Source organism: uncultured Roseobacter sp. (genome assembly GCF_947496515.1).
In the GTDB taxonomy this organism is placed as follows: domain Bacteria; phylum Pseudomonadota; class Alphaproteobacteria; order Rhodobacterales; family Rhodobacteraceae; genus Roseobacter.
In genome coordinates this window covers 170750-286092 of record NZ_CANMDB010000003.1, presented here as the reverse complement: position 1 = coordinate 286092, position 115343 = coordinate 170750, and the positions used below count along the sequence as shown (strand labels likewise).

General features: G+C 64.2%; 101 protein-coding genes, 1 pseudogene and 1 riboswitch (2 of these 103 running past the window's edge). Of the genes and pseudogenes, 47 read left to right on the top strand and 55 right to left on the bottom strand.

All coding sequences use genetic code 11. From position 1 onward, the window contains the following. The 14 genes from cobN to Q1A53_RS08375 form a co-directional block, all read right to left on the bottom strand. Positions 1-3085, bottom strand: partial view of a cobaltochelatase subunit CobN gene (gene cobN / locus Q1A53_RS08440; RefSeq protein WP_299965084.1) — the 5' portion only. It extends 203 nt beyond the left edge of the window; 3085 of the gene's 3288 nt are visible here — the first part of the coding sequence; the start codon lies at positions 3083-3085; the stop codon falls past the left edge of the window. 6 nt (positions 3086-3091) lie between these two features. After that, the gene (gene cobW / locus Q1A53_RS08435; protein ID WP_299965082.1) at positions 3092-4150 is read right to left on the bottom strand and encodes a cobalamin biosynthesis protein CobW; all 1059 of its coding nucleotides are present in this window, start codon (positions 4148-4150) and stop codon (positions 3092-3094) included. Then, positions 4143-4550 carry a DUF1636 domain-containing protein gene (locus Q1A53_RS08430; RefSeq protein WP_299965080.1) on the bottom strand — a complete coding sequence of 136 codons (408 nt, stop codon included), beginning with the start codon at positions 4548-4550 and terminating at the stop codon, positions 4143-4145. The genes cobW and Q1A53_RS08430 overlap by 8 nt, the downstream gene beginning before the upstream one ends. Positions 4551-4623: 73 nt before the next feature. Continuing rightward, a riboswitch (cobalamin riboswitch) is annotated at positions 4624-4833 on the bottom strand. Between the two features lie 43 nt (positions 4834-4876). After that, positions 4877-6352: an AMP-binding protein gene (locus tag Q1A53_RS08425; protein WP_299965077.1), complete on the bottom strand. Its 1476-nt coding sequence runs from the start codon at positions 6350-6352 to the stop codon at positions 4877-4879. Next, positions 6349-7353 (bottom strand): nitronate monooxygenase, encoded by a 1005-nt coding sequence (locus Q1A53_RS08420; protein ID WP_299965075.1) that lies wholly within the window; start codon positions 7351-7353, stop codon positions 6349-6351. The genes Q1A53_RS08425 and Q1A53_RS08420 overlap by 4 nt, the downstream gene beginning before the upstream one ends. After that, positions 7350-7769, bottom strand: coding sequence for a PaaI family thioesterase (locus Q1A53_RS08415; protein ID WP_299965073.1), 420 nt, complete (start codon positions 7767-7769; stop codon positions 7350-7352). The genes Q1A53_RS08420 and Q1A53_RS08415 overlap by 4 nt, the downstream gene beginning before the upstream one ends. Further along, complete coding sequence (locus tag Q1A53_RS08410) at positions 7753-8793, bottom strand: acyl-CoA dehydrogenase (RefSeq protein WP_299965071.1); 1041 nt, start codon at positions 8791-8793, stop codon at positions 7753-7755. Before Q1A53_RS08410 ends, Q1A53_RS08415 begins: the two co-directional genes overlap by 17 nt. Next, positions 8790-9989 carry an acyl-CoA dehydrogenase family protein gene (locus tag Q1A53_RS08405; protein ID WP_299965069.1) on the bottom strand — a complete coding sequence of 400 codons (1200 nt, stop codon included), beginning with the start codon at positions 9987-9989 and terminating at the stop codon, positions 8790-8792. The genes Q1A53_RS08410 and Q1A53_RS08405 overlap by 4 nt, the downstream gene beginning before the upstream one ends. Positions 9990-9991: 2 nt before the next feature. Continuing rightward, positions 9992-11173 (bottom strand): acetyl-CoA C-acyltransferase, encoded by a 1182-nt coding sequence (locus Q1A53_RS08400; RefSeq protein WP_299965067.1) that lies wholly within the window; start codon positions 11171-11173, stop codon positions 9992-9994. Next, complete coding sequence (locus tag Q1A53_RS08395) at positions 11170-13257, bottom strand: 3-hydroxyacyl-CoA dehydrogenase NAD-binding domain-containing protein (RefSeq protein WP_299965065.1); 2088 nt, start codon at positions 13255-13257, stop codon at positions 11170-11172. Before Q1A53_RS08395 ends, Q1A53_RS08400 begins: the two co-directional genes overlap by 4 nt. A gap of 9 nt (positions 13258-13266) precedes the next feature. After that, positions 13267-14025, bottom strand: coding sequence for a helix-turn-helix domain-containing protein (locus tag Q1A53_RS08390; protein WP_299965063.1), 759 nt, complete (start codon positions 14023-14025; stop codon positions 13267-13269). Continuing rightward, on the bottom strand, positions 14025-15362 hold the full coding sequence (locus Q1A53_RS08385) for a TRAP transporter large permease (RefSeq protein WP_299965061.1): 1338 nt from the start codon (positions 15360-15362) through the stop codon (positions 14025-14027). Before Q1A53_RS08385 ends, Q1A53_RS08390 begins: the two co-directional genes overlap by 1 nt. Before the next feature lie 2 nt (positions 15363-15364). Then, positions 15365-15844 carry a TRAP transporter small permease subunit gene (locus Q1A53_RS08380; RefSeq protein ID WP_299965059.1) on the bottom strand — a complete coding sequence of 160 codons (480 nt, stop codon included), beginning with the start codon at positions 15842-15844 and terminating at the stop codon, positions 15365-15367. 6 nt (positions 15845-15850) lie between these two features. Next, positions 15851-16897 carry a C4-dicarboxylate TRAP transporter substrate-binding protein gene (locus Q1A53_RS08375; protein ID WP_299965057.1) on the bottom strand — a complete coding sequence of 349 codons (1047 nt, stop codon included), beginning with the start codon at positions 16895-16897 and terminating at the stop codon, positions 15851-15853. A gap of 170 nt (positions 16898-17067) precedes the next feature. Between Q1A53_RS08375 and Q1A53_RS08370 the strand changes: the two genes are divergently transcribed. Next, positions 17068-18798 (top strand): sulfotransferase family 2 domain-containing protein, encoded by a 1731-nt coding sequence (locus tag Q1A53_RS08370; protein ID WP_299965054.1) that lies wholly within the window; start codon positions 17068-17070, stop codon positions 18796-18798. Further along, the gene (locus tag Q1A53_RS08365; RefSeq protein WP_299965052.1) at positions 18795-21047 is read left to right on the top strand and encodes a glycosyltransferase family 2 protein; all 2253 of its coding nucleotides are present in this window, start codon (positions 18795-18797) and stop codon (positions 21045-21047) included. Before Q1A53_RS08370 ends, Q1A53_RS08365 begins: the two co-directional genes overlap by 4 nt. A gap of 353 nt (positions 21048-21400) precedes the next feature. Here the strand turns inward: Q1A53_RS08365 and Q1A53_RS08360 are convergent, their stop codons facing one another. The 6 genes from Q1A53_RS08360 to cysQ form a co-directional block, all read right to left on the bottom strand. Next, positions 21401-23113, bottom strand: a complete 1713-nt coding sequence (locus Q1A53_RS08360) for a beta-1,6-N-acetylglucosaminyltransferase (RefSeq protein WP_299965050.1) — start codon at positions 23111-23113, stop codon at positions 21401-21403. After that, on the bottom strand, positions 23110-24096 hold the full coding sequence (locus Q1A53_RS08355) for a glycosyltransferase family 2 protein (RefSeq protein ID WP_299965047.1): 987 nt from the start codon (positions 24094-24096) through the stop codon (positions 23110-23112). Before Q1A53_RS08355 ends, Q1A53_RS08360 begins: the two co-directional genes overlap by 4 nt. A 192-nt stretch (positions 24097-24288) precedes the next feature. Next, entirely contained in the window at positions 24289-25305 is a 1017-nt protein-coding gene (locus tag Q1A53_RS08350; protein WP_299965045.1) for a glycosyltransferase family 2 protein, read from the bottom strand. 60 nt (positions 25306-25365) lie between these two features. Then, positions 25366-26262: a UTP--glucose-1-phosphate uridylyltransferase GalU gene (gene galU / locus Q1A53_RS08345; RefSeq protein WP_299965041.1), complete on the bottom strand. Its 897-nt coding sequence runs from the start codon at positions 26260-26262 to the stop codon at positions 25366-25368. 490 nt (positions 26263-26752) lie between these two features. Continuing rightward, complete coding sequence (locus Q1A53_RS08340) at positions 26753-27553, bottom strand: manno-octulosonate cytidylyltransferase (RefSeq protein WP_299965038.1); 801 nt, start codon at positions 27551-27553, stop codon at positions 26753-26755. Next, complete coding sequence (gene cysQ / locus Q1A53_RS08335; protein ID WP_299965037.1) at positions 27553-28350, bottom strand: 3'(2'),5'-bisphosphate nucleotidase CysQ; 798 nt, start codon at positions 28348-28350, stop codon at positions 27553-27555. The genes Q1A53_RS08340 and cysQ overlap by 1 nt, the downstream gene beginning before the upstream one ends. 120 nt (positions 28351-28470) lie before the next feature. On the opposite strand from cysQ, the gene Q1A53_RS08330 reads away from it, so the two are divergent. The 3 genes from Q1A53_RS08330 to Q1A53_RS08320 all read left to right on the top strand — a co-directional run bounded on the left by Q1A53_RS08330 (position 28471) and on the right by Q1A53_RS08320 (position 31513). Then, positions 28471-29295, top strand: a complete 825-nt coding sequence (locus Q1A53_RS08330; protein WP_299965035.1) for an ABC transporter permease — start codon at positions 28471-28473, stop codon at positions 29293-29295. Positions 29296-29420: 125 nt separating this feature from the next. Next, entirely contained in the window at positions 29421-31034 is a 1614-nt protein-coding gene (locus Q1A53_RS08325; RefSeq protein ID WP_299965033.1) for an EAL domain-containing protein, read from the top strand. A 281-nt stretch (positions 31035-31315) separates the two neighbouring features. Further along, positions 31316-31513: a hypothetical protein gene (locus Q1A53_RS08320; RefSeq protein WP_299965031.1), complete on the top strand. Its 198-nt coding sequence runs from the start codon at positions 31316-31318 to the stop codon at positions 31511-31513. 962 nt (positions 31514-32475) lie between these two features. Here Q1A53_RS08320 and Q1A53_RS08315 read toward each other — a convergent pair. Next, entirely contained in the window at positions 32476-33078 is a 603-nt protein-coding gene (locus Q1A53_RS08315) for an alpha-ketoglutarate-dependent dioxygenase AlkB (RefSeq protein WP_299965029.1), read from the bottom strand. A gap of 212 nt (positions 33079-33290) precedes the next feature. Here Q1A53_RS08315 and dnaK point away from each other — a divergent pair, with 212 nt between their 5' ends. Both dnaK and dnaJ read left to right on the top strand, forming a co-directional pair. Next, complete coding sequence (gene dnaK / locus Q1A53_RS08310; protein WP_299965027.1) at positions 33291-35204, top strand: molecular chaperone DnaK; 1914 nt, start codon at positions 33291-33293, stop codon at positions 35202-35204. Between the two features lie 76 nt (positions 35205-35280). Then, complete coding sequence (gene dnaJ, locus Q1A53_RS08305) at positions 35281-36429, top strand: molecular chaperone DnaJ (protein ID WP_299965025.1); 1149 nt, start codon at positions 35281-35283, stop codon at positions 36427-36429. Positions 36430-36514: 85 nt separating this feature from the next. Here the strand turns inward: dnaJ and Q1A53_RS08300 are convergent, their stop codons facing one another. After that, positions 36515-39643 (bottom strand): calcium-binding protein, encoded by a 3129-nt coding sequence (locus Q1A53_RS08300; RefSeq protein ID WP_299965023.1) that lies wholly within the window; start codon positions 39641-39643, stop codon positions 36515-36517. Positions 39644-40068: 425 nt separating this feature from the next. Between Q1A53_RS08300 and Q1A53_RS08295 the strand changes: the two genes are divergently transcribed. Beyond that, positions 40069-40671, top strand: coding sequence for an outer membrane lipoprotein carrier protein LolA (locus Q1A53_RS08295; protein ID WP_299965021.1), 603 nt, complete (start codon positions 40069-40071; stop codon positions 40669-40671). Positions 40672-40677: 6 nt separating this feature from the next. Here the strand turns inward: Q1A53_RS08295 and Q1A53_RS08290 are convergent, their stop codons facing one another. After that, positions 40678-41262 carry a lytic transglycosylase gene (locus Q1A53_RS08290; RefSeq protein ID WP_299965019.1) on the bottom strand — a complete coding sequence of 195 codons (585 nt, stop codon included), beginning with the start codon at positions 41260-41262 and terminating at the stop codon, positions 40678-40680. Between the two features lie 231 nt (positions 41263-41493). Between Q1A53_RS08290 and hspQ the strand changes: the two genes are divergently transcribed. Next, positions 41494-41820 carry a heat shock protein HspQ gene (gene hspQ, locus Q1A53_RS08285; protein ID WP_299965016.1) on the top strand — a complete coding sequence of 109 codons (327 nt, stop codon included), beginning with the start codon at positions 41494-41496 and terminating at the stop codon, positions 41818-41820. A 2-nt stretch (positions 41821-41822) separates the two neighbouring features. On the opposite strand, the gene Q1A53_RS08280 is transcribed toward hspQ, so the two are convergent. Beyond that, positions 41823-43397: a gamma-glutamyltransferase family protein gene (locus tag Q1A53_RS08280; protein WP_299965013.1), complete on the bottom strand. Its 1575-nt coding sequence runs from the start codon at positions 43395-43397 to the stop codon at positions 41823-41825. Between the two features lie 60 nt (positions 43398-43457). On the opposite strand from Q1A53_RS08280, the gene Q1A53_RS08275 reads away from it, so the two are divergent. After that, positions 43458-43580 (top strand): hypothetical protein, encoded by a 123-nt coding sequence (locus Q1A53_RS08275; protein ID WP_299965010.1) that lies wholly within the window; start codon positions 43458-43460, stop codon positions 43578-43580. A gap of 334 nt (positions 43581-43914) precedes the next feature. Here the strand turns inward: Q1A53_RS08275 and Q1A53_RS08270 are convergent, their stop codons facing one another. Then, positions 43915-44379, bottom strand: coding sequence for an ATP-binding protein (locus tag Q1A53_RS08270; RefSeq protein ID WP_299965007.1), 465 nt, complete (start codon positions 44377-44379; stop codon positions 43915-43917). 31 nt (positions 44380-44410) lie between these two features. Continuing rightward, the gene (locus Q1A53_RS08265; protein ID WP_299965004.1) at positions 44411-44749 is read right to left on the bottom strand and encodes an STAS domain-containing protein; all 339 of its coding nucleotides are present in this window, start codon (positions 44747-44749) and stop codon (positions 44411-44413) included. Between the two features lie 79 nt (positions 44750-44828). Between Q1A53_RS08265 and Q1A53_RS08260 the strand changes: the two genes are divergently transcribed. From Q1A53_RS08260 to Q1A53_RS08215, 10 genes are all read left to right on the top strand, one after another. Then, on the top strand, positions 44829-45986 hold the full coding sequence (locus tag Q1A53_RS08260) for an acetyl-CoA C-acyltransferase (RefSeq protein ID WP_299965001.1): 1158 nt from the start codon (positions 44829-44831) through the stop codon (positions 45984-45986). Positions 45987-45992: 6 nt separating this feature from the next. Beyond that, positions 45993-46448 (top strand): GAF domain-containing protein, encoded by a 456-nt coding sequence (locus Q1A53_RS08255; protein WP_299964998.1) that lies wholly within the window; start codon positions 45993-45995, stop codon positions 46446-46448. 260 nt (positions 46449-46708) lie between these two features. Continuing rightward, entirely contained in the window at positions 46709-47281 is a 573-nt protein-coding gene (locus Q1A53_RS08250) for an XRE family transcriptional regulator (RefSeq protein ID WP_299964996.1), read from the top strand. Further along, on the top strand, positions 47282-47902 hold the full coding sequence (locus Q1A53_RS08245; protein WP_299964993.1) for a LysE family transporter: 621 nt from the start codon (positions 47282-47284) through the stop codon (positions 47900-47902). It abuts the gene before it with no gap. Beyond that, positions 47902-48285, top strand: coding sequence for a GFA family protein (locus tag Q1A53_RS08240; protein ID WP_299964990.1), 384 nt, complete (start codon positions 47902-47904; stop codon positions 48283-48285). Before Q1A53_RS08245 ends, Q1A53_RS08240 begins: the two co-directional genes overlap by 1 nt. A 12-nt stretch (positions 48286-48297) precedes the next feature. Continuing rightward, positions 48298-50748, top strand: a complete 2451-nt coding sequence (locus Q1A53_RS08235; RefSeq protein WP_299964986.1) for an FAD-dependent oxidoreductase — start codon at positions 48298-48300, stop codon at positions 50746-50748. After that, positions 50745-51635, top strand: coding sequence for a homocysteine S-methyltransferase family protein (locus Q1A53_RS08230; RefSeq protein ID WP_299964983.1), 891 nt, complete (start codon positions 50745-50747; stop codon positions 51633-51635). Before Q1A53_RS08235 ends, Q1A53_RS08230 begins: the two co-directional genes overlap by 4 nt. A 123-nt stretch (positions 51636-51758) precedes the next feature. After that, positions 51759-54206: an FAD-dependent oxidoreductase gene (locus Q1A53_RS08225; RefSeq protein ID WP_299964980.1), complete on the top strand. Its 2448-nt coding sequence runs from the start codon at positions 51759-51761 to the stop codon at positions 54204-54206. 149 nt (positions 54207-54355) lie between these two features. Further along, positions 54356-55003 (top strand): pseudouridine synthase, encoded by a 648-nt coding sequence (locus Q1A53_RS08220; RefSeq protein ID WP_299964977.1) that lies wholly within the window; start codon positions 54356-54358, stop codon positions 55001-55003. A 136-nt stretch (positions 55004-55139) separates the two neighbouring features. Then, positions 55140-55727 (top strand): L,D-transpeptidase, encoded by a 588-nt coding sequence (locus Q1A53_RS08215; protein ID WP_299964974.1) that lies wholly within the window; start codon positions 55140-55142, stop codon positions 55725-55727. A 323-nt stretch (positions 55728-56050) separates the two neighbouring features. Here Q1A53_RS08215 and Q1A53_RS08210 read toward each other — a convergent pair whose 3' ends face one another. Next, the gene (locus tag Q1A53_RS08210) at positions 56051-57478 is read right to left on the bottom strand and encodes an aldehyde dehydrogenase family protein (protein WP_299964971.1); all 1428 of its coding nucleotides are present in this window, start codon (positions 57476-57478) and stop codon (positions 56051-56053) included. A gap of 134 nt (positions 57479-57612) precedes the next feature. Here Q1A53_RS08210 and Q1A53_RS08205 point away from each other — a divergent pair, with 134 nt between their 5' ends. Continuing rightward, positions 57613-58266 (top strand): peroxiredoxin, encoded by a 654-nt coding sequence (locus Q1A53_RS08205; RefSeq protein ID WP_299964968.1) that lies wholly within the window; start codon positions 57613-57615, stop codon positions 58264-58266. A gap of 59 nt (positions 58267-58325) precedes the next feature. Here Q1A53_RS08205 and Q1A53_RS08200 read toward each other — a convergent pair whose 3' ends face one another. The 12 genes from Q1A53_RS08200 to rbfA all read right to left on the bottom strand — a co-directional run bounded on the left by Q1A53_RS08200 (position 58326) and on the right by rbfA (position 68696). Next, complete coding sequence (locus Q1A53_RS08200; RefSeq protein ID WP_299964965.1) at positions 58326-59324, bottom strand: SGNH/GDSL hydrolase family protein; 999 nt, start codon at positions 59322-59324, stop codon at positions 58326-58328. Positions 59325-59393: 69 nt separating this feature from the next. Continuing rightward, positions 59394-60239, bottom strand: coding sequence for a lipopolysaccharide kinase InaA family protein (locus Q1A53_RS08195; RefSeq protein WP_299964962.1), 846 nt, complete (start codon positions 60237-60239; stop codon positions 59394-59396). A gap of 162 nt (positions 60240-60401) precedes the next feature. Further along, positions 60402-62537 (bottom strand): polyribonucleotide nucleotidyltransferase, encoded by a 2136-nt coding sequence (gene pnp, locus Q1A53_RS08190; RefSeq protein ID WP_299964960.1) that lies wholly within the window; start codon positions 62535-62537, stop codon positions 60402-60404. A gap of 172 nt (positions 62538-62709) precedes the next feature. Then, entirely contained in the window at positions 62710-63150 is a 441-nt protein-coding gene (locus tag Q1A53_RS08185; protein ID WP_299964957.1) for a potassium channel family protein, read from the bottom strand. Between the two features lie 243 nt (positions 63151-63393). Further along, positions 63394-63933 (bottom strand): hypothetical protein, encoded by a 540-nt coding sequence (locus Q1A53_RS08180; protein ID WP_299964955.1) that lies wholly within the window; start codon positions 63931-63933, stop codon positions 63394-63396. A gap of 113 nt (positions 63934-64046) precedes the next feature. Beyond that, on the bottom strand, positions 64047-64316 hold the full coding sequence (rpsO, locus tag Q1A53_RS08175; RefSeq protein WP_299964952.1) for a 30S ribosomal protein S15: 270 nt from the start codon (positions 64314-64316) through the stop codon (positions 64047-64049). A gap of 179 nt (positions 64317-64495) precedes the next feature. Beyond that, positions 64496-65020 (bottom strand): hypothetical protein, encoded by a 525-nt coding sequence (locus Q1A53_RS08170; RefSeq protein WP_299964949.1) that lies wholly within the window; start codon positions 65018-65020, stop codon positions 64496-64498. Positions 65021-65083: 63 nt separating this feature from the next. After that, complete coding sequence (locus Q1A53_RS08165) at positions 65084-65605, bottom strand: DUF1643 domain-containing protein (RefSeq protein WP_299965274.1); 522 nt, start codon at positions 65603-65605, stop codon at positions 65084-65086. A 139-nt stretch (positions 65606-65744) separates the two neighbouring features. Further along, entirely contained in the window at positions 65745-66233 is a 489-nt protein-coding gene (locus Q1A53_RS08160) for a hypothetical protein (RefSeq protein ID WP_299964947.1), read from the bottom strand. A gap of 313 nt (positions 66234-66546) precedes the next feature. Beyond that, positions 66547-67470 (bottom strand): tRNA pseudouridine(55) synthase TruB, encoded by a 924-nt coding sequence (gene truB / locus Q1A53_RS08155; RefSeq protein ID WP_299964944.1) that lies wholly within the window; start codon positions 67468-67470, stop codon positions 66547-66549. A gap of 66 nt (positions 67471-67536) precedes the next feature. Further along, positions 67537-68277: a phosphodiester glycosidase family protein gene (locus Q1A53_RS08150; protein ID WP_299964941.1), complete on the bottom strand. Its 741-nt coding sequence runs from the start codon at positions 68275-68277 to the stop codon at positions 67537-67539. Next, entirely contained in the window at positions 68274-68696 is a 423-nt protein-coding gene (gene rbfA / locus Q1A53_RS08145; protein WP_299964938.1) for a 30S ribosome-binding factor RbfA, read from the bottom strand. The genes Q1A53_RS08150 and rbfA overlap by 4 nt, the downstream gene beginning before the upstream one ends. A gap of 87 nt (positions 68697-68783) precedes the next feature. On the opposite strand from rbfA, the gene dapB reads away from it, so the two are divergent. Beyond that, complete coding sequence (gene dapB / locus Q1A53_RS08140; protein WP_299964935.1) at positions 68784-69602, top strand: 4-hydroxy-tetrahydrodipicolinate reductase; 819 nt, start codon at positions 68784-68786, stop codon at positions 69600-69602. An 89-nt stretch (positions 69603-69691) separates the two neighbouring features. Continuing rightward, a complete protein-coding gene (locus Q1A53_RS08135) occupies positions 69692-70048 on the top strand; it encodes a dihydrodipicolinate reductase (RefSeq protein ID WP_299964932.1) in 357 nt (118 codons plus the stop codon). Between the two features lie 76 nt (positions 70049-70124). Here the strand turns inward: Q1A53_RS08135 and Q1A53_RS08130 are convergent, their stop codons facing one another. Continuing rightward, positions 70125-70418, bottom strand: coding sequence for a DUF1674 domain-containing protein (locus Q1A53_RS08130; RefSeq protein WP_366872498.1), 294 nt, complete (start codon positions 70416-70418; stop codon positions 70125-70127). Positions 70419-70499: 81 nt separating this feature from the next. Between Q1A53_RS08130 and Q1A53_RS08125 the strand changes: the two genes are divergently transcribed. The 7 genes from Q1A53_RS08125 to Q1A53_RS08095 all read left to right on the top strand — a co-directional run bounded on the left by Q1A53_RS08125 (position 70500) and on the right by Q1A53_RS08095 (position 79026). Continuing rightward, positions 70500-71771 carry a transcription antitermination factor NusB gene (locus Q1A53_RS08125; protein WP_299964929.1) on the top strand — a complete coding sequence of 424 codons (1272 nt, stop codon included), beginning with the start codon at positions 70500-70502 and terminating at the stop codon, positions 71769-71771. A gap of 85 nt (positions 71772-71856) precedes the next feature. After that, positions 71857-73608: a heparinase II/III family protein gene (locus Q1A53_RS08120; protein ID WP_299964926.1), complete on the top strand. Its 1752-nt coding sequence runs from the start codon at positions 71857-71859 to the stop codon at positions 73606-73608. A gap of 13 nt (positions 73609-73621) precedes the next feature. Further along, positions 73622-75208, top strand: a complete 1587-nt coding sequence (gene purH, locus Q1A53_RS08115) for a bifunctional phosphoribosylaminoimidazolecarboxamide formyltransferase/IMP cyclohydrolase (protein ID WP_299964923.1) — start codon at positions 73622-73624, stop codon at positions 75206-75208. A 17-nt stretch (positions 75209-75225) separates the two neighbouring features. Then, a complete protein-coding gene (gene lspA / locus Q1A53_RS08110; RefSeq protein ID WP_299964920.1) occupies positions 75226-75711 on the top strand; it encodes a signal peptidase II in 486 nt (161 codons plus the stop codon). 51 nt (positions 75712-75762) lie between these two features. Beyond that, on the top strand, positions 75763-76260 hold the full coding sequence (locus Q1A53_RS08105; protein ID WP_299964917.1) for a DUF3035 domain-containing protein: 498 nt from the start codon (positions 75763-75765) through the stop codon (positions 76258-76260). Positions 76261-76375: 115 nt separating this feature from the next. Beyond that, complete coding sequence (locus Q1A53_RS08100; RefSeq protein ID WP_299964914.1) at positions 76376-77710, top strand: pitrilysin family protein; 1335 nt, start codon at positions 76376-76378, stop codon at positions 77708-77710. Continuing rightward, positions 77707-79026, top strand: a complete 1320-nt coding sequence (locus Q1A53_RS08095; RefSeq protein ID WP_299964911.1) for a pitrilysin family protein — start codon at positions 77707-77709, stop codon at positions 79024-79026. The genes Q1A53_RS08100 and Q1A53_RS08095 overlap by 4 nt, the downstream gene beginning before the upstream one ends. 203 nt (positions 79027-79229) lie before the next feature. Here the strand turns inward: Q1A53_RS08095 and Q1A53_RS08090 are convergent, their stop codons facing one another. The 3 genes from Q1A53_RS08090 to uraH form a co-directional block, all read right to left on the bottom strand. Further along, positions 79230-81572: an aldehyde dehydrogenase family protein gene (locus tag Q1A53_RS08090; RefSeq protein WP_299964908.1), complete on the bottom strand. Its 2343-nt coding sequence runs from the start codon at positions 81570-81572 to the stop codon at positions 79230-79232. Positions 81573-81611: 39 nt separating this feature from the next. Further along, positions 81612-82616 carry a deoxyribose-phosphate aldolase gene (deoC, locus tag Q1A53_RS08085; protein WP_299964905.1) on the bottom strand — a complete coding sequence of 335 codons (1005 nt, stop codon included), beginning with the start codon at positions 82614-82616 and terminating at the stop codon, positions 81612-81614. Between the two features lie 77 nt (positions 82617-82693). Beyond that, the gene (gene uraH, locus Q1A53_RS08080; RefSeq protein WP_299964904.1) at positions 82694-83053 is read right to left on the bottom strand and encodes a hydroxyisourate hydrolase; all 360 of its coding nucleotides are present in this window, start codon (positions 83051-83053) and stop codon (positions 82694-82696) included. Positions 83054-83160: 107 nt separating this feature from the next. Between uraH and puuE the strand changes: the two genes are divergently transcribed. The 9 genes from puuE to Q1A53_RS08035 all read left to right on the top strand — a co-directional run bounded on the left by puuE (position 83161) and on the right by Q1A53_RS08035 (position 94637). Next, positions 83161-84573 (top strand): allantoinase PuuE, encoded by a 1413-nt coding sequence (gene puuE, locus Q1A53_RS08075; protein ID WP_299964900.1) that lies wholly within the window; start codon positions 83161-83163, stop codon positions 84571-84573. Then, positions 84570-85379 carry a bifunctional allantoicase/(S)-ureidoglycine aminohydrolase gene (locus Q1A53_RS08070; protein ID WP_299964898.1) on the top strand — a complete coding sequence of 270 codons (810 nt, stop codon included), beginning with the start codon at positions 84570-84572 and terminating at the stop codon, positions 85377-85379. The genes puuE and Q1A53_RS08070 overlap by 4 nt, the downstream gene beginning before the upstream one ends. Then, positions 85376-85864, top strand: coding sequence for an ureidoglycolate lyase (locus tag Q1A53_RS08065; protein WP_299964893.1), 489 nt, complete (start codon positions 85376-85378; stop codon positions 85862-85864). Before Q1A53_RS08070 ends, Q1A53_RS08065 begins: the two co-directional genes overlap by 4 nt. Before the next feature lie 31 nt (positions 85865-85895). Continuing rightward, entirely contained in the window at positions 85896-87215 is a 1320-nt protein-coding gene (locus Q1A53_RS08060; protein ID WP_299964890.1) for a nucleobase:cation symporter-2 family protein, read from the top strand. 84 nt (positions 87216-87299) lie between these two features. Next, a complete protein-coding gene (locus tag Q1A53_RS08055; protein WP_299964887.1) occupies positions 87300-88520 on the top strand; it encodes a urate hydroxylase PuuD in 1221 nt (406 codons plus the stop codon). Positions 88521-88572: 52 nt separating this feature from the next. Next, complete coding sequence (mutL, locus tag Q1A53_RS08050; RefSeq protein ID WP_299964884.1) at positions 88573-90393, top strand: DNA mismatch repair endonuclease MutL; 1821 nt, start codon at positions 88573-88575, stop codon at positions 90391-90393. Continuing rightward, entirely contained in the window at positions 90390-91625 is a 1236-nt protein-coding gene (rmuC, locus tag Q1A53_RS08045; protein WP_299964881.1) for a DNA recombination protein RmuC, read from the top strand. Before mutL ends, rmuC begins: the two co-directional genes overlap by 4 nt. Before the next feature lie 442 nt (positions 91626-92067). Then, a complete protein-coding gene (gene uxaC, locus Q1A53_RS08040) occupies positions 92068-93429 on the top strand; it encodes a glucuronate isomerase (protein ID WP_299964878.1) in 1362 nt (453 codons plus the stop codon). After that, positions 93429-94637, top strand: coding sequence for a mannitol dehydrogenase family protein (locus Q1A53_RS08035; protein ID WP_299964875.1), 1209 nt, complete (start codon positions 93429-93431; stop codon positions 94635-94637). Before uxaC ends, Q1A53_RS08035 begins: the two co-directional genes overlap by 1 nt. Before the next feature lie 79 nt (positions 94638-94716). On the opposite strand, the gene Q1A53_RS08030 is transcribed toward Q1A53_RS08035, so the two are convergent. From Q1A53_RS08030 to Q1A53_RS07995, 8 genes are all read right to left on the bottom strand, one after another. Continuing rightward, entirely contained in the window at positions 94717-95577 is an 861-nt protein-coding gene (locus Q1A53_RS08030; protein WP_299964873.1) for a sugar kinase, read from the bottom strand. Then, the gene (locus tag Q1A53_RS08025; RefSeq protein ID WP_299964870.1) at positions 95577-96458 is read right to left on the bottom strand and encodes a DMT family transporter; all 882 of its coding nucleotides are present in this window, start codon (positions 96456-96458) and stop codon (positions 95577-95579) included. The genes Q1A53_RS08030 and Q1A53_RS08025 overlap by 1 nt, the downstream gene beginning before the upstream one ends. 1 nt (position 96459) lies before the next feature. Beyond that, positions 96460-97347, bottom strand: coding sequence for an NAD(P)-dependent oxidoreductase (locus Q1A53_RS08020; RefSeq protein WP_299964867.1), 888 nt, complete (start codon positions 97345-97347; stop codon positions 96460-96462). Beyond that, positions 97344-98363: a Gfo/Idh/MocA family oxidoreductase gene (locus tag Q1A53_RS08015; RefSeq protein WP_299964865.1), complete on the bottom strand. Its 1020-nt coding sequence runs from the start codon at positions 98361-98363 to the stop codon at positions 97344-97346. Before Q1A53_RS08015 ends, Q1A53_RS08020 begins: the two co-directional genes overlap by 4 nt. 33 nt (positions 98364-98396) lie before the next feature. Further along, positions 98397-99908 carry a UxaA family hydrolase gene (locus Q1A53_RS08010; RefSeq protein WP_299964863.1) on the bottom strand — a complete coding sequence of 504 codons (1512 nt, stop codon included), beginning with the start codon at positions 99906-99908 and terminating at the stop codon, positions 98397-98399. Positions 99909-99917: 9 nt separating this feature from the next. Then, entirely contained in the window at positions 99918-101543 is a 1626-nt protein-coding gene (locus Q1A53_RS08005) for a TRAP transporter large permease subunit (RefSeq protein WP_299964861.1), read from the bottom strand. Next, positions 101543-102448 carry a TRAP transporter small permease subunit gene (locus tag Q1A53_RS08000; protein WP_299964859.1) on the bottom strand — a complete coding sequence of 302 codons (906 nt, stop codon included), beginning with the start codon at positions 102446-102448 and terminating at the stop codon, positions 101543-101545. Before Q1A53_RS08000 ends, Q1A53_RS08005 begins: the two co-directional genes overlap by 1 nt. 97 nt (positions 102449-102545) lie before the next feature. Continuing rightward, entirely contained in the window at positions 102546-103568 is a 1023-nt protein-coding gene (locus Q1A53_RS07995; protein ID WP_299964857.1) for a TRAP transporter substrate-binding protein, read from the bottom strand. Positions 103569-103757: 189 nt separating this feature from the next. On the opposite strand from Q1A53_RS07995, the gene Q1A53_RS07990 reads away from it, so the two are divergent. Then, positions 103758-104447: a GntR family transcriptional regulator gene (locus tag Q1A53_RS07990; protein ID WP_299964855.1), complete on the top strand. Its 690-nt coding sequence runs from the start codon at positions 103758-103760 to the stop codon at positions 104445-104447. Here Q1A53_RS07990 and denD read toward each other — a convergent pair. Both denD and Q1A53_RS07980 read right to left on the bottom strand, forming a co-directional pair. After that, a complete protein-coding gene (gene denD / locus Q1A53_RS07985) occupies positions 104411-105394 on the bottom strand; it encodes a D-erythronate dehydrogenase (RefSeq protein ID WP_299964852.1) in 984 nt (327 codons plus the stop codon). The two genes, Q1A53_RS07990 and denD, sit on opposite strands and share 37 nt — an antisense overlap. Next, positions 105391-106281, bottom strand: a pseudogene (locus Q1A53_RS07980) (NAD(P)-dependent oxidoreductase); the annotation flags it as partial. The pseudogene Q1A53_RS07980 and the gene denD, both read right to left, overlap by 4 nt. A gap of 194 nt (positions 106282-106475) precedes the next feature. Between Q1A53_RS07980 and Q1A53_RS07975 the strand changes: the two are divergent. The 5 genes from Q1A53_RS07975 to Q1A53_RS07955 all read left to right on the top strand — a co-directional run bounded on the left by Q1A53_RS07975 (position 106476) and on the right by Q1A53_RS07955 (position 112054). After that, positions 106476-107237: an SDR family oxidoreductase gene (locus Q1A53_RS07975; protein ID WP_299964848.1), complete on the top strand. Its 762-nt coding sequence runs from the start codon at positions 106476-106478 to the stop codon at positions 107235-107237. 79 nt (positions 107238-107316) lie between these two features. Continuing rightward, a complete protein-coding gene (locus Q1A53_RS07970) occupies positions 107317-109107 on the top strand; it encodes an IlvD/Edd family dehydratase (RefSeq protein WP_299964846.1) in 1791 nt (596 codons plus the stop codon). A gap of 48 nt (positions 109108-109155) precedes the next feature. Continuing rightward, positions 109156-110004, top strand: coding sequence for a fumarylacetoacetate hydrolase family protein (locus tag Q1A53_RS07965; RefSeq protein ID WP_299964843.1), 849 nt, complete (start codon positions 109156-109158; stop codon positions 110002-110004). Next, a complete protein-coding gene (locus tag Q1A53_RS07960; protein ID WP_299964841.1) occupies positions 110005-110955 on the top strand; it encodes a 2-hydroxyacid dehydrogenase in 951 nt (316 codons plus the stop codon). A gap of 4 nt (positions 110956-110959) precedes the next feature. Beyond that, positions 110960-112054, top strand: a complete 1095-nt coding sequence (locus tag Q1A53_RS07955; protein ID WP_299964839.1) for a mandelate racemase/muconate lactonizing enzyme family protein — start codon at positions 110960-110962, stop codon at positions 112052-112054. A 201-nt stretch (positions 112055-112255) separates the two neighbouring features. On the opposite strand, the gene Q1A53_RS07950 is transcribed toward Q1A53_RS07955, so the two are convergent. Together Q1A53_RS07950 and Q1A53_RS07945 are read right to left on the bottom strand one after the other, a co-directional pair. Beyond that, a complete protein-coding gene (locus Q1A53_RS07950; RefSeq protein WP_299964837.1) occupies positions 112256-112909 on the bottom strand; it encodes a ChrR family anti-sigma-E factor in 654 nt (217 codons plus the stop codon). A 7-nt stretch (positions 112910-112916) separates the two neighbouring features. After that, entirely contained in the window at positions 112917-113441 is a 525-nt protein-coding gene (locus Q1A53_RS07945; RefSeq protein ID WP_299965271.1) for a sigma-70 family RNA polymerase sigma factor, read from the bottom strand. A gap of 258 nt (positions 113442-113699) precedes the next feature. Between Q1A53_RS07945 and Q1A53_RS07940 the strand changes: the two genes are divergently transcribed. Both Q1A53_RS07940 and Q1A53_RS07935 read left to right on the top strand, forming a co-directional pair. After that, positions 113700-115028, top strand: coding sequence for an FAD-dependent oxidoreductase (locus Q1A53_RS07940; RefSeq protein WP_299964834.1), 1329 nt, complete (start codon positions 113700-113702; stop codon positions 115026-115028). Continuing rightward, positions 115025-115343, top strand: the 5' portion of a protein-coding gene (locus Q1A53_RS07935) for a DUF1365 domain-containing protein (protein WP_299964832.1). 440 nt of this gene lie beyond the right edge of the window; the window shows 319 of its 759 coding nt (coding positions 1-319); the start codon lies at positions 115025-115027; its stop codon lies off the right edge, out of view. Before Q1A53_RS07940 ends, Q1A53_RS07935 begins: the two co-directional genes overlap by 4 nt.

Below are 115343 nucleotides of genomic sequence, written 5' to 3'. Positions count from 1 at the left end.
GCGCGAACGCCGCCATGTGATCGAGCGTGGCGGCAATCTCTGCCGCGCCCCGAAAGCCGTGCGCCTGCATGCCGGAGATCCACGCGGGATTGGCGGCGCGCGCCTGCACCACGCGGGCCACTTCTTCGGTCAAACCGCGGGCGCAGGGTCGGGAAGGGTCCGTATTATCAAGATGATAGAGCTTTGCCTGACCGCCAGCGACCGATTGAGCGGCGGCGAAACCGGCCTCATGCGCGGCGTAGTCAGCGGCCAGCAACAGGTCCGTTTCGGGCAGATCCTGCGCGTGGACAAAGCTGTCGGCGGCGGCCACGCGGGTGCGGAGCGCCTCTTCCTGCCGCTCGGCGCGGTCACCATCGAAGGTCCAGGCACTTGCGTTCAGCCAAGCCTCTCCGGCGGCGCGGCGACTCTCGGGCGTGTAGGTATCCGCCGTGTCTCCGAGGGCCAGACCGAAGCTGCCGGGTGCGGGGCCAAAGACCCGGTCGAGGCTGTGACACTCTGCATAAGGGTTCCAGTCGGGTGCTTCGTCCCGGGCCGCCAGCGCGCGAATGGCCTGACCGTAAAGCGCGGTAAGCTGCGGGAAGACATCGCGAAAAAGCCCGGAAATTCGCAAGGTTACGTCGATGCGCGGGCGGTCGAGTTCGGTGATGGGGAGCACCTCGATACCCGACACACGCTCCGACCCGGCATCCCAAAGAGGCCGGGTGCCAAGCAGATGGAGCGCCATGGCAAACTCCTCGCCAGCGGTGCGCATGGTGGCCGAGCCCCAGAGATCCACGATCAGCGCACGGGGCCAGTCACCCGCTTCCTGCAGGTGGCGCCGGACGAGTTCATCGGCGAGGCGAACGCCCTGGGCATGGGCCGCGCGCGTCGGCACCGAGCGGGGATCGGTGGTAAAAAGGTTCCGGCCCGTGGGCAGGACATCCGTGCGACCGCGGTAGGGCGAGCCGGAGGGACCCGCCTCGATCCGCCGACCGTCGAGCGCGTGAAGCAGGGACTTGCGCTCGGCACTGGCGGAGGCGTCAGCATCGAAAGCGCCCTGGGCGGGGGGTGTCCGGCCCCAGATATGCAGGCCCTCGCCGAACTGCATCTCCTTGATATCGCATACAAAACGGTCAATCCGGGTGATCGCTTCGGCGGGGCAACTGGCAACGTCCAGACCAAGGTCTGCTTCGACGCCGAGGGCTTGCGCCTCATCCCGGATGTCGTCTTGCAGCCGGTCGCGGCGGCGCGGGTCAAGGCCGTCGGCATTGGAGAACTCGTCCAGCAGCGCCTCGAGCCGCACCAGCCTGTCGGGTGTGCCGCTGGCGCGCAGGGGTGGGGGCACGTGGCCGAGGGTGACAGCGCCGATACGCCGCTTGGCCTGTGCCGCCTCACCGGGATCATTGACGATGAAAGGATAGATCACCGGCAGCGCTCCCGCCAGCACTTCGGGCCAGCAAGCCGCTGATAAGGCGACAGATTTACCCGGCAGCCATTCCAGCGTGCCATGAGCGCCGATGTGAACCAGCGCGTCCGCCTGCCGGTGCAGCCAGAGATAAAAGGCGACGTATCCGTGGCGCGGGGTACGGCTGAGATCATGGTAGTCGTCCACCCGCTGATCGGATCCGCCCCGCTCCGGCTGAAGCAGGATCATGACGTTGCCGGCCGCCTGAACGGGGAAGTGGAACGCGCCATCACGGACCATCGGATCCGCTTCGGGTGCGCCCCAGACCGCGCTCAGATCGTCGCGCAGCACGTCCGGCAGCGCAGCCAGGGCGGCCTCGTAATCGGCCAATTCCCAACGTCGGTATAACGTCGGTATTACGTCGGTATTACGTCGGTGCGGCGTCGGTACGTCGTAGCCTGCCTCCGCAAGATCGTGGAGGATCGCGCGGGCGGAGGCGGGCGCATCGAGACCCACCGCATGGCCCTTGTTCCAGTCCTTGCCGGGATAGGTGGAGAGCACCAGTGCCACGCGCCGCTCAGCCACCGGGGTCCGCGCCAGCCGCAGCCAGCCGTCGACCCGGTCTGCGATGGCCTCCACCCTGTCCGGCGCGGGCGCATGGGCGAAGCGGGCATATTCCAGATCGGGATCACGGACGCCCGGCTCCTTGAACGACGCAACGCCGCCCATGATGCGCCCGTCAACCTCCGGCAAGACCACGTGCATCGCGAGATCGGCGGGAGAGAGGCCGCGGTCGGCCCCGGTCCAGGCTTCACGCGTGGAGGTGGCGAGGGCGATCTGAAACACCGGCACCTCTGCGGCATCGAGCGGAGAGGTGCCGCCATCGCCCTTGCCGCTGAAGGCGGTCGCGTTGACGATCGCCGCCGGTGCCAGATGCGCGATCTGACGGCGCAGCCAGCCTGCGGCCTCCGGTGCTTTCAGGGAGGGCGCAAAGAGGCCGATAACGTCATAGCCCCGGGTCCGGAATGCCTCGAAGAGAGCGGTGATGGGTGCCAGATCGGCGGCAACGAGATAAGAGCGGTAAAAGGTGACCACGATGCGGGGCCGGTCCGAGCTTTGCATGACCACAGGGCAGGTCACCCCCTGCTCGGGCGTCCATGCACCGACCACCGGCAGCTGTTTGGTGCCCGCAACCGGCCCGGCGTAAAGCCCGGCAGCAAGCGCCATCTGCACCAGTGCTGCCTGCGCGGCGATGGCACCGCCGGTGTCGCAGAGATGTGACAGACGCCGCAGGGTCGACACCGGCAGCGTCGCGTAGTCGTCAAGCCGCGTGTCCACCCGGCCATCCGCGGGCAGAACCGCCAGCGCGATGCCCCGCTGCTCTGCCAGGGCGCGGACCTGCTGCAGCCCGTAGGACCAGTAGGGCACACCGCCAATCAGGCGGATCAGGATGCCCTTTGCACCCGCCAGCGTCTGTTCCACATAGGTATCGACCGACAGCGGGTGCCGGAGCGCCACAAGGTTCGCCAGACGCAGGGTGGGCATCCGCGCAGCACCGCCGCCGCGCCGCCAGCCTTCGGCGAAAGCACCCAGGTCACTGTCCGAGAACGACAGCACCACCAGATCGGCGGGGGTCTGCCCCAGATCGACGGGGGTCTCGGTCTCGTCCAGCCCGTGGCTTTCGCGGAAGACGACGTGCATGGCGCGTTACTCGGCAGGCTCGGGCGCGCGCAGACCGAGCACATGCTCGATGGTGGCGCGGTTGATGTCGTCATGCTCCGCGATCACCACGAGGCGACCCTGACGGCCCTCTCCGGGCTGCCACGGTCGGTCGTACTGATGACGGACACGCGCGCCAACGGCCTGCACCAGCAGGCGCATGGGCTTGTCCGCGACGGCGGCGTAGCCCTTGACCCGCAGGATGTTGTGATCCTTGGCGAGCGCCTCGACCGCGCGGACCAGCATTTCGGGGTTGGCCTGTTCGGGGATGTCGACCACGATGCTCTCGAAATCGTCGTGGTCATGCTCGTGCGGGCCGTCGTGATGGGACGGGCGCGCATCCATGTCGTCCTCCGCCGCGGCCTCCAGCCCGAGGATCACGCGCGGATCCACAACGCCCTCGGCGACCTCGACCACGGGCAGCGGGCGCGGGGCCTCGGCGGCGATGATGGCGCGGGCGCGGGCCAAGCCATCGGCGCCAGCGAGATCGGGTTTCGTCAGCAGGATGATGTCGGCGCAGGCGATCTGATCCTCGAAGACCTCCGACAGGGGCGTTTCATGGTCGATGCTTTCGTCAGCTTCGCGTTGGGCATCGACGGCAGCCACATCCGGCGCGAACCGGCCTGCGGCCACGGCTTCGGCATCGGCCAGGGCGATCACACCATCCACGGTGATGCGCGACCGGATGTCGGGCCAGTCAAAGGCTTTCAGCAGCGGTTTGGGCAGGGCGAGGCCGGAGGTTTCGATCAGGATATGATCGGGGCGGGGGTCGAGCGCCATCAGCGCCTCGATGGTCGGGATGAAGTCATCGGCCACGGTGCAGCAGATACAGCCATTGGCCAGCTCCACGATGTTCTCGGCGGGGCAGTCGGGTATGGCGCAGCTTTTCAGGATGTCGCCATCGACCCCCACATCGCCGAATTCATTGACCACCACGGCGAGGCGGCGGCCACCCGGGTTCTGCATCAATTGGCTGATCAGCGTGGTCTTACCCGAGCCCAGAAAGCCGGTGATCACGGTGACGGGGAGTTTTGCAAGGTCAGTCATTCGTGTCCTCCAACGGGGGTAAGCGGGCGATGCAGTTGCGTTTGAAGTGCTCAGGCCGTTCGCGCCACGGGATCAGCCCGTCCTGCGTGGCGGTGTAGCGGGCCGCACCGTCGAGCAGCATGTCCGTATGCGACGTCTCGTCGACATTACCGTAAATGTAGCTCCATTTACCGCCGCCGCGCAGGGCGACGGTGCAGCCGTGATCGCAGTTTTGCAGGCATTCAACGGCGCGCAGGCGCACACCCGGGGGCATGTCGCGCGTGCTGAGCGTGTCAAAGAGGCGCTGGCCCGGGCGGCGGTCATCCACGGGGTCTTGGGCCCCGCGCTTGCATTTGACGCAGACCAGCAGATCGGCAGTGGCGGCGGTGCTCGTCATGATCGTCTGTCCCAGTCTCATCATGGGCGCGGGTCGGGTGACGAGAGGGGGCGCGGCAAGGTTCCGCGCGGTTCTCGACACCGGAACACCCCGTCCGGTTTCTTCAAGCGGTGCTGGCAGGTCTCCCGGCTCACGGACTTGGGCCTCTGCCTGCGGCTTGCCTGCCTTCCCGGGCATGCTGCCCAGTGGCCTTGGCCAACCTCATCCGTTCACGGTCGCGGGGGCGGCTGTGCTTGACCGGTTGGTTCCGGCTGCACATTCCCTTTTCACCCGGCGTGAACCGGGCACCAACACCAGATCAGTTGCAGCGGATCGGGAGGTCTTGTCAAGCGAGACTGACGCGCGCGGGCTCAGAGCGTCTCGATCAGCTTGTGCTTGAGGATCTTGCCTGTGGGGGCGGCGGGCAGCCTCTCCGCCACGATGATGCGCGCGGGGCGCTTGTAGCCCGCGAGCCGGGCGGCCACGAATTGGCCGAGCGCCTCGGCGTCGGGCCAGTCGTCGGGGGCGGCCTGCACAAAGGCCCAGACCTTTTCATCGCCATCGACCTTATGGCCGATCACCGCGCTCTGGATCACCTGCGGATGGTCGTTGAGGGCTGCCTCCACCTCCGGCGGGTAGACGTTGAAACCGCCGTGGATGATCAGCTCCTTGCTGCGGCCCGCGATGTGCAGGTTGCCTGCCGCGTCGAAGCGGCCAAGATCCCCGGTGCGCATCCAGCCGCCGGGCAGCAGCGTGCGCGCGGTCTCGGCGTCGTTGCGAAAATAGCCCTTCATTACGCCGCCACCGCCCACGAGGATCTCGCCCACGTCGCCGTCACCCCCGGGTGCATCGGCATCCAGCCGCACCTCCACCCCCGGGAAGGGCTGCCCGACGGAGATATCGGGATCGCCCATCCGGTGATGCGTAAGGCACACCCCGGCGGTGCATTCCGTCATGCCGTAGCCGTTCTGGAGCGGCAGACCAAAAAAGGCCTCCGCCCTGCGTTTCCAGTCAGGATCGAGCGGGGCAGCACCGGAGGAGACATAGCGCAGCGTGTCGGAGTGGAGCCGGTCGTGCCCCTGTTCCTTGGTGTATTGCATCAGCAGCGCGTGCATCTGAGGCACGGCAGACAGCAGCGTGACCCCGTCGCGCAGCGCATCGTAAAGCCGGGCGGGGACAAAGCGCGGCTCCAACCGCACCGACGCACCGGCGGCGGCGGCCGTCAGCACCACGGAGGTCAGCCCGAAGACATGGCTGATCGGCAGCACACCGTAGAGCACATCCCGATGGGTCACGTCGCGCGCGCCGCGCGCCACGTCTGACCCGAAATAAAGGTTGGCATGGGTCAGCATCACCGCCTTGGGCGTGCCGGTGGTGCCGGTGGTGTAGAGCAGCGTGGCCACATCCTCCAACACCGGATCCGGGGCCGAGGTGTGCGTGACGGCGGCCAGACCGGGGGTGGCGGGCAGCGGGTGCGCCCCCAGCTCTGCCGCGTGCGTGGCCGCATCCTCCGACACATCGGTGGTCAGGAGGATCGCCGCCGGGTCCGCGTGCTGGATCACCCGGGCAAGCTCCGCCGCGGTCTGGCGCGCATTGACCGGTACGAAACTTGCGCCCAGCTGCGAGGTGGCAAAGATCGCGGCAACCGCCGCGGCGCAGTTCTCCAGCACGATCATGACCCGGTCGTTCGGTTGCACCCCCATGCTGCGGAGTGCCTGCGCCAGACGGTCGGTTGCGGCAGCGAGGTCAGTGTAGGTCCACCTCTCACCTTGGGTATCGCTGATCGCCGGGGCGTCGGGCCTCGCGGCGACCTGCACGTCGAGCATCTGGTGGACCCTGAGGCTCATGCCCGTTCTCCGACGCGCTCGGTCTGGCCGTTCAACCGGGCAAGCGCGGTGGCGGCCTCGGCCTCCAACCGGGCAAAGATCTCTGCCATCGGCGCGATGGTCCTGGTCAGGCCCAGGGCGTGACCGGCGGACAGCAACCCGCGGGACACGTCTCCGGTCTGATATGCTGCGCGTCCGATCTTGCCGGAGACCAGCGGCATCAGATCGGCGATGGTGATGTCGGGGGTCTGCGCCTCCATCTCGGCCACGGCGCGGGTGGTTTCATTGGCCAGCGTGCGGACCGTATTGCGCACGGACTGCATGGTGAGCGCGGTGTCGCGCTCCGTCGCGTTGGCGATGGCGGTCTTGTAGTCGGGATGCGCGTTCAGTTCCTCGGCCACCAGCAGATGCGTGCCCAGCACCACGCCCGACGCCCCCATGGCGAGCGCCGCCACCAGTTGGCTGCCGTGCCCCACGCCGCCGCCGATCAGAAAGGGGATGCGCAGAGCCTCGCCCGCCATGGCGGTATTGACGAAGCTGCCGACCATATCCAGCCCCGGATGACCGCCGCATTCCGCGCCGACGATGGTCACCATATCGACGCCGACCCGTTCCGCCTTGAGCGCGTAGCGTACCGCGGGGACCTTGTGGATCACGGTGAGCCCCAGATCCTTCAAGAGCCGCATGTAGGGTTCGGGGTTGCGCCCCGATGTCTCGATCACCGTCACGCCCTGATCGGCGATCAGGCGAAAGATGTCTTCGGTCTTTTCGCCCGGCACGAGCTTGGGCAGCATCGAGACATTGACCCCGAAGGGCAGCGCGCCGCAAAGGCGGCGCGCCCGGGCGATCTCGGCAATCAGATCGGCGTCATCGGGAAAACTTGCCGCCGTGACAAAGCCAAGCCCCCCCGCCCGGGCAACAGCCGACACATAGTCCGCATCCGACAGCCACATAAGCCCACCGGCGAGGATGGGCAGGCGGATACCGAGCCGCCGGGTCAGGGATGTGCTGAGCGCCGTCACAAGCGCGTCTCCGGTACGCGCTTGTAGACCCCGGTGGAGGTGGCGAGTACGGTGCCATCCCTGTCGCGGAGCTCTGCCGCGACAAAGAGCAGGCTGCGCCCGCCGCCGGTGATCATCCCGGTCGCCTCTATTGGGCCGGGTCGCGCGGGGGCGACGTAGTTGATGTTGAGCGAGACGCTGAGGAACGGCACCCGCCCCGTGGCATCCACGCTGAGCGAGGCGGTGGCCCCCGCGGCACTGTCGAGCAGGCAGCTGCTGATGCCGCCGTGCAGCACGCCGTGGCGATTGAGATGGTCCCGCGTCACCTCGAGGCGGCAGCGGGCGCGCTGGTCGGGGTGACCAACGTCGAGCACATAGCCCATGAGCTGCTGCGCCCCTGTCTCTCCGGTGATGAGCGTCTCAGAGGCCGAGGGCAATGAACCGCTCCATATGATGATCCGTGTCGCCAAAGCGGTGATCGGCCATGACGATGCGCTTGGCAAAACGGCTGAGCGCGTATTCATCGGTCATCCCGATACCGCCGTGGAGCTGGATGGTTTCCTCAGCCACCAATTGCCCCGTACGGCCCAGTATGTTCTTGGCCGCCGACAGCACGCGGTCGCGTTCCTCTGCGGGATGATCGAGATGTGCCGCGGCGAGGATCACGGCAGAGCGGGCCTGTTCCTGGGCCACCATCAGATCCACCATGCGGTGCGACAGCGCCTGAAAGCTGCCGATGGGACGGCCAAACTGCTTGCGGGTGCCGAGATAGTCCTGCGTCATGGTGAGCGCTGTTTCCATGGCGCCGAGCGTTTCCGCCGTCTGCGCCAGCAGGCCAGCGGCCATGGTGTCGGCGAGTGCATCAAAGCCTTCCTCGGTCAGCCGCGTGCCGGGCGTGTCGCTCAGTGAAATATCAGCGGCCTCGCCCCCTTGGGCCAGTGCGTAGCTGCGGCGCGTCAGGCCCGGTGCGTCAGGGTCAACCAGCCACAGGCCGATGCCTGCGGTGTCGTCCGGCGCGCCGCTGTGACGGGCCGAGACAATCAGGCGATCCGCGGTGGAGGCCGCGATCACGGCGGACTTTTCTCCGCTCAGACGGTCACCGTCGGCGCGGGTTTCGACCCACTCCAGATCGTATCTTCCATTCGCCTCCGTATGTGCCAGTGCCAACCGCTCGGTGCCGTCCATAAGCCCGCTTACGTCCTCGCCCAGACCAGCAAGCAGGCGCCCCGGCACCAGCACTGCATCAATCAGAGGCAGGGAAAGATCGGCGCGGCCCAGCTCCTCGAACACCAGCGCGAGGTCAAACCCCGCGCCGCCGAAGCCGCCCTGCTCCTCGGAAAAGAGCGCAGCGATGACGCCGAGTTCTGCCAGACCCGACCAGACATCGCCCTGCGCCTCGGCCAGAAACCGCCGCAGCGTGTCCTGCAGCATCTGGCGCTCTTCGGTCAGGTCGAAATTCATGATGCACCTTTCATCAGGTGCTTGGCGTAGATCTCGCGCTGGATCTCGTTGGAACCGCCAAAGATCGACAGCTTGCGATTGTTGAAATAGGAGGCCGCCACCGCCCCCGCCTCCAGCGGATCGGGGAGCGGCTCATTGCTGCCCTCCACCGCCTCGGAGGCGAAAGGCAGCGCGTGGGGGCCGGCGGCACGGCGGGCGAGATCGGTGATCTCCTGCCGGATCTGGGTGCCTTTGATCTTGAGCAGCGAACTCTCGACGCCCGGCGCTTGACCCGCCGCAGCGCGGGAGACAATGCGCAGGTTGGTGGTGGCCATGGCCATCAGGTCCATCTCCACCTGTGCCACGCGGGCGGCGAAATGCGGGTTCTCGATCAGCGGGCGACCGCGCTGGCGCGCGCGCGTGGCGATGCGCTTGACCGCCGCGAGCCCGGCCCGGGAAAAGCCGACACCAGCGATGTTCGTGCGCTCATGCGTCAGCAGGTATTTGGCATAGGTCCAGCCTGCGTTCTCCTGGCCCACGAGGTTTTCCACCGGCACCCGCACGTCCGTGAACCAGACCTCGTTGACCTCGGCCCCGCCATCTATGAGCGTGATGGGCCGCACTTCGACGCCGGGGGTGTCCATGTCGATAAGCAGAAAGGAGATACCTTCCTGCTTTTTGGCCGCGGGGTCGGTGCGCACGAGGCAGAAGATCATGTTGGCGTGCTGTCCGAGCGTCGTCCAGGTCTTCTGCCCGTTGACCACATAGTGCTCGCCATCGCGCGCGGCAGCGGTCTTGAGCGCGGCCAGATCGCTGCCAGCCCCCGGTTCGGAATAGCCCTGACACCACCAGTCCGAGCCGTCGAGGATACGCGGCAGCCAGTGGTTCTGCTGCGCCTCGGACCCGAATTTGTGCAAGACCGGCCCGAGCATCGACAGCCCAAAGGGCACCACGCGCGGGGCGTGGGCCATGGCGCATTCGTCCTCGAAGATCGTGCGCTGCACCGCGTCCCACTCCGCCCCGCCGAAGCGTTTGGGCCAATTGGGCGCGAGCCAGCCACGGTCGTTGAGCTTGGCGTGCCAGAACTCGTAATCGCGCTTGTCCAGCGACTGGTGGCGGCGGCCTTTTTCGGCCAGCTCCGGGGGAAGTTCGGCGGCGAGAAAGGCGCACACCTCGTCACGGAAGGCTTGCATCTCTGTGGAAAGGGTCAGGTCCATTCTCAGTCTCCCGGGTAGATTTCGATGAGGCCAGCGGCCCCCATGCCACCGGCGATGCACATGGTCACAACGCCCAGCTTGGCGCTACGGCGGCGGCCTTCGTGCAGCACATGCGCCACCAGCCGCGCGCCGGTCATCCCGAACGGATGGCCAATGGCGATGGAGCCGCCGTTGACGTTGACCTTATCGGGGTCGAGCCCCAGCGTCTCGCGACAATAGAGCGCCTGGCTGGCGAAGGCCTCGTTCAGCTCCCACAGGTCGATGTCACCCACGCTGAGCCCGTGGCGTTCGAGCAGCAGGGGCACGGCAAAAACCGGGCCGATGCCCATCTCTTCGGGACCGCAACCGGCGACGGCGAAACCACGGAAGGCACCGAGGGGGGTGAGGCCCCGGGCCTCTGCCTCGCCTGCCTCCATCATCACCACGGCAGCGGCGCCGTCGGACAACTGGCTGGCGTTGCCCGCGGTGACGAACCCGCCCTCCCGCACGGGGGTCAGCCCGGCGAGCCCTTCGAGGGTGGTGCCGGGGCGGTTGCATTCGTCGCGATCAAGCGTCACGGGTGTCTCGCGGGTCTCGCCGGTGTCGCGGTCGTTGACCTGCATCACCGTGTCCATGGGCAGGATCTCGGCGCTGAAATGCCCCGCCTGCTGTGCCGCGGCGATGCGCTGTTGCGACAGGAGCGCAAAGGCATCCTGATCCGCGCGCGAGATACCGTAGCGGTCGGCGACCAGATCAGCGGTTTCGATCATCGTGTGATAAAGCTGCGGCATCTCTGCTGCCAGCGTGCGTTCGGGCACGCGGCGGATCCTGGGCTGGATGAGGCTGATGCTTTCCACACCGCCTGCGACCTGCGGGCCTGCACCGTCCTGCGTGATGGCATTGGCCGCCGTGGCGATGGCCTGCAACCCGCTGGCGCAGAAACGGCTGACGGTCTGACCTGCGGAGGTAATGGGCAGCCCTGCGCGCAGGGCGGACTGGCGGGCAATGTTGCCGCCCGTTTCTGCCTCCGGGTAGCCGCAGCCGATAACCACATCTTCGACCTCATCCGCGGCGAGGCCCGATTGCGCCAGGGTGCCCGCGATCACATGACCCATCATCGTGGCACCGTGGGTCTGGTTGAGCGATCCGCGGAAGGATTTGGCGAGGCCGGTGCGCCCGGCGGCAAGGAAAACGGCCTGTTTCATGTCTGTGCGTCCTTATTGAGGTCGTCGAAACTGGCGCCCTTGGCCACCAGCTTGTTCAGGAGCGGCGCGGGCTGCCAGAAGTGGGGATCCTCCTCAGCGAAGGTTTCAATGTCGCGCAGCAGGTCCGGCAGCCCTTGCAGATCCGCCCATTTGAGCGGACCGCCGTGATAGCGCGGAAAGCCGTAACCCATCAGCAGCACCACATCCACGTCGAGCGGACGGCGCGCGATGCCCTCGCCCACCACCTTGGCGGCTTCGTTGACCATGGCGGCCATGTAGCGGCGCAGGATCTGCGCGTCCGTGAAGTCGCGGGCGGGGGTGCCCCGTTCGGCGCGCTCGGCCTCGATCAGGGGGATGACATCGGGGTTTTCGCTGCGGTTCCGATCGTCGTACACGTAGTAGCCACGGCCGGTTTTCTGCCCGAAGTGGCCTTCCTCGCAGAGCCTATCCACATAGGCAGGGACGCGTTCGTGGGGCTGGCGCGTGGGCGCGAGGCGCTTGCGGTTGGCCCAGCCGATGTCGAGCCCGGCGAGATCGGCCACCGCAAAGGGACCCATGGCAAAGCCGAAATCCTCCATCACCCTGTCGATCTGGTAGGGGCTGGCGCCGTCGAGGATCATGTGATCGGCCGCCGTGCGGTAGGCCGACAGGATGCGGTTGCCGATGAAGCCATCGCAGACGCCCGCGCGGACAGAGACCTTGCCCAGAGCCTTGCCGAGCGCGAAGCCCGTGGCGGTAACCTCTGGCGCGGTCGCGTCGCCCACGACCACCTCCAGCAGGCGCATGACATGGGCGGGTGAAAATAAATGCAGGCCCAGCACGTCCGCAGCGCGGGAAGTGCTGGCGGCGATCTCGTCAATGTCGAGGTAGGAGGTGTTGGTGGCCAGCACCGCACCCGGTTTGGCCACGGCCTCGATCTGGGCAAAGACCTGCTTCTTGACGGCCATATCCTCAAAGACAGCCTCGATGATCACATCGGAATGCGCCAGTGCGACGTAGTCGGTGGCGGTGCTCAGATGGTCATCGCGCAGCGCATCGTGGGTCTGCTGGTCGATCTTGCCGCGGCGGAGCGCACCGGCGAGGTTGGTCCCGATGCGTTTGCGGCCGGCCTCTGCGGCCGCGCTGTCACGCTCGATGACCGTGACGTGACGGCGCGCCAGCAAGGCGGCAGTGGCGATGCCCGCGCCCATGGTGCCACCGCCGATGACACCGATATGATCCGTCTCGCGCGGGGCAACCCCGGCCAGTTCGGGCAGCTTGCTCACCTGCCGTTCGGCAAAAAAGGCGTGGATCAACCCCTTGCGCTGGTCGGTCTCCATCAGCGTGTTGAAGAGGCGGCGCTCTTCGGCCAGCCCGTCGTCAAAGGACAAGGTGGCAGCGGCGGCCACCGCCGCAAGCGCTGTCACCGGTGACAGCTGGCCGCGGGCTTTCTTGGCGACCTGCCGTTGGGCATAGTCGAAATCCACGGCCTCGGGCGCCGGTATCGCGCGGGTTGGGCGGGGCGGTGCGCCGCTGGCCAACAGCATCTCGGCATAGGCCAGACCAGCCGCGCGCAGGTCGGAGCCGGGGGCGGCGAGCGTGTCGACGAGGCCCGTGTCATGGGCGTCCTGCGCCCCAATGGGTTTGCCGGTGGTGATCATCTCGATGGCCTTGGCAAAGCCCACCAGCCGCGGCAGGCGTTGCGTGCCGCCCGCGCCGGGCAGGATGCCCAGACCCACCTCCGGCAGCCCCAGTTTCGCGTCGCCCAGACAGATGCGGTAGTGACAGGCCATCGCCACCTCCAGCCCGCCACCCAAGGCCGTGCCGTGCAGGGCGGCAATCACCGGCACCGGTGACGCCTCGATGGTGTTGCAGAGATCCGGCAGCATCGGGTCCTTTGGCGGCTTGCCGAACTCGCGAATATCCGCACCCGCAAACCACGTGCGCCCATGACCGTAGATCACAACCGCGCGCGCACCATCCTCCAGCGCGCGGGCCATGCCATCTTGCAGCCCGTAGCGCATATCGAGGCCGAGCGCGTTGACGGGCGGGTTGTCGGCAGCCAGCAGAGCGACGTCACCGGCTTTTTCGTAGCGAACTGTCATGGTGTCCTCTCAGTTATTGGCATCATAGCTCCTGGGTGCGCCGGTCTGGCGTTCGAGCGCGCGCACGACATCGCGCAGCGCGGGGCCGACCTCTTGCACCGCGCGGGTGTCGCTGAGCATGTCCGGCGTGGCGCCGCAGGTAAAGACCACAGGCTCGCCCAGATCACCTGCGAGATAAGGGTGGGCCACGGCGTTGACGGAATTGGTGTAGCGCGTGGGCCCCTGAATGACACTGAAGCCCTGGGTGGCAAGCTGCGCGCGTCCCGCCTGCCGCATCTGCTGCCAGATGGCGTCGGGGTTTTTGGCGGCGAAGCGTGCGGCGCTCAGGCCCGCCAGATAGGCCTGCCCGGTGGAGGAATGCGCGATGGGCACCCGGTTGCCCGGCTCCAGCCAGATCGACGCGACGCCTTGCGGCCGCCAGGTGCGCACCAGCGTCATGCTGGGCCCGTCCGGCACGGCGAGCAGCACCATGGTGCGGGTGCGGTCGGCCAGATCCTGCATCGCCCCATCGGCGATGTCGAGGAAAGAGCCTGACGCATTCGCCACGCTGGCCAGCGCAAAGGCCGCCGGACCGAGGCGCAGCAGGCTGCCGTGCTGGCTGAGATAGCCCAGCTCTTTCAGCGTGTGCGTCAGCCGGGTGATCGTGGCAGGCGCGAGGCCGGTGCGCACGACCAGTTCGGTCCGGGTGATGCCGTCGTCACTGACCCGGAAGGCGCGGAGCACCGACAGGCCACGGGCGAGGGTATTGGCAAATTTGCGGTCGGTCATCACATGCTCTGCGGGATCAAGAGGGAAATAACCGGGAAGGCCATGATCAGCCCCAGCACGATCACATCGATGGAGAGGAACCGCGCGATCCCGGCAAAGATCCGGTGCAGCGGCGCGTCATCGCCCACCACGCTTGCGATCACGAAGACGTTGAGCCCCACCGGCGGGGTGATCAGCCCGATCTCCAGCAGTTTGATCACCACAACCCCGAACCAGATGAGGTTGAGCCCGTAGATCTCCACCAGCGGGATGAGCAGCGGCAAAGTCAGCACCATGATCCCGATGGGGTCGAGGAACATGCCCAGCAGCAAATAGATCAGCGCCACGGCGAGCATGAAGGTCAGCACCGACAGATCCGAGGCAGAGACCCAGGCCACGAGGTCCGGCGCCACGCCGGTGAGCGCGATGAAGGCCACGAAGATCTTGGCGGCAGCGGCGATGATGAAGATGCTCGCCGTCTGGATGCAGGTCTCCTTGAGCGACAGCCACAGATCCTCCAGCGTCAGCTGACGCTGGGCCACCCCGATCAGGATTGCGAGGGCAACGGCCACGGCAGCGGCTTCGGTCGCGGTGAAGATACCGCCGTAGATGCCGCCCACGATCAGCATAAAGAGTACCAGCGCGGGCCAGGCCATAAAAGCCGCGCGGCGACGTTCGGCCATGGAGTAGGCGGTGCCGGTGGCGGGTGCGACCGAAGGGTCGCGCCGCACCCAGAGGGCCACCACAAGCACGAAACCCAGAAGCGTCAGTATCCCCGGCAGGATGCCCGCCAGAAACAGCTGCGAGATCGAGGTTTCGGTGAAAATCCCGTAGATGATAAAGAGCACCGACGGCGGGATCAGCGAGCCCAGCGTGCCTCCCGCCGCCACAGAGGCGGTGGCGAGGCGATTGTCATAGCCCATGCGCAGCATCTCCGGCGTGCAGATGCGCCCCATGGTCGAGGCGCAGGCGATGGAGCTGCCGGTGATGGCGGAGAACCCGCCGCAGCCGACGATGGAGGCCATGGCCACACCGCCGCGCAGGTTGGCCAGCCAGACCTTGGCGGCCTCGTAGATATTCGTGGTGATGTCGGCGCGGTAGGCAATATGGCCCAGCGCCACAAACAGCGGGATCATCGACAGGTTGTAGTTGTGGATGAGGTCAAAGGCGTTCGAAAAGGTCAGCGAGGCAGTGGGGCGGATGGCACGCTCCGGCGCGAAACTGCCCGTGCGCAGGGCAAAGATGAAGAAGGTGCCGACGATGGCCGCCAGTGCCAGCGCAAAGGCAATCGGCACGCGGATGGCCAGCATGACCAGCACCGAGGCAAAGGCGATCAGCCCGATGAGAGAGGGATCCATGGCTATCCCTCCTGCCCGGTGAGAAAGGCGCGCGTATCCGCCACTAGCACCGTCAACAGACGCAGCCAGAAGATGCAGAGGCCCACAAAGAACACCAGCCGCCCAGGCCATTTGGGCAAGGACAGATCGCCGAAGTAAAAGCTGCCGCTGGTCCAGGTGGCCGCAAGCTCCCGCCAGGCGGCAAAGATCAGCGGCGCAAAGGCCGCCAGCCCCACGACCCAGCCGATGAGGATCAGACCCTGCGTCACCCGCTGAGGCAGCATGTTGGTCAGCACCTCGACACAGACATGCGCGCGCGCTGCCGTTACCGCGGCCAGTGGCAGGATGATCGCGGCCACCATCAGCTCGCGCACGATGACCACGCTGTCAGGCAATGCCGTCCCGAACAGACGCAGCACCACGTTCAGCGTGATCATGGCGCCCATGGCGAAAACCGCCACAGCCGCCAGCCCGAGAGCCAGTGCTTCAACGCGCTTGAGCATCCCCGTTCACTCCGCCCAGGGGTAGCCTTCGGTGTCCCGCAGCTCCGTATACTTGGCCAGCAGGGCGCGGTACTCCTCCAGCAAGGCTGCACCATCGAGCCCGGTGGCATTCGCCGTCTCGATCCAGGCATCCACGTAAGGAACGCCGCGGTCGACCAGCTGCGCACGCTCTGCCTCGGGCAGGGTGATCACCTCAATCCCCTTTTCCTTCATGGTGGCAATGGCGCCCTCATTGGCGGCGGTCAGCGTCTCGCCGAAATGGTCCACCATGTCCGAGCCTGCCTCCATCAGCACCGCCTGTTGCTCGGGCGTCAGCGCATCAAAGGCATCCTTGTTCATGAAAGTACCGACACCGCCCACCTGCCCCCAGTCGAGGATCGTGTAGCTGGTCATGACCTCATCCTGCTTGAGCGCAGAGACCGCGTAGGAATAGCCCTGCGAGCAGTCGATGAGCCCGCTGTCGAGCCCCTGGTAGGCGTCGTAGATCGACATGCGCACCATATTGGCGCCGGTGTCGCCAAAGACCTTGCCATAGGCGCCCACCCCGCGGACCTTGAGCCCGTCGATATCGGCGATGCTGCGGATCGCGGCGCCGTTGCAGCCGATGTTGACCTGGCTGGTGGTGAAAGTGCCGACATAGACCAGGTTCTGATCCGCCAGCGAGGCCTTGATCGCGTCATTCGTCCGGAAAAGCTCATCCGTGGCGCGCATCCCGACCCAGGCGTCGGGGTTGTCGAGCGGCAGATCCGCGATGCCGTAGCTGGCGAATTCCTGCGGGTAGTAGACGGAGATGATGGTGCCCATGTCGGCGACACCGTCGCGGATGGATTGCTTGGCCGCGTTGGCCTTGAAGAGCGCACCGCCCCACTGGATGTCGATGCGGATGTCGCCACCGGATCGCGCCGCGACCTCGTCGGCGAACCATTGGATGGCTGCGGCGCGGGCACCGCGGTTGGGGGCAGGCTCACCGTGGATCAGCACGGTCTCGGCCAGCGCGGGCGTTGTCAGCAGCGCGGCGGCGGCCGCGAGCGCGGCAGCTTTCAGTGGTGTCATCTTATCCTCCCCTTTTTTACTATGCGCAAATTACTTCTGCTAAGCGAAAATGCAAAGGGTTTATTCCGCGGCCGTGCGGCTGGACCTTGGGGGCTGGGTCCGCGATGGTGCGAGGGTGCTGCGCCCTGCCTGTTGCGCGGCACCGTCCCACCGTCAGGAGCCGTCCGCCAATGCCCGATCAGCCCGAGATTGCCAGCCTGTGGATCGGCGGGCGGCTGTCGTGGCTGGAGCAGCTTTGCCTGAAATCCTTTGCCGATGCGGGTCATCCCACGACGCTGTACAGCTATGCGCACATCGACAACCTGCCGGAGGGGGTGACGGCAGGCGATGCGGCAAAGGTCTTTCCGGCGGAGCCGATGCTGCGCCACGCGCGCACCGGCAGCCCGGCCATTCACGCGGATCTGTGGCGGCTGCATCTGCTGGCGCAGACCGATGCCATCTGGGTCGATGCGGATATGTATTGTCACCGGCCCTTTGACCCGGAGGACGGGTATCTTTTTGGCTGGGAGAAACCGGGGCTGGTCTGCAACGCCGTGCTGGCGCTGCCCCGGCAGAGTGCTGCCCTGCGCAATCTGCTGGCGTTCTTCGACGATCCCTACGCCATCGCCCCCTGGCTGAAACCCTGGCAGCGGCGGGAGCTGGAAGCGGAGCGGGACGCTGGCACGCCGGTGCATCTGACCGAGCAGACATGGGGCTTCACCGGTCCCGCAGCGGTCACCTATTTCCTGCAGCAAAGCAGCGAGATCGCGCACGCGCGACCGCAGGCGGCCTTCTACCCCATCAGCTTTCCACACCGTAACCGCATGATCCTCAGCCGGTTTGACGCCGCAGAGGCGCTGACGCCCGAGACCCGTGGCGTGCATTTCTGGGCCCGGCGGATGAAGCCGCGGCTGCAGGAGCGGGAGAGCAATCGCCCGCAGGCGGGCAGCTACATGCACGGGCTGCTCCGCAAGCACGGCATCGACCCGTCGCGGGCCCCGATCCCTGCCAAACCCAAGACCCTGCGCACGGCTGAGGAGGCCCGCACGCTGCGTCGAAACCTGCGCGCCGATGCACGGGATCTGGGCCTGTCCCGCGATCAGCTGTCCCGGAAATACCGGGTGGAACGGGGGTTTGTGAGGCACGCCCTGGCACAGGAGGACCCCGCGCCCGACAACACCCTGCTGGCGTGCTACCTCGGCACCGCGCATTTCCTGCAGACGGTGCATCTGTCGGCGGAGGGGACGGCCGCGCAACCTTTCCTTTACATGAAGAACCACAAGGCGGCGTGCAGCCACGTGCTGGCGACACTGATGACGTATCAGCTGGGTTTTCTGGGCGGCGACCCGGGCGGGCTGACCCATGCCAAGCTGCACAAACCGCCAAAAGCGCTGATGCTGAGCGGCAAACGCAGCCTGACGGAGGAGATGGCGCAAAGCGCGTTGCGGGATGCCACGCGGTTCCGGTTCACCGTGGTGCGCGACCCGACCGAGCGGACGCTGGCAGCCTGGGCCGACCGGATCAGAGGCGGGCACCGGCAGAAGGACAGGCTGATGCGCCATATCGGGCGCGCGCCCGAGGATACGCTATCGCTCAGCGCGTTTCTCGACGTGCTGGCGCAGGATAACAGCGCCCGCGATCTGGACCGCCATTGGCGTCCGCAGTCCAGCGATATTGCGTACGGTCGGGTCCGGTACGATCACATCGGCGACGTGGCCAACCTCGCGGCGACGGCATCGGTGATCGCCACCACCTGTTTCGCCCTGCCCGAGGGAACAGAAGCGCCGCGCCACCTCTGGCCAGGCCCGGCAGAGGATGTCACGGAGCTGCGCGCCATGCTGACAGCCGCGGATCTGCGCAATCTGGAACGTGCCTTTGCCCAGGACTACGTGATGTGTGAGGAGGTGCGGCAGTCCTCATGATCGTCACGCATTACCCCATCACCACCCGTCCCTGCGGCGACGCCGTCCTGCTGGCCGCCGTGCCATTGGAACCCGCGTCGGCAGAGCACACACGGGAGGTCGCGCTGTTCTTCAAATCCGGGTCATTGCCGGATACCATCAACGACACCGCTGACATGGGGGTGCGGCTGGCTCGCAACATCGGTGGCGGCCTGCAGATCATCGGCAGCGCAACGGTTCGAAACAACGAGGTAACTCTGCCGTTCGCGGATCACTCCGGCACAGCCCCTCTGACCGAGCCCGAAACGACGCCCTTGGCGGGCAAGCGCGTCGCGCTGGCGCTGCACGGGGTGGAAACGCCCGAGATGATCTACCAGTGGCTTGCCTTTCATCGCGAGGCGCAGGGGCTGGAGGGCGCATTGATCCTGACCCGCCAAGGGCCGGAGGCAGCGGAGGCCTTGGCAACTGCGCTCAGCCAACGCCCGGTCAAGAGCATCAGCACCGTGCTTGTCGTTTCTTTCGACACACCGCTGGGGCGATCTCAGGACGGGGACGAGACGCTGCCCTTTTACGCGCCGGACGCGCCCGGACGTGACCGTATGGAATTTCCCACACCCGACCCGTGGCGCGCACCCTTCACCGAGATCGTGACCTTCGAGCTGCTGCGGCACCTCTTTCTGGCACAAGCACGCGGGGTGCTCAACCTCGCACTGTCGGATCTGTTGCCACAGGGGCCACAGGGCAGTGTGTTCGATCTGGCCTGCGCCGCGCCCGCGGGCATGGTGCCTCTGATCGGGCATCGCATCTACCCGTGGAGCCTGCACAAGAAAGCGGCGGCAGGATTTGGCGATCACATCTGTCGGCGCTTCGATGCCTCCCCCGCAAACCCGCGCTGGTGTCTTGCGCCCGCGAAAGCGCCGGCCGAAGCGGTCTGGCGGTTGGTGCGCGTGGTCGGGGCCGCACCGGGAGATATCCCGCCGCTGCCCTATCTGCGCTGCATGGCGCTGCGGCACACCGGCGGATCGGTCAGCCAGATCGTCCCCAAATCCAGTCTGGTCGAGGATGCCGATCTGCTCAAGCTGGCGCAGGCCAGCTTTGGCACCCGCCCGCGCCGCCCGCCCCGCGCACGGCTTGAGGTGCGGCCCGAACGGATCGAAGGACGGTGCGGCATCGTCACCTGCATGAAGAACGAAGGGCCGTTTATCCTCGAATGGCTGGCCCATCACCGCGCCATCGGGGTGGATGATTTCCTGATCTACACCAACGACTGCACCGACGGGACGGACCGGCTGCTGGATCTTTTGCAGGAACGGGGCATCGTCACCCACCGCGACAACCCCTATCGCGGCACCGGGATGAAACCGCAGCACGCGGCCCTTCAGGCCGCCGCCGACGAACCCCTTGTGCACGCCGTGGATTGGATGATCTGCATCGACGTGGACGAATTCATCAACATCCACGTGGGCGCGGGACGGCTGGAGGATCTCTTTGACGCGGTGCCGGATGCGAACATGATCTCCATGACATGGCGGCTCTTTGGCAACTCGGATCTGGCGGAGTTTGAGGAGCGGTTCGTGACCGAAGCCTTCACCCGCTGCGCGCCGCAGGAAAGCCGCAAGCCGCATCAGTCCTGGGGGTTCAAGACGGCGTTCCGGCAGATGGGGATCTTCAAGAAGCTCGGCGTGCACCGACCCAAGGGGCTGCAACCGCAGCTGGTTGACCAGATCCGCTGGGTCAACGGGTCCGGTCTGCCCATGCCGCGCAAGGAGTATCGCAACGCCTGGCGCTCCACTCAGGACACCTACGGCTATGATCTGGTCACGCTGAACCACTACGCGGTGCGGTCAGCCGAGAGCTTTCTGGTCAAACGCGACCGCGGGCGGGTCAACCATGTCGACCGCGACCAGGGGCTGATCTACTGGTTCCGCATGAACAATAACCGCGAAGAAGACCGCTCCATCGCGCGTCTGAACGGGGCGGTGCGGGCAGAGTACGACCGGCTGCTGGCGGATCCGCAGATCGCGGCAGCCCATGCCGCCTGCGTCGCGGCTCATCACGCCCGGATCGCGGCGCTGCGGGCACGACCCGAATATGCGGCGTTCTACGCCGAGATCACCTCTCACCGGATGCAGCGGCTGTCACGGATGCTGCCGCAGTTTGGCGCGAATGTGTTTCAGTCCGGGCCAAGCGTGGTGCCCGACGCGGTGCTGGAGCGCGCGGGCGAGCCCGGCTTCTTCTTTACCATCAGGCAGCCTATCCGCACGGAGTAACGGGTCTGGCGTCCCGCCAAGATACCGTGTCTTTGCCGAAGATGGCGGGCCCGCGCCGTGGTGGTTGATCTGTCGGAGGATTGCCCGCGGATGGGCAAGTGGTCCCTTGGGCGGAAAATCCGAAGATCAGGGCTGCAGCAGCGATTTTCTAAAGCGCCGGAAATCGAACTGTATCTACGTGACTCTGCGCCGCAAAGACAGCAGATGCCCTTGAACTGAACGGAAAATGACGCGCCGCTGATTTTCGCGGGGCACAGGGTTGCAGAACCTTTACCCCTGCGGTGCTACGTCTCGCATCGGCACAGTCTGTTGAACCGGTGATCTGACATCGACAACACCGGGCCTGCCGGCTGTCAGGAGTGAGCGACGGATCCGGGGCTCTCCTCGGCGGACGTGTCACCCGACGGCCAGCCAGACGACCCGGTGGTGGGGAAGTCGCCGACCACATGCGGGTGCAAACCCTGGTTCTTGAGATCCTGCAGGAACCGGTCAAAGCCCGTCAGATCCACCATCCGCGGCACCTCCATCGGCGGTGGGACGCGGCCTCCGCCCATCTCGGACAGGATGGTGTGGAGATGCTCCATCGGCGCTTCGACAAACTCTGCCAGGGTCCAGATCCGCGCTCTGGCCTTGACGCCGGGCGCGCGAAGCAAGCCCAGATAGGCGGTTTCAACCCGTTGAAGATGCGCCACCTTTTTGCGGATGACCGGGATCTGCGCCCGGCTGAGAAAGAGCGGCACCGTCCACGCGCCGCTGATCACGGAGATCTGCGCATTGGGGTCACGGGCAAGGCGCGGCGCGATGGCCTGCGCATCGTCGGGGCTGAACTGAAAACACTGATGCTCACCGCGCGTGTTCCAGATGAGGCTCATCAGGAAGCCCTCGGGGTCATAGTCGCGCAGGGCGGCCCCGTCGCTCAACCCCCCGGCCATGGTGCCTTGATCATCGTTGAACTGCACCCGGTCCCGCGCAAAGAGATGGCCATGAACGCGCGCATCGGTCGTCCGCGCCAACCAGGGCTCAAATCCGTCAAAGAGCTCCGCAAAGCCCTGGAACACGGAAAATGGCTGTGCGGTCATGGGGTCCGACCGGCGGCCATCGGGGAAGCGGCTCTGCATCAGCAGACCCCGGCGGCCGCGGATGCGCCGATCCACCGCCTTTGAAAAGACCCGGTCGATGCGCCCCGGGCTGGGTTCGGCCCGCGGCGCGAAGCTGTCGGGATCTTTCAGGAAGGCGGCATAAAGCTTGTCCGCGCGCGGCCAGATCTTGCGCGCGACAAAGCAATCCGACCGCCGCAGAAGCTGCAGATGATCGTCGTAGAATACGTGCGGTTTGCCCTGAAAGTCGAACTTGGACAGCGTCAGCGAGCGGCTCTCGATCACGCGGGCATGTTGGCGCGCGAGGGTCTGGAAGTAGCTCTCATCCGGGATCCAGACCCGGCGAAAATATCTGTCATAGCGGGCGCGCGCCGGGTCCGTCAGGATGCCGGACAGGGTGGCGCGGGTCAGACACCACCACTGCGAGCCCATATGCGGCACCAGCCCGCCGGGCACGCGACGCGACACGCCAAGCCTGCGCTGCCACCGGACGTAGCCATTGAAAAGGCGGCGGTAGCGCTTCCACGGAAAAGGAAACCGCAGCGTGAAGCGTTCGGTGTCCAGCCCGCCCACCGGCCAGGCAACGTCCGAGGTCGTCGCGCTTTCGATGAAATCAGTATCGGGCCGCGCTGCAAGATAGTCGACCAGCTCCCGAACCGGGCGCAGCGGCAGGCACGACCCCGAAGCCAGATAGACGTGGCCCACCCCCGGAAAGCGCAGCAGCATAAGCTCCGCGGCGCGTTGGGTGGCCGCGACGAGGCCCCAGGTCCCCCATTCACAGGCGGTGCGGCTGGACAAGAGCACATCCGGCAGGTCGGCCACGGCCTTTGCAAAAGCATCGAAACGTGCGGGCTTTACCCGGCGGTCCACGTGGATCACGACGGGGCATCCCCCGCGCGCCCAATGGCGGACCAGCTGTGCGGCGCGGTCGAAATCCGCGTGCACCAGCAGAATGACACCGAAGCTCACGCCCAGTTGCCCTGTGACATGAGCCCCAGCACCTCCAGCTGGCGCCAGTTGAGATAGCGTTCCGACCACGGACACCAAAGCTCAACCGCGTCCCCCCCACCGGCGGCATAGGCTTGATATTCCGCCCCGGCCGCATAGTGCTGCTGGCGGCTGATCTCTTCGGCGGCCTTGGCACCGAAAGTGTCCAGAAACTTCGTATGCAGCAGCACGCCCGATGTCTTCTCCCCGCCGCTGGGGTCGTAGACCTTGTTCAGGACCCGGGGCAGCAGCATGTGGGTGGATTGCACATAGGCATAGCCGCGGGACCATTTGACCAGCGGGATCTTGTTGAGGGCGGGCGCCTGTTCGGGCGTGTCGCGAAAAAAGACCCGCCCGCGCGGGCCGCCCTGGATCCACAGGTTTCGAAACCGCGGGTCCCGCGCGACCGAATAGTTGCCGCTGTCGAACCAGCAGGCGGTCTCGATCGGGTCTTGTCCCGACTGATAGGGATGATCGGCAAGCCGCCCCTTGGGGTACATATCCAGCAGCATCGCCGAAAAGGACCGGGTCTGACCGCTGTCCAGCCAGTCGGTCAGCGCGCGCAGCGGGCGCGTGTCGCAAAAGGGGTAGACGAAGAACTCATCGGGATCGACGGTGAGGCACCAGTGCCCGCGACCGTAGCGACCGAGCAAGTAATTCTGCCAGTCAACACCAAACCGGGATTTGCGATAGCTCGCCCCCGTCCGCCAGAGAGACACATCGGGCTGCTCGGCCAGATACTCCGGACCGCCATCGTCGCTGTCGTTGTCCACGATGAGGAAATGCGACACCCCCATGTCGCGGTAGTATTGCAGAAAATAGGGCAGGCGGATGTTTTCATTGCGCATGGTCGAGACCAGCAGGATGTCGCCGCGACCGATCCGGGCGGTGCGATCCACCACGCGGCGCAACTCAAAGCTCTTGCGTGTGCAGCGGATGCGCAAATGCTTGCGGGCGATACGCATCCGATAAGAACTCAGCAGACCCAAGATCGCGCCCTTTTCAATCCCGCCATCGCCCGTGTGTCCCAGCCCGGTAAGCGGTATGACTGGAGGCTGACGGTCTTTCCATTAAGGTTAACTGCCAATTATTGATATTATATTGCGGCAAGGCGGGCGATGGACCCACTACTTTGGGGGCAGTCAGCAGGTTTGCGCTTACCAGTCGCCGCGGCGCATCAGCCCGAGCCCGACCAGCTGTTCCCAGCCGGTGAACCGCGTGGCCGCGGGCGTCCACATATCGGGCGCCTCACCGAGTGCATTGTAGTAGGCATCATGCGTGGGGCCGCGGGTATATTGCTGACCCCGCACCTGCTCGACCCGCGCACGGGCGGCGGTTCCCGGCAGGAACTTGCTGTGCAGCAGCGCGCCGCTGGGGCCTGCGCCATTGCTGTCGCCGGGCTGGTATGTGTTCAACACAGGCGGCAGCGCGACGTGAGTAGAACTCAGATAGGCGTAGGAGCGGTGCCAGCTCACCAAAGGCAGTTTGCTGAGAACAGGCGCGAAATCAGGCGCGTGTTCAAAGAAAACCCGGGCCCGCGGGCCGCCCATGGTGTTGATGGCCCGGTGGCTGCCACGGCGTTCCTGCCAGTAGCCGTCTGGATCGAAGTAGGGCAGGACCTGCACGGGGTCGTCTGCGGGGGTGTAGTGCTGCGCATCCGGCGAGCCCTTTGGATACAGATCAAGCAGCATCGCGGGCAGGGCGCGCCGCCTGCGTGCGTCCAGCCAGCCGGTCAACGCCACGAGGTCGCGGGCGTCATGGTCGGGATAGATCAGCAGCTCGTCCGCATCGACGGTCAGGGTCCAGTGCCCGTGTCCGTAGCGCCGCAGCAACCAGGCCAGCCATTTGACGCCGAAACGCGCGGCCTTGTAGCTGGCGTGCGTCTGCCACACGGACACATCAGGTGCACCCCGCAACAGCGCGTCGGTCCCATCGGCACTGCCATTGTCGACGATCAGGAAATGCCGCACCCCCAATCGCCGGTAATGCGCGAGAAAATGCGGCAAACGCAGCGCCTCGTCCCGCACGGTCGCGAAAAGCAGAATGTCACCGGCAGCGATGGCGGAGGTGTTGTTCTGAACGCTGGTCAGGTCGTGACGGCTGCGAAAACCGCGCCAGAGCAGACGCTTGCGGATCAACCGCAGTTTGTAACGGGTCCAGGGTGGCAGGGTCACCGCAGGCACGCTAGACAAAAGGCGCGCATGCGGTGCTGGCCAGGGAAGGCAGAGCGCGCGTTACTCTGCCGCTTTGCCCATGTTGACCACGTCATGCAGATAGGCGGAGAGATCGTCGCGCAAATCTTCACGGTCGAGCCCAAAGGCAACGGTGGCCTGCAGGAACCCGGATTTGGAGCCGCAGTCGAACCGTTGGCCACGGAAGCGGTAGCCGTAAACGCCCCGCTTGCTGTCGATTTCCTTGGCGATGGCATCGGTCAACTGGATCTCGCCACCGGCACCGCGTTTGATCTTGTTCAGGTTCTTGAGCACCGTTGGCGACAGGATATAGCGCCCGATGACGGCAAGGTTGGAGGGCGCTTCGCCCGCTTTGGGCTTTTCGACCATGCCCTGCACCTTGACCATGGAGCCCATGTCATCGGCCACATCCAGCACCCCGTAAGAGGACGCTTTTTCCGGTGCCACTTCCATCGCGGCGACCATATTGCCACCCGTCTCGGCATAGGCCTCGACCATCTGTTGCAGACACGGGCGGTCTGCGGCGATCACGTCGTCGGGCAGGATCACGGCAAACGGCTCGTCCGAGGCAATCAGGCGGCGGGCGCACCAGACGGCGTGACCAAGACCGAGCGCCTTGTGCTGACGAATGTAGGCAATCGCGCCGCTGTCCATATTGGTGGTTTCCAGCACCTCAAGCAGATCGTCCTTGCCCTTGCGACGCAGTTCCTCCTCCAGCACCGGGGAGTGGTCGAAGTAATCCTCAAGCGCACCCTTGCCGCGCGAGGTCACGAAAATGAATTCCTTGATGCCCGCCGCACGCGCTTCGTCGATGGCGTATTGGATCAGCGGACGATCGACCAAGGTCATGATTTCCTTGGGCACCGACTTCGTCGCGGGAAGAAAGCGGGTCCCCATACCAGCCACCGGAAAGATCGCTTTGGTCACCTTACGTTTCATATTTCACCCTCGTCCTTGTTATTCCAATTGTCGACGTTATCGCACAAATAGTACGCAGATGCGTCAAAAACACGACCGTCGTCACAGATACAGCGGATATTGCTGATTTCTTTCCAGTTTACAAAAAACGGCGGACTCTCGCCAATATATTCGGCAGATGGTTACCAGACCCAAATGCCCGGCATAGTTGAAGAGCTCACTGCTGACGTTTTGGGCTTCGTGTGAATGGATACCGGGCCGAAACGCCCAACGGCGAATCGCGGCGAAAGTGAACGTGCTTCGGGGCCGACAGGACGTGACTGGCGGAATGGCAACCGGCGTTGGGGCCCGTGGCGGGTACGCTTCCCGGGGCCTCTTCTTGAACCGGTCACCGCTGGTGTCTCCGCCCTGGCTGCGGGACACCCGACGCCGAAAAACTTTGATGCACGACCAAAATCCGCAGAAAATCAGGCTGTTGGCCGGACGGCGACGCTGGCCGCCGCACCAAAGGCTAATCCAGCCTCATGTCCGCGAGCATCTTTTCGATCCGCGGCTTGTCTTCGGGGTTGTTGAGTTCCCAGAACGTCCGGCCCCGGGCCGAGACCTCCACGCAGAGCACGCGGTGCCCGTTCTCCATGAACCGCAACTGCTCCAACCCTTCGAGCTGCTCCAGCGGACCGGCGGGCCAATCTGCATAGGCGGCCAGAGCACCCGGTCGGTAGGCATAGACACCCACATGGTGAAACACGGGTGTCTCTGCGTCAGGTGGGTACTTTTGGGTCGTGAAGGGGATCACTTCCTTGGAGAAGTAAAGCGCGCGCCCGTTGCGGTCGAAGATAGCGGTCGTGCCGCCAACGCGCCCGGCGGCGCGATCCTCCAGAAGGCCGCTGAGCGTGGCGCCGTCGCAGCGCAGGACCGGGGTCGCTATGCCTGCGCCTTCATCGGCGCGCAGACCCGTCACCAGATCTTCGATAAACCAATGAGGGGTCAGAGGTGCATCCCCCTGAAGGTTCACGACAATTTCGTAACCGCCGCCCAAGGCTGCATGCGCCTCGGCGCAACGCTCCGTGCCGTTGGCGCAGTCGGGCGAGGTCATGACAACCTGCGCGCCGAACCCCTCTGCCGCGTCCCGGATACGGTCATCGTCAGTTGCGACGACCACACGGTCCACACCCGCGACCTGACCGGCAGCCCGCCAACTGCGCTCGATCAGGCTGCGTGACTGGCCGGAGGCGCCGGTCAGCTCAACGAGTGGTTTTCCCGGATAGCGGCTGGACGCGTAGCGCGCCGGGATCACGATGAGGACGGACATCAGCCGGATTTGAGGTCAACGGACGGCGCGTAGGCGATGAAGAACGGGTTGGCGTAGTCATCCTTGCCGTAGCGCAGCGGCGTCAGATCGTCGAAGCGCACGACGTCGCCGCCCGCTCCCGACAGGACCGCATGACCGGCGGCGGTGTCCCATTCCATGGTCCGGCCAAGACGCGGGTAAAGATCCGCCTCGCCCGTCGCCACAAGGCAGAATTTCAGCGAAGAGCCCGCGCTTTTCATGTCCTTGACGGCGTATTTGCCGATGTAATCGTCCGTCGCCTGATCCCGGTGAGATTTGGACGCCACCACCATCAGCGCGCCATTGTCCGCCTCCGAGACCTTGATCGGCGTGGTCGGGCCGACCTGATCATGGGCCAGCGCGCCCGTCTCCTCGACCGACTGGCCCGTCGCATCGGTAAAGAACATCCGCCCCTTGGCAGGCGCGTAGACGACACCGCGCGTGGGCACGCCGCCCTCCACCAGCGCGATGTTGACGGTAAAATCGCCCCGGCGGTGGATGAACTCCTTGGTCCCGTCCAGCGGATCGACAATCAGGAACGTATCGCCGGAGGTGTCATGGGTGGCTGATTGCTCTTCGGTCACCAGCATCACGTCGGGAAAGGATGCGCGCAAACCGGCAGAGATCAGCGCGTCGGCAGCCTCGTCCGCGGCGGTCACGGGGCTGTCGTCGGATTTGACCTTCACGTCGAAATCATCGGCCTCGTAGATCTCCATGATCTTCGCGCCCGCCTCGATTGCCAGACGCCGCATTACATCGGCCAGTTTTTCGTAATCCATGGTCAGCACGGTCCTTTTTCGCGATCATTGCGGTTTGAAATCACGCCCCTTATGGTCAAGCTCTAACGGAACAGCAACATTTCCGTGCGACGGTCGCGCTGGCAAAGGACGAGAGCGGTCATGTTTCAGACATCGAAAACCAGGGGCGGCAAGCTCGTCTCGGCGCTGACCATTCTGGAACTGATCTATCATTCCACCGTGCGGTCGATCCGCAAGACCCATAACAACGCCTTTGCCGCGATTGCGATCAACGTGGTGCAGGCGGTGATCTTCGTGATGGCGTTTTTCGGGATGTTCTGGCTCTTGGGGTTGCGCGGGGCGTCCATTCGCGGGGATTTCCTGCTCTATATCATGTCCGGTGTCTTCTTGTTCCTGACCCACACCAAGTCACTCAGTGCGGTTCTGCAATCCGAAGGGCCGGCAAGCCCGATGATGCAACACGCGCCGATGAATACGGTGATTGCGATTACCTCCGCTGCGGTCGGCGCGCTCTATATCCAGGTGCTGTCGTTGGGTCTGATCCTTTATGGGTATCATCTGGCGGTCAAACCCGTCGTCATAGATCAACCGGTCCCTGCGTTTGCCATGTTGCTGATCGCCTGGTTCACCGGGGTGGCGCTCGGCATGGTTCTATTGGCGCTCAAACCGTGGTTTCCGCAGGCGGTCAGCATCTTTTCCTCGATCTACCAGCGGGTCAACATGATCGCCTCGGGCAAGATGTTCGTGGCCAACAGCCTGCCGGGCTTCATGCTGGTGATGTTCGACTGGAACCCGCTTTTTCATGTGATCGACCAGTCGCGTGGCTTCGTCTTCATCAACTACAACCCGCGCTATACGGATTGGGAATATGCGATGTGGGTCGGGATCGTGCTGGTCATGATCGGCCTGATGGGCGAGTTTCATACCCGCCGCCACGCCTCGCTCAGCTGGAGCGCAAGGCGCTGAGGCAGCGTGAAGCCAGGCCTGTCGGTTTTTACAAAAAATGACGCCAGATTCCGCGCCACAGTTTAACGCTTGGCAAGATTGACCGCCGTACAAAGTAGCTGGATTTTGCGTAAGGGTGGTCGGTCGTGGCAGGCAAAAACAATTGGTCCAAATGGTCCGCCCGGATCTTGAGTGCCCGGGTCTTTTTCTTTGTCTCGGCCGTCATCGCCTGGCCTTTCATGGCGGAGTACGAGCTTTTCGAGGAATTCTACGAGTTCTCGCGCGCGCATGAGGATTGGGACCTCGACGAGTTCGGCCTGCTGGTGATCAACCTGACGCTGGCACTGATGTTCTCCTCCATCTACAAGTCAAAACAGTTGAAGGCAGCGATCACGGCCCGGGAAGACGAGCACCAGCGCGCGGAACGGAACGCGCGTCATGATCCTCTGACCGGGTTGTTGAACCGCCGCGCCTTTGCAGAGGCGCTGTCCCATCTGGAAGACGACGGCAGCAAGGTTTCCCGCTTTATCGCCATGGTGGATCTGGACCGCTTCAAATCGGTGAACGACCTGCACGGACACGCGGCCGGAGACGCAATTCTGCGCGAGGTTGCCACGCGGCTTGAGGAGGTCGTGGGCGAGAAAACCACCGTCGCGCGGTTGGGGGGGGACGAGTTTGCGGTGATCTTTGAACGGGGCCTCGATGCCAACGGTATCGAGCGTATCGCGCGCCGCCTGCTGCACTCCATGGAGCGTGCGTTTGACTATGGTCAGCTTCGCCTGCATATCAGCTGCAGCGTCGGGCTCGCCCAGTGGGCCGACAGCGCGCGCCATTCTCTGGTGCTGGGTCAGGCTGACAAGGCGCTCTACACAGCAAAGAACCTCGGACGTGCCCGGTTTGCCTGGTACGATGCGCAACTTGACAGTGAAGCCACCGAACGCGCCCGGATCGAAACCGACCTGCGAGAGGCGATCAGTTCCCAGAAAATCGAGCCCTGGTATCAGCCCATTGTGGACATCGAAAATCAGGCGATCACCGGCTTCGAAGTCCTGGCCCGGTGGAACCATCCGGAACGGGGCGATATCCCGCCAACAGTCTTTATCGAGATCGCCGAGGACAGCGGTCAGATCGATGCTCTGGGGCGCAGCCTGTTGCGCCGGGCCTGTGAGGCGGCGCGTGACTGGGATCCCCGGCTTTCGCTGTCATTCAATCTGTCCGCACTCCAGTTTCACGACCCTGCGCTGGTCACGGACATCACCAGCATTCTGGAGGAGAGCGACTTTGACCCGAGACGGCTGACGATTGAGGTTACCGAAAGCCTTGTTATCCGTGATTTTCAGGTTGCCCGCGAGAAGCTGAATGCCCTCAAGGCTGTGGGCATCTCGGTTGCACTTGACGATTTTGGCACGGGGTATTCCAGCCTCGCCAGTCTGCGACAACTGCCGTTTGACCGGATCAAGATCGACCGCGGTTTCATCACAGATATCGGCGCTCAGCCTCAAAACCAAAAGATCGTCACGGGCATCATGTCGCTGGCACGGGGGCTGGATCTGGACGTCACGGCAGAAGGGATCGAGACAGCCGAGGATCTGGATTTTATCCGGTCACTGGACTGTGGTCTCGGCCAGGGCTTTCTGTTCGACAAAGCGGTTTCCGGTGAAGAGATCGCCTGGTTGCTGGAAACAAAGTGGGTCGACCTGCAGCCCAACGATGCGCCTTACCTCGCCAACCCGGGAGCCCAAGACAGCAAGGCGGTTTGAACGCAGGACCTGATTGGAACGCCCTTGCTAATTGTTTCGCAGGCCATAGAGACAAACGGGTCTTTGCGGTCTGGCGGTGCGCATGCTCCCGCCGGTTCAAGGGGCGATATCTCCCGGGCGACACGCCGTGAGGCTGCATATGTCATTGTCCTCCAATGGCCGCCATACCGCGTTTGGCGCCACTGATTCCGGGTCCACGTCAAAAACGATACGGCACGTCCAAGCACCGGTATTATTGTGCACCTGTACTCCCTCGTTGAGAGGCACCAAGCTTGTCTCGGGTGTGCGAGATCATCCTCAGTCTTTCGAAGTGTATGCTGCCGGGTTCGATCAAGCGTGAGGGGATCAGAGCCAACATCGTATCAGAAGTTGTGGGTGCCGATCCATTTGATGTCGAGCGTGTCGAAAAAATACTTTGGGTTTATGGCCTTGTTCCGCTGCGGTTGTGTCAGGCGGACCGCACCGACACGGATGACTGACCGTCTGGTCGCTGCAGAACCTCCGGTATGCCGTGGGGAACGTGTAAAGGGTGATGCCTTCGGTCGTGATGCTTTGATCACCGGCACATGTCCGCGCTCCTGATATCGGCCCCGCGGTTCGAGAAAGGTGCCTTGCGCCATGTGGAAGCTTGAGGAAGACGAGACGATCTGCCGGATCGGTTCCCCAGAAACCAGGCTTTTGCCGTGCGTACCAGATCCCAAGTCGCACGCTTTGGCGGCGCTTGGACGACGACCTAGAGGTGATCGCTCGGCAGCACCACCATGTTTGACGGTTCCGTTTTAATGGGTGTGCGATGACCGTTCACGCTGAAGCAGGCACCGTCGCACGTCGTTGAATGTCGTCCAAGGTTTGGACACCGAACCAAGGCTGGGCCGCAACCGCAGGGAGGCATGTTGAAAGGCCGGAACCTTGTTGCAGTGCCCCGCGGGTGGTGAGGGTGCGATTTGAGTTTATTTGGCAAGATGACAGGAGCTGGCAGGCGGCACGTATGGATGGCCTCAGGCATGATACCGCGCCGGGAGATGCGGTCAGGCGATCTCAATCGAGGCTACCAGAACGGCGGCGGCGCATATCCCGCCAATCACATCGCCTTTCTTGAGTCGATGCTCAGGCCTCTTGCGGTGCCGGGTATCCAGCATCTTCCAAGCCCGCTTGCTGCGGGGATCAGGCGCATTTGGGGATACACCAGCCTTGCTACCTCTCTTGGTGCGACGCTTACAGCGGCTCTAAGGTGTCGTCTTTGGACGCCCGGGCTGATGCGTTCAAATTTGTCACTGCGAGCCAAGGATAGCGCACTGATCTGACTGCGTCATCCTTGGCACCCGCCGTCCAGATCTTGGCGCCAGGCGAAGGAAGGTGTTGGGCTGAGATGCGGTCGGACGTCCCGGCTACAGTCTTTCGGGATGGGCACGATGCAGACATGATCCGGAGCAACCGTACGTTACGTGACAACCCTCAAGGTGAGGTTGATACGACCACCCTGCGGCAACAGACTGCTGGAGCCGAAACGAATGCGGTCGACGCCGTGATGGGCGAGCCGCGCGGCCCCGCCCATGACCACCACATCACCCGACTGAAGCCAGACCGACTGCGTCTTGCCACCCCGCGCGGCACCCCCCATGCGAAAGAGCCCGTCATCGCCCAGCGAGATGGAGACCACCGGCCACTGCTGGCTGGCCTCATCCTTGTCCTGGTGCAACCCCATGCGGGCACCTTCGCCGTAGAAATTGACCAGGCAGCATTCCGGATCGCGGGACACCCCCGTCAGCCTCTCCCAGACCTCCAGAACCGATGCTGGGATCGGCGGCCAGGGCGTCCCGCGCGGTTGCTCCCGTGCATAGCGGTAGCCCGCGCGATCCGTGATCCAGCCGTAGCTGCCCGCGGCCGTCATTCGCACGGACATCGGCTGGCCCCGGGGCGTGACCGGTGCAACCAGGGGCGCGGCGCGGACCACCGTGCGCACATCTTCCAGAAGCGCGCGCTGTGCTGCACCATCGAGAAAGGTTTTGTGGATCTCGAAACCCGCAACGGTCAGCCGTGTCATCTTCCCCCAATCGCCGGCCCGCTTTGCCGAGCGCGCCCGCACAAGAATCCCGGACCGATACAATGTGAGAGGTTGCAGCACCCCGGACCCCTCCCTATATACCCTCCGAACCGCACGGGACGACCCGTTTCGTGTGTTATCAGATCGGAGCTTTGGTGCCGTAACGGGCCAGCACTCCGTGTCATCGCCTTGAGTAAATGAGGGATCAAAAAATGGCCAAAGTCATTGGTATCGACCTGGGAACCACCAACAGCTGTATCTCCATCATGGACGGCAGCCAGCCACGGGTCATCGAAAACTCCGAAGGGGCCCGCACGACCCCGTCGATCGTCGCCTTTACGGATGATGAGCGCCTCGTGGGTCAGCCCGCAAAACGGCAAGCCGTCACCAACCCCGAAAACACTGTCTTTGGCGTCAAGCGCCTGATCGGTCGCCGGTTTGACGACGCGGATCTGGCCAAGGACAAGAAAAACATGCCGTTCAACGTCATCGATGGCGGCAATGGCGACGCATGGGTCGAGGCCAAGGGTGAGAAGTACTCCCCCAGCCAGATTTCTGCCTTCATCCTCGGCAAGATGAAAGAGACTGCTGAGAGCTACCTAGGCGAAGACGTCACGCAAGCGGTCATCACCGTACCTGCCTATTTCAACGACGCCCAGCGTCAGGCAACCAAGGATGCGGGCAAGATCGCCGGTCTGGAAGTGCTACGGATCATCAACGAGCCGACAGCGGCGGCGCTTGCCTACGGTCTCGACAAGGAACAAACACAGACGATCGCGGTCTACGACCTCGGCGGCGGTACCTTTGACGTGACCATTCTTGAGATCGACGATGGTCTCTTTGAGGTGAAATCCACCAATGGGGACACGTTCCTGGGCGGTGAAGATTTCGACATGCGGATCGTCAACTACCTCGCCGATGAGTTCAAGAAAGAGCACTCCGTCGATCTGACGCAGGACAAGATGGCGCTGCAGCGTCTGAAAGAGGCCGCCGAGAAAGCCAAGATCGAGCTGTCAAGCTCCAGCCAGACCGAGATCAACCAGCCGTTCATCTCGATGGGTGCCAACGGCCAGCCGCTGCACATGGTGATGAAGCTGACCCGCTCCAAGCTGGAAAGCCTGGTGAGCGATCTGATCAAGAATTCGATCAAACCCTGCCAGGCAGCGCTGAAAGATGCAGGCCTGTCAGCGTCCGACATCGACGAGGTGGTGCTGGTGGGCGGGATGACCCGCATGCCGAAGGTGGTCGAGGAAGTGACCAAGTTCTTTGGCAAGGAGCCGCACAAGGGCGTGAACCCCGATGAGGTGGTTGCGATGGGTGCTGCCATTCAGGCCGGCGTTCTGCAAGGCGACGTCAAGGACGTCGTGCTGCTCGACGTGACGCCGCTGAGCCTCGGCATCGAGACTCTGGGTGGTGTGTTCACGCGCCTGATCGACCGCAACACCACGATCCCAACGAAAAAATCCCAGATTTTTTCCACCGCGGAAGACAACCAGAACGCGGTGACCATCCGGGTGTTCCAGGGCGAACGGGAGATGGCGTCGGACAACAAGATCCTCGGCGCGTTCAACCTTGAAAACATCCCGCCTGCCCCCCGCGGCATGCCGCAGATCGAGGTGACATTCGACATCGACGCCAACGGCATCGTGTCGGTTGGTGCGCTCGACAAAGGGACGATGAAGGAGCAGAAGATCACCATTCAAGCGTCGGGTGGTCTGTCTGACGACGACATCGAAAAAATGGTCAAGGATGCCGAAGAGAATGCCGAGGCCGATAAGGAGCGTCGCGAGCTGATCGAGGCGAAGAACCAGGCCGAAAGCCTGATCCACTCGACCGAGAAGTCGATGGAAGAGCATGCCGACAAGGTCGATCCGACCACCATCGAAGCCATCGAACTGGCCATTGCGGCGCTCAAGGATGATCTGGAAAACGACAGCGCCGAAAAAATCAAATCGGGCATCCAGAACGTGACCGAAGCTGCCATGAAACTGGGCGAGGCGATCTACAAGGCCGCTCAGGAAGAAGGCGAGGATGTCGCGGAGGCCGCGGACGAACAGCCGCGCAATGACGATGATGATATCGTCGATGCGGAGTTCGAGGATCTCGACGACAACAAGCGCGCGTAACTTGCGCCAGACCCGGAACCACTGCTTGGGCCGACCTTTGGGTCGGCCCGTCACGTTCCACTAGGGGGACCACGCGATGGCAAAAAGAGACTATTACGACGTGCTGGGGGTCGCCAAAGGCGCGTCTGCGGATGAAATCAAAAAAGGGTATCGGCGCAAGGCCAAGGAGCTGCACCCCGACCGCAACGCCGACAATCCCAACGCAGAAGCGCAGTTCAAGGAAGCCAACGAGGCCTATGAAATACTGAAGGACGCCGAGAAAAAGGCAGCATACGATCGGTTCGGTCACGCCGCGTTCGAAGGCGGCATGGGCGGCGGCGGTGGTGCGCGCCCCGGCGGTGGTCAGGGTGATTTCGGCTCTGCCTTCTCGGATGTGTTCGACGATCTCTTTGGCGATTTCATGGGTGGCCAGCGCGGTGGCGGCGGCGGACGACGCGCGGCCCGCGGCTCGGATTTGCGATATAACCTGCGTGTCACGCTGGAAGAAGCGTTCAGCGGGTTGCAGAAAACGATCAACGTGCCGACATCGGTCAGCTGCGACAGCTGCAAGGGCTCCGGCGCGGAGGGCGGTGCCGAACCGACGTCCTGCCCCACATGTTCGGGCCTGGGCAAGGTACGCGCGCAGCAAGGCTTCTTTACGGTAGAGCGCACCTGCCCCACCTGTTCCGGCCTTGGGCAGATCATCAAGAACCCCTGCAAGTCCTGTCAGGGTGCAGGCCGCGTGGAAAAAGACCGCGCGCTCAGCGTCAACATCCCCGCGGGTGTCGAAACAGGGACCCGGATCCGGCTCGCCGGTGAGGGCGAGGCCGGCATGCGGGGCGGGCCGACGGGTGATCTCTATATCTTCATCGATGTGGCGGAGCACGCGCTCTTTTCCCGCGAGGCAAGCAACCTCTTTTGCCGGGTGCCGGTGTCGATGGCCAAGGCCGCTCTGGGCGGATCCATCGAGGTGCCCACCATCGACGGGGGTCGCGGCCGGGTTCAGATCCCGCCGGGCAGCCAATCGGGGCGCCAGATGCGGCTTCGGGGCAAAGGCATGCCCGCCCTCCGCGGCGGTGGCTCGGGCGACATGTTCATTGAACTGGCGGTTGAGACACCTGTGAACCTGACGACACGGCAAAAAGAGCTGCTGGCAGAGTTCGAGGATCTTTCGGAGAACAACAACCCGGAATCCTCCAGCTTCTTTTCGTCCGTGAAGAGCTTTTGGGACGCGATGAAGGGCTGACACCGCCCGCGCCTCTCCAGCCGAAAAAAAGCCGCCGCATGGCACAGACCATGCGGCGGCTCTATTTTTTCAGCAGGTGCGGCGTTTACAGCAGGAACTCATCCAATGTGTAATCGCCCGCGACGGTGCCCGGGCCATCGTTGATGCGCACTTCGAAGTCGATCACACCGTCGCCGTTCACCTCACCGTAGAGCCGGGTCTGACCACCGAACTCCTGCACCCAGAGCGCGCCTGCACCAAAGCCAAGACCCACGGCGCTTGTCACAGCACCGAGGAAAGTGAAGGCCTGGTTACCACCGGCGGTGGTGTTGGCATCAATGCCAGAGACATCAATAACGTCTCCGCCCGGCGCACCCGCACCGTCAAAGCCCGAGATCGTGTCAGCGGACCCGAAGGCTGATTCCGACACCGCATTGAAGTCGAAGGTATCGAATCCGGCACCACCGTCCATGAAGTCGGTGCCAGCGCCGCCGCGCAGCGTGTCGCCCTGATTGCCGCCAAAGAGCGTGTCATTGCCCGACCCGCCATCGAGAAGATCAAAGCCGTCGCCGCCGAACATCGTGTCATTGCCCGTCTGACCGAACAGGTCGTCGTCCTGCTGTTGACCGTCCATCAGGTCGTTGCCCGACCCGCCGAACATCGCGTCGTCGTTCGAGCCACCGAACATCCGGTCGTTGCCATTCTCGCCGTTCATGAAGTCGTTGCCGCCGCCGCCGTTGATCTCGTCCGCGCCGTCGCCGCCCAGAAGCGTGTCGGCCCCGGTCTCGCCGAAGATCTGGTCGTCGCCGTCCTCACCATCGACGAAATCGTTGCCGCCGTTGCCGAAGAGCCGGTCATTGCCGGTGCCACCGCGCACGGTGTCATTGCCCTCGCCGCCGAAGATCTCGTCATTGCCGCCATCACCGTCGATGTTATCACTGCCGTTGGCGCCGCCGATGGTGTCATCGCCCTCGCCGCCGTTGATGGTGTCATTGCCGTCCTCGCCGAAGAGCTGGTCTTCATCGGCCCCGCCATTGATCACGTCGTTGCCCTGCTGGCCAAAGACCGTGTCCTTGCCGTCACCGCCGGAGATGTTGTCGTTACCCTCACCGCCGTTCAGCGTGTCGTCACCGAGGCCACCGATCAGTGTGTCATTGCCGTTGAAGGCAAGGATCCTGTCGTTGCCCGCACCGCCATTCATGACATTGTCGGCCGCGAACCCAAAGAGTTCGTCATTGCCCGCGCCGGAGGTGATATTCTCGAAGTTCGTAAAGAGCTCACCGCCGAAGTTGGTGAGGCCCGTGCGCAGATCGACGACGTAGTTGCCACCGAAGGAAGTTGTGATGAGCGTATCGACACCAGTGCCGCCATCCAGGGTTTCCGGCAAACCATTGGCTGCATGGATCGTGTCGTTGCCCTCCTCGCCAAAGATCGTATCGACACCGGACGAGAACAGCGTGTCGTTGCCCAGGCCGCCAAACACTGTATCGGTCCCGGAGCTTGCGGTGACCGTGTCATTGCCGGACCCGGCAAAGATCGTGTCGTTGCCCGTGCCACCGTTGATGGTATCGTCGCCTCCACCGGCATTGATCGTGTCGTTACCGGCATCGCCGTCGATCGTATCATTCCCAAGACCGGTATTGATCGTATCGTTGCCGCCCCCGCCATTCACCGTGTCGTTGCCGCTGCCCGTGGTGATGATGTTGTTACCAGCTGTCCCTTTGACCGTCGTATCACCGTTGCCGGTAATGACATTCTCGAAGTTGACGAAGCTTTCCGGCGCGAAGTTCGTGACGCCGGTTTCGAGGTCAATCTCGTAGGTGCCGTTGAACAGCGTCGTGTTTAGCGTGTCGATTCCGGCACCGCCATCGAGCGTTTCAAACGCTGTGTTGCTGGCGAAGATGATATCATTACCGCCGCCGCCGAAGTACTCACCGCCGCCTGAAGAGGCATTGATGATGTCATTGCCGCCCTGACCGAACACGGTCTTGGAGCCGAAGCCCGCCAGAACGGTCGAGCCGCCCAGGCCGGTGGTGATCACGTCGGAGTTCAGCACATGCGCCTTTTCCACGTCATAGTCACTGGGATCGATCACACTGTCGCGCGGATCCCACACCGAGGCGAAGATCTCGCCAAGCCCGTCATTGGCGACCCAGGTGAAAAGAATGCGTCCGTCGCCCGTAACGCCGATGTCAATCTGGGTGGTAGCGGCGTTCTCGACTGTGAACTGACTGCCGTTCGACGTGCCATCAGCATTGTAGCGCCGCGCAAAAAGGTCGCCGGAGGTGTCGTCATCCCAAGCCACCACAAACCCGCCATCGGGCAGGCCTTGCACCACGACCTCATTTTGGCTGTTGGTGCCGCTGGCGACGGTGCCGCTGTCCTGCAGGGCTCCAGCGTTATCGAATGTGCGAAAGAGCACATCGCCGTTGAACACATAGGCCGCGACAAATCCGCCGCCCTCAAGGGCGGAGACATTCACCTCAGAGCCTTCCGACGCCAGAAAGCGCGCGTTTACTCCGACGGTGGCACCTGTTTCAGTGCGGATCGTGAACTCGACACTTGTGGTGCCTGCGTCGTCCTCCAGATAGGCGGTGACGAAATTGCCGTTGCTGAGCACGGTGACATCGCCCAAACGGTCAAAATCAGGACTGTTCTGGGCCGAGCCAAACTCCGCGCCAAGCGCGCCATTCTGGTCGATGATCCGGGCGCTGATGTCGGTATCCGTGCCCACATCATCCTCGTAGGCCACATAAAGATCGTCATTGCTGGCGATCAGATTGGCGGCGATCTGCGGATCAGACAGAAAGTCCGCCGCCACATTTTCCAGCGCCAGGCTGCCTGCGGTGCCTGCCCCTACCTGACGAACGCCTTCAAAGTCGAACCGTTCATAGAGGATCTGCGTCTGGTTGGTGGCCGAGATGTAGTCTTTCACGTAGGCCATCGCGAACCCGTCATGGGTCGCCACAAGATCGAAATCGCGCTCGTCATCGGCGTTGCCAAAGACGTTGAGCCGGAAGCTGTCCTTGACCACATTGCCTTCGGCATCGAACACCTTGGCGACAATATCTTGCCCTGCGGGAGGCTCAGCGATCGTACCGCTGCTTGCCTCGACCCAGGCGACAACAAACCCCCCGTTGTTCAACCCGATGATCTGGGGGTTGGATTGACCACCCGTCGCAGCTGCCCCGGTGTTCACTTGAAATTCATTGAGCCACTCTGTTGGCGTCGCCATAGCGCTAATCCTTTTTTGAAAATACGTTGCTAACAATGGTTAAGATTTGTGACCGCTGTGTCGATTCGGTCAACAATTTGGTTCACACAAGTGTGAAATCAGCGCCGATACGGCGTCGCCAACGTGATCACAGAAGACGTAGTTTCGACTTAAATCAACATCTTAGGAGGGTTCAGATTTTTTATTACCTAGGTAATTATATTTCCTAACGACCAATCACCGCGCCTGCCGCCAGAAACCCCCAGCGGGTGCGCCACATGTATCTGCGCGCTTACCCCGCACCCTTGGACCTGCCGACGACCCTCGGCAGGGAAGGTCGGTGCGCCCCGCTCGCATCACTGTGACCGGTTTTCCGCCGGGTGTTATCGCATAGCGGCGCGCAGACCCTATATGCATCAACGTAGCCAATACGAAGGAATGTGATCATGCGTCTGTCTGCGGTTCTTCTGAGCCTCGCCCTGAGCGTTGCAACAGCCTTGCCCGCTGCGGCGGAGAAACTGCCACTGACGGAGATCTCCAGCTACCTGAACAGTCTGAAGACGGCCAAAGCTGCTTTTACGCAGATCAACGACGATGGTTCTATCAGTTCGGGAAATCTCTATATCAGCCGCCCGGGCCGGATGCGGTTCGAGTATGATCCGCCCGAGCAGGCGCTGGTACTGGCCAGCGCCAATGCCGTCTACATCCTCGACGGCAAGTCGAACCAGGCGCCGGAAACATACCCGCTGCGGCGGACGCCGCTGTCGCTGATCCTGGCGCGTCAGGTCAACCTGCAGCAGGCGCGGATGGTCGTCGGCCATGATTTCGACGGCACTGCAACGGTCGTCACCGCACAGGATCCGAATAATCCGGAATACGGCACCATCGAGATGAGCTTTACCGCATCGCCAACGGCTCTGCGCAAATGGGTGATCAACGACGCCAATGGCGGACAGACGACCGTCACGCTCGGCGCGATGGAGACGGGCATGAGCCTCGCCAACAGGCTCTTTGACCCGCAATTGGCGGTGCGCGACCGGGATCGTTAAGCCGCGTTACCGCAGCCTGCAGGTCGCCAGCTGGGTCTGGTACACGTCAGCACGGGCATCGACCTTATTGGCGACACCGAGCAGCCAGGACTTACGATTGTAGCTGCCACGCGCGTAGCCGGTGTGCCCTTCGTGATAGGCCAAATACTGGTTGCGGGTGTCCGTCAGCGGGATGCCGTTGCGCGACTGGCTGATGTTCATGTACCAACCCATGAAATCCGACGCATCGCGGATCCGGTCACGGCGGGCAAACCGCTTGCCGGTTGCTTTTTTGTAGTCTTCCCACGTGCCATCCAGAGCCTGCGCATATCCATAGGCACTGGACTGACGCCCCATAGGAATGACGCCCAACGCATAACGGTAGGGCGTCCGCGCGTTGGAGATAAACTTGCTCTCCTGATGGATCGTCGCCATCTGAACGTGTACGGGCACACCCCATTTTCGTTCGGTTCGCTGGAATGCCTTGATGTAGTCCGGGCGCTCGTCGGCGATCCGGCACGCGTCATCCAGTTGTCGCGGTGCCGTGCCCTGACCGCCCCCACAAGAGGCTACCAGGACAACCAACATCAGTGCGCGAAGAGTTCTGCTCATCTGCCTCTCGCTTTTTTATGTTTTTCTGATGGGCATACTAACGGAAAATGCGCCTTCGGGAAATCACGTTTTGCACCGGCCCGGGCCGGACGCCCGACCATCCGGCGGGAAGATGTCCGCAGGCGCACTGTCGGTGGGCAGTTCACAGACTGTTTCGGTCCCGACCCAGCCCGTGATTGGACAAATCGCCCTTGAACCAGCTACGGTCGATGTCTACACAGCTTGATTGACATGCTCAGAACACGCGCGAAATATCACCTTGGCCAAGTGGTCCGTCACAAGAAGCACCCTTTTCGTGGTGTCATCTTCGACGTCGACCCGGAATTCGCCAATACGGACGAGTGGTATGAGGCGATTCCCGAGGACAGCCGCCCGGCCAAGGAGCAGCCCTACTACCACCTGCTCGCCGAGAATGAGCAGAGCTATTACGTGGCCTATGTGTCGGAGCAGAACCTGATCGCGGATTACTCCGGCGAGCCGGTGGATCACCCGGATATTCCGGATCTGTTCGGACCGTTTCAGGACGGCACCTATCCGCTGCACTTCCAGCTAAACTAAGCTCAGTAGCCGAGCGCGCAGCCGTCCTTGCGTGGGTCACTGGCCCCTTCGAGCACGCCGTCGTCACGGATGAGAATGGCCTGCGCGCCGCCGATGGGTACCTCCGGGATGCTCACACGGTGCCCCATCTCCACGAGTTCTTGGCGGACCGCGTCGGAATAGCCCCGCTCGACCTTCATATCGCCCTGGTCCGAGAAGGCCCGCGGCATGTCGATCGCGGCCTGCGGGTCGAGACCAAAATCTGTGATGTTGGACGCAAATCGCGCATGACCGTTTGGCTGATACGCGCCGCCCATGACCCCGAACGGCATGATGATCCTGCCGTCTTTGCGCACCATGCCGGGGATGATCGTGTGCAAGGGCCGTTTGCCGGGGCCAAGCTCGTTCGGGTGGCCTTGCTCCAGCGTGAAGCCGGCACCGCGGTTCTGCAACAGGATGCCGTATTTCTCGGACGCGATCCCTGAGCCGAAACCGTGGAAAATCGAGTAGATCAGCGAGACGGACATGCCGTCGCGATCCACCACGGTGATATAGATCGTGTCCTTGTGCACGCTCTCCGAAAGGGTCTTGGCGTTGGGCATGGCCCGCTGCGGGTCAATCAGCGCGGCGAGTTTCTGCGCCGTGTCGGGGCTCAGCATATGCTCCAGCCGCGTAGTGTGATCCGCATCGGCAATGAACCGGTTCCGGGCGTCATAGGCGAGCTTGGCGGCCTCTGCCTCGATGTGGGCGCGCGCCGCTCCCAGCGGGTCCATACCTGCAATGTCGAAATGAGACAGGATATTCATCATCAGCAGCGCCGTCGCGCCGTGACTGTTGGGCGGATGCTCGACCACTTCGATGTCCCGGTAGGTGCCCGCGACAGGCGTGGTCGGCGTGGCGGCGACCTTGGCGAAATCCTCCGGCGTATGACATCCCCCCGACGCGGTTAGCGCGCGGATCATGTCCTCGGCGATCTCACCGGTGTAGAAGGCGTCGCGCCCCTGTTCGGCCACGCGGCGCAACACCTCCGCCTGCCCCGGTGCGCGGAAGATCTGGCCGCTTTTGGGCGCCTGCCCCCCGATCAGGTAGTGATCACGCGCGACCCCTTGCAGCACAGCGCCGTCCTGCGCCCAGTCAAAGGCGGCACGCGCGGCAACGGGCACGCCGTTTTCCGCCGCCGCGATCGCCGGGGCCAGGATGGCCTCCAGCCCGATTTTACCAACTGTTTGAGATAGATGGCAGAAAGCGTCGATGGCGCCGGGAACGGTCACCGCATGCGCACTGTCCACGGGTACAGCCGAAAGCCCCGCTGCGCGGAGACCGGCGGCATCGGACGCTGCGGGGGCCCTGCCGGATCCGTTCAGCGCCTGAACATCGCCATCTCCGTCGTGCCAAAGAACAAAACAATCGCCGCCAATCCCGGTCATTTGCGGTTCGCAAATGCCCAGAACCACTGCGCCTGCGATGGCCGCATCCATCGCATTGCCGCCGCGTTCCAGAATGTCGATGGCGGTCTTGGCCCCGAGGGGGTGCGAGGTGGCGCACATGCCGTTGGTGGCCAGCACGGGCGAGCGGCCCGGAAAATGAAAGTCACGCATAGATCTCCCCCTCGGCGGTGTTGGCCGGAGAGTAGTCGTCTGCGCTGCAATGTCCATGGGATGCCCGGTAAAGTCCTCGACGCCGCGCACTGGGTGGGGGCAATTAAGCGCGACGTCGAGGGAAGCCAGAAAAACAGCTACCTTTCTCTTATGACGGGAGAAAACGGCGCAATTATGGTGTGAATAAGGCAGTTTCTGGGCAAATTGTGGCACGATTGTGGCGGTCTTTTCGCGGACTGCGGTCAACCAGCTTCCGCCACTGCAGGTGCAGGCGGCCTTGATACTTCGGCTTGTGCCGACCCTACGCCAGTTGGCGCGCTAGATCATCAACCAATGCGTCCAGATGCGGTGGTGTAAGGTTTATCGCGATCAGCCCAACTCGCTTAGGGCGGCCGCCTTTGGTGACGCGCCAGCAAAAGAGTGGGTGATGGGTCGGAAAGAAGCGGTACTCGACCTGCGCCTTTCCCCTTCCGGAAAAGGGGGCAACCGGTGCCTCATCCGGGCGGCAGCGAACCTGCTATGACGACGCATCCTTGATCGCCGAAGCCACTTTCATAGGCAGGCACAAGGTCAGCTCGTTTGTGGACGCCTTGCGGCGGTAGCGGATGTCCCGGGCCAGCGCGTGGATCATTGACCATCCAAAACCACCTTCGGGCAGGGCAGCGCGCTCTACGTCAAGGGCAGCCGGTTCGTCCCCGGGAAGTGCGGCATCGGGAAACGGATGGCCATGGTCTGTCACGGTAAACTGCAGGCCGCGACGCTCCGGCTGGCAAAGCACATGGATGGGGGGCGCGCTATTCTTATCCCGGTAGGCATGCTCGGACACGTTGTTGAGCACCTCTGCCAGAACCAGTTCGACAGTGGCGGCATCCTCGACGTTCAAAGCAAGCGGGTCCAGGGCGGCGAGGATTTTGGCTAAGCCGTCTCGCACGGCGAGAGGCTCGGCTTCGATCAGCAGCTCAAAGGACGGGAAAAGCTGCATTGATCAGGGTCTTTCCAGCGCTGTGCCGCGGTCAGGCCCGCAGTTCGTTGACGGCACCGTCCAGGGTGGAAAAGATGGCAAAAACCGTATCCATCCGCGTCAGCTGAAACACCCGCGCAACGGCGGGCGTCAGCCCCGCGACGGCCATCTGACGGTCGTTACCAATGTTCTTGAGCGCCGCGACGATCGCGCCGAGCCCGCTCGAATCAATGAATTGCACCGCGCTGAGGTCGAGCACGACGTGCCCATCCATCTCGCCTGTCTGCTGGCGCATGGCGTCCTTGAACCTCAGCGCGCTGGCCGCATCGATGCGCGGCTCTTCGACCGAAACGATGCACAACTGCTGTTCTTTCTTGGTGGAGAGTCGCATAATATGGCCTCTTGACGCGCGTGCCGCAGAGTGTACGCGGCAAGTCTTACGAAAGTCTTGAAGAGGGAGGGTCGACGCCATGCGGCAGGTTGTGATCACGGGGGCTTCACGCACACCGATGGGCGGGTTTCAGGGCGCGCTCGGCTCGTTGAGCGCGGCGGACCTGGGCGGCGCGGCAATTGCCGCTGCGGTGGCTCAGGCAAATGCACCCGCTGTGGACGAGCTGATCATGGGCTGTGTGCTACCCGCAGGTCAGGGCCAGGCCCCCGCGCGGCAGGCCGGTTTCCGGGCGGGTCTGGGCGAAGAGGTCCCGGCCACCACGCTCAACAAGATGTGCGGATCGGGCATGAAGGCGGCGATGATCGCCTTTGATCAGATCGCCCTCGGGCAGTCGGACACTGTGGTGGCGGGCGGTATGGAGAGCATGACCAACGCCCCGTATCTATTGCCAAAAATGCGCGGTGGTGCGCGGATCGGGCACGGTCAGGTGATTGATCACATGTTCCTGGATGGGTTGGAGGACGCCTATGACAAGGGACGTCTGATGGGGACCTTTGCCGAGGACTGCGCCGAGACCTATCAGTTTACCCGGGACATCCAGGATGACTATGCCTTGGCCTCCCTGTCGCGCGCGCTGAAGGCGCAGGAGAGCGGCGGCTTTGATCGCGAGATCACCCCGCTGGAGATTGCCACGCGCAAGGGTACCACCACCGTCAGCGCCGACGAGCAGCCGGGCACCGCGCGCCCCGACAAGATCCCGCAGCTAAAGCCGGCCTTTCGTGAGGGGGGCACGGTGACCGCGGCCAATGCCTCCTCGATCTCGGACGGTGCGGCGGCGCTGGTGCTGAGCGCCGAGGGCACCGGCGACGCCCGTGCGCGGGTCATCGGCCACGCCAGTCACGCGCAGGCGCCCGGGCTTTTCACCACGGCACCGGTGCCCGCCGCGCAGAAGCTGCTGGACCGGATCGGCTGGGACAAGAACAGCGTCGATCTGTGGGAGGTGAACGAAGCCTTTGCGGTGGTGCCGCTCGCCTTCATGCGGGAAATGGGCATCGACCACGCGCGGGTGAACGTGAACGGAGGGGCCTGTGCCTTGGGTCATCCGATCGGGGCGTCGGGCGCGCGGATCATCGTTACCCTATTGAATGCGCTGGAAAAACGCGGGTTGAAGCGCGGTGTGGCAGCCATCTGCATCGGCGGCGGCGAAGGCACGGCGCTGGCGATCGAGCGGGCCTGAGCCGTCATGCGCGCCGACTACGCGAACCTGGCCAAAACCATCCACGCGCTGACCGAGGGGGAGACCGACGCGATCGCTCTCATGGCGACGGTGGCCTGCGAAGTGCACCACGCCGACGGCCGGTTTGACTGGACCGGATTTTACCGGGTGACCGAACCGCAGCTGCTCAAGATCGGACCGTATCAGGGCGGGCACGGCTGTCTGGTGATTCCCTTTGACAGAGGCGTCTGCGGAGCGGCGGCGCGCACCGGTGAGGTTCAGCTGGTTGCGGATGTCGATGCCTTTCCCAGACATATCGCCTGTGCCAGTTCCACCCGGTCGGAGTTGGTGCTGCCCGTGCGCAATGGGGCGGGAGAGATCATCGCGGTGTTCGATCTGGACAGTGATCAGCCTGACGCCTTTACCGACGAGGATGCGGTAGCGCTGACGGAGATTCTGGGCCGCGTCTTCGACCGCCTGTGAGCAAAGCGGGCGAATCACCCGTTAACCCCTGTTTTTGAGGCAAAAACCTCTGTCGGCATCGCGTCGGTACAACGTCGGTATTACGTCGGTGTCGTGTCGGTAATCGACACGGGCGGGGTCGCGGTTAATGCGGCGGGCGGTGGCTGCTCAATACGCTGGCAAAACTGCGCGGCACAGCCCGCCGAGTGATGAAAAATATTTGCATTTTTTCACGGCCAAGTGTTAACGTGAAGGAAGTCAGAGAATTTTCACAGAGTCCGATGCGACACGATTTACCCTCCCAACCAGACACCTTGGGCGCCGACCTGCGCGCCCTGCGCAAGGCGCGTGGGCTGACGCTGGCGGAGCTTGCCCAGACCCTTCGCCGCTCCGTGGGATGGTTGAGCCAGGTGGAGCGGGACAAATCCACCCCCTCCATCACCGATCTGCGGCAGATCGCGGCGGCACTCGAGGTCTCCGTCTCGATCCTGTTTCGGCACGCCGCAGCGCCTGCGGAAGAGGCGGGCTATGTGGTGCGGCACAGCGCCCGGCGGCAGATTGGCGACACCGTAGCGGGGCTGGTCGAAGAGCTGCTCTCCCCCGATCTGACCGATGACTTCGAGATGGTGCATTCGACCTTTCAGCCGCGCAGCCGCATCACCGAAGCGGTCACCCGCCCGACGCAGGAGGTGGGCTATCTCGTTTCCGGCAAGCTGGATCTGGAAATCGCGGGCGTCACCCATACCATCACCCCCGGTGACAGCTTCCGCATCCGCGGCGAGGCGTTCCGCTGGGCGAACCCCTACCCTGACCCAGCGATTGCCATCTGGGTCATCGCACCGCCGGTGTATTAGATGAGCTTTGAAGCCTGGAGCATATTCGCCCTGTTCTGGGTGATCTTTGTCACGACGCCGGGGCCAAATGCGGTCAACTGCATCACCAACGGGATGCATCTGCCCCTGCCGCGCGCCCTGGTGGGCGTGCTGGCGATCCTCACGCAGGCGACGCTCTTTCTGCTGCTGTCGGCCCTTGGGATCACCGCGCTCATCGCCGCCTCGCCGCTGGGGTTCGAGATCGCCAAGCTGGTGGGGGCGGCGTTTCTGATCTATCTCGGGGTGCGCGGCTGGATCCTGGCCAGGAGGCCCGTGAGCGTGAATGACCGGCCTGCGCGCTCGGTCTATCTGCATGCGCTCGCCGTCGCCACAATCAACCCCAAGAGCGTTGCGGGCTACCTTGCCGCCTTTTCGCAATTCGTGCAGCCGGATGTCCCGATCTGGAGCCAGATGACCGTGATCATGCCCACGGCGCTGTGCATCACCGCGCTCAGCTACACCGGGTTCACGCTGTTGGGCGCAGGGTTGGGCCGGGCCGCTCTGGGGGCTGTCTTCAACACCTGGGTGCGGCGGATTCTGGCGGCCTGTTTCGTGATCTACGGCGTCGCTCTGGGCACCGCCGCCACACCGGGGAGAGCGTGATGGTCGAGGGAAGCTGCCTGTGCGGCGGGACCGCCTATCGCCTCTCGGGGGCCTTGCGGAACTCGGTCGCCTGCCACTGCCAGCAATGCCGCAAGACGAGCGGCCACTATGTCTCGGCCACGCAGGTGGGCCCCGAGCAGCTGACCGTCACAAAGGACGATACGCTGACCTGGTATCAGTCGTCACCGGGCGCCTTCCGGGGGTTCTGCAACAAATGCGGATCCTCGATGTTCTGGCGGCACGTGGATGACAAGGGTGCGGTGTCGGTCATGTCCGGCACGCTTGATGCGCCCACGGGCATCACAACCGAAAAACACATCTTTGTCGCCGACAAGGGCGACTACTACGACATCGCGGATGATCTTCCGCAACACGATCAATAGGGAGCACTAAGAATGGCAGATTTTCCGACAACAGCCCGCGTGGTCATCATCGGCGGCGGTGTGGTGGGGGTCTCGACGCTTTACCACCTGGCAAAGGAAGGCTGGACCGATTGCGTTCTGCTGGAAAAGAACGAACTGACGGCAGGCTCCACCTGGCACGCCGCGGGGAACTGCCCGAACTTCGCCCCCAACTGGGCGGTCATGAACATGCAGCGCTATTCGCTGGCGATGTACCGGACGCTGGCGGAGGATGTGGACTACCCGATGAATTACCACGTCACCGGGGCGATCCGGCTGGCGCATACCAAAGAACGCATGATGGAGTTCGAGCACGTCGCCTCGCAAGCCCGCACCCAGGGTCTGCAGATGGACATCTGCACGCCCGAAGAGCTGAAAGAGCATAACCCCTTCATCGAAACCCATGAGCTGGCCGGTGGCCTCTGGGATCCGCTAGATGGTGATATCGACCCCGCGCAGCTGACCCAGGCGCTGGCCAAGGGCGCGCGCGATCTGGGCGCGCGGATAGAACGCTTCTGTCCCGCAACGGGCGTCAGCCGCGATGGCGACGAATGGGTGGTGCACACCGACAAGGGCGACATCCGCTGCGAAAAGGTGGTGAATGCCGCCGGTTACTACGCGGGCCGCGTGGGTGAATGGTTCAAACCCTTCGGCGGGCGCGACGTGCCCATAGTGGTGATGAGCCACCAGTATTTCCTGACCGAAGAGATCCCTGCGCTCGCTGCCTGGACCAAGGAGCACGGGCGCAAGATGCCGATGATCCGCGACGTCGATAGCTCCTACTACCTGCGGCAGGACAAGAATGGTCTGAACCTTGGCCCCTACGAGCGAAACTGCAAGGCGCATTGGGTCACGCCGGAAGATCCGATGCCGGAGGATTTCTCCTTCCAGCTTTACCCCGATGATCTGGAGCGGTTGGAGTGGTACATCGAGGATGCCATGGGCCGTCTGCCGCTGCTGGGCGAGGCTGGCGTGGGGCGCAACATCAACGGGCCCATTCCCTACGCCCCCGATGGCCTGCCGCTGATCGGCCCGATGCCGGGGGTGCCGGACGCATTCGAAGCCCATGCCTTTACCTTCGGGATCGTGCAGGGCGGCGGCGCGGGCAAAGTGCTCAGCGAATGGATCGTCCACGGCGAGACGGAGCGTGACATGTGGGCCGTCGATCCGCGCCGCTACACTGATTACGCCGACCATGACTACTGCCTCGCGAAAGCGCTGGAAACCTACGGGCACGAATACGCCATGCATTTCCCGCATCACGAATGGCCCGCCGGGCGCGGCAAGAAGCTTTCGCCAAACCACGCGCGACTTATGGCCGACGGGGCGCAGATGGGGGCCTACAACGGCTGGGAACGCGCCAACTGGTTCGCCAAGGAGGGCGATGATACCTCCGAGGAAGCGACCGAGACATGGGACCGCAATGGCCCCTGGTCCGTGCGCGTGAAAGAAGAGGTCGAGGCCGTGCGCGACGGCGCTGGCGTGCTCGATATGCCCGGGTTCTCGCGCTACACGCTGCAGGGCGCGGGGGCGGCAGAATGGCTGCGCGGCCAGATCGCGGGGGCGCTGCCCAAGGCGGGCCGCATGAACCTCGGCTACTTCACCGACAGCCGCGGCAAGATCGTCACCGAGGTCACCATCATCCGCTGGGGCGAGGATGATTTCTGGCTGATGACGGCGGCCGTGGCGCAATGGCACGATTTCGAATTCCTGCAAAGCCGCCTGCCCGCGGATGGCACGCTGACCCTCACCGATATCACCGGCGACTGGTCGACCCACCTGCTCACCGGCCCCAAATCGCGCGAGATGCTCGCAGGGCTCACCGATGGGGACCTTTCCACTGGCTGGCTGACCATCCAAGAGGCCACCGTCGCGGGCAAACCCGTCAAGCTCTTCCGCATCTCCTTTGCCGGGGAACTGGGCTGGGAGGTGCATACCTCGTTCGAGGACAGCGCCGCGGTCTACAGCGCGCTGCGCGACGCGGGGGCTGCCCCCTTCGGGATGTTCGCGCTGAACTCCATGCGGGTGGAAAAAGGCTACCGCAGCTGGAAGGGCGATCTCTCGACCGATTACTCCCTGCTCGAAGGCGGGATGGAACGCTTCATCCGGTTCGACAAGCCGCAGGATTTCATCGGCAAGGCGGCACTGCTCAATGAAAAGCAGCAGGGCGTCAAAAAGCAGTTCGTCACACTGGTGGTCGACGCGGGCGATCAGGACGCGCCCTATATGTCGCCGATCTTCAAAGGCGACGAAGTGGTGGGCGAAACGACGAGCGGAGACTGGGGCTACCGGGTGAATAAATCCATCGCGCTCGGCATGCTGCGCACCGACCTCACCGAGCCGGGCACGGAGATCGAAGTGGAGATCTACGGCACCCGCCGCCGCGCCACCGTGCAGCCCGACCACCCGCTCTGGGATCCGGAAAACGAAAGGATCCGTGCGTGACACAAATCACGCTTCTGGACGGGGGCATGGGCCAGGAACTGATCCGCCGCGCCGGCAATCAGCCGACACCGCTGTGGTCGACGCAGGTGATGGCGGATCACCCCGGTATGGTGGAAAGCGTGCACGCGGAGTTCTTCGCCGCCGGGGCGACCGTCGCCACCACCAACAGCTACAGCATCCATCACGACCGGCTGGAGGGGACGGCGCTCTCCGGCAAATTCGCGGATCTGCACGCCGCCGCCCTGGCAGAGGCCAGGGCAGCGCAGAGCGCCCACGGCCGGGGCCGCATCGCCGGCAGCATCGGCCCGCTCCGGGGCAGCTACCGCCCCGACCTGCACCCCGGTACGGAGATCGCGGTACCGCTTCTGGCCGAGGTCGCAACGACACTGGCGCCGGGCTGCGACCTGCTCCTTCTGGAAACGGTCGCCTCTGTCGCCCACGCCCGCGACGCGCTCGCCGCCGCGCGCTACACCGATCTTCCGGTCTGGCTGTCCCTCACCCTCAGGGACGATGACGGCACCCGGCTGCGCTCTGGCGAGCCGCTGCAGGACGCACTGGATGTCGCTAAAGACGCCGACGCTGTCCTGCTCAATTGCTCCGCCCCTGAGGCGATTACCCAGGGGCTGCCCATCCTGTCGGCGCTGGACAAACCCTTTGGTGCCTACGGCAACGCCTTTGTGCAGATCACCGATGCCTTTCTGTCGACCACCGCCACCGTGGCCAGCCTCGAGACCCGCAAGGACATGGGCCCGCGCGCCTATGCAGGCTACGTCATGCAATGGGTCGGCCTCGGTGCCACCATCGTCGGCGGCTGCTGCGAAGTCAGCCCCGCCCATATCGCCGAACTTCACCACCGGCTGACTGCCGTCGGTCACGACGTGGTCTGACGCTCATGTTTCACCTTGCCGAAAAAACTCTGGGGGGAGGAGCCGGCACGGCTCCGGGGGGCAAAGCCCCCAACCTCCTCTGTCTCAGCCTCCGAAAGCCCCATACCGTAAGGGATCTGCCCCATGTCTAACACACCGCCCGCCCACGCCCGCGTCGTCATTATCGGCGGTGGCGTCATCGGCTGTTCCACAGCCTACCACCTGACCAAACTGGGCTGGAAAGACGTCGTCCTGCTGGAGCGGAAACAGCTCACGTCGGGCACCACATGGCATGCCGCAGGCCTGATCGCACAGCTGCGCGCCACCGCCAATATGACCAAACTCGCGCGCTACTCCCAGGAACTCTACGGCAATCTGGAGGCGGAAACCGGTGTGGCAACCGGCTTCAAGCGCTGCGGCTCGATCACCGTGGCGCTCACCGAAGAGCGCCGCGAGGAGATCCTGCGCCAGGCCGCCATGGCCCGCGCCTTCGGCGTGGAGGTCGAGGAGATCTCGCCCACCGAGGTCAAGGCACGCTACGAGCATCTCAACATCGACGGCGTCACCGGTGCTGTCTATCTCGACAAGGACGGTCAGGGCGATCCTGCCAACATCGCGCTGGCACTGGCCAAGGGCGCGCGGCAGCGCGGTGCTACCATCCTCGAGCGCACCAAAGCGACCCGCATCGTCCGTGACGGCCGCCGCGTCACCGGCGTCGACTGGGAACAGGGTGAGGCGCGCGGCCATATCACTGCCGATATGGTGGTGAACTGCGGCGGCATGTGGGCCCATGAAGTCGGCCGCATGGCGGGCGTCAACGTCCCGCTGCACGCCTGCGAACACTTCTACATCGTCACCGAGGCGATTGCGGGGCTCACCCAACTGCCCGTGCTCCGCGTGCCCGACGAATGCGCCTATTACAAGGAAGACGCGGGCAAGATGCTGCTGGGCGCCTTTGAGCCCAACGCCAAGCCCTGGGGCACGGCAGGCATCCCTGCGGATTTCGAATTCGATCAGCTGCCGGAGGACTTCGACCACTTCGAGCCCATCCTGGCCGATGCGGTGGAACGGATGCCGATGCTAGCCGAAGCGGGGATCCACACGTTCTTCAACGGTCCCGAAAGTTTCACGCCCGACGATGCCTACCACCTCGGCCTTGCGCCAGAGCTTGATAACTTCTGGGTCGCGGCGGGCTTCAACTCCATCGGGATCCAGTCCGCCGGTGGCGCTGGCATGGCGCTGGCGCAGTGGATGGAAGACGGACAAAAGCCGTTCGATCTGGGTGACGTGGACATCAGCCGGATGGAGCCCTTTCAGGGCAACAAGAAATATCTTTACGAACGCGCGACGGAATCGCTGGGGCTGCTCTACAAGGACCACTTCCCCTTTCGGCAGAAGGAGACCGCGCGCAAGATCCGCCGCTCGCCGGTCTACTGGCAGTTCCTCGACCGCGGTGCGGTCATGGGTGAGTTCGCGGGCTGGGAGCGGCCCAACTGGATCGCCAAACCGACCCAGACGCCGGAATATGAGTACAGCTGGAAACGGCAGAGCTTTTTCAACAACATCGCCGAAGAACACACCGCCATCCGCAACAACGTGGGCATGTATGACATGTCCTCCTTCGGCAAGATCCGGGTGGAGGGGCGCGACGCCGTTGCCTTCATGAACCATGTGGGCGGCGGGCAATATGACGTACCGGTGGGCAAGATCACCTATACCCAGTTCCTGAACCCCATGGGCGGGATCGAGGCGGATGTGACCGTGACACGGGTCAGCGAGACTGCCTTTCTCGTGGTGACGCCGGCGGCCACACGGCTGGCGGATGAGACGTGGATGCGCCGTCAGGTGGGTGATTTCAACGTGGTGATCACCAACATGACCGCGAGCGAGGCGGTGCTGGCGGTCATGGGTCCCAGCTCACGCGATCTGCTGAACCTGGTATCTCCCAATGATTTTTCCAATGATGTCAATCCTTTCGGTACCGCCCAGGAGATCGAGATCGGCCATGGTCTCGCGCGTGTGCACCGGGTGACCTACGTGGGAGAGCTTGGCTGGGAGGTCTATGTGTCCTCCGAGATGGCCGCCCATGTATGCGAGACCCTGATCGAGGCGGGCGCGGATCTGAACCTGAAGCTCTGCGGTATGCACATGATGGACAGCTGCCGGATGGAGAAGGGCTTCCGTCATTTCGGGCATGACATCACCTGCGAGGATCACGTGCTGGAGGCGGGCTTGGGCTTTGCGGTCAAGACCGACAAGCCCGATTTCATCGGGCGCGATGCGGTCTTGCGCAAGAAGGAGACGGGGCTGGAGCGGCGGTTGGTGCAGTTCAGGCTGACGGATCCCGAGCCGCTGCTCTATCATAACGAGCCGGTGCTGCGGGACGGCGAACTGGTGGGCTATCTGGCCTCCGGCGCTTACGGCCATACGTTGGGCGGCGCGATGGGTCTGGGCTATGTGCCCTGCAAGGGCGAAACGGCGGCGGAGGTGCTCGCATCGAGCTACGAGATCGACGTGGCGGGCACGCGGGTGGCGGCCGAGGCATCCTTGCGGCCCATGTATGACCCGAAATCCGAACGGGTGAAGGTCTGAGGTCAGCGTAGACGTGGCTGCCGGTAGCGCGTGCGGATTGTTTGGGGAGCCTCCGGCGGGAGTTTTCCGGGCAAGATGAAAGAGCATCGGCTGCGCTCTGAGACCCCGGGAGGGGTTGAAAGGCGGCGTGCGATTTGCGAGCAGGCGGGATGGACAGCGATTACAATCCGCCGGGGGACCCGCTGGTGGTTTTGCACGAGGATGCGGAGGTTCTGCTGGTGGATAAACCGGCGGGGCTCTTGTCGGTGCCCGGCAAAGGGGCTCATCTGGCCGATTGTCTGCTGGCGCGGGTGCAGGCGGCCTTTCCCGACGCGCTGCTGGTGCACAGGCTGGATCGTGACACGTCGGGCGTGATGATCTTTGCCCTGACCCCTCATGCGCAGCGGCATCTGGGGTTGCAGTTCGAAAAGCGCATGACCCGCAAGACCTATGTGGCGCGGGTCTGGGGTGTTCCGGTCGAGAAGACGGGCACCGTGGATCTGCCGCTGATCGTGGACTGGCCAAACCGCCCGCGTCAGAAGGTCGATCACGAGACCGGCAAACCCGCGCAAACCGACTGGCGTGTGCTGAAAGACGAGGGTGATACGGCCCGGCTGCGCCTGTATCCGCATACGGGGCGCAGCCATCAGCTGCGGGTCCATATGCTCAGCCTCGGCCATCCCATTCTGGGTGATCCGTTCTACGCCACGGGGCCCGCGCGCGCGTATCCGCGGTTGATGCTGCACAGCGAGGAGTTGCGGTTCAAGCACCCCCAGGGCGGCCGTTCCACAAAGGTGCGGGCACCGGCACCCTTCTGATCGACCCGGTTTCAGGGCAGGTGGGCCTGGCATTTCACGGTCCCGTTATCTGCGGAGCAGGGAACCAAATCGAAAGATATTGTGATATACCCTCGAGCCGTGGTGACGGTGAGTGTTTTGGAGTGAGGGAAGAATTGTGAAACGCAGAGAGTTTATCGCAGCGTCGGGTGCGGCGTTGGTGACCATTGGTGCAGGGCGCGCGGGGGCCGCGGTGCCGCCGGTTTTGCCAGATTACAACATGCCGGAGGAATTCCTGCCGCGCGAGGTGCGGATCAAGAACGACTTTGCACCCTACGAGATCCACGTGGATCCGGCGCAATTCGCGCTCTACTGGACGCTGCCGGACCAGAAGGCGATCCGCTACACCGTGGGGATTGGGCGCCGGGGTCTGTACGAATCCGGTGAATTCTACGTGGGCGCCAAGAAGGAATGGCCCAGTTGGACGCCCACGCCGGGGATGATCGAGCGGGAGCCGGAAGTTTACGAGAAATATGCCGACGGTCTGCCGGGGGGGCTGAATAACCCACTGGGTTCACGGGGTCTCTATCTCTTTCAGCCCGGCAAGGGGGACACGTTCCTGCGGGTGCACGGGACCAATGACCCTCGAACCATCGCTCAGCGGGTGTCGAATGGCTGCGCGCGGCTGATCAACGATCAGATGATCGATCTCTACGATCGGGTGCCGATGAACAGCCGGGTTGTGCTCTATCCAGCGGATCTCTGAGACAGGGGTTTGTTTAGCCGGTTCGGCGACCCCTAAGGCGCCCGGAGCGCGGGGGCGATAAGGATGGAAGGGGGGCTTTCCCCCCCGGAGCACTATCGGCTCCTCCCCCCAGAGTTTTCTGGCAAGGTGAAAGACGGGCGAACAGGGCGTGCGTGCTGTGTAGCGGGGCCGGAGGTGCAGGACGTTTCGCTTGGAGCGAGCGGGGGCCGTGTGACCCCATCCGGCGCGGGCGCAGTGTGACAGTCGTACGCCTGTACTCCCACCGTTGATCAAGGGCGCGGGGAACCCGCTTTCAAGCGGGTTGGCGCCCCGGACCCATCTGCCTATTCCGCGGCCCAGCCGGAGACAGCCTTGACCTCCAGGAACTCTTCCAGACCATACGTACCGCCTTCGCGACCGTTGCCCGACTGTTTGTACCCGCCGAAAGGCGAGCCTTGGGCGAACCCCTGGCCGTTTGTCTCCACCATACCGGAGCGTAGCTGTCGGGCGACCCGGCGGCGCTTGTCATCGTCTTCGGTCTGGATGTAGTTGGTCAGCCCGTAGGGGGTGTCATTGGCGATGGCGATGGCCTCGGCCTCCTCATCGAAGGGAATGATCGACAGGACGGGGCCGAAGATCTCCTCGCGCGCGATGGTCATGTCGTTGGTCACATCGGCGAAGACCGTGGGTTTCACATAGTAGCCCCGGTTGAGCCCGTCGGGTCGGCCCAGGCCCCCCGCCACCAGCCGCGCCTCGCCCATGCCGGTCTCGATCAGCTTCTGGATCTTGTCGAACTGTGCTTCGGAGACCACGGGACCGATGTGCTTACCCTCTTCGGACGCTGGCCCCACGTGGGTCGCCTCCGCCACCTCGGCGGCGGTCGCCACGGCCTCGTCGTACCGCGACCGGTGCACCAGCATGCGGGTCGGCGCGTTGCACGACTGGCCGGAGTTACGGAAGCACCGGATCGCCCCCTGTTTTGCCGCTTTGGGGTGCGCGTCGTCGAAGATGATATTGGCCCCCTTCCCGCCAAGCTCAAGGCTGACGCGCTTGAGCGTATCGGCGGCGGCCTTGGAAATCGCGATGCCAGCGCGGGTGGAGCCGGTGAAGCTGACCATGTCGACGCCCGGATGCGCGGAAAGCTGGCTGCCCACGCCCGCACCATCGCCGTTCACCAGGTTGAAGACGCCCGCGGGGAACCCCGCCTCATGCACGAACTCCGCGAAAAGATGCCCCGAGAGCGGTGCGACTTCGGAGGGTTTCAGCACCACTGTGCAGCCGGTGGCCAGCGCCGGGATCACCTTGAGCACGATCTGGTTCATCGGCCAGTTCCACGGGGTGATCAGTGCGCAGACACCGATAGGCTCCAGCAGGGTTTTCTCGGTCGCGGTGAAATCCCGCTCGAAGCTGAAGGTCTCGAAGGCCTTGAGGAACCCTTTCATATGCCAGCTGCCCGCACCCACCTGCTGCGCGCGCGACAGCTCGATGGGCGCGCCCATCTCCAGCGACATGGCCTGGGCCATCTCTTCGGCGCGGTCCTCGTAGATCGCCAGAAGCTTGCGCAAAAGCGCCTCACGTTCCCCGCGCGACGTCTGCGACCAGCCATCGAAAGAGCCGCGGGCGGCGGCCACTGCGGCATCCGTATCAGCCTGATCCCCGAGCGAGATGACGGCGCATTGCTCCTCTGTCGATGGGTCGATCACGGCGAAATCCTTGGGCGTGGCGGGGGCAGTCCACCCGCCACCGATATAGAAATCACGTTTTTCCAGCATGCGATTGATCCTTCCTGTGCGAGATTGGGGGCACCCTGTCACCCCGGGGATCTGTCCGCAAGTGAGGGGATGAAACCCGGGCGCGAAGCGATTAGGTTAACAGCGAGTCACCAAGCATTGCACCGGAGGACACCATGGGCTTGCGCATTAACGACACCATTCCGAACCTCACCGTCGAGACCGACCATGGCACGATCCAGCTGCATGACTGGATCGGTGACAGCTGGGCCATCCTGTTTTCGCACCCCAAGGATTTCACCCCTGTCTGCACCACCGAATTCGGCGCTGTGGCACAATTGGCCGAGGAATGGGAGAAACGCGGTACCAAGGTGATCGGCGTCAGCGTCGATGGCGTGGAGGACCACAAGAAATGGAAAGGCGATATCGAGACCTTTGGCGGCGCCAAGGCGGGATTTCCGATCATCGCCGATGACGGGCTGGAGGTTTCCAAGGCGTTCGACATGCTGCCAGCCGAAGCCTATCTGCCCGACGGTCGGACACCTGCGGACAGCGCAACCGTGCGGTCCGTTTTCATCATCGGGCCGGATAAGCAGCTGAAGCTGTCGATGACCTATCCGATGACCGTGGGGCGCAACTTTGCCGAGGTGCTGCGCGCGCTCGACGGGTTGCAGATGTCCACCGGCAAGGGCGTGGCGACACCGGCGAACTGGAACGTGGGCGATGACGTGATCATCCCCGCCACCGTGTCGGATGAGGATGCCAAGGCCAAATTCGGCGAGTTCACCAAGATCCTGCCGTATCTGCGCACCACCAAAGCGCCTCAATAAGGCCTGCGCCAGCGGCTGCGAAACGCCCCGGGGATTGGACCCCGGGGCTTTTTTTTACATCAGACCTTGCGGCTGCGGCGCGCCGCGACCAGACCGAAGCCGCCCAACCCCATCAGCAGGAATGGCAGCGCTGCGGGCAGCGGGACCGGCGTTGGCAGACCATCGAGACCGGCAATCACCGTCTCTGCGATCTCAGCGTGTACAATCCGGTTGGGGTGCACCCCGTCCACAAAGAAGAAGGCGTCCGCCACCTCCGCGGTCGGACAGATGTTAAAATCCGTCGGATCCACAATGCGCGGCGTGCAGATCCCGTCGAGCCGCAGGTTCAGATCGCCCGCCTGAGCCAGCAGGCGATTGAACTCGCCGAACAGATCGAAGATCTCAAATTTCAAACTGGGATCGTCTACCGCCCGAAGAGCGGCAAGCTCTGCCGCCAACGTGGCGTTGAAGAGCTGTGTGCCGCCCCGCAACGCGGCGCGCTCGACGTCCGAGAGGCCGCTCGATGCCGGGATCAAGCTGAAATCCGGCAGGTTGAAGACGAGGAAATTGTCAAAGTTGGCGATCTTGGAGATCTCCTTGATGTTCTCCACCACCTTGCGGGCAACGGCGACCGGGTTGAAATCCGCCTCACTCGCGTTCTGCAGGAAATCATTGGCGCCGAAGAGAACGGAGACCAGTGGCGTGTCACCGGCGACAACCGCGGCACCCGACGTCAGAAAGGTATTCACCTGCCGCCCGAAGGTACCGAAGGGCACGGAGAGCGCGGGCGGTGTCACCAGGTCATTGTCGTTCAGGTCACCGGCGGTCGCCCCGCCGAAAGCAAAGTTGAACTCGGGCAGCCGGGCCGCGGTAAAGACATCGCCGATGATCTCCGCATAGACAGGCCCGTTGGAAAACCGCCCGCCGACGCTGGGCGCGGGCAGCGCGGGTGCCTTGCCATCGTCGCTGAGACTGTCACCAAAGGCGTAATAGCTCGAAAACTCGGACGACAGCGTACTGCCCTGCGCGGCACTCGCCAGCCCGGCGGCCAGGATCAAAGCCAGATATCGCTTGGTCATATGGTGATTCCCCCACTGAATACCGGCCTCAGCCTAGAGGCGCGGGGGCGTATGGCCAAAGCAATCCGTCTATGACGTTGCGGCAGCGCCTTCTTCCAGTTTGATGGGCTGGAGCACGAGGCGGTTGCGCATCCGGGTGTGTGCCGCGATCAGCGCCGTGACCCGCGCGCGGAAAAGCGGCAGCGGCTCAGGATGCCCGCCCTTGCTGTGCAGATCCGCGAGCCAGCCCTCCAGCAGTGTCGCGTGCTCCTCATCGGGGGCCAGCCGGATGAAGAACGCTGCCAGATGCTCCAGCAGCCAGGGGGCGCGTGGTTCCATAAAGACGGCGTATTGCCAGTCGATCACCCGCAGATCGCCCGTTTCGGGGTTGAGCATGATGTTCTCGTCGCGCAGATCGCAGTGGTTGACGCCCGCATTGTAGAACCGCAGGATCGTCTCCTGACCCAGACGCGCGACCTCGTCATAGCGCATCGCGCCGTCGCGGTAGAGCCGCAGCAGATCCGTGTGATCGGTCAGGCTTTGCTGGATGAGGCCGGAGCAATTTACCAGACCGGTCTTGCGCTTTTCCAGAAAGGCGATGGCGTCCGGCGTCGGCAGGCCCATTTTCTGCGCTTCGATCATGTTCACGAATTCACGGTAGGCGTATTTGCGATGCCGCAGCCGCGACCCGATGAAGCTGAGCGGAAAGAGCTTGATGACCACTGCGCCCGTCTCGGTCGTGTGACGAAAGATGAACCGTTGGCGCGCCTTTTTCAGAAGCTTTTGATTGGGTTGCAGCTCAGGATGGGCAAAATCCGCCTGAGCCTTCAGCAGATCCGGGTTTCGGCTATCCTGTTCGCGCCAATATGCGATGCTGCCATCCGGGGCGGTATCGGTCGGAAGGCCCTGCAGGCCCGATGGGTAAACGTGCAACATTAGAATGGCGCCAGCGTAACAAAATCACGTCAGTTATATGACAGATCGCGGCAATAGCACCTGGTGGACGTCTTATGCAACTGCTCCGTGCCGTGGTGCGTCACGGAAAACGCCCGCCGCCATTGCTGGCAACGGGCGCTTTGTCAGCTCAGCCGGAGCAGGTCAGTCTGCCGCGGCCTCTTCTTTTTTGACTTCTTCGCCGGTCTCCTGATCGACGACTTTCATGGACAGGCGCACCTTGCCACGATCGTCAAAGCCCAGAAGTTTCACTTTCACTTCCTGACCTTCCTTGAGCACATCCGACGGATGGTTCAGGCGGCGGTTTTCGATCTGGGACACGTGCACCAGACCGTCGCGCTTGCCAAAGAAGTTCACGAAGGCGCCGAAATCGACGATCTTCACCACGGTACCTGTGTAGACCATGCCCTCTTCGGGTTCGGCCACGATGGAGTGGATCATGTCATAGGCCTTCTTGATCGCTTCGCCGTTGGGGCTGGCGATCTTGATGATGCCTTCGTCGTTGATGTCCACCTTGGCACCGGACACTTCCACGATCTCGCGGATGACCTTGCCACCGGAGCCGATGACTTCGCGGATCTTGTCGGTGGGGATCTGCATGGTCTCGATGCGGGGCGCGTGAACGGAGAAGTCCTGCGCACCGGTGAGCGCCTTGTTCATCTCGCCCAGAATGTGCATCCGGCCGTCCTTGGCCTGCGCCAGGGCTTTCTCCATGATCTCGGGCGTGATGCCCGCGACCTTGATGTCCATCTGCAGCGAGGTGATGCCGTTCTCGGTGCCTGCGACCTTGAAGTCCATGTCGCCGAGGTGGTCCTCATCGCCCAGAATGTCCGACAGGATCGCGTAGGAGCCATCCTCTTCGAGGATCAGACCCATGGCGACACCGGCCACCGCGTTCTTCAGCGGCACGCCTGCATCCATCATCGACAGCGACCCGCCACAGACCGAGGCCATGGAGGAGGAACCGTTGGATTCGGTGATCTCGGACACCACGCGGACGGTATAGGGGAAATCCGTCGAGGCGGGCAGAACCGCCTGCAACGCGCGCCAGGCCAGTTTGCCGTGGCCAATCTCGCGCCGTCCGGGAGGGCCCACGCGGCCCGCTTCGCCGACCGAGTAGGGCGGGAAGTTGTAGTGCAGCAGGAAGTTCGATTTGAAGTTGCCGTGCAGCGCGTCGATGAACTGCTCATCGTCGCCGGTGCCCAAGGTGGTCACGACCAGGCCTTGCGTCTCGCCACGGGTAAAGAGCGCCGAGCCGTGCGTCCGCGGCAGCAGGCCGGTCTCACAAACGATCTCGCGGATCTCGTCCGTCTTGCGACCGTCGATGCGCGTACCGGTCTTGACCACGTCGCCGCGCAAGATGGACGCCTCCAGACCTTTCATGGCGGAACCGAGGTTGGGGTCCGCTGCCTGATCCTCGGTCAACGAACCGAGGATCTCGTCGCGTGCCTGCGCCACGGCGGCGGTACGTTCCTGCTTGTCGGAGATCGCGAAAGCGGCGCGCATGGCCGCTTCGCCATGTTCACGCACGACCGCAGAAAGCTCCGAGTAATCCGCTGGCTGGAAATCAAAGGGCTCCTTGGCGGCGTCTTCGGCCAGGTCGATGATCAGGTCGATCACCGGCTGGATCTGCTCATGGGCGAATTTCACCGCACCCAGCATTTCGTCTTCGGTCAGCTCGTAGGCTTCGGATTCGACCATCATGACCGCGTCCTTGGTGCCTGCGACCACAAGGTCGAGCCGCTGCTCGGGGTTCAGGCGCAGGTCCTGCATGTCGTCCACGGTGGGGTTCAGGATGTATTCGCCATCCTCGAAGCCAACGCGGGCACCGGCGATGGGGCCCATGAAGGGGGCGCCCGAAATGGTCAGCGCCGCAGAGGCCGCGATCATCGCGACCATATCGGGGTCATTGACCAGATCGTGGGAGAGCACGGTGCACATCACCAGCACTTCGTTCTTGAAGCCGGGGACGAACAGCGGGCGGATCGGACGGTCGATCAGACGCGCGGTCAGGGTTTCTTTCTCCGTCGGGCGCGCCTCGCGCTTGAAGAAACCACCGGGCACCTTGCCCGCCGCGTAGTATTTTTCCTGGTAGTGCACGGTCAGGGGAAAGAAATCCTGACCCGGCTTTTGCTTGCGCGCATAAGTCACGTTCGCCATCACGCTGGTTTCCCCCAGCGTGGCAATCACGGATCCGTCCGCCTGACGGGCCACTTTTCCGGTTTCCAGTGTGAGCGTCTCTTCGCCCCACTGCATCGATTTTTTCGTCTCAGTGAACATCTAGGTTCCTCAAATAGGCCCGCGGGCCATTGCATAGGGGGCGTATTCCCCCTGACCTCGGTATCGTCCTGGACAACGGTTTCGTCTGGCGCTGAGGTCCGGGCGCCTGTTGTCAGATTGCGCGTACCTACACGAGAGTGGGGGCCATGAAAAGAGGGGGTCGGCGGGGCGTCTAGTCGCGCCTGCGGGGGGTCGGCTCGCCCAAGATCTGGGTCAGCAGACCGACGACAAAGGCCGTGGTCATGCCGAACATCAGGATGCCGGTGAAAGAGATCATGGCCCCCGCGATGCGGTGGTCCGGGCTGAGGACAAGATCGCCGTAGCCCACGGTCGTGTAGGTGACGAGCGCATAGTAGATGGGCGCCTCATAACCGCTCAACGCCCCGATCAGCCAGAGCCCGAAGGCGGCAATATAGATCTGGGCGGTATGCGACGCCACGAGCAGCAAAAACAGGATGCAGGCGCCCGTGAGCTGGTGACGTGTCGGGCGTGTCGGCGCAAAGTGGTCGTGCTGGCGCAGGTGACGAACCAGCCGCGCGATGACCAGCAGGTGGAGCGCCGCCGAGACCAGCAGGACGATGCTGCCGAAGGCGATCTGCAATAGAACGGGCATGGGCTTTCCTGATACTGCGCGCACTGGTCTGATCTAAGCAGCGCGCGATCCGATGTCCAACGGTCGGGCGGGGAAAACCGCGTTCCAACGCGGTTGAGCGCCGTTGGTACCGTCGGACGGGATAGGGTGGACGAAAAGAGACCGTGGACCGTGAAGATCAGTACGCACGTGCGGAGCGACCTCGCTCGCACAAGGACCCCTCAGAAGATCGCTGACACTCTGAGGTGGGCCATGGCGGGCGCTCTATTGGCAGCGCAAGCGCGCAAAGAACACTCGTTGGTCATCGCTCCGGGCCAGAGCACCTACGGAGCGGAACTGTCGGTCCAATTGGCGATCGTACCCTGTCCATGTACAGGAGCCTTCCGCTTTGACAGCCCGCTCCCCAAGAGCAATGAGCTGCTCAAACCCCGGTCGTGACGAACGATCAAGCCGCTTCTGAGCGCTCTGGATCTTGTTGAAGCACTCGCTGAAAAGCGCCTTGTTTTGGTATTGTTCGGGATCCAGACCTTTGCCGCAGCTTTCCGCGTAGCTGCCCGTGTATTTGACGACCGTGCCGTCGGACGTTGTAATGGTCGCCCGAGGTCCGGTGAAGTTAAACATATAGATGCTTTCACCGGCAGGCATTGGAAATGCGCTACGATGCAGAGCACTTACATCACGGAAGTCGTAGAACGTCACGGTTCCGTCGCCGAATTCGACGGATTTCTTATTCCGGCTCGTATCCGTGCTACCGCAGCCAACCATCACGGCGGTACATATCGAAAGAAGAGCTAGCTGTTTCACTTAGGACCGACCGAGATGGCGCGGAGGAAAGATCCAAAACCGGGGAGAGCGGCGACGCCGTAGCGCGCCGTTTGAATCCGTCTCCCCGATGCTGGGTGCTAATGCACGTTGGCTCAGCGGCGCAGGCCGAGGCGCTTGATGAGATCCTTGTAGCGGTCCTCATCCTTGTTCTTGACGTAGTCGAGCAGCTTACGGCGTGTCGCCACCATCTTGAGCAGACCGCGGCGACCGTGGTTGTCTTTCTTGTGGGTCTTGAAGTGCTCGGTCAGGGTCGCGATCCGCGAGCTGAGAATGGCAACCTGAACCTCGGGCGAGCCTGTGTCGCCTTCCTTGGTTCCGTATTCCTTCATCACGCGGGATTTTTCTTCGGCAGTAATCGACATCGGGGGCTCCTGTTCATCTGTGTTTCGGTCAAGGCGCAGGCCGGGATGTCGTCCAGCACAGGCCCGTGGAGGGGGTCCCGAAGCTCATGCGAGTTTCGGGCGATGGGCGCGTATAGGCGCGCGCGGCGCGAAATGCAAATGGTGTTTGCACCACAATCGCAGAACCGGCGATTGGTGGTTCAGACCTCTTCGAGCCCCACAGACACGGCTTTGCTGAGCGGCAGAAGCACGATGTCCTCGGCGCGCAGATCCGCCGCATCCGGTATTTCGGCCACGGCCTCACCGTTCAGGGCGATTCGCACCCTTTCAGGCTGGCCGGGCACGGGCGACAGGGTAATCTGAGGCGGATCGGCAGAAGGCGCGCTGTCGTCCCACACCAGCACCAGCCCCTCGGTCGCTGCATCGTAGGGGATCTCCTCTGCCCCCGCGCGCGCCGCGATCCAATCAGCGAGCGGTTGCTCCCTATCCGGGGCTGGTCTGTCCACGTGCTCTTCCCGAGGCGTAGGGCGCGGCGGCAAGGCCAGTGCTTCTCGCAGTCTCAGGGGCGCTGCCGGTCCACGACGGGGACGTATGGCCCAGGGCGCGGCGTTCAGCAGCGAACCGGCGGCGGCACTATGCGCCTTGATCTCCGACAGGACCCCGTCGATGTCGCCCGCTACCAGCCCGGGCGTTGTCTGAGGGTCCGATCCGGCCTGATGGGGCATGGTATTTGCCTTTTCGCGCGGTGACGTCTGGCGAAAAGCTAGAGCCAAAACCTCACCGGATCGTTAATCGGTGGCCACCGCAGACCAATGCACCGGCGCCCGTGCGTAGGGCACGTAGAGCGGATGGCGCGGGTGACCGCCCTTGGACAGCCCCAGATGACACAGCGCGACCCCCGCCGCCCTAAGCTGTGCGGCAACCGCCGGGCCCCGGCCCCGATGCGCACCGTGCACCCCCCAGGCGGCGATGACCTGATCGGCAGCGGCAGCGGCGCGCAGCATTACCGCGTCGTTTTGAGGGCCCACCGGCTCCGCCGCACGGCGCATTGCATTGGGATCGGTGTCGCGCCAGGCAAAGATGTTGGTGACCTCAAAGCCGCCAAACCCCAGCATACGGGCGCGCCGCTCGCATCGCTCGACCGTCGGATCATTGCGTAACTCATCGGCTTTGGAGGGGTTCAGCATGACAAAGTTCACCCGTGGGCCGCGGGGCGCCCAGACCCGGCTCAGACTGTAGCGGTAGTTACCACAGTCGGAATACACAGCCTCTGACCGGCATTGGCCGGTGTCATGGTTGCGGGTGATCAAAGCAGATGATGGCACGTGGCTGTCCCTCTTTCCGCCGGGCATCGTCCCATCGCGCCACAGGGTCAATGACAAAACCGTCGGTACAACAGCAAAGGGCCGCCCCGCGACAGGACGGCCCAGGGATGAGATCTGACGGCGCTCAGGCAGCGACAGTGCGGGTGCGGGCGGGCAGATCCATCACCTCACCACGCAGTTCCAACACAGCGGCGGCAACCAACGCGTAGACGATATGACCCCAGAGCGCGACCCAGGTGATCCCGGTGAAGCCGAGGAAGGCAGGCATCCCGGCGACCAGATGCGCCATGATGTAGAGGGCAAAGACCCACAGGGCGGCGCCATAAACGGTCGCCGTAACGCCCCACGGAAGTTGCGGCAGAATGGCGCGCTGCACCGGGCGGGCGATGGCGTAGTAGCCAACGACGTAGAATAACAGACCCGTCAGCGTGTGCAGCAGGTAGGCCGCACCGGAGGGCGACGCCCCGAAGACGGACTTCAGCGTGGCACCGGCAAGGCCGACGGGGGCCAGTTTTGCGTACCCGAAGAGCGGGCTGAGCGCCTGGCCGAAGGTATCAAAGGCGATTGTGGCAAAGGCACCGGCGGTCAGCATGGTCAGGATCGTGCGTTTCATGTCGTTCTCTCCATATTGGCTGTTCTGTGATGTCTGAGAGAGATATGGCAGGTCGGTGTACCGTTGTGCACCGACCTCACGCAGGGCTTACCCAGAGGCCAAATCCCGTAACAAACCCTGTAACAAACCGCCCGATCCGCTGACATCGACGCGAGCAATACGACAAAGTGAAACATTTGGAACTACTCGGTTCCTATTCTGGCGCGGTACCAGATAGCAAAACCCGCCGATTCGCCGGAATCACCGCTGTGAAAGCAGCTTCTCTGGCCTTGTCTGATGTTGCGTGCTCGCTCTGCGAACCGTGGTCCGGCCCTTAGGACGCCGGGACAGCCGAGATGTTGAGCACCCGGGTCGGATGCAGCTCACCCGATTTGTACCGGCCGATGGCCAGCGCGCGCCCCTCAAAGGAGGCCCATGCTTCGGTTCCGTAGGGCACATCCGGGGCCAGTACCATGCCCGGATTGCCGTTGCGCAGCCGGGTGGCCCCTTCCGCCGTGGCACGCACCTGCGGCAGCGACTGCAGAGCCTCTTCAACGGGGCGCAGAGCGGCGTCGAGTTCCGGCGTGCGGGCAAGAGCCTCAATCTGTTCGATGGTCAGACCGTCTTCGGCATCGAAGGGGCCTGACCAGATGCGGCGCAGCGCACGCACGTGGCCATGACAGCCCAGGGCGGCGCCCAGATCGCGGGCGATGGACCGGACGTAGCCGCCCTTGCCGCAAGTCAGCTCCAACGTCACATGATCGGCATCGGGCATGTCGGTCAGCAACAGGCTTTCCACGTAAAGGGGCCTTGCCGCGATCTCCATGGTTTCGCCGTCGCGGGCGCGTTTGTATGCACGTTCCCCGTCGATCTTGACGGCGGAGAACTGCGGCGGCACCTGTTCGATATCGCCGACAAAGGCGCTCAGCGCTGCCTTGATCTCCTCTTCGGTCGGGCGCGCCGCACTCTGCGCGATCACCTCGCCTTCGGCATCATCGGTGTTGGTCGCCTGCCCCAGCCCCACGGTAAACTCATAGGCCTTGAGCGCATCTGTCACGTAGGGCACCGTCTTGGTCGCCTCGCCGAGGGCAACGGCCAGCACGCCCGTGGCGTCGGGATCCAGCGTCCCTGCGTGCCCTGCCTTCTTGGCGTCAAAAGCCCAGCGGACCTTGCCCACCACAGCGGTCGAGGTCATGCCAGCGGGCTTGTCCACGACCAACCATCCCGAAATGTCCCTGCCCTGACGCCTGCGTCCCATGGTATCCCCTGTATCCGCTCCGCGCGCCCTAGGATGGCTGCGCGCCCGGCGCAACCCCTGCGGGCGTTATTCCAGCGGACCTGTCACGCCGATGATCGGCCCGAGGCTGAACCCGAAATCGCTGCGCCCCAGTGACGGCGCATAGAGTCTTGAGACCTTGCCATCGAAATAAAGCGCGTTGGACAGCCCCAGATGATCGCGGAACAGCCGCCCGAAACTGTGGAAATTCACCGGGTCGTCGGAGATGGCAAAGACCACGCGCTGCCCGTCGGCGGAGGTACCCACCCCGTTGCGGATGAATTTGGAGGTGCCGTCGGGCAGGAACCGCGGATGCAGTGCGCCGTCGATCACCAGCATCGGGCCCGACTGTGTCGCGTGATCGCAGGCGGGATCTGCGGCAACGAAAGCGCCAGTCTCGAACACATCGGCCCGGCCCTCGCGCACGCAAAAGACACCGTTGGGCAACAGGCCAAAATTACCCGGTCCGGCGCTTTCGATGACGCGCATGATCTCCTGCCCGTCCTCGACGTAGTGCCCGACGGGCGCGCGGTTGTCGTGATACATGCCCGCATTCATGGCAAAGACCAAGGCGCGCCCTTCGGCATCGAGGGCCCGGTTGATGGTGGAGAACTGCCCCATCGGAGCACCCGTGTCATCGTAGAGAAACAGCTCCAGCGTCTCGGTGGCGGGGGTCACTTCGCAGATGGTGTAGCGCGCATCGTCGAAGGTGATCGGCCCACACTCCACCGCCTGGGCCCGCTCGGCGATCAGAGCGGCGGCAAGAACCGTAAGTGCCGCGCGGATCATTCCGGCTCGCGCTCCTCCGCTGGGTCTGCATTGGTGTCGCGCCGAACGTCCGCACGGCTGAGCATCTCGCGGGTTTCGTCCATCCGGTCAAAGGTGCGGTCCAGCTGAAACCGCAGATCGGGTGCGAATTTCAGCGCCAGCTTGCGCGAGATGACGCGGCGCAGCTCGCCCTTGTTGCGCGCCAGCAGCGCGATGACGTCCTCCTGACCGCGCCCGCCCAACGGCAGCACGTAGGCCGTGGCGATGCGCAGATCGGGCGACGTGCGCACCTCGCCCACGGTGATGGACATCCGGTTGAGCTCCGGATCGTGGACATCGCCACGCGCCAGCACATCCGACAGGGCGCGCCGGATCAGTTCGCCCACCCGAAGCTGACGCTGCGAAGGGCCGGGCCCATCGTGAAACTTGTTCCTAGCCATGGATCTCATCTAAGCGGTTGCCGGGGCTTTGCCAAGCGCGGGCTGTCACGATAAGCAAGGCCCGGCAATGACAGGCAGGAGCAGGCAATGAGCGCGCCCATGAAAATCGTGGTGACAGGGGTGTCGGGCCGGATGGGCCGGATGCTGGTAGAGACCATCGGCACCTCGGACCGCGTGACGCTGAGTGGCGCGGTGGAGCGGGCCGGGCACGGGTGGATCGGCCGTGATCTGGGCGAGGTGCTGGGCCGCGAGGGCGACGGCGTTCTGGTGACCGACGATATTACGGCTGCCTTGCAGGAGGCGGACGCGGTCATCGACTTTACCGCGCCGCTTGCGACGATCGCCACGGCGCAGGCCGCAGCCGACGCGGGGGTGGCGCATGTGATTGGCACCACGGGCATGTCCGACGACGAGATCGCCCAGCTGGCCAAGCCTGCGGCGCACACGGTCATCGTGCGCGCGGGCAATATGAGCCTCGGCGTGAACCTGCTGGTGCAGCTGACCCGGCAGGTCGCAGCGGCGCTGGATGAGGATTACGACATCGAAGTGATCGAGGCGCACCACAACCGCAAGGTGGACGTGCCCTCCGGCACGGCGCTGATGCTGGGCGAAGCAGCGGCGGCCGGGCGCGGGGTGGAATTGGCCGATGTCTCGGACCGGGCCCGTGACGGCATTACCGGGGCGCGCAGCCGGGGCCAGATCGGCTTTGCCGCTATCAGAGGCGGCGACATCGTTGGCGAGCATGACGTGATGTTCGCGGCGGACGGCGAGCGGATTGTCCTGCGGCATGTGGCCTCGGACCGGTCGGTCTTCGCCCGAGGGGCAATCAAGGCAGCGCTCTGGAGCGCCGGGCGTGCGCCGGGCGCCTACGACATGCTTGATGTTCTGGGGCTCAAGCCACGTTAACCATTTCGGAAGAAGCCCGCGACATTTTGAACCAAAGCGGCGGTTCGTGCGTATCTGTTTCGTAACCTCATCTGCGAGGAGCAGGATAAATGCGCAAGTATGTCGGTATTCTGGCCGTTGCCGCGGCCTCGCTCGGGACATCCGCAGCGGCGGAATTCACGAAAGTTGACAGCGAAGAAGCGTTTCTGGAGGCGATCACCGGCAAGGAGCTTCGGCGCCCGCTGGTAAAGCTCGAAGTGTCTCAGGAAGGCGAAATCTCAGGCACCGGGGCGGCATGGCCCGTGACCGGCAACTGGACCTGGGAAGGCGGCTATTTCTGTCGTGATCTCTTCTGGGGCGGTGATCCGCTTGGGTACAACTGTCAGGCCGTGGAAATTCAGGACAACTGGATCCGCTTTACCTCTGACAAAGGTGCCGGGCGGTCGGCGGAGTTTCGTCTGCGCTAGGCAAAGCGGTGCCGGATTGAAAGACGGTGCAGCGCGCGCCCGTGGCTGACGTGCGCGCGTTTCAATTGCCGAGGGATCAAAAGTCGATCGCGAGACCCTTCTTTTCCCAATCCCCGTAGCGCACGGGCTCCGGCCCGTCGCGACCACCCAGCTCCGGCGGCAACTCCAGTGCAGCGGCGGCGCGGCGGCGTTCTTCCGCTTCCGCCAGCGCGCGCTGTGCGGCAGGGGGCAGATCCGGCGTTGGTTCTGGTGTCGGCTGACCCGGCGTGTCGGGAATGGGTTTTGGCGCCGGCGTTGGATCGCCGGGCACATCCGGGCCGGGGACAGGCGGTTTGCCAGCGGTCGTCTTGGCTGTCGATCTGTCGGTCATCATCGATATCCTCGCTGCTTGGCCTTGATATACGCCGCGCGCTGACGCAGACAACCCACCAGCACGCCTGAGGAGTCTCCCATGTCAGATATCGGTCTTCCCGCCCGCCGGAGCGCGGTCTACCTGCTCGACCAGATCCTGGGCGAAGGACGGCTGATGTCCGAACTGATGGCTGCGGGCGCGCTGGACAAGCTGGAGCCCGCGGAGCGCGCGCGGGCGGCGCGGCTGGCGCAAGACACATTGCGCGGTCTGGAGCGCGCGGACAGGCTTTTGCAAAAGCATCTGTCGAAATACCCGCCGCTGACCGTGCGCAACGCGCTGCGGGTCGGCACGATGGAGCTGTGTCACGGCGCCGCGGCCCACGGTGTCGTCAACGCGATGGTGGAGCTGGTGGCGCGGCACAAGCGGTTGGGTCACCTCAAGGGTCTGACAAACGCGGTACTCCGCAAGATCGCCGCCGATGGCCCCGAGGCCTGGCAGGCCCTGCGCGCGCCGCGGCTGCCCAAATGGCTGCGCGGCCCGCTGGTGGAGGCATGGGGCGCTGACGCCATGACCGCCATGGAAGCCGCGCATTTCGCGGGCGCACCGCTCGATCTCACGGCACGCGGCGATGCGGCGGCGGTGGCAGCGGCGACGGGCGGGCAGCTGCTGCCCAATGGCACCGTGCGGGTGCGGGACGCCGGGCAGGTCTCCACCATGCCGGGCTTTGACACGGGCGACTGGTGGGTGCAGGACGCCGCCGCTGCCTGGCCTGTGCAGATGTTGGCACCACAGCCCGGCGAACGGGTGCTGGACCTCTGCGCGGCACCCGGCGGCAAGACCATGCAGCTGGCCGCCAGCGGTGCGGCAGTCACCGCCGTGGACAGCTCCGAGACGCGGATGGCGCGGGTGACGGATAACCTCGCGCGCACGGGTCTCGCCGCCGAGCTGGTGGTGCGCGATGCGCGGGCACATCAGGGCAGCTACGACGCGATCCTGCTGGACGCACCCTGCTCTGCCACCGGCACCATCCGGCGGCATGCGGATCTCCCCCACGCCAAGGACGGGTCGGAGTTCGGCGCACTGATTGACCTGCAGGAAACCCTGATCGACCACGCATGGGGGTTGCTGGCGCCCGGCGGTCGGATGGTCTTTTGCACCTGCTCTTTGCTCCCCGACGAAGGCGAAGTGCAGGTGGAGGCAGCTCTGGAACGGCACGGCGACATGACGGTAGCGCGGGAGGCCACCGCCTTGCCCGGGGTCGAGCCCGGGTGGCAGACGGAAGAGGGCGGCCTGCGCCTGCGGCCCGACTACTGGGCGGACCGGGGCGGAATGGATGGCTTTTACATGGCCGCTCTGCGCAAGGCGGGCTGAGCCACATAGCCGGTGACTTGGGCCCGGACACGGGCTAACATGCGCGCACGCGCCGTCAGAGCGTGCCCTGGCAGAGTAGCCCGAGATGTCCGCAACCCGTCGTTTTTCCGAACGCAAGGTGCAGTTCCTGAACCGCTGGCACGCCGCGCGGGCGGGCAGGATGCGGGCGCGACCGGTTGGGTTCGTCTCCTCGCCCGAGCCGCGCACCATCGGCAGTTTCGCGCGGGGGCGGCAGTTGCTGGCGGGCAACTTTCTCTTTGCGGGCCACCTGCTGGAGCACGCGGACACCGACATCTGGGATCTGCCCGCGCCGACCGAAGCCTACGCACGGGAGATGCAGGGGTTTGCCTGGCTAGACGATCTGGCCGCGGTGGGCGACGGGCCTGCGCGGGCCACGGCACAACGCTGGCTCTGGAGCTGGATCGACCGCTATGGCCGCGGCCGGGGGCCGGGCTGGACCCCGGATCTGACCGGTCGGCGGCTTATCCGCTGGATCAATCACGCGCTCTTTCTGCTGCGCGGGCATGATGCACCGGACAGTGATCTCTTCTACGGCAGCCTGCACCGGCAGACCCATTTCCTCGCCCGGCGCTGGCACGGTGCGGCGAGCGGCCTGCCGCGGTTCGAAGCGCTCACCGGGTTGATCCACGCGAGCCTCTCGCTGGAGGGGATGGAGGCCATGGCAGACCCGGCGGTGCGCGCGCTGGCGCAGGAATGTCAGAGCCAGATCGACGCTCAGGGTGGTCTGCCCACCCGCAATCCAGAGGAGCTTCTGGACGTTTTCATCCTGCTGACATGGGCGGCGGCGGCGCTGTCAGATGCGGGCCGCTCGACCCCCCCGGCCCATCTGCAGGCCATCGCGCGGATCGCGCCTACCCTGCGCAGCCTGCGGCACGCCGATGGTGGTCTGGCGCGATTTCACGGGGGCGGGCGCGGCCGGGACGGCTGGCTCGATCAGGCGCTGGCGCAGGCCAGGATCCGACCGCGCGCGTCCGAAGGGCTGTCGATGGGCTTTGCGCGGCTGTCTGCAGGACGCACAAGCGTGATTGTCGACGCAAGCCCGCCACCGCAGGGGGCCGCGTCCCACAACGCCCATGCCTCAACCCTCGCGCTGGAGCTGACCTCCGGCAGGCGGCCCGTGCTGGTCAACTGCGGCTCGGGCCGGGCGTTTGGGCCGGAATGGCGGCGTGCCGGACGTGCCACCCCCTCCCATTCCACCCTGTCGCTGCAGGGCTACTCCAGCGCCCGGCTGGGCGATGCGGATCCGGCGACGGGGACGGAGCGGCTGATCGAAGGGCCCGCAAAGGTCCCGCTGGAGATCGGCCATGTGAGCGACGGTCTGCGGTTTCAGGGCGGGCACGACGGCTTTGCCGCGACCCACGGTCTGACCCATGCGCGCACGCTGGAGATGACCTTTGACGGGCGCGCCATCGCGGGCGAGGACATGCTGCTGGCGCTGAGCGAACGGGAGCAGAACCGCTTTGATCTCGCCCTTGATGCGGCCAAGCTGCAGGGGCTGGCGTTCGATGTGCGCTTTCATCTCCATCCGGAGGTGGACGCGACGCTCGATCTGGGCGGTGCGGCGGTCTCGCTGGCGCTCAAGAGCGGTGAGGTCTGGGTGTTTCGCCACGACGGTGCCCAAACGCTGAGCCTGCAGGCGTCGGTCTATCTGGAGACCGGGCGGCTGAAACCGCGGGCCACAAATCAGATTGTCCTTTCCGGCAAGGCTATGTCATACGCCACGCGTGTCCGCTGGTCGCTGTCCAAGGCGCAGGAAACCGCAAGCGGCCTGCGTGATCTGGGCCCCGGCGCATCCGAGCCTATCGACGAACCCTGAGGGACCCCGCATTATGACCGACCTTGCCCCGTTGCGCCGTGCGCTGCTTTCCGTATCCGACAAAACCGGACTGGTGGATTTCGCCACCGCCCTGGCCGCGCGGGGGGTCGAGCTTCTCTCGACCGGGGGGACGGCAACGACGCTGCGCGAGGCGGGGCTTGAGGTGTGCGATGTCTCGGAGGTGACGGGCTTTCCCGAGATGATGGACGGGCGCGTCAAGACGCTGCATCCGGTGGTGCACGGCGGGCTGCTCGCGCTGCGGGACAATGACGCCCATGTAGCCGCCATGGAGGCCCACGGCATCGGCGCCATCGACCTGGTTGTGGTGAACCTCTACCCGTTCGAGCAGACGGTGGCCCAGGGGGCCGCCTACGACGAGGTGATCGAGAACATCGACATCGGCGGGCCGGCGATGATCCGTTCGGCGGCCAAGAACCACGGCTTTGTCACGGTGGTGGTGGATGTGGAGGACTACGACACCGTGCTAACGGAGCTCGACGCGCAGGACGGTCAGACGACCTATGCGCTGCGGCAGCGGCTGGCCCAGACGGCCTACGCCCGCACGGCAGCCTACGACAGCGCTGTCAGCACCTGGATGGCCGGTAAAGCAGGCGGCACCCCCCGGCGGCGCAGTTTCAGCGGCGCGCTCGTGCAAAAACTGCGCTACGGCGAAAACCCCCACCAGGCCGCGGCCTTTTACAGGGATGGCACGCAAGGCGCGGGCGTGGCCACGGCACAGCAGCATCAGGGCAAGGATCTGAGCTATAACAACATCAACGACACCGATGCGGCCTTTGAGCTGGTGAGTGCATTCGATCCCGCGGACGGGCCGGCTTGCGCCATCATAAAACACGCCAACCCCTGCGGCGTGGCGCGCGGTGCGACCCTGCAGGAGGCCTACACCCGCGCCTTCGACTGCGACCGCACCTCCGCCTTCGGGGGGATCATTGCGCTGAACCAACCGCTCGATGGCCCGACCGCAGAGGCGATCACGCAGATCTTTACCGAGGTGGTGGTGGCCCCGGGCGCCGACAAGACCGCGCGCGCGGTCTTCGCCGCGAAGAAGAACCTGCGGCTCCTGACCACGGACGGTCTCGCTGATCCCACAGCTCCCGGTCTTGCCGTCCGGCAGGTGTCGGGGGGGTATCTCGTGCAGGACAAGGACGTGGGCGCCCTGTCGCCCGATGATCTGAAGATCGTCACGAAACGCGCGCCCTCCGAGCAGGAAATGGCCGATCTGCTGTTCGCCTGGACGGTTGCGAAACACGTCAAGTCCAACGCCATCATCTACGTCAAGGACGGTGCTACCGTGGGCGTGGGTGCCGGACAGATGAGCCGGGTGGACAGCACCCGGATCGCCGCGCGCAAGGCGCAGGACATGGCCGAGGCCATGGGACTGCCCAGCCCCCTGACCCAAGGATCTGTCGTGGCGTCCGATGCCTTCTTTCCCTTCGCGGACGGGCTGATCACCGCCGCCGAGGCAGGGGCGACGGCGCTCATCCAGCCGGGTGGCTCAATGCGGGACGATGACGTCATCGCCGCGGCAGATGACCTGGGGCTTGCCATGGTGTTGACCGGCATGCGGCATTTCCGCCACTGACGCGAGGGACCGAGACCATGCGCATCCTCGCCCTGACGGCCCTCGCGGCCTTTGTGCTTGACCAGCTGAGCAAGTATCTGGTGATCCACACGATGGAGCTGGCCCGGATCCGCGCCATCGACGTGCTGCCACCGGTGCTGAACTTTCGCTACGGCGAGAACCGGGGCATCAACTTTGGTCTCTTCTCGGACGGATCGGAAGCCAGCCGCTGGATCCTCATCCTGCTGGCACTGGCGATCTGCACCGGCGTGCTGATCTGGGTGCGGCGACAGCAGCCCGGACCTTGGGCGCTGGCGGGTGCGGGGCTGCTCATCGGCGGCGCGCTGGCCAATGTGCTCGATCGGGTGCTCTACGGCTATGTGCTCGATTTCCTCAACATGTCCTGCTGCGGGATCGACAACCCCTTTGTGTTCAACCTGGCGGATGTGTTCATCTTTGCGGGCGCCATCGGGCTGGTGTTTCTCGCGCCGGACCCCGGCAGCACCCGCAAAAAAGGCCAGTGACATTGCCCGGCGGCTCGCGCTATCAACGCAACAATCGCGAGGAGACCTGACATGCGCCGGATACTGGCCCTCATCCTGATCACCGCCTGCCTGTCCGCCTGTGCGAACCAGGGCCTGCGGGACTTGCGCTCCAACACGCGCGGGCCGGATGAGTTCGCAATCGAACCCAAAGCGCCGCTGCAAACGCCCGATGACCTGCGCACGCTGCCCTCGCCCACGCCCGGGCAGGCCAATCTGACGGATAACAATCCGCTGGATGATGCGGTGATTGCCTTGGGCGGACGCCCCTCCACGGGCACGGCGGTCCCGGCGACCGATGGCGCGCTGGTCAATGCCGCCAACCGCTTTGGCATTACCCCCAACATCCGCCAGACGCTGGCCGAGTCGGATGCGGAGTTCCGCCGCCGTCAGTCACGACTGACTCAGTTCCGGCTCTTCCCCGAAGATCTCTATCTGCGGGCCTACCGGCGTCAGGCTCTGGACGCGCGGGCAGAGGCCGCGCGCTGGCGCAGGGCGGGCGCGCGGACCCCAAGTTTCCCGCCCGGCTGAACCTGGCGGCGGGGGCCATGTCCCTCACATTCGTGACAGCGCGCCTTGAACGCGGGCCGCGGGGACGTATCTCCTCGCCTAAGGTGTTGAACCGCCCGTCAACAAAGGACCTGTCATGATCCGATCTTTCGCGCTTGTCGCCTCGCTTCTGCTGCTGCCGCTCACACTGGCCGCGGAGGAGGAAGCCGTGACCAGCTTCACCCTCGACAATGGCATGCAGGTCGTGGTGGTCGAGGATCACCGCGCGCCTGTCGTGCAGCATATGGTCTGGTACCGTGCAGGCTCCGCCGATGAGCCCAAGGGATCCTCCGGTGTGGCGCATTTTCTTGAGCATCTGCTGTTCAAGGCGACCGAAACGCTCGAAGAGGGAGAGCTATCGGCCACGGTGGCGCGCAACGGCGGGCAGGACAATGCGTTCACATCTTACGATTACACCGCCTATTTCCAGCGCGTGGCCGCCGACCGTCTGGAACTGATGATGTCCATGGAATCGGACCGGATGCGCAACATCCGCCTGACCGACGAGAACATCCGCACCGAACGCGGCGTGATCATCGAGGAACGCAACCAGCGCACGGAGAACAACCCCAACGCGCTCTTTGGCGAGCAGGTCTCCGCCGCACAATATCTCAACCATCGTTACGCGGTCCCCATCATCGGCTGGATGCACGAAATGGAGACGCTGGACATGGACGACGTGATGGGCTTTTACGAGACATACTATTCGCCCAACAACGCGATCCTCGTCGTCTCCGGCGATGTGGAACCTGACGCGGTGCGCGCCCTGGCGGAGACATACTACGGTGTCATCCCGGCCAATCCAGACCTGCCGGAGCGCCTGCGCACCGAAGAGCCACCGCAAACGGCGGAGCGCCGGTTGATCTTTCGCGATGCGCGGGTGGCACAGCCCTACGTGCGCCGGTCGTATCTCGCGCCAGAGCGGGACGCGGGCGATCAGGAGGCCGCCGCTGCCCTGACCATTCTGGCGGAGGTGCTGGGCGGCGGGACGACGTCCTATCTGGCGGATGCCCTGCAGTTCGACACTCAGATTGCCACCTATACTGCGGCGTTCTACCGGGGCATGTCGCTGGATGATACGACGTTCAACCTGATCGTCGTGCCACGCCCGGGCGTCAGCCTGCAGGAAGCCGAGGACGCCATGGATGCGGCCGTCGCGCAGTTCCTGACTGACGGTGTGGATGCGGAGCAACTGGACCGGATCAAGATGCAGATCCGCGCCGATCAGATCTACGCCCGCGATGACGTGGACCGGATTGCCAATCGCTATGGGGCGGCGCTCGCCTCCGGGCTGACGGTAGAGGACGTGCAGGCCTGGCCCGATATTCTGGCGGCCGTGACCGAGGAAGATATTGTCGCCGCCGCGCGGGATGTGCTGGACAGGCGCGCCTCTGTCACCGGCTGGCTGATGCGGGAGGAGGTGACCCAATGATCCGTTTTCTGAGCACGATCTGCGCCGTTTTACTGGTCAGCCTGCCCGCTCGGGCCGAGGTAGACATCCAGGAAGTCACCTCTGACAGCGGGTTGACCGCCTGGCTGGTGGAGGATCATTCGATCCCTTTCGTAGCCCTTGAGATCCGCTTTCGCGGCGGTGCCTCGCTCGATGCACCCGGCAAACGCGGGGCCATCAACCTGATGACGGCTTTGCTGGAGGAAGGGGCCGCCGATATGGATGCCCGCGGATTTGCCCGGGCGACCGAGGCGCTGGCCTCGTCCTTCAGCTTTGACGTCGGCGATGATGCGCTCTCTGTCTCCGCCCGGTTTCTCACCGAAAACAAGGAAGCGTCGGTGGATCTGCTGCGCGCGGCCTTGAAGGAACCGCGGTTCGACGCGGAGGCCATCGACCGGGTACGTGAACAGGTGCTGTCAGGGATCCGGTCTGACGCAAAGGATCCCAATGAGCTCGCCTCCCGCGCCTTCGATCAGATCGCCTTTGGCGACCACCCCTATGCCACCTCGCTGAACGGAACCGAAGACAGCGTGACAGCACTGACCCGCGCGGATCTGCTGGACGCCCACCGGGCGGTTCTGGCCCGGGACCGGATCTATATCGGTGCCGTGGGGGATATCACACCCGAGCAGCTGGCCGCGTTGATGGACGAGCTGCTGGCCGGTCTGCCCGCGGAAGGTGCACCGATGCCGCCCCGCATCGAGGTCGACATCCCACCCGGCACCACCGTGGTGCCTTTCGAAACGCCGCAATCGGTGGCGATCTTTGGTCACGGCGGCATCGCGCAGGACGATCCCGATTACTTCACCGCGCTGGTCCTGAACCACGTGCTGGGCGGCGGATCGTTCGAGAGCCGTCTGATGGACGAGGTGCGCGCCAAGCGCGGCCTGACCTACGGCGTCTATTCCTATCTGGCGGCCAAGGATCTGGCGGAGGTTTACCTAGGCTCTATCAGCTCCGCCAATGACCGCATCGCGGAAGCCATCACGGTCATTCGGGACGAATGGGAAAAGGCAGCGGCAGAGGGTGTGTCCGAAGCCGAATTGCAGGACGCCAAGACCTACATCACCGGCGCGTATCCACTGCGGTTCGACGGCAATGGCCCCATTGCGCGGATCATGGTGGGCATGCAGATGCTGGGCCTACCCATCGACTACATCGCGACCCGGAACGACCGGGTCGAGGCGGTCACGCTGGAAGACGTGACCCGGGTCGCGGATGAGTTGCTGGACCCGGACGGGTTGCATTTCGTTGTGGTGGGCCAGCCCGAAGGTCTGGAGACCAGCCCAGGAAACTAGCCGGCCGTCGGGACACGTCAGATCTAGCGCTTAAGTACTTACCGCATCGCGGGGAACAGCCCCCACTCCAACGCACTCCCTCTGTGGCCGGGCGCCCAAGCGTTTTCGAAAACGCTTGCCACCGCCAATTGAAACTGCAGGCACTGCGGCCCGGGCATCGCCGCCGAAACAAGGTCAGGCGGCGGTTGCCTGAACCCTTCAGGTCATTCGCCGTAGGGCACCCAGATGTTCTTGACCTCGGTTGCGGCCTGCAGAAACTCCTGACCCTGTCCGGCAGGTCCCATCCAGTCGCGGGCCATGCCGTTGTTGACCCACGTGCGTTTCAGGTTGGCCGCACTGGCGCGTTCGATCTGGGCGCTCAGAGCTTCTGTGCCAAAGCACCACACCGCATCGATGTCCATATGGCCCGCCATATGCGGTGCCACATCGGCGTGCGGTCCAGTAAGGATGTTGACCACCCCCGCTGGAATGTCCGACGTCTCCAGCACCTGGATGAAATCCGTGGCCGCCAGCGGGAAAGGCTCAGACGCGCTGACGATCACGCGGTTGCCCATGGCGATAGCGGGTGCCATGCAAGAGATGAGACCCAACAGCGGTGCATCGTCGGGGCAGATGGCGGCGATCACGCCCACGGGCTCCTTCATCGCCAGCGCCACGCCGCGGATCGGCACACCGTGCACCTGCCCATCGTATTTGTCCGCCCAGGCAGCATAGGTAAAGAGCCGGTCTATTGCGGTTTCCACCTCGCGCGCACCGCGTTTGCCGCCCACCATCTGGTCGATGCGCCCTGCAAAACCGTCGGCACGCGCTGCCAAGTTCTCGGCCAGATAATAGAGGATCTGCGCGCGCAAATGCCCCGTTGTTCCGGACCAGCCACGGGCAGCCTGCGCCGCCTCCACCGCATTGCGCAGATCCTTGCGGTTGGCCAGAGAGGCCTCGCCCAGACGCACGCCCGACTTGCCCCAGACCGGCGCGGAATATCCGCCGTCGGGCCGGGCCTGTTTGCCCCCGATATAGAGCTTGGCCGTCCGGTCGATCACATCCGCCGGGGCACCATCGCCCTGCATCGGTGGAGATGTCTTGAGCACCATGCGCCGGCGCTTCGGACGGGTATAGGCACTGAGCCCTTCCCACCCGCCTTCCCTGCCAAAGCCGCTGTCCTTGACCCCGCCGAAGCCCGCGGCGGCGTCCATCATGTTTGTCCCGTTCACCCAGACAATGCCGCAGGCAAGCTTCGGGGCGATATCAAGCGCAAGGTTGATGTTCTCGCTCCACACGGTGGCGGCCAGACCGTAGCGGGTATTGTTGGCCAGGCTGACCGCCTCCTCCGGCGTTCGGAAGGTGGTGGCGACGAGGACGGGGCCAAAGATCTCCTCCTGCATGAGCGGATCGGCAGGGCTCAAACCGGTGATCAGCGTCGGCGGGTAAAAACAGCCCTCACCCGGCAGCGGGGTCGCCGCCACATGGGTCTGCCCGGCGGTGTTCGCTTCAACCGCCTCCGCGATTGCGCGCAGCTGCACCGGATCAACGATTGCTCCCACATCAATGCTCTTGTCCAGAGGATCGCCGACACGCAGCTTGTCCATCCGCGCGCGCAACTTGGTGTAGAAAAGCTCCGCCACGGGTTCCTGCACCAACAGCCGTGATCCCGCACAGCAGACCTGACCCTGGTTGAACCAGATCGCATCCACCAGCCCCTCGACGGCCGAATCCAGATCGGCATCGTCAAACACGATGTAGGGGGATTTTCCACCCAGCTCCAACGTCAGCGCCTTGCCGCTGCCCGCCGTGGCCTCGCGGATGCGGCGGCCCACGGCGGTGGAGCCTGTAAAGGCGATCTTGTCCACCTCCGCGCCCACGACCATCTCGCCCGTGCTGCCATGACCCGTCACAATGTTGACCACCCCCGCAGGCAGGCCCGCATCACGACAGATCTCTGCAAAAAGCAGCGCCGTGAGCGAGGTATACTCGGCTGGTTTCAGCACCACCGTGTTGCCCATGGCGAGCGCGGGCGCGATCTTCCACGCCAGCATCAGCAGCGGAAAGTTCCACGGGATGATCTGACCACAAACGCCCAGAGCCTCGTGGTCTTGCAGCGCCTCGGGCATCAGCTGCGCCATACCGGCGTGGTAGTAGAAATGCCGTTGCGCCAGGGGGACGTCGATGTCGCGGCTTTCCCGGATCGGCTTGCCATTGTCCAGCGTTTCCAGAACGGCGAAGAGGCGACTGTGTTTCTGCAGGAGCCGGGCCAGCGCGTAGAGGATGCGCGCTCTGCCGGGGCCGCCCAGGCTCTCCCACTTGGACTGCGCCTTACGGGCGGCTTTGACCGCGGCATCGACGTCCGCCTGCGCCCCTTGCGTCAGCGTCGCCAGAACATCGCCAGTGGCGGGGTTACGGCTCTCGAACCCTGCGCCCGGCTCGGTAAAGGCACCGTCAATGAAGTGACCAAAGCAGCGACCCCGCGCCTCCAGCCAGGCGATTGCCTCGCCCGCCGCCTCGGGCGCGGGACCATATTCCATCGTCTCGAACAGCTCGGCGATTGTCATGGCATCACCCTTTCTGAGATTGCGTATCCCGCCACCTGCTCAGCCCATCGCATGGCGGTATCCGGCAGAGTAATGGCCCGTCACGTGGTGCTCCAGCTGCCGCTCAATGTCGGTCAGCAGCGAGGATGCACCAAAGCGGAAAAGATCGGGCCTGAGCCAGCGATCGCCCAGTTCTTCCTTGATCATGGCCAGATAGGTGATCGCATCCTTCGCCTTGGAAATCCCGCCTGCGGGCTTGTATCCCACCCGGAACCCCGTCCGCGCGTAATAATCCCGGATGGCGCGGATCATCACCAGCGTCACCGGCAGCGTCGCGTTCACGCTCTCCTTGCCGGTGGAGGTCTTGATGAAATCCGCCCCCGCCATCATGCAGATCTGCGAGGCGCGCGCCACATTGCGCAGAGACCCCAGCTCTCCCGTCGCCAGGATCGCCTTCACATGCGCCTCGCCGCAGGCCGCGCGGAACGCCTGCATCTCTTCGTAGAGCGCGTGCCAGTCACCGGACAGCACATGGCGTCGGGAGATGACGATGTCGATTTCTGCCGCGCCGGCCTTCACGCTTTCCTCGATCTCCGCGATGCGCAGGTGCAGCGGTGACAAGCCCGCAGGAAAGCCCGTACTGACGGCAGCCACAGGGATGCCCGTGCCTTCCAAGGCCCGCGCCGCCGCGGGGATCATCTCGTGATAGACACAGACCGCGCCGGTGGTGATCGGACCCATGCCGAGCGCGTCGAGCACGGCACGCGCCACAGGCTGACGCGCCTTGGCGCAAAGCCGCAACACCCGCGCCTCCGTATCGTCGCCCGAAAGGGTGGTGAGGTCGATGCAGGTGACAGCGCGCAAAAGCCAAGCCGCCTGATGCGCTTTCTTGACAGATCGGCGGGCGGGCAGGCTGGCCGCACGGCGTTCGATGGCCGAAGTATTGGCCTGCAGCGCGCGCACCCAGTCGAGATCGAGCGGCATGCCGGGATTGCGCGGCTCATGGATCTGCGGCAGTTGCGCGGTCTGCGTCGCTGCGGGCGTGTGGGTCGTCTGGGCTGGCATCGCGATCCTACCGCTATTGTGGGCGCAGAGGGTGGCACGGGTGTGCAACGTTGGCAAGAACGTTGAACGTTCTTGGCCTAGCTGCCCCGGTAGGTGGAATACCCAAAGGGCGAGAGCAATAGCGGCACGTGATAATGGTTCTGCGCATCCGTGATGCCAAAGCGAATGGGGATGCTGTCCAGAAAGAGCGGGCCCGCGACCGCAGCACCGCTGGCCTTCAGATAGGATCCGGCCTCGAACACCAGTTCGTAGATGCCCGTGCGGAAATCCTCTTGACCTAGGATCGGCGCATCCGTGCGGCCGTCGGCATTCGTCACCGCATCGGCAAGCGCCTCCGGCCCGGCCTCCTCCATGCGGTAGAGACGAATGCGCACCCCCGCCGCCGGACAGCCGCGCGCGGTGTCGAGAACATGTGTCGTCAGATAGCCCTCGGCCATGGTGCCTCCGTGCGTCCGGTCCACCCTGACCCTGCCCGCCCCAGTTCCGAATTGCAACGGACCGCCAGTGGGTATTCAATGCGCCCAACCACCATGGAGACACCCACGTGACACGCTACCCCCGGGATTTCACAGGTTACGGCGCCACCCCACCCGATGCTGCCTGGCCCGGGGGCGCGCGGATCGCCGTGCAATTCGTCCTCAACTACGAAGAAGGCGGCGAGAACTGCCTGCTGCACGGCGATGCGGCATCGGAGGCATTTCTGTCGGAGATCGTGGGCGCCGCCCCGTGGCCCGGGCAGCGGCACTGGAACATGGAATCGATCTACGACTACGGTGCGCGCGCCGGGTTCTGGCGGCTGCACCGTCTGTTCACCGAAGCGCGCATCCCCCTGACCATCTACGGGGTCGCCACAGCGCTGGCCCGCGCACCCGAACAGGTTCACGCCATGCGCGCGGCAGGCTGGGAGATTGCCAGCCACGGGCTGAAATGGATCGACTACAAGGACCACAGCGAGGCCGAGGAAACCGCGGATATGGCCGAAGCCGTGCGGCTGCACACAGAAGTGACAGGCGCCGCCCCGCGCGGCTGGTACACCGGGCGCTGTTCGGTCAACACCGTCGCACTCGCCGCGCGCACGGGCCAGTTCGACTATATCTCGGATACCTATGACGACGATCTGCCCTACTGGAGCCGCATCGACGGACGTGACCAGCTGATTATCCCCTACACGCTCGACTGCAACGACATGCGCTTTGCCACGCCGCAAGGGTTCAACGCGGGCGATCAGTTCTTTGCCTATCTGCGCGACACTTTCGATGCGCTCTATGCCGAAGGGGCTGCGGGATCGGCCAAGATGATGTCCATCGGGTTACACTGCCGCCTGATCGGACGACCCGGTCGCGTACAGGCACTGCGCCGGTTTATCGACTACATCCAAGAGTTTGAGGGGGTCTGGTGCCCCCGCCGGATCGAGATCGCAGAGCATTGGGCCAAGACCCATCCGCCCGTTGACCGCCTGCGCCCCTCGACGCTCAACCGCCCGGATTTCGTCGCGCGCTTCGGCGGCATCTTTGAGCATTCGCCCTGGATCGCGGAACGGGCCTTCGATCTGGAGCTTGGCCCTGCCCATGACAGTGCCATCGGGCTGCATTCCGCCCTCGCCCGTGTCTTCCGCAGCGCCTCTGCCGAAGAGCGCCTCGGCGTGCTGCGCGCGCACCCCGATCTGGCAGGCAAGCTCGCTTCGGCCAAGCGCCTGACCCCCGACAGCACCGCCGAGCAGGCCAGCGCCGGACTGGACGCGCTGACGGATGCCGAACGGTCCGAGTTCGAGCAGCTCAACACCGCTTACGTGACCAAACACGGCTTTCCCTTCATCATCGCCGTGAAAGACCACGATAAACCGGGCATTCTGCGCGCCTTCCGCACCCGGCTGGACCATGACACCGCCACCGAGCGGGAGGAGGCCTGCCGTCAGGTGGAACGTATCGCCGCCCTGCGGCTAGAGGCGATGTCATGAGCTATGCCTTCCCCCCCGGCGGTCTGCCGGATCAAAGCCAGAACCCCGAAAGCACCGCGGTCTTCACCGAAAGCTACGCGGTGATCCCCGCCTGCACACAGCGCGATATTGTTACCAGTTTTCTACCCGGCTGGCAGAACACCCGGGTCTGGGTCCTGGCCCGACCGCTCAGCGGGTTTGCCGAGACCTTTGCGCAATACGCGGTGGAGCTGGACCCCGAAGGCGGCAGCAACGACCCTGAACCGGACAAGGACGCGCAGGCGATGATCTTTATCGCCGACGGTCAGGCGCGTCTGACACTGGGTCAGGACACCTATGATCTGCGCCCCGGCAGCTATGTCTACCTGCCACCCGCAGCGGTCTGGACCCTGTTCAACCCACACGAGGCACCCTGCCGGTTTCACTGGATCCGCAAGAAGTTCGAACCCGCCCCCGGCATCAACGTGCCCGAAGCCTTCGTCACGCATGAACAAGATGTCCCCGCGATCCCGATGCCCGATTGTGGCGATCTTTGGTCAACCCAACGCTTCATGGATCCCTTGAATCTGGAGTATGACTTCCACGTCAATCTGGTGAACTTCCAGCCCGGCGGGCGCATCCCCTTTGCCGAAACCCATGTGATGGAGCATGGGCTTTACGTGCTGCAGGGCACGGCGGAGTATCTGCTGAACACCGATTGGGTCAGCGTCGGCCCGGGGGATTTCCTGTGGCTGCGCGCCTTCTGTCCGCAGGCCTGTATCGCCACCGGATCAGAGCCATTTCGCTATCTGCTCTACAAGGACGTGAACCGTCATATGCGCCTGTGAGCCGACAGATCCACGCCCAACCCCTGACAGCCGACGCCTTCGCGCCCTTCGGTGAGGTGCTTGAGTGCGAGGGCGCACCGGACAAGATGATCAATGCCGGGATGTGCGGGCGGTTTCACGATCGGGCCCGGCTGGACTTTGGACCGGACGGCCGCGCAGGCATCAGCCTCTTTCACGCAGAGCCGCGCGCGCTTCCCTACCGTCTCGACCTGCTGGAACAACACCCCGACGGCAGCCAGGCCTTTATCCCGATGCACGCCGCACCCTTTCTGGTCACCGTCGCCCCGGACGCAGACGGCATCCCGGGCACGCCGCGGGCCTTCCTGGCCGCCCCCTATCAGGGTATCAACCTGCACCCCGGCATCTGGCACGGGGTGCTGACCCCCCTCTCAACGCCCGGAATTTTTGCAGTTATCGATCGAATTGGCCCCACGCCCAACCTGCGAGAGGTTTTGCTTGATCCGCCCTACGACGTGGTTTCATAAGGCAAAAAACCATGCGACAGGGATAGAACAGATGACCGACATGAGCACATCGATCTACGCAGACCCCGATGAAACACCCCCCTTGGCCCAGGCTGTCCCGCTGGGGCTACAACACGTGCTGGCGATGTTCGCCTCGAATGTGACGCCGTCGATCATCGTCGCGGGTGCCGCCGGTCTCGCCTTCGGCGGGGCCGAGCAGATCTACCTGATCCAGATGGCAATGCTCTTTGCGGGGGTGGCGACGCTCTTTCAAACGGTGGGCATCGGCCCAGTGGGCGCAAGACTGCCGATCATGCAAGGCACCAGCTTTGCCTTCGTTGGCGTTCTGGCGGGCGTCGCCGCGACGCAAGGCATGGGTGTCGCGCTCAGCGCCTGCATCATCGCGGGTGGCATCCACTTCGTGCTGGGCGCCTTTATCAAACATCTGCGCTGGCTCTTCCCGCCCCTAATCACCGGGCTGGTGATCCTCGCCATCGGGCTCTACCTGATCCCGGTGGCGATCAAATACGCCGCGGGCGGGGCAGCCCCGTTCCAGATGGAAGCGGAAAGCTTCGGCTCTCTCATGCACTGGTCCGTGGCGCTTAGCGTCGTCATCGTCGCCCTGATCCTCAAGTTCTTCACCAAGGGGACCCTCAGCAACGCGGCAATCCTGATCGGCCTGATCGCGGGATACCTTCTGGCGCTTGCTTTCGGCATGGTGAATTTCTCCGCCGTAGCCAATGCCAGCTGGATCACCAGCGTCACCCCTCTGCCCTACGGGTTCGAATTCTCGCTGGGCGCGGTGATCGCCGTCACCCTCGTCTCCATCGTCTCGGCCATCGAAACCGTCGGCGACGCCTCCGCGACCACCAAGGCAGGCGCAGGCCGAGAAGCCACCGATGCCGAGATTGCGGGCGCAACCTACGCGGATGGCCTCGGCACCGCCATCGCGGGCGTCTTCGGCGGGCTGCCCAACACCTCCTTCAGCCAGAATGTGGGCATCGTCGGCATGACCGGCATCATGAGCCGCCATGTCGTCACCATCGGGGCGCTGATCCTCATCCTCTGCGGCCTTGCCCCCAAGATCGGTGCCGTCATCGCCTCCATGCCGCTGCCCGTACTGGGCGGTGGGGTGATCGTCATGTTCGGCATGGTTGCCGCCGCCGGTCTGAATGTGCTCAGCGAAGTCGACATGAACCGCCGCAACATGGTGATCATCGCCGTCTCCCTCACCGCCGGATTGGGCTTGAACCTGGTGCCATCGGCGGTCCAGTATCTGCCAGGTGTGGTTGGCACACTGGCCACATCCGCCGTGGCCCCCACGGCGCTCATCGCCATCACTCTCAACCTCGCACTGCCCGAGGAGATATAATGCTCTCTCATCTTGCCAAATAAACTCTCGCCGAAGGCTCCCATGATCTCGACCCGCGGCACGCCAGCATGATGCAGCCCCCCGATGTATGACCTCGCAGCCATGGGCGCGTGGATCGAGTTCGCGGTCCGCTGGCTGCATGTCATCACAGCCATCGCGTGGATCGGGTCGTCCTTCTACTTCATCGCGCTGGATCTCGGCCTGCACCGGGACCGCAACCTCGCCAGCGGCGCGGACGGAGAGGAATGGCAGGTCCACGGCGGCGGCTTCTACCATATCCAGAAATACCTCGTCGCGCCCGAACACATGCCCGACGGGCTGATCTGGCACAAATGGCAAAGCTACTGGACCTGGATCAGCGGCTTCATCCTGCTGGTCCTCGTCTACTACCTTGGCGCGGAATTCTACCTGATCGACCCCGGCATCGCGGAGCTCGCCGCCTGGCAGGCCATCGGCATCTCGCTCGCCTCACTCGCGTTTGGCTGGCTCGCCTACACCACCCTCTGCCGCGTCTTCGTCAACGCCAACCAGACCACCCTAATGATCGCCCTCTTCGGCGTATTGGTGGCGATGTCGTGGTTCTACGCCTCCGTCTTCTCGGGCCGCGCCGCGATGTTGCACCTGGGCGCCTTCACCGCCACGATCATGAGCGCCAATGTCTTCATGATCATCATTCCCAACCAGAAGATCGTCGTCGCCGACCTGATCGCGGGCCGCATGCCGGACGCGAAATACGGGCTGATCGCCAAGCAGCGCAGCACCCACAACAACTACCTCACACTGCCGGTGATCTTTCTGATGCTCAGCAACCACTACCCGCTGGCCTTCGCGACCGAGCATACCTGGATCATCGCCAGCCTCGTCTTCCTGATGGGCGTCACGATCCGGCACTATTTCAACAGCCTGCACGCCCGCACAGGCAATCCGCACTGGACCTGGGCTGTGACAACGCTGATCTTCATTGCGATCATGTGGCTTTCCACCGCCCCCATGCGGCAAGAGACGCCGCAGGCCCTCCGGGGTGCCGCCCTGCGCTTTGCCGAAGCCCCCGGTTTCGGGGATGTCCATGACATCGTCCTGGGCCGCTGCTCCATGTGCCACGCGGCAGAGCCTGTGTGGGATGGGCTGCTCTGGGCGCCCAAGGGCGTCCGGCTCGACACCGAATACCACATCGCCCAGTCGGCCCGCGCCATCTACCTGCAATCGGGGCTGAGCCACGCGATGCCGCCGGGCAACATCACCTATCTGGCCGAAGAAGAACGCGCGCAGATCGTCGCCTGGTATCTCGCAGCACAAGACCGCTAAGCCCGACGAATGCGGTTTCAGAATCGACGAAGGTCATGCTACACTTAGGGGTATGAACTCCTTCAGCCCCAATATAAGCCCCAACTCTGACGGCGACCGCCCCACCATACGTCAGCTGGACGAAGCCGCAATCAACCGCATCGCGGCGGGTGAAGTGGTCGAACGGCCCGCCTCTGCGGTCAAGGAACTGGTGGAGAACGCGCTGGACGCCGGCGCGCGTCATATCACGGTGGACTACGCCGACGGGGGCAAGACGCTGATCCGGGTGCAGGACGATGGCTGCGGCATGACGCCGGAGGAGTTGCCCCTGGCGCTGTCCCGCCACGCGACCTCCAAGACGGCGGGCACGGATCTTCTCGATATCCACACCTTCGGGTTTCGCGGCGAGGCGCTGCCGTCCTTAGGGGCCGTGGGTCGGTTGACCCTCGCCACCCGCGCGCAAGGCAGCAGCGGGGTTGAGCTGTCTGTGCTGGGCGGCGACATGGGCACGCCGCGCCCGGCCGCGTGCAATACCGGCACCACGGTCACCCTGCGCGATCTCTTCTACGCCACGCCCGCGCGGCTGAAATTCATGCGCAGCGACCGGGCCGAGGCGCAGGCCATCGGCGATGTGGTCAAACGGCTGGCCATGGCGGAGCCCTTCGTGCGCTTTACCCTGCGCGATGTTTCGGGCGACGGCGCGGGCCGGGTGATTTTCCGGGCAGAGGCGGAGCAGGGAGATCTTTTTGACGCGCTCAGCGGCAGGCTCGCCCGCGTGCTGGGCCATGAATTTGCCGAGAACGCGCTGCCCATCGACGCGACGCGCGAGGGGCTGCACCTGACGGGCTTTGCCGCACTTCCCACCTATTCGCGCGGCTCGGCGGTGGCGCAGTACCTCTTTGTCAACGGGCGCCCGGTGCGGGACAAGCTGCTGGTGGGCGCGCTGCGTGGGGCCTATGCGGATTTCCTCAGCCGGGACCGGCACCCGGCGGCGGCGCTGTTTCTGGACTGCGACCCGACGCTGGTGGATGTGAACGTGCACCCTGCCAAATCCGAGGTCCGGTTTCGCGATCCCGGTGTCGCGCGCGGTCTGATCGTCTCGGCGCTGCGGCACGCGCTGGCGAACGCCGGGCACCGCGCGTCCACGACCGTGGCGGGGGCAACACTCGGGGCCTTCACGCCGGAACCGGTAGGGGCGCGGGTCTACCAGATGGAACGCCGCCCGACGCAACACACTGGTTTTGCAGAGATCAACGACGTCTTTGGCCGGGTCGAGACGCCGGAAACCGTGGTAGAGGCCGAGCCCGAAACAGACCACCCGCTGGGCACCGCCCGCGGTCAGGTACATGAGAATTACATCATCGCCCAGACCGCAACCGGCATGGTGATCGTGGACCAGCATGCGGCCCACGAACGGCTCGTCTACGAGAAGCTGAAACGCCAGATGGCGGAGAATGGCGTCGCGCGGCAGGCGCTGTTGATCCCTGAAATCATTGACCTTTCCGCCGGTGACAGTGCGCGGCTGATGGATATGGCCGACACGCTGGCGGGCTTTGGCCTGACCATCGAACCCTTTGGCGGCACGGCCATCGCGGTCCGGGAAACACCGGCCATTCTGGGCACGGTGGACGCGCGGGCGCTGGTTCTCGACATCCTCGATGAGCTGACGGAGCAGGAGGCCTCTTCCACGCTGCAGATGCGGATCGAGGCGATCCTGAGCCGGGTGGCCTGCCATGGGTCCATCCGCTCTGGCCGCTGGATGCGCGCGGAGGAGATGAACGCCCTGCTGCGCGAGATGGAGGCGACGCCGCATTCGGGCCAGTGCAACCACGGGCGGCCCACTTATGTGGAGCTGAAGCTGCAGGACATCGAACGGCTCTTTGGACGCACATGATTGAAATTGCCGGACAAACCTATGCGCTGAGCGACCCTTTGGTGATCGCCGCGCTGGCGCTCATGGGCGTGTTGGCGCTGATCCTCCTGCTGCTGGTCTGGGCTGTGCGCGCGGCATCCCGCAGTGCGGCGAGCGTCGGGCCGCTGGCGCAGCAGATGGGGCTGTTAGCTCAACAAATACAACACCTTGGAGACGGGCAGGCACAGCTCAGGGGCGGCTTGCAGACGGTTTCAGACACGCAGGCCAATGCCCAGACGCAGGTGATCCAGACGGTGGAGAGCCGGTTGGCAACGGTGCAGCAGCAGATGCAGGAACGCTTGTCTGACAATGCGTTACGCTCTGCCCGGTCGCTGGCGGAGATGCAGGAGCGGGTCAAGGAAGCGCTGCACGGCTCCTCCGCCAAGACGACCACCAGCCTCACGCAGTTGCAGGAGCGGCTGGCGACCATCGACCGGGCGCAGGACAATATCACCAAACTCTCGGGCGATGTGCTGTCGCTGCAGGATATTCTGAGCAACAAGCAGACCCGCGGGGCCTTTGGCGAGATCCAGTTGCGCGACATCCTGGCCAAGGCGCTGCCACCCGACAGCTACACCTGGCAGCCGACGCTGAGCAACGGCAAGCGTGCCGATTGCCTCATCCATCTGCCCAATCCACCCGGGCCGATCGTGATCGACAGCAAGTTCCCGCTGGAGGCCTATGAGGCGCTGCGACGCGCCAAAACGGATGCGGATCTGAAGCAGGCCGTGGCGCAGATGAAGACAGCCGTGATCAAGCATATCACTGATATATCAGAGAAATATATCCTCGACGGTGAGACGGCGGATGGTGCGCTGATGTTCCTGCCCTCCGAGGCGGTCTATGCGGAGCTGCACGCGAACTTTCCCGAGCTGGTGCGCCGCGGTTTTGATGCGCGGGTCTGGATCGTCTCGCCCACCACCTGCATGGCGACGCTGAACACCATGCGCGCGATCCTCAAGGACGCACGGATGCGCGAGCAGGCGGGTGCCATCCGCAAGACGCTGAAGCAGCTGCACCGGGATGTGGAACTGGTGGTGACCCGCGTGGGCAAGCTCGACACCCATTTCCGGCAGGCGCGCGAGGATCTCGACGGGATCGGCACCGCCGCGGAACGGGCGGGCAAGCGGGCCGCGCGGCTCGACAGTTTCGATTTCGCGGAGCTCTCGCCCGAGGAAGAAGCCGCCGTGACCCTGAGCCGCCCCAAGCCGTAAAGCCACCGTGCGCGCAACATCTTTTGAGCGAGATCCCCGCAGAGGTGCGAATCGACCAGTAAACGTGTCGCCGCAGGGCGATACGGGGATCTGTATCGTGTCGGTATCACGTCGGTATTGCGTCGGTGTCCGGGGCGGTATTTGGCGGGTTAAAGCAGCGTGCGGTCGGGAGTGTGACCGGATCCTTGGCACCACCGTGCGGTCCGGGCGTTTGCCGGGAGCAGCCCGGGGGGAAGCCCCCTTTCCCCCCATCGAGGGGGGGCGGGGGCTGCCCGGCCCGGTGGCCGGGGGCGCGCCACCTGCTGTCTGGGAAAAACTGAATACCGCATGCTGGCTGAGATCACCGATTTCCGCGCCTTGGCCCCTGGGGTAAGGATGCGGTATGTCACGACGGGCTTTGCCCCAAGGCCAACCGGCATCAAGGCCGGGCAGGGAGATAACAATGCGGGAACTGACAGGCACGGCCGGCACGCTTTATGACGAGATCCGGGGGCTGCCCATCGTATCGCCCCATGGCCATTGCGATCCGGTGTGGTTTGCGGAGGATGCGGCCTTTCCCGATCCGGCGCAGCTTTTGGTGGTGCCGGATCACTACGTTTTCCGGATGCTCCATTCGCAGGGCGTCGATCTGGCGGATCTGGGGGTCGGGGCGCCCGGGGCCGATACGGATCCACGCGCGGTCTTTCGGCTGTTCGCACGGCATTGGGATATGTTCCTCGGCACGCCGACACGCTTCTGGATCAGCTACGTGCTGCGCGAGACGCTGGGGATCGACACGCCGGTGTCCGAGGCGACGGCGGACGCCGTCTATGACCAGATCGCCGCAAGGCTGGCGGAGCCGGGGTTCCGGCCTCGCGCGCTCTTTGATCGCTTCGGCATTGAGGTGCTGGCCACGACCGACAGTGCCCTGGATAATCTTTCGGCGCATCGCGCCATTGCCGACAGCGGTTGGCCCGGCCGCGTGATCCCGACGTTTCGCCCTGACGCGGTGCTGGATGCCGCTGGTGCGGAGTTTGTCACCGAGGTCGACCGGATGGGCGCGCTGACCGGCGAGGATGTGTCCCGGTTCGACGGCTATCTGGCGGCGTTGCGGCAGCGGCGGGCTTTCTTCAAATCCTGCGAGGCCACCGCCACGGATCATGCCATCGAGGTACCGCAGACCGTCTGGTTGGAGGATCCCGCGGCGCTGTACGCCCGGGTGCGGGCAGGTGCCGCCAGCGCGGCGGAGGCGCGGGCGTTTCACGGTCACATGCTGGTGGAGATGGCGCAGATGTCGGTGGAGGACGGGTTGGTCATGCAGCTGCACGCAGGCAGCAGGCGCAACACCAACGCGGCGCTGCTGGCGCGCTTTGGCCGCGATGTGGGGGCGGACATGCCGGTGGCCACGGATTGGGTGCGCGGGCTGGAGCCGTTGCTGAACCGGGTGGGCAACGCGGGCGCCTTTCGGCTGATCCTCTTTACGCTGGATGAGAGTACCTACGGGCGCGAGCTGGCGCCGATGGCCGGACACTGGCCCTGCCTGCGGATCGGGCCGCCGTGGTGGTTTCACGACAGTGCCGCGGGCATCGCGCGGTATTTCGACCGGGTGGTGGAGACGGCGGGCTACGCCAATCTGGCGGGGTTCAACGACGACACACGGGCCTTTCTGTCGATCCCCGCGCGCCATGACATGTGGCGGCGCGGGGTGGCGGCGCATCTGGCGACGCAGGTTGGCGCGAGTGCCTTTGGTCTCGCCGACGCGCGGAGGCTGGCGCGGCGCCTGGCGGTGGATCTGGCGCGCGAGACCTACAGGCTGGACAGCTGATGGGACGGATCCTGCACATCGGGGTGGGGAATTTCGCCCGGGCGCATCTGGCGGAGTATACGGCGGACGCGGGCGGCTGGCGCATCACCGGGGTGAGCCTGCGGAGCGCTGCCGTGCGTGATGGGTTGCGCGCGGCGGGACATAAGTACGCGCTGGCGGTTCAGGGTCGCGGGGTCCGGCGGATCGGGGTTTTTGACGAGGTGCTGGTGGCACCGGAGGATCCGGGCGCGGTGCTGGCGCGGATCGCGGATCCGGAGGTGGCGGTGATCACCCTGACGGTGACGGAGAAAGGCTATCATCTGGGCGGCGACGGACGGCTCGATCTGGACGATGCGGCCATTGTGGCGGATCTGGCGGGTGGCGCGCCGCGCACGGTGATCGGGTATCTGGCCCGTGGGCTGGCCGCGCGCCGCGCGCCTGTCACCGTGCTCAGTTGTGACAATCTGGCGGGCAACGGCGCCAGGCTGGGGGCGGCGGTGGCGGCCTTCGGTGAGGCGGCGGGGCTGCCCCCCTTGGGCGGGTTCATCGGCTTCCCCTCCGCCATGGTGGACCGGATCACACCTGCGACCACGGACGCGCTGCGGGCCGAGACAGGCTGCCCGATGGCCGTGGCCACGGAGCCCTTTCGCGAGTGGGTGATCGAGGACGCTTTCGCCGGGCCGCGGCCCGACTGGCCGGGGGTGCAGATCGTGCCGGATGTGGCGCCCTACGAGATGCGCAAGCTGCGGATGCTGAACGGGGCGCATTCGCTGCTGGCCTACGCGGGGACGCTTGCGGGTCATGCGCATGTGCATGAGGCAGTAGGCGACGCGGATCTGCGCGGGCGGGTGGACGCGCTGATGACGCAGACAGCGCAGACGCTGCCCGCAGAGATGCAGGACGCGGCGGCAGGCTATGCCCGGGCGCTGATGCAGCGGTTCGAGAACCCGCATCTGGCGCATAAGCTCCGCCAGATCGCGATGGATGGCAGCCAGAAGCTGCCCCACCGGATTGTGGCGCCTCTGCGCGAGCTCGTGGCCTCGGGCAAGGACGCCTCCGCGCTGCACGCGGCGCTGGAGGCGTGGCTCGGGTTTTGCAGGGCGGAGGTGGCGGCGGAGCAACCGCTGGAGGATCCACGGCACGAAGAGATCACGCGGCTCATCACCGCGGGCGCGCCGGACAGCGCCTTGCTCGGAGTGATCGGTGCGGCTGATCTGGCACGAGACTAGGGCGCAGATGTCCCGTCCGGCATCGCCGGACAGCCGCCGACCCTCCTCGATGGAGGGGAGGCGGCTTGCCCCCTCTCCCTTACACCGGGATGATGGCGCCCGGGAATTGCACCACGCGCGCCGCACAGTCGTGGCCTGCACGCAAGGCCGCCGCTTGATCACCACCGGTCAGAAGAGCGGCCAGGTAGCCGCCGTTGAAGCTGTCACCGGCGGCGGTGGTATCGACGATGCGGGGGGCCGGAGCATAGCTCTGCACCACGTCCGAACCGAGCGAAAGCGGCCCCTCCGCCCCGCGTTTCAGCGCGCCGCGACAGCCGTAGGCGCGGAGTCGCGCGGTAACAGCGGCGGCGTCCTGCTCAAAAAGCGCCATCTCGTCATCGACAGACGGCAAGGCAATGTCACAGCGGGACCAGAGCGCATCGGTCACCGCGCGGGCGGCGTCGGCGCTGTCCCACAGCCGGGGGCGGTAGTTGCTGTCATAGGCCAGCCGCGCGTCGCCCTGCCCCAGCCAGTCCAGAAATCCGGCCCGTACCGACGGCGGCAGGATCGCCATGGTGATGCCAGAGAGGTACAGGAGGTCATAGTCCTTCAGCACCTCAAACCCGGCCTCATCCTGAAACATCTGCCGGGCGGCGGACTGGTTGCGCCAGTAGGTAAAGGACCGTTCGCCCGCTTCCGTGGTGATGGCGTAGAGGCCGGGCGTGCCACCGGCAATCGTCCGGATCCCGTCGCAGCCGATACCCTGTGCACCGATGAAATCGCAGATCTGGCCGGAAAAGGGATCGTCCCCCAGACAGGTGATGTACTCCACCTCAAGCTCCGGCGCGCTGCGCTTGAGATAGATCGCCGTGTTAAGCGTATCGCCCGCCACGCCCAGATGGGCCGCGCCGCCTTGCTGGGTCAGTTCGATCATCGCTTCGCCGATGCAGGCCACACGCATTACCGTTGTTCCCTTTTCCAGATGATGAGGCCCGAGGCCACAATGATGATCGTGCCCAGGACGGTCCAGACATCGGGCAGGTGATCAAAGACGAAGTAACTCAGGATCGTGAGATAGACCATCAGCGAATACATGTAGGGCATCAGCGTATTGGCGGAACTGAAGCGGTGTGCGATGGTCAGCATCTGGTGCCCAGCCCAGCCCAGCACACCGAGGCCGATCAGCAGCACCCATTCCAGCCCGCTCTGCGGCCAGACCCAGGTCCAGACCGCCATGGGTGCCAGGATCGCGGTGCCCAGCACCCCCATGTAGAACTGCATCGTCTCTGTCGCCACCACGCCCGCCAGTTGCCGTGTGATCAGGGAGTAAAGCGCCAGACTGGCCGCGTTGAAGAGCGCGAGCCCCATGGCCCAGTGGAACCCCGCCCCCAGCGGCCGGATCACGATCAGCACGCCGACAAAGCCCAAGAGGATCGCGCCCCAGCGCCAGGGACCGACCGGTTCCTTGAGCACCGCGTAGGACAGAAAGCACACGATGACCGGGCTGGAGAACATGATCGCCGCCGTCACCGTCAGCGGCAGGAAATTCAGCGCGTAGAAGTTCGACAGCGTCGCCAGGATCAGCAAAAGCGCCCGCAGCACCACCAGCCCGGGCCGCTGCGTCTGGAACCGGTCGCGGGTGATACCGCCGCGGGCGATCAGGGCGGTGGAGATCACGAAATGCCCCGCATAGCGCATAAACGCGAGCTGAAAGGCCGGAAACGCCATCAGCACCAGCCATTTCGCACTGGTATCGACCACCGCGAACAGAGCCCAGGCCCCCAGCATCAGCAGGATGCCGAGTCGGGGACGGTCCTCGATCAGTCCGGCGGCGACCGCCATGTCAGGGTTTGAACTTGGTGGCGTAATACTCTGTCATTTCGGGCACCATCTTGTCGGCGTGACCAGTCTCTGTCGCGTCGCGCAGTGCTGCGAGCGCGCATTTGGACATGATGCTCTGCACGCCCGCCTCCTCTGCCATGCGCCCGTAATAGCCCACGTCCTTGGCGGCGTTCTTGACCGCAAAGGCCAGCTGGTTCGGGTCGCCCCGCAGCGCGTAGGCCGATACGAAATCCATCATCCCGGAATGCAGCGGGCCTGCGGACATGACGTCATAGACTTTCTGGCGTTCGATCCCCGCCACATCGGCCATGGCAAAGGCCTCGGCCATGGCGTTGGCGGTGGTCATGGCAAAGAAGTTGTTGATCAGCTTGATCGTGTGACCCGAGCCCAGCGCGCCCAGATGAAAGACGTTCTCGCCAAGATCCTGCAGCACCGGCTCGACCCGGTCAAAGGCGGCCTTGTCGCCCGCGGTCATGATGTTGAGCAGCCCGTCCTTGGCATGGCTCGGCGTGCGCCCCAGTGGCGCGTCGAGGTAGGTGCCGCCTGCCGCGGCGACCTCTGCGCCCAGCGCTTTGGTGCTGGCGGGCAAGGAGGTACCGAAGTCGATCACCGTGGCGCCCGGCCTCAGACCGGCGATGACGCCCGCGTCACCGCGCATGCGCGCCTCCACGCTGTCGGAGGTATCCATGCAGAGCATCACCACATCGCTGGCCGCCGCCACATCGCGGGCGGTCTCGACCTCTGCCGCCCCCCGCGCCACCGCAGCGTCGATATTAGGGCGGGAGCGGTTGGCGGTGATGGTCAGCGCATATCCCTGGTCGATCAGCCGGTTGACCATGGCGGCGCCCATGAGGCCGAGGCCGATGAATCCGATTGCGGGCTTGCTCATGCATGTGTCCTTTCACGAAGACGGGGTCTGACGCCCCTCAGTTGGGTTTCGATCTCTAGCGCTGTTTCCAGCGTGCGGATGGCGTCGGCGACAGAGATCAGCGGCGGGGCGCCGTTCATCACCTGCAGGAAGTGATCGAGCTGTGCAGCCAGCGGGGTCTGGGGGTTCTCCTGCCGGTCAAGCGGGACGCGCGTGGCGGGCTGGCCCCACTCGGTCCCCGACCACAGCGTCAGGGACGGAAAGCTGATCGCGCCTTGGGTGCCGGTGATCCACAGCATGTCCTGCCCGGTGGTGCCGATGTTAGGGTTCTCGCCGGTGCCAGCCTCGAACCCCCAGGGCGAGGGTGCGGTATCGGCAAAGCTGATGGTGGCGGTGGCACCTGTCTCGAACCGCAGGGCAACGGCGCCGCTTTCGATCCTGCCTGCGCCGCGCAGGCTGGGCCCCGGCAGGGCGACGGCCTCGGCGATCTCGCCCAAGGTAAAGCGCAGAAGGTCGATGTCATGCACGAGGTTGATCATCACCGGGCTGCCGCCCGCGGTGCGCCAGTTCCCGTCAAAATAAGCGTCGGGTTTGCGCATGGCCCAGATGAGGCTCGCTGTGAGCGGCTGACCGATGGTGCCCGCAGCGAGCAGGGATTTGAGCTGCTGCACGGGCGCGTGGTAGCGCCGGTGATGACCGACCAGCGCCGCGACGCCCGCCCGTTGAACGGCCTCCCTCAGCATCCGGGCGCCCGCTAGATCGCCCGCCACAGGTTTTTCGATCAGCATGTGCCACCCGCGTGCCGCGGCCTGCGCGCCGTGCTGGGCATGGAGCTGCGTGGGGGTCGCGATGATGACGCCATCCACCGGGCCCGTGACCTCATCCATATCGGCGAAACGGGGCGCGTCCGCTGCGATGGTGGGATCAGGGTCCACCAGCCCCGCGAGGGTGCAGCCCGGGTGGGCGGCCACTGCCTCCAGATGACGGATGCCGATCAGCCCGCCGCCGACAATCAGAATGCGCGGCCGTTCAGCCATGACCCGGCGTATTTTCTGGGACAGGATTCAGGCTCACATCACTGCGCCGATTTGCCAGGGTACGAACTCGTGATCCCCCAGACCCTGTGCTTCGGATTTGCTCATCTCGCCCGAGGCCACGCGCAGGAACGTCTCGTAGATTTCGCGGCCCTTCTCCTCCACCGTCACGCCCCCGGTGAGGATGGTACCGGCGTCGATGTCCATGTCCTCGGACATCCGCGCCGCCATGGCGGAATTGGTGGCGATCTTGATCGTCGGGGCTGGCTTGGACCCGAAGGCAGAGCCGCGCCCGGTGGTAAAGCACACCAGATTGCAGCCGCCCGCGATCTGCCCGGTGACACTGGCAGGATCATAACCGGGGCTGTCCATAAAGGTGAAGCCGCGGGCGGTGACCGGCTCGGCGTACCTGTAAACCCCGGTAAGGGGCGAGGTGCCGCCCTTGGCCGCTGCGCCCAACGATTTTTCCAAAATCGTTGTCAGCCCGCCGGCCTTGTTGCCGGGGCTGGGGTTGTTGTCCATGGAGCCGCGGTTGCGGGTGGTGTAATCCTCCCACCATTCGATCAGATCCAGCAGCTTTTTACCCGTGGCGCGGTCGTGCGCGCGACGGGTCAGCAGATGCTCGGCGCCGTAGATCTCGGGCGTCTCGGCCAGCACCCCGGTGCCGCCCTGTGCGGCCAGAAGATCGCAGGCGTGGCCAAGTGCGGGGTTCGCCGTGATCCCCGACCACGCGTCAGAGCCACCGCATTGCAACGCGACCTTGAGCTCGGAGGCGGGGCAGGCCTCGCGCACGGCCTCATTGGCCAGAGGCAGCATGGCGGCAACCTTCTCGATCCCCAACTCAACCGTGCGGCGCAACCCCGCGACGTTCTGAATGTTCATCACCTGAAAGGTTGGTCCCTGCTCCAGCCCGTAGGCCTCCAGCAGCCAGTCGATCTGGTTGATCTCGCAGCCCAGACCGACCATCAGCACGCCCGCGTGATTGGGATGGCGCGCGTAGCCCCACATCACCCGCTGGAGCGCCTCGAACCCGTCGCCATTGTCCGCCATGCCGCAGCCGGTGCCGTGCACAAAGGCCACCACACCGTCCACATTGGGATAGGCGGCCATGACCTCCGGCGTGAAATGAGCCGCGATCCGCCGCGCGGCGGTAGCAGAGCAGTTCACGGACGTCACAATGGCCACATAGTTGCGCGTGCCCACCTGACCGTTTGCCCGGCGGTACCCCATGAAGCTGTCGCGCGCGGCCTCTGCCACGGCTGTGACGGGCCGCAGATCGGTGCAGAACTCATAGGCCGCATCTGTCGCGCGGAACTCCACGTTATGGGTATGCACGTGATCGCCCGCAGCAATCGGCTGGGACGCGTAACCGATGATCTGCGCGTATTTGCGCACCGGCGCGCCCGGCGCCATCGGATAGGTGGCAACCTTGTGCCCCGAGGGGATCAGCGCGCGGGTACTCACCGCGTCCTCGACCAGCACGCCCACCTCAAGGGGGCGCGTGGCGGTGACCACATTGTCTGACGCATCGAGGCGAACGGTGTCCATCAGGACCTCCTACGGCAAGAGGATGGACACAATGGGCGGCCAGATCAACAGCACCGACAGCGCGCAGAGTTGGATGCCGATGAAGGGCAGGAACCCCTTGAAAATGTCCGTCAGGCTGATGTGCGGCGGTGCGACGGATTTCAGGTAGAAGGCCGCAGGACCGAACGGCGGGCTGAGAAAGCTCACCTGCATGTTCATACAGAAGACCACACCGAACCAGATCGCCACATGGCGCGGGTTCAACTCTCCCAGCAGGCCGATCTCCTCGATGGGCAAACGCTGCACGATGGGCAGGAACACCGGGATGATCAGCAGCACGATGCCCACCCAATCCATGAACGCACCCATGAACAGGAGGATCAGCATCATCATCAGGATGATCCCCATGGTCGGCAGATCCGAGCCTACGATGAAATCGGCCACATAGGTCGGCCCGCCCGCAATCGTATAGGCACCGGCCAGCGCCGTGGCACCGATGGTCACCCAGATGATCGTCCCGGTGGATTTGAGGGTGCGCATCAGGCTGTCCCAGACCAGATCAAAGCTCGCCTCGCCCCGGAAGATGGCGATGATCAGCACCGCCAGCGCCCCCATGCCCGCCGCCTCGGTGATCCCGGTGATGCCACCGTAGATGGAGCCCATGACGACGCCGATCACCACGATGGGCGCCACCAGCCCCTTGCCCAGCTGCCAGCCGAGTGCCGTGCGCGCGCGCCCCAGCACGCCGAACATCATCACGAAGGCAAAGGCCACCATGCCACCGAACCACGGCAGCCAGTCCGCGGTCCCGAAGGCAAAGGCCTCACCGGTGTTGGCGGCATTCTGACCACTGATCTCAAAGAATAGCGCGCGCAGAAAGAGCGCCGTGGCGAACCCCGCAAGCAGCACACAGAGGAAGGCAGCGAAGAGCTTGCCTTTCTCCGCGCCCACCGGTTCGCCCGCGACAGGCTCCGGCAACGGCGCGTCTTCGGGGCGCAACTGGGTTCGGATGATGATGTAGAGGATGATGAAGCTCGCCAGCATGAAGCCCGGCAGGAAAGACGCGGTGAAGAGCGCCTTGATCGAGGTCTCGGTGATCAGCCCGTAGATGATCAGAACGATGGACGGCGGGATCATGGTGCCCAGCGAACCGGAGGCGCAGATCGTGCCGATGGCAAGGTTCTGGTTATAGCCCAGCCGCAGCATCTGCGGCAGTGCGATCAGCCCCAGCAGAACGACCTCCCCCCCGATGATACCCGACATCGCCGCCATGATCACCGCCATCACCGAGGTGACGATGGCGATGCCGCCGCGGGTGCGGTTCAGCCAGACGCTGAGCGAGGAATACATATCCTTGGCCACGCCGGAGCGTTCCAGCAAGGCCGCCATGAAGATAAAGAGCGGAATGGAGATGAGCACGTAATCGGTCAACAACCCGTATATGCGCTGGGCCACGATGTTGAGCGGCCCTGATCCCGGTCGTCCGGTCAGGATGCCGTCGCCGAAGGTCCAGGGCGCGTAGAGCAGCGTTGGCTCGAACTTCATGACCAGGACCAGCACCGACAGGATGGCCGAGGCAAAGCCCAGCGGCATCCCGATGGCCAGCAGCAAGAGCAGGCCCAGCATCAGGACCAGCGAGATAGTTCCGATATCCATCAGCTTTTCCTTGGGGTGTTGGACTGAGTTGCGCCGCGCGTGACGTCGAGCGTGTCGGTGCCATCGGCACCGACGGCGGCCCGCAGCTTGGCCAGTTCGTCTTCGTCGATGTCATCGGCGGCGGTGTGAATGACCGGTTCTTCGTTCCAGTCCGAGATCAGGTTGATCACCGCCTGAAACGCCACCAGCCCCACCACGATCAGCACCATCGGTTTCAACGTCGCCGGGATCGGCGGATCAAAGACGGTGCCAAAGGTCTCCCACCGGTAGAACTTGTCAAAGGCTTCGCCGTAGCCGCCGTAGATCAGGAAGAACGTGAAAATCACGATCAGCGCGGTGGAGATGACATCGCAGGTATGCTGCAGGCTGCGCGGCAACATATCATAGAGCAGGAAGATGCGGATATGGCTGCGCTGTTGCATGGCGTAAAGGCCCGCGCAGAGGAACACGAACCCCGCGAGCCAGAGAGACAGCTCATTGGCCCAGAGCGTGGGCGCCTCGAAGATATACCGCAGGATAACCTCGTAGATCATCACAGAGCAGAGCAGCACCACCAGCATCATGGTGACGCGGCCGATGAACACCGCCAGACGGTCAATGGCCCGCCAGCTTTCGAATTCCATGGGGGCCCGGCGGACCGTGCGCATGCCGATATAGGCGAAAACGGGGATCAGGATGAGCGCGGCCCAGTCGAGGATATCGGCGTAGCCGCCGAACAACCCGGCCAGACCGGGGGCTACATCCGCGCGCGCAAAAAGGGCGGACAGCTTGTCATATTGAGAGGGGTCCACCGGTTTCGCCAATGTCAGGGTGAAGGCGGGCATGTGCCAGGTGACCCAGCCCGCACAAAAGATGAAGGCCAGCGGCACCAGCCATTCGACAAGGCTCCCGGATTTTTCCTGCATGGCGTCTTCCCCCCACCGACATGACACTGGCCGTTTTACGTCCGGCCTGACGCAAAGAACCCCGCCATATGCTGGCGGGGTTCGTGTTCAACTCAGCTTATTGCTTGAGGCCGAGTTGATCGAGGTATGCCAGGTGAGATTCCACCAGCGCTTTGGCTTCGGGCGTGTCCGCAAACTCAGCCCAGGCGGATTGTGCCGCCGCGCGGAACTTGTTGAGCTCTTCCGTCGACCACTGCGACAGCGTCACACCCTGTTCGCGCAGTTGGGCGGCTGCCTCGGCGTTCTTTTTCTCGAACGTCAGGGCGGTCCGCAGCGCCAGCGCTTCCATCGCCACTTTCATGATCCGCTGGTGATGCTCGGGCATGGCGTCAAAGACCGCCTTGTTGCAGGCCAGGTGATCGGAGGGCATCGAGTGAAAGCCGGGGAAGTTGGCGTGCTTGACGATGTCATAGAGACCCAGGCCCACGTTGTTCGCGAGACCCGAGGCGTCTGCCCCGTCGATGATGCCGGTTTCAAGCGCGGTAAAGATCTCGGTGAAGTCCATCACGATGGGCGACGCGCCCAGCTTTTCGAAGATGATGGTCTGCATGCCGGGGGGGGAACGGAATTTCCAGTCCTTGAAGTCTTCGACCTGGGCGATCGGTTTGGAGGAGGCAAAGCTCTCCTGACCGTAGACCCACCAGCCGATCAGCTCCATGCCGTATTTGTTGTAAAGGGGTGCGGCCGCTTCTCTGCCGCCACCGTAGTACAGCCAGCTCAGCTGCTGGTAGGGCGTCTCGTAGCCGCCCATGATGTCGCCCACGAACTGAAAGGCCGAGTTCTTGCCGGTCTGGTACCCGCCACCGGTCATGTCACAGTCGAGGATGCCCGTGGAGGCCGCATCGAAGGTCTCGACCGATTTGACGACCGACGAGGAATAGAACATCTCGACCGAGATCTCGCCGTTGGACATCGTCTGGATGTCTTCCATGTACTGCGCGGCCAGCTGGCCGGACACGGTCTCGGGCGCGTAATGTGTCTGAATGCGCAGGTTGGTCGACTGCGCCGAAGCGGTCAGCGCGGTGGTTGCGGCAATGGCCGCTGCGGCGACGGCCGTGGCCGCCGTTCTCATCATTGTCATAGTGTCCTCCCAGACGTTGTGCGCACTGTCCTGCCGAAGCCTCTGAGCCCCGATCATGCTGTCGCTGACGTGACGTTAGGCCGTCGCGGGTCGTACAGGCAAGAAAATATTTTAATTCCGCACAATTTTGATATTTTGTTTGATTTTCGAGATTTTGCTCGCCACGCTAGAAGCCGGGGGAGACACGCCATGGCGGGACAGTACGCGGATATCTTTGACGACATGCGGCACCGGTTGATCACCGGCGCCTTTGCCTACGGTAGCAAACTGCGCGCGGAAAAGCTACGGATGGATTACAATTGCTCGGCCAGTACGGTGCGCGAGGTCCTGTTCCGGCTGTCCACCGTCGGGCTGGTGGATTTTCAGGAACAGCGTGGATTTCGCGCGCCTTGTCAATCGGTTGAGCGGCAGCATGAGCTGACGCACATGCGCATCCTGCTGGAGACGGAGGGCGCCTGCCTGTCGATCCGGCAAGGCGATGTGGATTGGGAATCGCGGCTGGCGGCAGCACATCACAAGCTGTCGCATATCGAGATGCGGGTCCGGTCCATGGGGGATGTGCCGCCGCTGCTGGGGCTGTGGAGCCGGGCGGAACAGGAATTTCACCAGACATTGATCGATGCCTGCGGATCGGATCTGCTGAAGCGGACGCATGTGCAGATTTATGAGCAATTTCGCCAGCAGCTGGTCTCGGCGGAGACGAACTGGGGCTATTTCCCGGAGAATATCCGCGAGCATCGGGCGATTCTGGACGCGGCGCTGGCGCGGAACGAGGACCTGATGCGGGTCTGCGTGCACGACCATCTGGCGCGCAATCTGCAACGGCCCCTGCCGCAGAAAAGCTACCCGGAACGGCTCGGCAAATCCTCTGCGATGTAGGTCTCTATGATCTGGTCAAAACTGCTTTCCGCCCTGAAACCGAGGCTGGTGGCGCGCGCGGGATCAAAGTCGCGCGGCCAGCCCTGAACGATCCCCATGATCGTCTCGTCCGCCTGCGGCCTGATCAGGTCAACCGCGTCCTGGCCCGCGACACGGCGCAGCGCCTCGATCTGCTCTGCGACGGTGCAGCTGAACCCGGGCAGATTGAGCGCGCGGTGCCCCTCCAGTCGGGCGGTGTCCAGTGCCGCGGCGTGCATCAGAAACCCCGCGGCTGCCCGGGGCGACGCATGCCAGTGCCGCACCGTGTCGGGCACCGGCAGCACCGCCTGCTGCCCGTTCAGGGGCTCGCGGATGATCCCGGAAAAGAACGACGAGGCAGCGCGGTTCGGTTTGCCCGGGCGCACGCAGATGGTCGGCAGCCGCAGGGATAGGCCATCCATGAAGCCCTTGCGGCTCATGTCCTGCAGCATCAGCTCCGAGATCGCCTTTTGCGCACCGTAGCTGGTTTGCGGCGACGTATAGAAGGTGTCCGTGATCCGGTCGGGATAGGGCGCCCCGAAAACCGCGATGGAAGAGGTGAAGATCACGCGAGGAACGTATACGCCGCCCGAGGCATCGTGTTCCGCGCGCAGCGCCTCCAGCAGCTGCCACATGGCCATCATGTTGGTGGACCAGCCGCTGTCGAAATCCGCCTCCGCCTCGCCCGACACCACGGCGGCGAGATGAAAGATCACATCCGCCCGCAGACCCGCCAATTGCGCGATGATCCCGGGATCGGCAAGGGTGCCGGTGATGCGCGCGGGGCCGTCGGGGCATCCGGGCGGAAAGCCCAGATCAAAGAGCGTGATCTCAGTGGGCGGGGTGCCGCCCAGACCTTCGGCCAGCAACCGGCCCAGCAGCTTTTGGCCGACCATGCCGCCGCCGCCGAGGATCAGGACATGGCTCATGTGGTGCGCCCGTTGCGGGCCAGAAGTTCGAGGTAAAGGCCCGAGTGGTCCTTTTCACCGCCATCCATCGCATCGATGAAATGCTGGAAGCGGTCGCGGACGGATTCCGTGGCCGGCAGGGTGAGACCGAGGCCCGCCGCTTCGTCCAGCGTGTTGTTGAGATCCTTGACCTGGAACTTCGTGAGGCCGCCCGGCTCAAAATTGCCGGTGGTCATGCGTTCGCCGTGTTGCTGGAGCATGACGCTGTCGGCAAATCCGCCCTTGAGGGCTGCGCGGACGGCGGCCGGGTCGGCGCCGCCTTCCTGAACGAGCAACATCGCTTCGGCCACGGCGGCGATGGTGACGGCGACGATGGTCTGGTTGGCGAGTTTCGACAGCTGCCCCGCGCCCGCCGGGCCCACGTGAGTCGGGCGGCCCATGGCGGAGAGCACGTCTTTGGCAGCCTCGAAGGTCTCCGGTTTGCCGCCGACCATGATGGCGAGGCTGCCGGCCTCCGCCCCCTTGGTGCCGCCCGAGACGGGGGCGTCGAGGTGGGCGACACCGAGGGCCTGCAGCGTGGCGGATTGCGCCCGGGCGTGTTCGGGTTTGGCGCTGGACATGTCGATCCAGATGGTACCGGGTGCGAGCGCTGACTGGATCTGCGGGTCGTCGATCAGGGGTCCCGTGGCGAAACCATCCGACAGCATGGTGATGACGACGTCAGCGCCCGCGACGGCCTCAGCCGCGGTATCGGCGATGGTGACACCCTCTGCCTCGAGCGGCGCGGCGCGGGCACGGGTGCGGTTCCAGACCGTCAGCCGGTGGCCCGCTTTTGCGAGGTTGCGGCTCATGGGCAGGCCCATCAACCCTGTGCCGATGAGTGTGATGTTCCGGCCTGTGGTCATGGTGGTGCCTCTTTCTTCTGGGTCGTTTTCAAAGCGGTGGCCAAAGGCGCCGCGCTGTCATACGCTAACGGAAACGGGCCGCGGGACCAGCCTTGGGGGGGTGGTTTTTTGGCCGGGGTGGTGAATAAATCTGCGCAAGGGCAGGACGGCACGGTCGGGAAACCGGCTCTGATCCGCGCAAGGGGGAGAGATAAATCTTGTCAGGACAAAGGCTTAAAGGCAAGCGTGCGCTGGTGACCGCGGCCGCTCAGGGGATCGGGCGGGCCAGTGCGCTGGCCATGGCGTCCGAAGGCGCGCAGGTCTTTGCGACGGATGTGGATGCGGCAGCCCTTTCCACGATTCGAGATGCGAATCACGAAAATATCGAGATTTTCGAACTTGACGCGCGCAGTGACGAGAGTGTGGCCGCGGGTGTGGCGCGGGCGCAACCGGATGTGCTGTTCAACTGTGCGGGGTTCGTGCACCACGGCAGCGTTCTGGATGCCACTGATGACGACTGGGCGTTTGCCTTTGACCTGAATGTGCGGTCCATGCTGCGGACGATCCGGGCGGCGCTGCCGGGGATGCTGGAGCGCGGCGCGGGGTCGATCATCAACATGTCCTCGGCCTGCTCCTCGGTGATCGGTGCGCCCAACCGCTTCATCTATGGCACCACCAAGGCGGCGGTGATCGGTCTGACGAAATCCGTGGCGGTGGATTTCATCGACCGGGGCATCCGGTGCAATGCGATCTGCCCCGGCACGGTGGAAAGCCCCAGCTGGCACGCGCGGGTGGATGCTCTGGGCGAGGAGCTGGGCAGCAAGGAGGCCGCGATGGCGCAGTTCGTGGCGCGCCAGCCCATGGGGCGGGTTGCGACGGCAGAGGAGATCGCGGCACTGGTGGTCTATCTGGCCAGCGACGAGAGTGCCTTTACCACCGGGCATCCGCATATCATCGATGGCGGCTGGTCGGGGCAGTGAGCGGCGGGCCCTTTTCTGTGATCGGGTGCCAGCGGCCGGCGGTGCGACGTGAGTTTATTTGGCAAGATGAAAGAGCGACATGATCGGCAAGGATGATCTGAGGTCCCGCAAGTGGTTCATGAACCCGGATAACCCGGAGATGACCGCGCTCTATCTGGAGCGGTATCTGAATTACGGGCTGACGCGCGAAGAGTTGCAGTCGGGCAAGCCGATCATCGGGATTGCGCAGACCGGCAGTGATCTCTCCCCCTGCAACCGGCATCATCTGGAGCTGACCAAGCGGGTGCGGGACGGGATTATCGCGGCGGGGGGCACCTGTATCGAGGTGCCCGTGCATCCCATCCAGGAGACGGGCAAGCGGCCCACGGCGATGCTGGACCGGAACCTTGCGTATCTGTCGCTGGTGGAGACGCTGTTTGGCTATCCGCTCGATGGTGTGGTGCTGAACATCGGCTGTGACAAGACCACGCCGGCGCTATTGATGGCGGCGGCGACGGTGAACATTCCGGCGATTGCGCTGTCGGTGGGGCCGATGCTGAACGGGTGGTTCCGCGGCGAGCGTACCGGGTCGGGCACCATCGTCTGGAAGGCGCGCGAGATGCTGGCGGCAGGCGAGATTGATGACGATGGGTTCATGGAGCTGGTGGCGTCTTCGGCCCCGTCAGTGGGGTATTGCAATACCATGGGGACAGCGACCACGATGAATTCGTTGGCCGAGGCTCTGGGGATGCAGCTGCCCGGCGCAGCGGCGATCCCGGCGCCCTACCGCGAGCGCGGGCAGATCAGCTATGAGACGGGTCGGCGGATCGTGGATATGGTCTGGGAGGATTTGCGCCCCAGCCAGATCATGACACGGGAGGCGTTCGAGAACGCCATCGTGATCAACTCCGCCATCGGGGGATCCACCAATGCGCCCATTCACCTCAACGGGATCGCGCGGCATCTGGGTGTGCCCCTGAGCAACGATGACTGGCAGCGGATCGGACATCACGTCCCGTTGCTGGTCAATCTGCAGCCCGCGGGGGAGTATCTGGGCGAGGACTACCAGCATGCGGGCGGTGTGCCCGCAGTGGTGGGCGAGCTGCTGGAAGCGGGGCTGTTGCCGCATCCGGATGTGATAACGGCGAATGGTCGGAGCATGGCGGAGAACTGTGGTGCGCGGCGGAGCGAGGATACCAAGGTGATCAAGCCGGTGTCAGATCCGCTTAAGGAGCATGCCGGGTTCATCAACCTGACCGGCAATCTCTTTGACAGTGCCATCATGAAGACCAGCGTCATCAGCGAGGCGTTTCGTGCGACCTATCTGTCGAACCCGGAGGATCCCAATGCCTTTGAGGGTCGTGCGGTCGTGTTTGACGGACCGGAGGATTTCCACCACCGCATTGACGATCCGGCGGAGAATATAGACGCGGGATGCGTACTCTTCATGCGCGGGGCGGGACCCACGGGCTATCCCGGTGGGGCCGAGGTCGTGAACATGCGCCCGCCTTCGTATCTGTTGAAACAGGGGGTGGAGGCGCTGCCCTGTGTGGGGGACGGGCGTCAGTCTGGCACCTCCGGCTCCCCCTCCATCCTGAATGCCTCGCCCGAGGCGGCATCGGGTGGCGGGCTGGCGCTGCTGCAAAATGGTGATCGCGTGCGGATCGATCTGACCAAATGCACCGCGGATATGCTCGTGCCGCTCGACGAGTTGGCAGAGCGCGCGCGGGTGCTGGAGGCCGCGGGCGGCTATACCATGCCGGAAAGCCAATCGCCCTGGCAGGCGCTCTTTCGCGAGAAGGTAGGCCGGTTCGACGAGGGCATGATCCTGCAGGATGCGGACAGCTACCGCGACATCTCGCGCCGCTCCATGCCGCGCGACAATCATTGAAGACAGAGCAGCGCGCGAACACGCGCTGGAAGCAAGGAAAGAGAACGGATGAAACTGGTGAGATTTGGGGCCCCCGGAGCGGAAAAGCCGGGAATGCTGGACGCGGATGGTGTGTTGCGCGATCTGTCGGCGCATGTGGCGGATATTGCGGGCGACGTGCTGTCGGATGCGGGGCTCGCCACGTTGCGCGCGATTGATCCTGCAAGCCTGCTCGCGGTGGATGGTGCGCCGCGGATGGGCCCTTGCGTCGGGGACATCGGCAAGTTTCTCTGCATCGGGCTGAATTACTCCGATCATGCAGCGGAGACGGGCGCGGATATCCCCAAACATCCCATCCTGTTCTTCAAGGCAAACTCCGCCATCGTGGGGCCCAATGACGATGTGAGCATGCCGCGTGGGTCGACCCATACGGATTGGGAGGTCGAGCTGGGCGTGGTGATCGGCACCATGGCGAAATACGTCAGCAAGGAAAACGCGCTGGACCATGTGGCGGGGTACTGCGTGGTCAATGACGTGAGCGAGCGGCATTTCCAGACACAGCTGACCGGACAATGGACCAAGGGCAAATCCTGCGACACCTTCGGCCCGACGGGTCCCTGGCTGGTCACGCGGGACGAGATACCGGACCCGCAGGCGCTCGCCATGAGCCTCGATGTAAACGGCAAGCGGATGCAGACAGGCAATACCTCGACCATGATCTTTACGGTGGCGGAAATCATCGAACACCTGTCCTCGCTGATGACGCTGCACCCAGGCGACGTGATCACCACCGGGACGCCGCCGGGTGTCGGCATGGGGATGAAACCGGACCCTGTGTATCTGAAAAAAGGCGATGTGATGGAGCTGACCATCGAAGGGCTCGGCCATCAGCGCCAAACCGTGACGGAGGATGCGTAGATGGCGCAGCTTTTGCTGATCGGAGGTGCTACGGACGAGACGCTGACCCGACTGGGGGACGCCTTCACCATTCACAAGCTAAGCGAGATGGACGACCCGCAGGCCTGGCTGGACGCCAATGGTGAGGGGATTACCCATGTTGCGACCAACGGACACGACGGGGTCAAGCCCGACTACATGGCGGCCATGCCGAACCTCAAGGCGATCAGCTGCTATGGCGTGGGCTATGATGCCATCGACACCGAGGCCGCGCGGGCGCGCGGGGTGGTCGTGACCCATACACCCAACGTGCTGAATGCCGAAGTGGGGACGACTGCGGTGCTGCTGATGCTGGCGTGTTACCGGGAGTTGCTGCGCGACGATGCTTACGTGCGCTCGGGCCGGTGGGAAGCAGAGGGCAATGCGCCGCTGACGCGTTCTGCCGACAATCAGACGGTTGGGATCCTGGGGCTGGGCCGGATCGGGCAGGCGATTGCCGACAAGCTTGCCCCCTGGGGGACGGAGATCGTTTATCATTCGCGCAGCAAGAAGGATGTGTCTTATCGCTACTACGGCGATCTGACGGAGATGGCGCGGGACGTGGATGTGCTGATCTGCATCACGCCCGGCGGGGCATCGACGAACAAGATCGTGAACCGCGAGGTGATCGAGGCTTTGGGGCCGCAGGGAACCTTGATCAATGTCAGCCGGGGCACGGTGATCGACGAGGCGGAGATGATTGCGGCCTTGCAGGACGGGCGGCTCGGCTGGGCCGGGCTGGATGTGTTCGAGGCTGAACCGCATGTGCCAGAGGCGCTGCGTCAGTTGCAGAATGTGGTGCTCTTGCCCCATGTGGGCAGCGGCACGGTGGAGACACGCGCCGCCATGGGCAAGCTGATGGTGGATAACCTGCTGCAGCATCTCAAAGACGGCACGGTGATCAGCCCGGTGCCGGAATGCGCGGATATGTAAGACCGTGAGCCGGATTGCCTCCGTTCAGGCGCGACTTTTCAACGTTCCGCTGGATGAGGTGTTGGTGGATGCCAAACACGGGTCTCACAGCCACTTTCACCTGATCACCGCCACGATCACGCTTGAAGACGGGCGGCAGGGTACCGGCTACACCTACAACGGGGGGCGCGGCGGGCACGCGACGGCGGCGATGATCACCCATGATCTGGCGCCCTTTCTGGTGGGTCAGGACGCAGGCGATATCGAGGCGCTGAACGAGGCAATGCAGTGGCACATGCATTACGTCGGGCGCGGCGGCATCCTGAGCTTTGCCATATCAGCGGTGGACATCGGGCTGTGGGATCTGCGCTGTCATGCGGCGGGCAAACCGCTGTGGCAGATGGCGGGCAGCGCGGGTCGGACCTGCAAGGCCTACGGTGGTGGGATAGATCTGGCGTATCCGCTGCCCAAGCTGCTCGCCCATGTGCAGGGATACCTCGACGCGGGGCTGCGGGGGGTCAAGATCAAGGTGGGTCAGCCGACGCAGGCCGAGGATGTGGAACGCATCCGCGCGGTCCGCCGGCAGATCGGACCGGACACGGCCTTCATGATCGATGCGAATTATTCGATGACCGTGGATCAGGCGATCTCGCTCGCCCGGGCCGTCGCGGATCAGGATCTGTTGTGGTTCGAGGAGCCGATCCTTCCCGATGACTACGGGGGCTATGCACGGGTCCATGAGGCCACGGGGATGGCTGCGGCGCAGGGGGAGAACCTGCACGCCCTTCACGAGTTTGAGATGGCGCTCGACCAGGGCAATCTGGGGTTCATCCAGCCCGATGCGTCGAACTGCGGCGGGATCACCGGATGGCTTCAGGTGGCAGCGCGGGCGGATGCTGCGCAGGTACCGGTGTGCAGCCACGGGATGCAGGAATTGCACGTCTCGCTGGTCTCTGCACAAGCGCACGGCGGCTGGCTGGAGGTTCACAGCTTTCCCATCGACCGCTACACGCACCGGCCCCTGGTGATCGAGGAAGGGCGGGCCCTGGCACCGGATGAACCAGGCATCGGCGTGCGGTTTGACTGGCCAAGGCTTACGCCCTTCGAAGTGCAGGTCTAAGACCGGATCAGCGCTCCAACGACGGGGCCAGGTGCCAAGGTTTTTCGAAAAACCTTGGCGGCGGACCAAGCAAAACCAGCGTGCCCCAACTCAACTGAGGTTCCAATACCGGAACTTTCACGCGCGTCGGCTTGCCAGACGCAGACCAATAAAGCGCCTCGACACCGCTGCTTGCGGTCCTTTAACCAGGAAACTGCGCGGTCAGATCCGAAGGAAACGTTGCGCGATCTTGGGCATCAGGCGGTTGAACTGAAGCGGCGCGTCCGCCACGGCGAGGCAGATGCAGTCTGCCCCTGCGTCGGCCACCGGTGTGTGGTGCAGATCGCTGCCCGCGATCTCCACATCTCCGCGGGCAAAGCGGTCATCCGCATCCTGGAACGCCCCTTGCAACACCATGGTCATCTCCGTGCCGCCATGGCCGTGATCCGGCATCGCGGTGCCTGCCGGAATAAACAGCAGGCGCGCGGAGGCATCGCTGGAGGTGGGCAGAATGGCCTGTTTGACGCCCATGCCAACCGGCTTCCAGCGGATGGTGCTCAGATCACCGCCCACGTAGTCCCGAACCGGCCGGGGAAGCACGTCACACGCGGCCCGCGCCTCGTGCGGTGTTTCGACCGGACCACCGGAAATCAGCGCCAGCGTCTGTTCGAAACTGCCCGCGGGCAGCGGGGTTGCCGCATCCATTTGCTCCATGATCTCACCGCCGAGCGCATCAAAGGTCTCGGCTTGCGCACGGCAGGTGTCGCATAACGACAGATGCGACGCGACCAGCAGGTTGAATGCCTCGGGCAGCGTCCCGGCAGCGTAGGCCATCAGAATCGCATCGTTCAAATGATGTTTAATATCTGTGCTCATTGTCTTTTCACTTCATGGCGTGGCGCAGTCGGTCCAGCGCCAAACGTATTCTCGATTTGATCGTGCCAAGGGGCAGACCGGTTTCGGCGGCTATCTCGCTGTGGGTCAAATCCCCGAAATAAGCCTTTTGTATCAAGTCGCGTTGCGCGTCCGGCAGATCGGCGAGCGCCGCGCCCAAAGCGACCGTTTCCTGTTGCAGCGTCAGGACATCCGCCTGATCTGGTTCTTGTTCTGGCCCCCAGGGGAGCTCTTCTGGTTCTGGCCGTCTCTGACGGCGCAGAAGATCGATCTTGCGGTTCCGCGCGATCGTGAAGATCCACGTGGCCACCGAAGCGCGGCCGGGATCGAACTGGTGCGCCTTGTGCCACAGGGCGGCCATCACATCCTGCGCGCATTCCTCGGCTAGGGACGCATCGGCGCCCGACCGCATCAGAAACCCCTTCACCCGGGGGGCAAAGTGCTCAAACAACTCGGCAAAGGCCTGTTTGTCACCGTGATCGCGGATACGGAAGACATGGTTGACCCACAGCATGCGGGCAGCTTTCGATCCGGCGTTTGTCTGGTTTGGTTCGGCGCTCATTTCCGTCAACAATTGCGTCGCCGACGCCCGCAGCGCCGACTTTGACATTCCTTCCTGCAGCTCTTGTGTCAGGCTTCTCAACATATCCGGTTTACGCTGCAGGTGCGAAAACGGATCAAAAAGAATTGGTTTTCGGGCTGACGCATCCACTTCCGCCGCTAGATCGTATAGAGAGCGACAAAAGAGAAAAAACGCACAGGCCTCCAATCTATGCCCTTTGACGCACTGACAACAGCGACTTTCACGTCTGATACGCCCGATCCGCTGCGACCCAAGGTCGCCATCATCGGTGCCGGAATTTCCGGAATGGGGGCCGCTTTCATGATGCGAAAGGGTTATGACGTCACGCTTTTTGAAGCAGGGCCGCGGCTGGGTGGGCACGCGCGCACCGTGATGGCGGGCAAGCGCGGGGATCAGGCCGTGGACACCGGCTTTATCGTGTTCAACTACGCCAATTACCCTTATATGGCGGCGCTCTTTGATCAACTGGACGTGCCGGTGGTCAAATCCAACATGAGCTTTGCCGCCTCTATCGACGGGGGTCGGCTTGAATACGCGCTGACCTCTCTGGATGCGCTGTTTGCACAGCGAAAGAACGCGGTCTCGCCCGCGTTTCTGGGCATGGTCCGCGACATCCTTCGGTTCAACAAACACGCGGAAGCCGTCTCGCAGGACCGCGATCTGAGCCTGCGGGAGTTTCTGGCGCGGCTCGGCACCGGGGATTGGTTCCGGGATTACTATCTGCTGCCGCTGTCGGGCGCGATCTGGTCCACCCCGACCGAGCGGATCATGGATTTTCCGGCCTATGCGATGGTGCAGTTCTTCAAAAACCACGCCCTGCTGGGGGTCAATGGCCAGCACCAGTGGTACACGGTCGACGGCGGCTCGATCCAATATGTGAACAGGTTGGAGACAGCGCTGCGGGACGCTGGTACGACCATCCGCCTGCGTACGCCGGTTGCCGCTGTCACACGGGAGGCAGGGCGCGTGATCGTTCGGCCCAAGGGCGGCGTCCCCGAAACCTTCGATCATGTGATCTTTGCGACCCATTCCGATGACAGTCTGGCGCTGCTCGGCGATCCCAGCCCGGAGGAACGCGCAGCGCTCGGCGCCATCGGGTATCAGCCCAACGACATCGTGCTGCACGCCGACACTGAGATCATGCCCAAGCGCCGCAAGACCTGGGCCAGCTGGGTGTACACAGAAGAGCGCGGCGCGCAATCCGACCGCATCGACCTGACTTACTGGATGAACTCGCTGCAGCCCATCCCCAAGGATGACCCGCATTTCGTAACGCTCAACACGAAACGGAACATCCGGGAGGAGCTGATCTATGACAGTGTCACGCTGCGGCACCCGGTCTATGATCTGGCGGCGCTGGACGCGCAACAGGACGTGCGACGGTTCAATGGCGCGCGCAACACGTGGTTCTGCGGGGCCTGGATGAAAAACGGCTTTCACGAAGACGGGCTGTCCAGTGCCGTCGATGTGGTGCGCGCGCTGCACCGCGCCGCCCGGCCCCGCGTCGCCGCGGAATGACCGCGCAGATAGATCATATCGCGGGCCAGACCTATCATGGCCGCAAGGGCGCTGTGGAGAACGCCTTTCGCTATTCCGTCGATTACCTGCTGCTGGATGCCGAAGCGGAAGTGCGCGGGCCGCGGCTTTTCGCGCGCAACCGGGCGGGGCTAACCTCGTTGCAGGACAGAGACCACGGCGGGCCGCCCGGCGACGGGCGCGGTGCCGCCTGGGTGCGCGAGGTGCTGGCGGCGCATCAGATCACAGGTGTCAGCCGGATCGAGCTTTTGGCGCAGCCCCGGATGCTCGGCCATGTGTTCAACCCGGTGAGCTTTT

Excerpts from the sequence above, each read along its gene's own strand:
- cobW (WP_299965082.1), bottom strand. The coding sequence starts at position 4,150 with ATGACTGACCTTGCAAAACTCCCCGTCACCGTGATCACCGGCTTTCTG.
- Q1A53_RS08430 (WP_299965080.1), bottom strand. The coding sequence starts at position 4,550 with ATGATGAGACTGGGACAGACGATCATGACGAGCACCGCCGCCACTGCC.
- Q1A53_RS08425 (WP_299965077.1), bottom strand. The coding sequence starts at position 6,352 with ATGAGCCTCAGGGTCCACCAGATGCTCGACGTGCAGGTCGCCGCGAGG.
- Q1A53_RS08410 (WP_299965071.1), bottom strand. The coding sequence starts at position 8,793 with ATGAATTTCGACCTGACCGAAGAGCGCCAGATGCTGCAGGACACGCTG.
- Q1A53_RS08405 (WP_299965069.1), bottom strand. The coding sequence starts at position 9,989 with ATGGACCTGACCCTTTCCACAGAGATGCAAGCCTTCCGTGACGAGGTG.
- Q1A53_RS08400 (WP_299965067.1), bottom strand. The coding sequence starts at position 11,173 with ATGAAACAGGCCGTTTTCCTTGCCGCCGGGCGCACCGGCCTCGCCAAA.
- Q1A53_RS08395 (WP_299965065.1), bottom strand. The coding sequence starts at position 13,257 with ATGACAGTTCGCTACGAAAAAGCCGGTGACGTCGCTCTGCTGGCTGCC.
- Q1A53_RS08390 (WP_299965063.1), bottom strand. The coding sequence starts at position 14,025 with ATGACCGACCGCAAATTTGCCAATACCCTCGCCCGTGGCCTGTCGGTG.
- Q1A53_RS08385 (WP_299965061.1), bottom strand. The coding sequence starts at position 15,362 with ATGGATCCCTCTCTCATCGGGCTGATCGCCTTTGCCTCGGTGCTGGTC.
- Q1A53_RS08380 (WP_299965059.1), bottom strand. The coding sequence starts at position 15,844 with ATGCTCAAGCGCGTTGAAGCACTGGCTCTCGGGCTGGCGGCTGTGGCG.
- Q1A53_RS08375 (WP_299965057.1), bottom strand. The coding sequence starts at position 16,897 with ATGACACCACTGAAAGCTGCCGCGCTCGCGGCCGCCGCCGCGCTGCTG.
- Q1A53_RS08370 (WP_299965054.1), top strand. The coding sequence starts at position 17,068 with ATGCCCGATCAGCCCGAGATTGCCAGCCTGTGGATCGGCGGGCGGCTG.
- Q1A53_RS08365 (WP_299965052.1), top strand. The coding sequence starts at position 18,795 with ATGATCGTCACGCATTACCCCATCACCACCCGTCCCTGCGGCGACGCC.
- Q1A53_RS08355 (WP_299965047.1), bottom strand. The coding sequence starts at position 24,096 with ATGCGTATCGCCCGCAAGCATTTGCGCATCCGCTGCACACGCAAGAGC.
- galU (WP_299965041.1), bottom strand. The coding sequence starts at position 26,262 with ATGAAACGTAAGGTGACCAAAGCGATCTTTCCGGTGGCTGGTATGGGG.
- Q1A53_RS08340 (WP_299965038.1), bottom strand. The coding sequence starts at position 27,553 with ATGTCCGTCCTCATCGTGATCCCGGCGCGCTACGCGTCCAGCCGCTAT.
- cysQ (WP_299965037.1), bottom strand. The coding sequence starts at position 28,350 with ATGGATTACGAAAAACTGGCCGATGTAATGCGGCGTCTGGCAATCGAG.
- Q1A53_RS08330 (WP_299965035.1), top strand. The coding sequence starts at position 28,471 with ATGTTTCAGACATCGAAAACCAGGGGCGGCAAGCTCGTCTCGGCGCTG.
- Q1A53_RS08315 (WP_299965029.1), bottom strand. The coding sequence starts at position 33,078 with ATGACACGGCTGACCGTTGCGGGTTTCGAGATCCACAAAACCTTTCTC.
- dnaK (WP_299965027.1), top strand. The coding sequence starts at position 33,291 with ATGGCCAAAGTCATTGGTATCGACCTGGGAACCACCAACAGCTGTATC.
- dnaJ (WP_299965025.1), top strand. The coding sequence starts at position 35,281 with ATGGCAAAAAGAGACTATTACGACGTGCTGGGGGTCGCCAAAGGCGCG.
- Q1A53_RS08300 (WP_299965023.1), bottom strand. The coding sequence starts at position 39,643 with ATGGCGACGCCAACAGAGTGGCTCAATGAATTTCAAGTGAACACCGGG.
- Q1A53_RS08295 (WP_299965021.1), top strand. The coding sequence starts at position 40,069 with ATGCGTCTGTCTGCGGTTCTTCTGAGCCTCGCCCTGAGCGTTGCAACA.
- Q1A53_RS08290 (WP_299965019.1), bottom strand. The coding sequence starts at position 41,262 with ATGAGCAGAACTCTTCGCGCACTGATGTTGGTTGTCCTGGTAGCCTCT.
- hspQ (WP_299965016.1), top strand. The coding sequence starts at position 41,494 with ATGCTCAGAACACGCGCGAAATATCACCTTGGCCAAGTGGTCCGTCAC.
- Q1A53_RS08280 (WP_299965013.1), bottom strand. The coding sequence starts at position 43,397 with ATGCGTGACTTTCATTTTCCGGGCCGCTCGCCCGTGCTGGCCACCAAC.
- Q1A53_RS08275 (WP_299965010.1), top strand. The coding sequence starts at position 43,458 with ATGCCCGGTAAAGTCCTCGACGCCGCGCACTGGGTGGGGGCAATTAAG.
- Q1A53_RS08270 (WP_299965007.1), bottom strand. The coding sequence starts at position 44,379 with ATGCAGCTTTTCCCGTCCTTTGAGCTGCTGATCGAAGCCGAGCCTCTC.
- Q1A53_RS08265 (WP_299965004.1), bottom strand. The coding sequence starts at position 44,749 with ATGCGACTCTCCACCAAGAAAGAACAGCAGTTGTGCATCGTTTCGGTC.
- Q1A53_RS08260 (WP_299965001.1), top strand. The coding sequence starts at position 44,829 with ATGCGGCAGGTTGTGATCACGGGGGCTTCACGCACACCGATGGGCGGG.
- Q1A53_RS08255 (WP_299964998.1), top strand. The coding sequence starts at position 45,993 with ATGCGCGCCGACTACGCGAACCTGGCCAAAACCATCCACGCGCTGACC.
- Q1A53_RS08250 (WP_299964996.1), top strand. The coding sequence starts at position 46,709 with ATGCGACACGATTTACCCTCCCAACCAGACACCTTGGGCGCCGACCTG.
- Q1A53_RS08245 (WP_299964993.1), top strand. The coding sequence starts at position 47,282 with ATGAGCTTTGAAGCCTGGAGCATATTCGCCCTGTTCTGGGTGATCTTT.
- Q1A53_RS08240 (WP_299964990.1), top strand. The coding sequence starts at position 47,902 with ATGGTCGAGGGAAGCTGCCTGTGCGGCGGGACCGCCTATCGCCTCTCG.
- Q1A53_RS08235 (WP_299964986.1), top strand. The coding sequence starts at position 48,298 with ATGGCAGATTTTCCGACAACAGCCCGCGTGGTCATCATCGGCGGCGGT.
- Q1A53_RS08225 (WP_299964980.1), top strand. The coding sequence starts at position 51,759 with ATGTCTAACACACCGCCCGCCCACGCCCGCGTCGTCATTATCGGCGGT.
- Q1A53_RS08220 (WP_299964977.1), top strand. The coding sequence starts at position 54,356 with ATGGACAGCGATTACAATCCGCCGGGGGACCCGCTGGTGGTTTTGCAC.
- Q1A53_RS08210 (WP_299964971.1), bottom strand. The coding sequence starts at position 57,478 with ATGCTGGAAAAACGTGATTTCTATATCGGTGGCGGGTGGACTGCCCCC.
- Q1A53_RS08205 (WP_299964968.1), top strand. The coding sequence starts at position 57,613 with ATGGGCTTGCGCATTAACGACACCATTCCGAACCTCACCGTCGAGACC.
- Q1A53_RS08200 (WP_299964965.1), bottom strand. The coding sequence starts at position 59,324 with ATGACCAAGCGATATCTGGCTTTGATCCTGGCCGCCGGGCTGGCGAGT.
- Q1A53_RS08195 (WP_299964962.1), bottom strand. The coding sequence starts at position 60,239 with ATGTTGCACGTTTACCCATCGGGCCTGCAGGGCCTTCCGACCGATACC.
- pnp (WP_299964960.1), bottom strand. The coding sequence starts at position 62,537 with ATGTTCACTGAGACGAAAAAATCGATGCAGTGGGGCGAAGAGACGCTC.
- Q1A53_RS08185 (WP_299964957.1), bottom strand. The coding sequence starts at position 63,150 with ATGCCCGTTCTATTGCAGATCGCCTTCGGCAGCATCGTCCTGCTGGTC.
- rpsO (WP_299964952.1), bottom strand. The coding sequence starts at position 64,316 with ATGTCGATTACTGCCGAAGAAAAATCCCGCGTGATGAAGGAATACGGA.
- Q1A53_RS08170 (WP_299964949.1), bottom strand. The coding sequence starts at position 65,020 with ATGCCCCATCAGGCCGGATCGGACCCTCAGACAACGCCCGGGCTGGTA.
- Q1A53_RS08160 (WP_299964947.1), bottom strand. The coding sequence starts at position 66,233 with ATGAAACGCACGATCCTGACCATGCTGACCGCCGGTGCCTTTGCCACA.
- truB (WP_299964944.1), bottom strand. The coding sequence starts at position 67,470 with ATGGGACGCAGGCGTCAGGGCAGGGACATTTCGGGATGGTTGGTCGTG.
- Q1A53_RS08150 (WP_299964941.1), bottom strand. The coding sequence starts at position 68,277 with ATGATCCGCGCGGCACTTACGGTTCTTGCCGCCGCTCTGATCGCCGAG.
- rbfA (WP_299964938.1), bottom strand. The coding sequence starts at position 68,696 with ATGGCTAGGAACAAGTTTCACGATGGGCCCGGCCCTTCGCAGCGTCAG.
- dapB (WP_299964935.1), top strand. The coding sequence starts at position 68,784 with ATGAGCGCGCCCATGAAAATCGTGGTGACAGGGGTGTCGGGCCGGATG.
- Q1A53_RS08135 (WP_299964932.1), top strand. The coding sequence starts at position 69,692 with ATGCGCAAGTATGTCGGTATTCTGGCCGTTGCCGCGGCCTCGCTCGGG.
- Q1A53_RS08130 (WP_366872498.1), bottom strand. The coding sequence starts at position 70,418 with ATGACCGACAGATCGACAGCCAAGACGACCGCTGGCAAACCGCCTGTC.
- Q1A53_RS08125 (WP_299964929.1), top strand. The coding sequence starts at position 70,500 with ATGTCAGATATCGGTCTTCCCGCCCGCCGGAGCGCGGTCTACCTGCTC.
- Q1A53_RS08120 (WP_299964926.1), top strand. The coding sequence starts at position 71,857 with ATGTCCGCAACCCGTCGTTTTTCCGAACGCAAGGTGCAGTTCCTGAAC.
- purH (WP_299964923.1), top strand. The coding sequence starts at position 73,622 with ATGACCGACCTTGCCCCGTTGCGCCGTGCGCTGCTTTCCGTATCCGAC.
- lspA (WP_299964920.1), top strand. The coding sequence starts at position 75,226 with ATGCGCATCCTCGCCCTGACGGCCCTCGCGGCCTTTGTGCTTGACCAG.
- Q1A53_RS08105 (WP_299964917.1), top strand. The coding sequence starts at position 75,763 with ATGCGCCGGATACTGGCCCTCATCCTGATCACCGCCTGCCTGTCCGCC.
- Q1A53_RS08100 (WP_299964914.1), top strand. The coding sequence starts at position 76,376 with ATGATCCGATCTTTCGCGCTTGTCGCCTCGCTTCTGCTGCTGCCGCTC.
- Q1A53_RS08095 (WP_299964911.1), top strand. The coding sequence starts at position 77,707 with ATGATCCGTTTTCTGAGCACGATCTGCGCCGTTTTACTGGTCAGCCTG.
- Q1A53_RS08090 (WP_299964908.1), bottom strand. The coding sequence starts at position 81,572 with ATGACAATCGCCGAGCTGTTCGAGACGATGGAATATGGTCCCGCGCCC.
- deoC (WP_299964905.1), bottom strand. The coding sequence starts at position 82,616 with ATGCCAGCCCAGACGACCCACACGCCCGCAGCGACGCAGACCGCGCAA.
- uraH (WP_299964904.1), bottom strand. The coding sequence starts at position 83,053 with ATGGCCGAGGGCTATCTGACGACACATGTTCTCGACACCGCGCGCGGC.
- Q1A53_RS08070 (WP_299964898.1), top strand. The coding sequence starts at position 84,570 with ATGAGCTATGCCTTCCCCCCCGGCGGTCTGCCGGATCAAAGCCAGAAC.
- Q1A53_RS08060 (WP_299964890.1), top strand. The coding sequence starts at position 85,896 with ATGACCGACATGAGCACATCGATCTACGCAGACCCCGATGAAACACCC.
- Q1A53_RS08055 (WP_299964887.1), top strand. The coding sequence starts at position 87,300 with ATGTATGACCTCGCAGCCATGGGCGCGTGGATCGAGTTCGCGGTCCGC.
- mutL (WP_299964884.1), top strand. The coding sequence starts at position 88,573 with ATGAACTCCTTCAGCCCCAATATAAGCCCCAACTCTGACGGCGACCGC.
- rmuC (WP_299964881.1), top strand. The coding sequence starts at position 90,390 with ATGATTGAAATTGCCGGACAAACCTATGCGCTGAGCGACCCTTTGGTG.
- uxaC (WP_299964878.1), top strand. The coding sequence starts at position 92,068 with ATGCGGGAACTGACAGGCACGGCCGGCACGCTTTATGACGAGATCCGG.
- Q1A53_RS08035 (WP_299964875.1), top strand. The coding sequence starts at position 93,429 with ATGGGACGGATCCTGCACATCGGGGTGGGGAATTTCGCCCGGGCGCAT.
- Q1A53_RS08030 (WP_299964873.1), bottom strand. The coding sequence starts at position 95,577 with ATGCGTGTGGCCTGCATCGGCGAAGCGATGATCGAACTGACCCAGCAA.
- Q1A53_RS08025 (WP_299964870.1), bottom strand. The coding sequence starts at position 96,458 with ATGGCGGTCGCCGCCGGACTGATCGAGGACCGTCCCCGACTCGGCATC.
- Q1A53_RS08020 (WP_299964867.1), bottom strand. The coding sequence starts at position 97,347 with ATGAGCAAGCCCGCAATCGGATTCATCGGCCTCGGCCTCATGGGCGCC.
- Q1A53_RS08015 (WP_299964865.1), bottom strand. The coding sequence starts at position 98,363 with ATGGCTGAACGGCCGCGCATTCTGATTGTCGGCGGCGGGCTGATCGGC.
- Q1A53_RS08010 (WP_299964863.1), bottom strand. The coding sequence starts at position 99,908 with ATGGACACCGTTCGCCTCGATGCGTCAGACAATGTGGTCACCGCCACG.
- Q1A53_RS08005 (WP_299964861.1), bottom strand. The coding sequence starts at position 101,543 with ATGGATATCGGAACTATCTCGCTGGTCCTGATGCTGGGCCTGCTCTTG.
- Q1A53_RS08000 (WP_299964859.1), bottom strand. The coding sequence starts at position 102,448 with ATGCAGGAAAAATCCGGGAGCCTTGTCGAATGGCTGGTGCCGCTGGCC.
- Q1A53_RS07995 (WP_299964857.1), bottom strand. The coding sequence starts at position 103,568 with ATGACAATGATGAGAACGGCGGCCACGGCCGTCGCCGCAGCGGCCATT.
- Q1A53_RS07990 (WP_299964855.1), top strand. The coding sequence starts at position 103,758 with ATGGCGGGACAGTACGCGGATATCTTTGACGACATGCGGCACCGGTTG.
- denD (WP_299964852.1), bottom strand. The coding sequence starts at position 105,394 with ATGAGCCATGTCCTGATCCTCGGCGGCGGCGGCATGGTCGGCCAAAAG.
- Q1A53_RS07970 (WP_299964846.1), top strand. The coding sequence starts at position 107,317 with ATGATCGGCAAGGATGATCTGAGGTCCCGCAAGTGGTTCATGAACCCG.
- Q1A53_RS07965 (WP_299964843.1), top strand. The coding sequence starts at position 109,156 with ATGAAACTGGTGAGATTTGGGGCCCCCGGAGCGGAAAAGCCGGGAATG.
- Q1A53_RS07960 (WP_299964841.1), top strand. The coding sequence starts at position 110,005 with ATGGCGCAGCTTTTGCTGATCGGAGGTGCTACGGACGAGACGCTGACC.
- Q1A53_RS07950 (WP_299964837.1), bottom strand. The coding sequence starts at position 112,909 with ATGAGCACAGATATTAAACATCATTTGAACGATGCGATTCTGATGGCC.
- Q1A53_RS07945 (WP_299965271.1), bottom strand. The coding sequence starts at position 113,441 with ATGCTGTGGGTCAACCATGTCTTCCGTATCCGCGATCACGGTGACAAA.
- Q1A53_RS07940 (WP_299964834.1), top strand. The coding sequence starts at position 113,700 with ATGCCCTTTGACGCACTGACAACAGCGACTTTCACGTCTGATACGCCC.